The sequence below is a fragment of the Streptomyces echinatus genome (genome assembly GCF_014203595.1).
In the GTDB taxonomy this organism is placed as follows: Bacteria; Actinomycetota; Actinomycetes; order Streptomycetales; family Streptomycetaceae; genus Streptomyces; species Streptomyces echinatus.
The window spans coordinates 64,582-176,782 of record NZ_JACHJK010000001.1; the positions used below are offsets into that span (position 1 = coordinate 64,582).

General features: G+C 71.4%; 102 protein-coding genes, 3 tRNA genes, 1 other RNA gene, 3 pseudogenes and 1 riboswitch (1 of these 110 cut by a window edge). Of the genes and pseudogenes, 68 read left to right on the forward strand and 41 right to left on the reverse strand.

The window, feature by feature from the left end; translation table 11 throughout:
- Window positions 1–556, forward strand: a pseudogene (locus FHS34_RS43300) (hypothetical protein); the annotation flags it as partial.
- Between the two features lie 94 nt (window positions 557–650).
- Here FHS34_RS43300 and FHS34_RS00230 read toward each other — a convergent pair.
- Window positions 651–851 carry a hypothetical protein gene (locus tag FHS34_RS00230; RefSeq protein ID WP_030782860.1) on the reverse strand — a complete coding sequence of 67 codons (201 nt, stop codon included), beginning with the start codon at window positions 849–851 and terminating at the stop codon, window positions 651–653.
- A 245-nt stretch (window positions 852–1,096) separates the two neighbouring features.
- Between FHS34_RS00230 and ftsE the strand changes: the two genes are divergently transcribed.
- The 5 genes from ftsE to ssrA all read left to right on the forward strand — a co-directional run bounded on the left by ftsE (window position 1,097) and on the right by ssrA (window position 5,071).
- Complete coding sequence (gene ftsE / locus FHS34_RS00235) at window positions 1,097–1,786, forward strand: cell division ATP-binding protein FtsE (RefSeq protein ID WP_030348507.1); 690 nt, start codon at window positions 1,097–1,099, stop codon at window positions 1,784–1,786.
- 36 nt (window positions 1,787–1,822) lie between these two features.
- Window positions 1,823–2,740 carry a permease-like cell division protein FtsX gene (ftsX, locus tag FHS34_RS00240; RefSeq protein ID WP_184958200.1) on the forward strand — a complete coding sequence of 306 codons (918 nt, stop codon included), beginning with the start codon at window positions 1,823–1,825 and terminating at the stop codon, window positions 2,738–2,740.
- Between the two features lie 67 nt (window positions 2,741–2,807).
- Window positions 2,808–3,977, forward strand: a complete 1,170-nt coding sequence (locus FHS34_RS00245) for a S41 family peptidase (protein ID WP_184958202.1) — start codon at window positions 2,808–2,810, stop codon at window positions 3,975–3,977.
- 68 nt (window positions 3,978–4,045) lie between these two features.
- Entirely contained in the window at window positions 4,046–4,588 is a 543-nt protein-coding gene (gene smpB / locus FHS34_RS00250) for an SsrA-binding protein SmpB (protein WP_221508439.1), read from the forward strand.
- A 114-nt stretch (window positions 4,589–4,702) separates the two neighbouring features.
- Window positions 4,703–5,071, forward strand: a transfer-messenger RNA (tmRNA) gene (gene ssrA / locus FHS34_RS00255).
- Window positions 5,072–5,141: 70 nt separating this feature from the next.
- Here the strand turns inward: ssrA and FHS34_RS00260 are convergent.
- The 3 genes from FHS34_RS00260 to FHS34_RS00265 all read right to left on the reverse strand — a co-directional run bounded on the left by FHS34_RS00260 (window position 5,142) and on the right by FHS34_RS00265 (window position 8,646).
- Window positions 5,142–6,470 carry a helix-turn-helix domain-containing protein gene (locus tag FHS34_RS00260; protein WP_184958204.1) on the reverse strand — a complete coding sequence of 443 codons (1,329 nt, stop codon included), beginning with the start codon at window positions 6,468–6,470 and terminating at the stop codon, window positions 5,142–5,144.
- A 314-nt stretch (window positions 6,471–6,784) separates the two neighbouring features.
- Window positions 6,785–6,913: a hypothetical protein gene (locus FHS34_RS43305; protein WP_263978485.1), complete on the reverse strand. Its 129-nt coding sequence runs from the start codon at window positions 6,911–6,913 to the stop codon at window positions 6,785–6,787.
- Window positions 6,914–7,299: 386 nt separating this feature from the next.
- A complete protein-coding gene (locus tag FHS34_RS00265) occupies window positions 7,300–8,646 on the reverse strand; it encodes an MFS transporter (RefSeq protein WP_225817811.1) in 1,347 nt (448 codons plus the stop codon).
- An 83-nt stretch (window positions 8,647–8,729) separates the two neighbouring features.
- On the opposite strand from FHS34_RS00265, the gene FHS34_RS00270 reads away from it, so the two are divergent.
- The gene (locus FHS34_RS00270) at window positions 8,730–9,710 is read left to right on the forward strand and encodes a LysR family transcriptional regulator (RefSeq protein WP_184958206.1); all 981 of its coding nucleotides are present in this window, start codon (window positions 8,730–8,732) and stop codon (window positions 9,708–9,710) included.
- Between the two features lie 225 nt (window positions 9,711–9,935).
- Window positions 9,936–11,624: a hypothetical protein gene (locus FHS34_RS00275; protein WP_184958208.1), complete on the forward strand. Its 1,689-nt coding sequence runs from the start codon at window positions 9,936–9,938 to the stop codon at window positions 11,622–11,624.
- A 90-nt stretch (window positions 11,625–11,714) separates the two neighbouring features.
- Here the strand turns inward: FHS34_RS00275 and FHS34_RS00280 are convergent, their stop codons facing one another.
- The gene (locus tag FHS34_RS00280) at window positions 11,715–12,866 is read right to left on the reverse strand and encodes a uroporphyrinogen-III synthase (RefSeq protein ID WP_184958210.1); all 1,152 of its coding nucleotides are present in this window, start codon (window positions 12,864–12,866) and stop codon (window positions 11,715–11,717) included.
- Window positions 12,867–12,952: 86 nt separating this feature from the next.
- Window positions 12,953–14,326 carry a nitrate/nitrite transporter gene (locus FHS34_RS00285; protein WP_184958212.1) on the reverse strand — a complete coding sequence of 458 codons (1,374 nt, stop codon included), beginning with the start codon at window positions 14,324–14,326 and terminating at the stop codon, window positions 12,953–12,955.
- A gap of 267 nt (window positions 14,327–14,593) precedes the next feature.
- Here FHS34_RS00285 and FHS34_RS00290 point away from each other — a divergent pair, with 267 nt between their 5' ends.
- The 6 genes from FHS34_RS00290 (at window position 14,594) to FHS34_RS00315 (ending at window position 21,812) form a co-directional block, all read left to right on the forward strand.
- Window positions 14,594–15,187 (forward strand): CGNR zinc finger domain-containing protein, encoded by a 594-nt coding sequence (locus tag FHS34_RS00290; protein ID WP_184958214.1) that lies wholly within the window; start codon window positions 14,594–14,596, stop codon window positions 15,185–15,187.
- Between the two features lie 247 nt (window positions 15,188–15,434).
- Window positions 15,435–16,019, forward strand: coding sequence for a sigma-70 family RNA polymerase sigma factor (locus tag FHS34_RS00295; protein WP_184958216.1), 585 nt, complete (start codon window positions 15,435–15,437; stop codon window positions 16,017–16,019).
- Between the two features lie 62 nt (window positions 16,020–16,081).
- A complete protein-coding gene (locus FHS34_RS00300) occupies window positions 16,082–16,849 on the forward strand; it encodes an anti-sigma factor family protein (protein WP_184958218.1) in 768 nt (255 codons plus the stop codon).
- 220 nt (window positions 16,850–17,069) lie between these two features.
- Window positions 17,070–19,433 carry a HelD family protein gene (locus FHS34_RS00305; RefSeq protein WP_184958220.1) on the forward strand — a complete coding sequence of 788 codons (2,364 nt, stop codon included), beginning with the start codon at window positions 17,070–17,072 and terminating at the stop codon, window positions 19,431–19,433.
- Between the two features lie 390 nt (window positions 19,434–19,823).
- Window positions 19,824–21,239 (forward strand): NAD-dependent malic enzyme, encoded by a 1,416-nt coding sequence (locus tag FHS34_RS00310; RefSeq protein WP_184958222.1) that lies wholly within the window; start codon window positions 19,824–19,826, stop codon window positions 21,237–21,239.
- Between the two features lie 291 nt (window positions 21,240–21,530).
- Window positions 21,531–21,812 carry an HU family DNA-binding protein gene (locus FHS34_RS00315; protein ID WP_014673024.1) on the forward strand — a complete coding sequence of 94 codons (282 nt, stop codon included), beginning with the start codon at window positions 21,531–21,533 and terminating at the stop codon, window positions 21,810–21,812.
- A gap of 183 nt (window positions 21,813–21,995) precedes the next feature.
- On the opposite strand, the gene murA is transcribed toward FHS34_RS00315, so the two are convergent.
- Entirely contained in the window at window positions 21,996–23,336 is a 1,341-nt protein-coding gene (gene murA, locus FHS34_RS00320; protein WP_184958224.1) for a UDP-N-acetylglucosamine 1-carboxyvinyltransferase, read from the reverse strand.
- A 279-nt stretch (window positions 23,337–23,615) separates the two neighbouring features.
- Between murA and FHS34_RS00325 the strand changes: the two genes are divergently transcribed.
- From FHS34_RS00325 to FHS34_RS00355, 7 genes are all read left to right on the forward strand, one after another.
- On the forward strand, window positions 23,616–24,188 hold the full coding sequence (locus tag FHS34_RS00325; protein WP_184958226.1) for a YqgE/AlgH family protein: 573 nt from the start codon (window positions 23,616–23,618) through the stop codon (window positions 24,186–24,188).
- Window positions 24,189–24,217: 29 nt separating this feature from the next.
- Complete coding sequence (locus FHS34_RS00330; protein ID WP_030610517.1) at window positions 24,218–24,502, forward strand: DUF3039 domain-containing protein; 285 nt, start codon at window positions 24,218–24,220, stop codon at window positions 24,500–24,502.
- 210 nt (window positions 24,503–24,712) lie between these two features.
- Entirely contained in the window at window positions 24,713–26,350 is a 1,638-nt protein-coding gene (locus FHS34_RS00335; protein WP_184958228.1) for a beta-N-acetylhexosaminidase, read from the forward strand.
- Between the two features lie 254 nt (window positions 26,351–26,604).
- Window positions 26,605–27,498, forward strand: coding sequence for an FAD binding domain-containing protein (locus FHS34_RS00340; protein ID WP_184958230.1), 894 nt, complete (start codon window positions 26,605–26,607; stop codon window positions 27,496–27,498).
- On the forward strand, window positions 27,495–29,795 hold the full coding sequence (locus FHS34_RS00345; protein ID WP_184958232.1) for a 2Fe-2S iron-sulfur cluster-binding protein: 2,301 nt from the start codon (window positions 27,495–27,497) through the stop codon (window positions 29,793–29,795). Before FHS34_RS00340 ends, FHS34_RS00345 begins: the two co-directional genes overlap by 4 nt.
- The gene (locus FHS34_RS00350; RefSeq protein ID WP_184958234.1) at window positions 29,792–32,101 is read left to right on the forward strand and encodes a xanthine dehydrogenase family protein molybdopterin-binding subunit; all 2,310 of its coding nucleotides are present in this window, start codon (window positions 29,792–29,794) and stop codon (window positions 32,099–32,101) included. Before FHS34_RS00345 ends, FHS34_RS00350 begins: the two co-directional genes overlap by 4 nt.
- 246 nt (window positions 32,102–32,347) lie before the next feature.
- Window positions 32,348–33,505: an SUKH-4 family immunity protein gene (locus FHS34_RS00355; RefSeq protein ID WP_184958236.1), complete on the forward strand. Its 1,158-nt coding sequence runs from the start codon at window positions 32,348–32,350 to the stop codon at window positions 33,503–33,505.
- A gap of 63 nt (window positions 33,506–33,568) precedes the next feature.
- On the opposite strand, the gene FHS34_RS00360 is transcribed toward FHS34_RS00355, so the two are convergent.
- Window positions 33,569–34,390, reverse strand: coding sequence for a MerR family transcriptional regulator (locus FHS34_RS00360; RefSeq protein ID WP_184958238.1), 822 nt, complete (start codon window positions 34,388–34,390; stop codon window positions 33,569–33,571).
- Window positions 34,391–35,213: 823 nt separating this feature from the next.
- On the opposite strand from FHS34_RS00360, the gene FHS34_RS00365 reads away from it, so the two are divergent.
- From FHS34_RS00365 to FHS34_RS43310, 3 genes and pseudogenes are all read left to right on the forward strand, one after another.
- Window positions 35,214–36,218 (forward strand): trypsin-like serine peptidase, encoded by a 1,005-nt coding sequence (locus FHS34_RS00365; RefSeq protein ID WP_184958240.1) that lies wholly within the window; start codon window positions 35,214–35,216, stop codon window positions 36,216–36,218.
- A 263-nt stretch (window positions 36,219–36,481) separates the two neighbouring features.
- Window positions 36,482–36,835 carry a hypothetical protein gene (locus tag FHS34_RS00370; protein WP_184958242.1) on the forward strand — a complete coding sequence of 118 codons (354 nt, stop codon included), beginning with the start codon at window positions 36,482–36,484 and terminating at the stop codon, window positions 36,833–36,835.
- Window positions 36,836–36,853: 18 nt separating this feature from the next.
- Window positions 36,854–37,024, forward strand: a pseudogene (locus FHS34_RS43310) (transposase); the annotation flags it as partial.
- A 1,408-nt stretch (window positions 37,025–38,432) separates the two neighbouring features.
- Here the strand turns inward: FHS34_RS43310 and FHS34_RS00380 are convergent.
- Together FHS34_RS00380 and FHS34_RS00385 are read right to left on the reverse strand one after the other, a co-directional pair.
- Window positions 38,433–38,504, reverse strand: a tRNA-Cys gene (locus tag FHS34_RS00380).
- 18 nt (window positions 38,505–38,522) lie between these two features.
- A tRNA-OTHER gene (locus FHS34_RS00385) sits at window positions 38,523–38,618 on the reverse strand.
- 174 nt (window positions 38,619–38,792) lie between these two features.
- Between FHS34_RS00385 and FHS34_RS00390 the strand changes: the two genes are divergently transcribed.
- From FHS34_RS00390 to FHS34_RS00410, 5 genes are all read left to right on the forward strand, one after another.
- Window positions 38,793–40,232, forward strand: a complete 1,440-nt coding sequence (locus FHS34_RS00390) for an MFS transporter (protein WP_221508389.1) — start codon at window positions 38,793–38,795, stop codon at window positions 40,230–40,232.
- Window positions 40,233–40,274: 42 nt separating this feature from the next.
- On the forward strand, window positions 40,275–40,469 hold the full coding sequence (locus FHS34_RS00395) for a hypothetical protein (protein ID WP_184958246.1): 195 nt from the start codon (window positions 40,275–40,277) through the stop codon (window positions 40,467–40,469).
- Complete coding sequence (locus FHS34_RS00400) at window positions 40,466–40,840, forward strand: type II toxin-antitoxin system death-on-curing family toxin (protein ID WP_184958248.1); 375 nt, start codon at window positions 40,466–40,468, stop codon at window positions 40,838–40,840. Before FHS34_RS00395 ends, FHS34_RS00400 begins: the two co-directional genes overlap by 4 nt.
- A 113-nt stretch (window positions 40,841–40,953) precedes the next feature.
- Window positions 40,954–42,753, forward strand: a complete 1,800-nt coding sequence (locus FHS34_RS00405; protein WP_184958250.1) for a DEAD/DEAH box helicase — start codon at window positions 40,954–40,956, stop codon at window positions 42,751–42,753.
- Window positions 42,754–43,630: 877 nt separating this feature from the next.
- Entirely contained in the window at window positions 43,631–44,272 is a 642-nt protein-coding gene (locus FHS34_RS00410) for an IclR family transcriptional regulator (RefSeq protein WP_184958252.1), read from the forward strand.
- A gap of 1 nt (window position 44,273) precedes the next feature.
- Here the strand turns inward: FHS34_RS00410 and FHS34_RS00415 are convergent, their stop codons facing one another.
- A complete protein-coding gene (locus tag FHS34_RS00415) occupies window positions 44,274–45,833 on the reverse strand; it encodes a PucR family transcriptional regulator (protein WP_184958254.1) in 1,560 nt (519 codons plus the stop codon).
- 194 nt (window positions 45,834–46,027) lie between these two features.
- Here FHS34_RS00415 and FHS34_RS00420 point away from each other — a divergent pair, with 194 nt between their 5' ends.
- The 3 genes from FHS34_RS00420 to FHS34_RS00430 are packed head-to-tail and all read left to right on the forward strand — an operon-like array spanning window position 46,028 to window position 48,747.
- The gene (locus tag FHS34_RS00420) at window positions 46,028–46,807 is read left to right on the forward strand and encodes a chorismate synthase (RefSeq protein WP_225817812.1); all 780 of its coding nucleotides are present in this window, start codon (window positions 46,028–46,030) and stop codon (window positions 46,805–46,807) included.
- On the forward strand, window positions 46,804–47,913 hold the full coding sequence (gene menC, locus FHS34_RS00425) for an o-succinylbenzoate synthase (protein ID WP_184958258.1): 1,110 nt from the start codon (window positions 46,804–46,806) through the stop codon (window positions 47,911–47,913). The genes FHS34_RS00420 and menC overlap by 4 nt, the downstream gene beginning before the upstream one ends.
- Before the next feature lie 42 nt (window positions 47,914–47,955).
- On the forward strand, window positions 47,956–48,747 hold the full coding sequence (locus tag FHS34_RS00430) for a S16 family serine protease (protein WP_184958259.1): 792 nt from the start codon (window positions 47,956–47,958) through the stop codon (window positions 48,745–48,747).
- Between the two features lie 161 nt (window positions 48,748–48,908).
- Here FHS34_RS00430 and FHS34_RS00435 read toward each other — a convergent pair whose 3' ends face one another.
- The 6 genes from FHS34_RS00435 to FHS34_RS00460 all read right to left on the reverse strand — a co-directional run bounded on the left by FHS34_RS00435 (window position 48,909) and on the right by FHS34_RS00460 (window position 54,034).
- A complete protein-coding gene (locus FHS34_RS00435; RefSeq protein ID WP_184958261.1) occupies window positions 48,909–49,670 on the reverse strand; it encodes a calcium-binding protein in 762 nt (253 codons plus the stop codon).
- A 174-nt stretch (window positions 49,671–49,844) separates the two neighbouring features.
- Window positions 49,845–50,804 carry a glycine betaine ABC transporter substrate-binding protein gene (locus FHS34_RS00440; protein ID WP_184958263.1) on the reverse strand — a complete coding sequence of 320 codons (960 nt, stop codon included), beginning with the start codon at window positions 50,802–50,804 and terminating at the stop codon, window positions 49,845–49,847.
- On the reverse strand, window positions 50,801–51,649 hold the full coding sequence (locus FHS34_RS00445) for an ABC transporter permease (RefSeq protein WP_184958265.1): 849 nt from the start codon (window positions 51,647–51,649) through the stop codon (window positions 50,801–50,803). Before FHS34_RS00445 ends, FHS34_RS00440 begins: the two co-directional genes overlap by 4 nt.
- Entirely contained in the window at window positions 51,646–52,893 is a 1,248-nt protein-coding gene (locus tag FHS34_RS00450; protein WP_184958267.1) for a betaine/proline/choline family ABC transporter ATP-binding protein, read from the reverse strand. The genes FHS34_RS00445 and FHS34_RS00450 overlap by 4 nt, the downstream gene beginning before the upstream one ends.
- Window positions 52,886–53,533: an ABC transporter permease gene (locus FHS34_RS00455; protein ID WP_184958269.1), complete on the reverse strand. Its 648-nt coding sequence runs from the start codon at window positions 53,531–53,533 to the stop codon at window positions 52,886–52,888. Before FHS34_RS00455 ends, FHS34_RS00450 begins: the two co-directional genes overlap by 8 nt.
- Window positions 53,534–53,554: 21 nt before the next feature.
- Window positions 53,555–54,034, reverse strand: coding sequence for an Lrp/AsnC family transcriptional regulator (locus FHS34_RS00460; protein ID WP_184958271.1), 480 nt, complete (start codon window positions 54,032–54,034; stop codon window positions 53,555–53,557).
- Between the two features lie 122 nt (window positions 54,035–54,156).
- Here FHS34_RS00460 and hppD point away from each other — a divergent pair, with 122 nt between their 5' ends.
- Window positions 54,157–55,305, forward strand: coding sequence for a 4-hydroxyphenylpyruvate dioxygenase (gene hppD / locus FHS34_RS00465; RefSeq protein ID WP_184958273.1), 1,149 nt, complete (start codon window positions 54,157–54,159; stop codon window positions 55,303–55,305).
- A gap of 9 nt (window positions 55,306–55,314) precedes the next feature.
- Here hppD and FHS34_RS00470 read toward each other — a convergent pair whose 3' ends face one another.
- The gene (locus FHS34_RS00470; RefSeq protein ID WP_184958275.1) at window positions 55,315–56,778 is read right to left on the reverse strand and encodes a tetratricopeptide repeat protein; all 1,464 of its coding nucleotides are present in this window, start codon (window positions 56,776–56,778) and stop codon (window positions 55,315–55,317) included.
- A gap of 92 nt (window positions 56,779–56,870) precedes the next feature.
- Between FHS34_RS00470 and FHS34_RS00475 the strand changes: the two genes are divergently transcribed.
- Window positions 56,871–58,277 (forward strand): FAD-binding oxidoreductase, encoded by a 1,407-nt coding sequence (locus FHS34_RS00475; protein WP_184958277.1) that lies wholly within the window; start codon window positions 56,871–56,873, stop codon window positions 58,275–58,277.
- Between the two features lie 8 nt (window positions 58,278–58,285).
- Here the strand turns inward: FHS34_RS00475 and FHS34_RS00480 are convergent, their stop codons facing one another.
- Window positions 58,286–58,699, reverse strand: coding sequence for an SsgA family sporulation/cell division regulator (locus FHS34_RS00480; RefSeq protein WP_184958279.1), 414 nt, complete (start codon window positions 58,697–58,699; stop codon window positions 58,286–58,288).
- A 232-nt stretch (window positions 58,700–58,931) separates the two neighbouring features.
- Here FHS34_RS00480 and FHS34_RS00485 point away from each other — a divergent pair.
- Both FHS34_RS00485 and FHS34_RS00490 read left to right on the forward strand, forming a co-directional pair.
- Window positions 58,932–60,454 (forward strand): annotated as a pseudogene (locus FHS34_RS00485) (RDD family protein).
- 70 nt (window positions 60,455–60,524) lie between these two features.
- Window positions 60,525–61,184 carry an RDD family protein gene (locus tag FHS34_RS00490; protein ID WP_184958280.1) on the forward strand — a complete coding sequence of 220 codons (660 nt, stop codon included), beginning with the start codon at window positions 60,525–60,527 and terminating at the stop codon, window positions 61,182–61,184.
- A 100-nt stretch (window positions 61,185–61,284) separates the two neighbouring features.
- Here FHS34_RS00490 and FHS34_RS00495 read toward each other — a convergent pair whose 3' ends face one another.
- Window positions 61,285–61,521 carry a hypothetical protein gene (locus FHS34_RS00495; RefSeq protein ID WP_184958283.1) on the reverse strand — a complete coding sequence of 79 codons (237 nt, stop codon included), beginning with the start codon at window positions 61,519–61,521 and terminating at the stop codon, window positions 61,285–61,287.
- Window positions 61,522–61,888: 367 nt separating this feature from the next.
- On the opposite strand from FHS34_RS00495, the gene FHS34_RS00500 reads away from it, so the two are divergent.
- Both FHS34_RS00500 and FHS34_RS00505 read left to right on the forward strand, forming a co-directional pair.
- A complete protein-coding gene (locus FHS34_RS00500; RefSeq protein ID WP_184958285.1) occupies window positions 61,889–64,246 on the forward strand; it encodes an immune inhibitor A domain-containing protein in 2,358 nt (785 codons plus the stop codon).
- A gap of 121 nt (window positions 64,247–64,367) precedes the next feature.
- Window positions 64,368–64,694 carry a hypothetical protein gene (locus tag FHS34_RS00505; protein ID WP_184958287.1) on the forward strand — a complete coding sequence of 109 codons (327 nt, stop codon included), beginning with the start codon at window positions 64,368–64,370 and terminating at the stop codon, window positions 64,692–64,694.
- A 154-nt stretch (window positions 64,695–64,848) separates the two neighbouring features.
- Here FHS34_RS00505 and FHS34_RS00510 read toward each other — a convergent pair whose 3' ends face one another.
- A complete protein-coding gene (locus FHS34_RS00510) occupies window positions 64,849–65,442 on the reverse strand; it encodes an isochorismatase family protein (RefSeq protein WP_184958289.1) in 594 nt (197 codons plus the stop codon).
- A gap of 97 nt (window positions 65,443–65,539) precedes the next feature.
- The gene (locus FHS34_RS00515) at window positions 65,540–66,886 is read right to left on the reverse strand and encodes a nicotinate phosphoribosyltransferase (RefSeq protein WP_184958291.1); all 1,347 of its coding nucleotides are present in this window, start codon (window positions 66,884–66,886) and stop codon (window positions 65,540–65,542) included.
- An 81-nt stretch (window positions 66,887–66,967) separates the two neighbouring features.
- Between FHS34_RS00515 and clpS the strand changes: the two genes are divergently transcribed.
- The 8 genes from clpS (at window position 66,968) to FHS34_RS00550 (ending at window position 72,486) form a co-directional block, all read left to right on the forward strand.
- Window positions 66,968–67,342: an ATP-dependent Clp protease adapter ClpS gene (gene clpS, locus FHS34_RS00520; protein ID WP_245002065.1), complete on the forward strand. Its 375-nt coding sequence runs from the start codon at window positions 66,968–66,970 to the stop codon at window positions 67,340–67,342.
- Between the two features lie 12 nt (window positions 67,343–67,354).
- A complete protein-coding gene (locus FHS34_RS00525) occupies window positions 67,355–67,960 on the forward strand; it encodes a DUF2017 domain-containing protein (protein ID WP_184958293.1) in 606 nt (201 codons plus the stop codon).
- Between the two features lie 330 nt (window positions 67,961–68,290).
- Complete coding sequence (locus tag FHS34_RS00530; protein ID WP_184958295.1) at window positions 68,291–69,727, forward strand: amino acid permease; 1,437 nt, start codon at window positions 68,291–68,293, stop codon at window positions 69,725–69,727.
- A 178-nt stretch (window positions 69,728–69,905) separates the two neighbouring features.
- Window positions 69,906–70,328, forward strand: a complete 423-nt coding sequence (locus FHS34_RS00535) for a M67 family metallopeptidase (RefSeq protein WP_184958297.1) — start codon at window positions 69,906–69,908, stop codon at window positions 70,326–70,328.
- 130 nt (window positions 70,329–70,458) lie between these two features.
- Entirely contained in the window at window positions 70,459–70,554 is a 96-nt protein-coding gene (locus tag FHS34_RS43685; RefSeq protein WP_311318800.1) for a putative leader peptide, read from the forward strand.
- Between the two features lie 116 nt (window positions 70,555–70,670).
- Window positions 70,671–70,949: a MoaD/ThiS family protein gene (locus FHS34_RS00540; RefSeq protein WP_184958299.1), complete on the forward strand. Its 279-nt coding sequence runs from the start codon at window positions 70,671–70,673 to the stop codon at window positions 70,947–70,949.
- A 17-nt stretch (window positions 70,950–70,966) separates the two neighbouring features.
- On the forward strand, window positions 70,967–71,917 hold the full coding sequence (locus FHS34_RS00545; RefSeq protein ID WP_184958301.1) for a PLP-dependent cysteine synthase family protein: 951 nt from the start codon (window positions 70,967–70,969) through the stop codon (window positions 71,915–71,917).
- Window positions 71,918–72,039: 122 nt separating this feature from the next.
- Window positions 72,040–72,486 (forward strand): hypothetical protein, encoded by a 447-nt coding sequence (locus FHS34_RS00550; RefSeq protein ID WP_184958303.1) that lies wholly within the window; start codon window positions 72,040–72,042, stop codon window positions 72,484–72,486.
- A 7-nt stretch (window positions 72,487–72,493) separates the two neighbouring features.
- On the opposite strand, the gene FHS34_RS00555 is transcribed toward FHS34_RS00550, so the two are convergent.
- Entirely contained in the window at window positions 72,494–72,952 is a 459-nt protein-coding gene (locus tag FHS34_RS00555) for a type II toxin-antitoxin system PemK/MazF family toxin (protein WP_184958305.1), read from the reverse strand.
- Between the two features lie 238 nt (window positions 72,953–73,190).
- Between FHS34_RS00555 and FHS34_RS00560 the strand changes: the two genes are divergently transcribed.
- Window positions 73,191–73,943, forward strand: a complete 753-nt coding sequence (locus FHS34_RS00560; RefSeq protein WP_184958307.1) for an MBL fold metallo-hydrolase — start codon at window positions 73,191–73,193, stop codon at window positions 73,941–73,943.
- 77 nt (window positions 73,944–74,020) lie between these two features.
- On the opposite strand, the gene FHS34_RS00565 is transcribed toward FHS34_RS00560, so the two are convergent.
- Together FHS34_RS00565 and FHS34_RS00570 are read right to left on the reverse strand one after the other, a co-directional pair.
- Window positions 74,021–75,286 carry a PTS transporter subunit EIIC gene (locus tag FHS34_RS00565; RefSeq protein WP_184958309.1) on the reverse strand — a complete coding sequence of 422 codons (1,266 nt, stop codon included), beginning with the start codon at window positions 75,284–75,286 and terminating at the stop codon, window positions 74,021–74,023.
- Between the two features lie 169 nt (window positions 75,287–75,455).
- The gene (locus tag FHS34_RS00570; protein WP_184958311.1) at window positions 75,456–76,766 is read right to left on the reverse strand and encodes a PTS transporter subunit EIIC; all 1,311 of its coding nucleotides are present in this window, start codon (window positions 76,764–76,766) and stop codon (window positions 75,456–75,458) included.
- A gap of 187 nt (window positions 76,767–76,953) precedes the next feature.
- Between FHS34_RS00570 and FHS34_RS00575 the strand changes: the two genes are divergently transcribed.
- The 3 genes from FHS34_RS00575 to FHS34_RS00585 all read left to right on the forward strand — a co-directional run bounded on the left by FHS34_RS00575 (window position 76,954) and on the right by FHS34_RS00585 (window position 78,519).
- The gene (locus FHS34_RS00575) at window positions 76,954–77,187 is read left to right on the forward strand and encodes a PTS sugar transporter subunit IIB (RefSeq protein WP_184958313.1); all 234 of its coding nucleotides are present in this window, start codon (window positions 76,954–76,956) and stop codon (window positions 77,185–77,187) included.
- Between the two features lie 76 nt (window positions 77,188–77,263).
- Window positions 77,264–77,998, forward strand: a complete 735-nt coding sequence (rph, locus tag FHS34_RS00580; RefSeq protein ID WP_184958315.1) for a ribonuclease PH — start codon at window positions 77,264–77,266, stop codon at window positions 77,996–77,998.
- Between the two features lie 113 nt (window positions 77,999–78,111).
- The gene (locus FHS34_RS00585) at window positions 78,112–78,519 is read left to right on the forward strand and encodes a prefoldin domain-containing protein (RefSeq protein WP_184958317.1); all 408 of its coding nucleotides are present in this window, start codon (window positions 78,112–78,114) and stop codon (window positions 78,517–78,519) included.
- Window positions 78,520–78,618: 99 nt separating this feature from the next.
- Here the strand turns inward: FHS34_RS00585 and FHS34_RS00590 are convergent, their stop codons facing one another.
- From FHS34_RS00590 to FHS34_RS00605, 4 genes are read right to left on the reverse strand one after another with little or no spacing between them, the layout of a single operon-like run.
- The gene (locus tag FHS34_RS00590) at window positions 78,619–79,317 is read right to left on the reverse strand and encodes a DUF1707 SHOCT-like domain-containing protein (protein ID WP_184958319.1); all 699 of its coding nucleotides are present in this window, start codon (window positions 79,315–79,317) and stop codon (window positions 78,619–78,621) included.
- Between the two features lie 9 nt (window positions 79,318–79,326).
- Window positions 79,327–80,289, reverse strand: coding sequence for an ABC transporter ATP-binding protein (locus FHS34_RS00595; RefSeq protein ID WP_184958322.1), 963 nt, complete (start codon window positions 80,287–80,289; stop codon window positions 79,327–79,329).
- A 1-nt stretch (window position 80,290) separates the two neighbouring features.
- Window positions 80,291–81,139: an ABC transporter permease gene (locus tag FHS34_RS00600; RefSeq protein ID WP_225817814.1), complete on the reverse strand. Its 849-nt coding sequence runs from the start codon at window positions 81,137–81,139 to the stop codon at window positions 80,291–80,293.
- Window positions 81,132–81,932, reverse strand: coding sequence for an ABC transporter permease (locus tag FHS34_RS00605; RefSeq protein ID WP_184958324.1), 801 nt, complete (start codon window positions 81,930–81,932; stop codon window positions 81,132–81,134). Before FHS34_RS00605 ends, FHS34_RS00600 begins: the two co-directional genes overlap by 8 nt.
- A gap of 1,481 nt (window positions 81,933–83,413) precedes the next feature.
- On the opposite strand from FHS34_RS00605, the gene FHS34_RS00610 reads away from it, so the two are divergent.
- On the forward strand, window positions 83,414–86,191 hold the full coding sequence (locus tag FHS34_RS00610) for a transglycosylase domain-containing protein (RefSeq protein ID WP_225817815.1): 2,778 nt from the start codon (window positions 83,414–83,416) through the stop codon (window positions 86,189–86,191).
- A gap of 36 nt (window positions 86,192–86,227) precedes the next feature.
- Here FHS34_RS00610 and sugE read toward each other — a convergent pair whose 3' ends face one another.
- The 3 genes from sugE to FHS34_RS00625 form a co-directional block, all read right to left on the reverse strand.
- Entirely contained in the window at window positions 86,228–86,548 is a 321-nt protein-coding gene (gene sugE, locus FHS34_RS00615; protein WP_030753573.1) for a quaternary ammonium compound efflux SMR transporter SugE, read from the reverse strand.
- A 35-nt stretch (window positions 86,549–86,583) separates the two neighbouring features.
- Window positions 86,584–86,651: riboswitch (guanidine-III (ykkC-III) riboswitch) on the reverse strand.
- 98 nt (window positions 86,652–86,749) lie between these two features.
- Entirely contained in the window at window positions 86,750–87,109 is a 360-nt protein-coding gene (locus FHS34_RS00620; protein WP_184958326.1) for a GroES family chaperonin, read from the reverse strand.
- Between the two features lie 22 nt (window positions 87,110–87,131).
- Complete coding sequence (locus tag FHS34_RS00625; protein WP_184958328.1) at window positions 87,132–87,461, reverse strand: DUF3618 domain-containing protein; 330 nt, start codon at window positions 87,459–87,461, stop codon at window positions 87,132–87,134.
- A 103-nt stretch (window positions 87,462–87,564) separates the two neighbouring features.
- Here FHS34_RS00625 and bcp point away from each other — a divergent pair, with 103 nt between their 5' ends.
- The 4 genes from bcp to FHS34_RS00645 all read left to right on the forward strand — a co-directional run bounded on the left by bcp (window position 87,565) and on the right by FHS34_RS00645 (window position 89,571).
- Window positions 87,565–88,032 carry a thioredoxin-dependent thiol peroxidase gene (gene bcp / locus FHS34_RS00630; RefSeq protein ID WP_184958330.1) on the forward strand — a complete coding sequence of 156 codons (468 nt, stop codon included), beginning with the start codon at window positions 87,565–87,567 and terminating at the stop codon, window positions 88,030–88,032.
- Between the two features lie 136 nt (window positions 88,033–88,168).
- Window positions 88,169–88,822, forward strand: a complete 654-nt coding sequence (locus tag FHS34_RS00635; protein WP_184958332.1) for an HNH endonuclease signature motif containing protein — start codon at window positions 88,169–88,171, stop codon at window positions 88,820–88,822.
- Window positions 88,819–89,472 (forward strand): HNH endonuclease, encoded by a 654-nt coding sequence (locus tag FHS34_RS00640; RefSeq protein ID WP_184958335.1) that lies wholly within the window; start codon window positions 88,819–88,821, stop codon window positions 89,470–89,472. The genes FHS34_RS00635 and FHS34_RS00640 overlap by 4 nt, the downstream gene beginning before the upstream one ends.
- Window positions 89,473–89,497: 25 nt before the next feature.
- A tRNA-Leu gene (locus tag FHS34_RS00645) sits at window positions 89,498–89,571 on the forward strand.
- A 57-nt stretch (window positions 89,572–89,628) separates the two neighbouring features.
- Here FHS34_RS00645 and rdgB read toward each other — a convergent pair.
- Window positions 89,629–90,231, reverse strand: a complete 603-nt coding sequence (gene rdgB, locus FHS34_RS00650; RefSeq protein WP_184958337.1) for an RdgB/HAM1 family non-canonical purine NTP pyrophosphatase — start codon at window positions 90,229–90,231, stop codon at window positions 89,629–89,631.
- Between the two features lie 26 nt (window positions 90,232–90,257).
- Window positions 90,258–91,619: an SGNH/GDSL hydrolase family protein gene (locus FHS34_RS00655; protein ID WP_184958340.1), complete on the reverse strand. Its 1,362-nt coding sequence runs from the start codon at window positions 91,617–91,619 to the stop codon at window positions 90,258–90,260.
- A gap of 218 nt (window positions 91,620–91,837) precedes the next feature.
- Between FHS34_RS00655 and FHS34_RS00660 the strand changes: the two genes are divergently transcribed.
- Together FHS34_RS00660 and FHS34_RS00665 are read left to right on the forward strand one after the other, a co-directional pair.
- Window positions 91,838–93,151: a DUF445 domain-containing protein gene (locus FHS34_RS00660; protein WP_184958342.1), complete on the forward strand. Its 1,314-nt coding sequence runs from the start codon at window positions 91,838–91,840 to the stop codon at window positions 93,149–93,151.
- A 133-nt stretch (window positions 93,152–93,284) separates the two neighbouring features.
- Entirely contained in the window at window positions 93,285–94,820 is a 1,536-nt protein-coding gene (locus FHS34_RS00665; RefSeq protein WP_184958344.1) for an MFS transporter, read from the forward strand.
- Window positions 94,821–94,844: 24 nt separating this feature from the next.
- Here the strand turns inward: FHS34_RS00665 and FHS34_RS00670 are convergent, their stop codons facing one another.
- The gene (locus FHS34_RS00670; protein WP_184958346.1) at window positions 94,845–95,339 is read right to left on the reverse strand and encodes a hypothetical protein; all 495 of its coding nucleotides are present in this window, start codon (window positions 95,337–95,339) and stop codon (window positions 94,845–94,847) included.
- A 153-nt stretch (window positions 95,340–95,492) separates the two neighbouring features.
- Here FHS34_RS00670 and FHS34_RS00675 point away from each other — a divergent pair, with 153 nt between their 5' ends.
- Window positions 95,493–96,449, forward strand: a complete 957-nt coding sequence (locus tag FHS34_RS00675; protein WP_184958349.1) for a GlxA family transcriptional regulator — start codon at window positions 95,493–95,495, stop codon at window positions 96,447–96,449.
- A 113-nt stretch (window positions 96,450–96,562) separates the two neighbouring features.
- Window positions 96,563–97,363, forward strand: a complete 801-nt coding sequence (locus FHS34_RS00680; RefSeq protein WP_184958351.1) for a hypothetical protein — start codon at window positions 96,563–96,565, stop codon at window positions 97,361–97,363.
- Window positions 97,364–97,509: 146 nt separating this feature from the next.
- Here FHS34_RS00680 and FHS34_RS00685 read toward each other — a convergent pair whose 3' ends face one another.
- Complete coding sequence (locus FHS34_RS00685) at window positions 97,510–97,812, reverse strand: hypothetical protein (RefSeq protein WP_184958353.1); 303 nt, start codon at window positions 97,810–97,812, stop codon at window positions 97,510–97,512.
- 168 nt (window positions 97,813–97,980) lie between these two features.
- Here FHS34_RS00685 and FHS34_RS00690 point away from each other — a divergent pair, with 168 nt between their 5' ends.
- The 3 genes from FHS34_RS00690 (at window position 97,981) to FHS34_RS00700 (ending at window position 100,631) form a co-directional block, all read left to right on the forward strand.
- Window positions 97,981–98,403 (forward strand): Hsp20/alpha crystallin family protein, encoded by a 423-nt coding sequence (locus FHS34_RS00690; protein WP_184958355.1) that lies wholly within the window; start codon window positions 97,981–97,983, stop codon window positions 98,401–98,403.
- A 277-nt stretch (window positions 98,404–98,680) separates the two neighbouring features.
- Window positions 98,681–99,166 (forward strand): DUF2267 domain-containing protein, encoded by a 486-nt coding sequence (locus FHS34_RS00695; RefSeq protein WP_184958358.1) that lies wholly within the window; start codon window positions 98,681–98,683, stop codon window positions 99,164–99,166.
- Window positions 99,167–99,824: 658 nt separating this feature from the next.
- Window positions 99,825–100,631 (forward strand): DUF6551 family protein, encoded by an 807-nt coding sequence (locus FHS34_RS00700; RefSeq protein WP_184958360.1) that lies wholly within the window; start codon window positions 99,825–99,827, stop codon window positions 100,629–100,631.
- 86 nt (window positions 100,632–100,717) lie between these two features.
- Here FHS34_RS00700 and FHS34_RS00705 read toward each other — a convergent pair whose 3' ends face one another.
- Window positions 100,718–100,915 (reverse strand): DUF397 domain-containing protein, encoded by a 198-nt coding sequence (locus FHS34_RS00705; RefSeq protein ID WP_184958362.1) that lies wholly within the window; start codon window positions 100,913–100,915, stop codon window positions 100,718–100,720.
- Window positions 100,915–101,760, reverse strand: a complete 846-nt coding sequence (locus FHS34_RS00710) for a helix-turn-helix domain-containing protein (protein WP_184958364.1) — start codon at window positions 101,758–101,760, stop codon at window positions 100,915–100,917. The genes FHS34_RS00705 and FHS34_RS00710 overlap by 1 nt, the downstream gene beginning before the upstream one ends.
- Before the next feature lie 214 nt (window positions 101,761–101,974).
- Here FHS34_RS00710 and FHS34_RS00715 point away from each other — a divergent pair, with 214 nt between their 5' ends.
- Entirely contained in the window at window positions 101,975–102,625 is a 651-nt protein-coding gene (locus FHS34_RS00715) for an ATP-binding protein (RefSeq protein ID WP_184958366.1), read from the forward strand.
- Window positions 102,626–102,647: 22 nt separating this feature from the next.
- Here FHS34_RS00715 and FHS34_RS00720 read toward each other — a convergent pair whose 3' ends face one another.
- Window positions 102,648–105,794, reverse strand: a complete 3,147-nt coding sequence (locus FHS34_RS00720; RefSeq protein ID WP_184958368.1) for a DEAD/DEAH box helicase — start codon at window positions 105,792–105,794, stop codon at window positions 102,648–102,650.
- 427 nt (window positions 105,795–106,221) lie between these two features.
- The gene (locus tag FHS34_RS00725) at window positions 106,222–107,232 is read right to left on the reverse strand and encodes a tetratricopeptide repeat protein (RefSeq protein WP_184958370.1); all 1,011 of its coding nucleotides are present in this window, start codon (window positions 107,230–107,232) and stop codon (window positions 106,222–106,224) included.
- A 159-nt stretch (window positions 107,233–107,391) separates the two neighbouring features.
- Here FHS34_RS00725 and FHS34_RS00730 point away from each other — a divergent pair, with 159 nt between their 5' ends.
- On the forward strand, window positions 107,392–108,222 hold the full coding sequence (locus tag FHS34_RS00730; protein ID WP_184958373.1) for a class E sortase: 831 nt from the start codon (window positions 107,392–107,394) through the stop codon (window positions 108,220–108,222).
- Between the two features lie 154 nt (window positions 108,223–108,376).
- On the opposite strand, the gene FHS34_RS00735 is transcribed toward FHS34_RS00730, so the two are convergent.
- A complete protein-coding gene (locus FHS34_RS00735; protein WP_184958375.1) occupies window positions 108,377–109,768 on the reverse strand; it encodes an MFS transporter in 1,392 nt (463 codons plus the stop codon).
- A gap of 147 nt (window positions 109,769–109,915) precedes the next feature.
- Between FHS34_RS00735 and FHS34_RS00740 the strand changes: the two genes are divergently transcribed.
- From FHS34_RS00740 to FHS34_RS00755, 4 genes are all read left to right on the forward strand, one after another.
- The gene (locus FHS34_RS00740) at window positions 109,916–110,455 is read left to right on the forward strand and encodes a winged helix-turn-helix transcriptional regulator (protein ID WP_221508395.1); all 540 of its coding nucleotides are present in this window, start codon (window positions 109,916–109,918) and stop codon (window positions 110,453–110,455) included.
- Window positions 110,456–110,486: 31 nt separating this feature from the next.
- Window positions 110,487–110,807, forward strand: a complete 321-nt coding sequence (locus FHS34_RS00745) for a DUF6412 domain-containing protein (protein ID WP_184958377.1) — start codon at window positions 110,487–110,489, stop codon at window positions 110,805–110,807.
- A gap of 117 nt (window positions 110,808–110,924) precedes the next feature.
- Entirely contained in the window at window positions 110,925–111,635 is a 711-nt protein-coding gene (locus FHS34_RS00750; protein ID WP_184958379.1) for a YidC/Oxa1 family membrane protein insertase, read from the forward strand.
- A 172-nt stretch (window positions 111,636–111,807) separates the two neighbouring features.
- Window positions 111,808–112,201, forward strand: the 5' end (the start) of a protein-coding gene (locus FHS34_RS00755; RefSeq protein WP_184958381.1) for a fumarylacetoacetate hydrolase family protein. 464 nt of this gene lie beyond the right edge of the window; the window shows 394 of its 858 coding nt (coding positions 1–394); the start codon lies at window positions 111,808–111,810; the stop codon falls past the right edge of the window.

Sequence of the window (112,201 nt, forward strand, 5' to 3'; positions counted from 1 at the left end):
GACCGGTACCACGGGCACGACCGGTACCACGGGCACGACCGGTACCACGGGCACGACCGGTACCACGGGCACGACCGGTACCACGGGCACGACCGGTACCACGGGCACGACCGGTACCACGGGCACGACCGGTACCACGGGCACGACCGGCACGACCGGCACCACCGGCTCGACCGGTACCACTGGCACCACCGGCTCGACCGGTTCTACTGGAACCACTGGTGAGACCGGCACCACCGGCTCGACCGGTGCCACTGGCTCGACCGGCACCACTGGCACGACCGGTGAGACCGGCACCACCGGCTCCACCGGCACCACCGGCAACAACACCGTCCCCGACGGCGGCAACAACAACGTGCCGCAGGACGAGGGCTCCTCGGCGCTGACCGACACCGGCTCCGACACCACGGCCCAGGGCGGCGACAAGCAGCTCGCCGAGACCGGTGCCGGCCAGACCGCGTTCCTGCTCGTCGGCGCCGCGACGATGATCGCCGGCGGCATCGGCTTCCGCGTTCTGCCGCGTCTGGTGAGCGGCCGGGGCGGCGCCGCCGCCTGAGCGTAGCCCCACGCTCACGCACCGCACGCACAGCGCATACGTAAGGGCCCGGAGCTTGGCGCTCCGGGCCCTTACGGCGGCTTTCGCGGACTTGCTACGCGGTCTGGTGGGCCAGCAGCGCCACCGCGGCGATCAGCACCGCCAGCAGCGCGATCAGCGCCATCGGGTTCAGCCCGTTCAGGCCGCCGAAGAAGCCCTCCTGCTGCAGCCGCTCGCGGTTGGCACGGCACACCGGGCACCGGCCCTCACTCACGGGCGCCGCGCAGTTCGCGCACACCAACCGGTCGTACGTCATGCGCTCGCCCTCCTTGCACCGGCCATCACATGTACAACGTTCACGGGAACGAGAACGTTCCCCTCGTCCCCCCTCCACTGTGCCAGGTTCCCGGGGAGCATGCGCGGGGCCCGGGCGGAGGGGACACGGACAGGGGCCGGTACAAATACGCACAAGTCTTGCCCAACCTCAACCTGCGACTGCACTTGCACACCCGGTTCGCGTATGGTCACGCTCATCTACCCCCGGCGACCCGTGGTGCATCCGTGATCCGATTCGACAACGTCTCCAAGGTCTACCCCAAGCAGACCCGGCCCGCACTCAGGGATGTCTCCCTAGAGGTGGAGAAGGGCGAGTTCGTCTTCCTCGTGGGGTCCTCCGGCTCCGGAAAGTCCACCTTCCTGCGGCTTCTCCTCCGCGAGGAGCGGTGCAGCCACGGTCAGGTGCACGTGCTGGGCAAGGACCTCGCGCGCCTCTCCAACTGGAAGGTGCCGCAGATGCGCCGCCAGTTGGGGACCGTGTTCCAGGACTTCCGGCTGCTGCCGAACAAGACGGTCGCGGAGAACGTGGCCTTCGCCCAGGAGGTCATCGGCAAGTCCCGCGGCGAGATCCGCAAGTCCGTGCCGCAGGTGCTCGATCTCGTCGGGCTCGGCGGTAAGGAGGACCGGAGACCCGGCGAGCTGTCCGGTGGTGAGCAGCAGCGCGTCGCGATCGCGCGGGCCTTCGTCAACCGGCCCAAGCTGCTGATCGCCGACGAGCCCACCGGCAACCTCGACCCGCAGACCTCCGTCGGCATCATGAAGTTGCTCGACCGGATCAACCGGACGGGCACCACCGTCATCATGGCGACGCACGACCAGAACATCGTGGACCAGATGCGCAAGCGCGTCATCGAGCTGGAGAAGGGCCGCCTCGTCCGCGACCAGGCCCGCGGCGTCTACGGCTACCAGCACTGACCGCCCCCAGTTCCCGAAAGGCCTGAAGAACCCGCCATGCGCGCCCAGTTCGTCCTGTCGGAGATCGGTGTCGGTCTCCGCCGCAATCTGACGATGACCTTCGCCGTCATCGTCTCCGTCGCCCTGTCCCTGGCCCTGTTCGGCGGCTCGCTGCTGATGAGCGACCAGGTGAGCACCATGAAGGGCTACTGGTACGACAAGGTCAACGTCTCGATCTTCCTGTGCAACAAGCACGACGCGGAGAACGACGTCCACTGCGCCAAGGGCGCGGTCACCGAGGACCAGAAGAAGCAGATCCTCGCGGACCTGAAGAAGATGCCGGTCGTCGAGAACGTGACCTCCGAGTCGCAGGACGAGGCGTACAAGCACTACAAGGAGCAGTTCGGCAACTCGCCGCTGGCCGGCTCGCTGACGCCGGACCAGATGCAGGAGTCGTACCGGATCAAGCTCAAGGACCCGCAGAAGTACCAGGTGATCGCGACCGCGTTCAACGGCCGCGACGGCGTGCAGTCGGTGCAGGACCAGAAGGGCATCCTGGACAACCTCTTCCAGCTGCTCAACCTGATGAACCGGGGCGCGCTCGGCGTGATGGCGATGATGCTGATCGTCGCCCTCCTGCTGATCGTCAACACCGTGCGGGTCTCGGCGTTCAGCCGCCGGCGCGAGACCGGCATCATGCGCCTGGTCGGTGCCTCGGGCTTCTACATCCAGGCGCCGTTCATCGCCGAGGCCGCGGTCGCCGGACTGATCGGCGGCGGCCTCGCCTGTGTGGCCCTCGTCGTCGGCCGGTACTTCACCATCGACCACGGCATGGACCTCTCCCACAAGCTCACGCTGATCAACTTCGTCGGCTGGGACGCGGTGTTGACCAAGCTGCCGCTGATCCTCGCAACCAGCGTGCTGATGCCGTCCCTTGCGGCGTTCTTCGCGTTGCGCAAGTACCTGAAGGTGTGACGCATACCAAGAGGGCCGTACGGGCATCCGACCGTACGGCCCTTCGCGTTGTCCTAGACTCACCGCCATGTCAGGCCGTGACCCGTTCTGTCAGCCCCGCCGCATCCACCGCGGGGCCGCCCTGACATTGGTCTTCGCCGGCGTGCTGATCGCCGGCGCCGCCACCGGCTCCTTCCCGGAGCCCGACAGCCCCGCGCGCGGGGCCGTCGCCGGGCCGGTGGGCCCGGCGGGCCGGCACGAGGCCGTCGAGAGAGCCGCCGCCGAGGCGATGGCCGACGGCAAGTCCCCCATGGAGGCCGCCGAGCGGGCCGTCAGCCGCAGCGGGGACCGCTGGGGCGCGGTGTACTCCGAGGGCGAGTACGAGGAGTTCCAGGACGCGCTGGACGGCCGCTACACCGGCGTCGGTCTGTGGGCGCGGCAGGAGCCGGACGGCCGGGTCGAGATCACCAGGGTGCAGCCCGGGTCGCCCGCCGCCGACGCCGGGATCCGCACCGGCGACCGGCTGCGCAGCGTCGACGGCGGCGGGGTCGACGGCCGGCCGGTCACCGAGGTGATGGCCTTACTCCGCGGGGACGCCGAGGACGCCCCGGCCGGCACGACGGTCACCCTCGGCCTGCAGCGCGGCACGCGCGCGTGGAGCCGGACCCTGCACCGGGCCAGGCTGTCCACCGACTCCGTGACCGTGCGCCGGCTGTCCGACGGGATCACGGTCCTGAAGATCTCCGCCTTCACCAAGGGCTCCGCCGAGGCGGCCCGCGAGGCCCTGCGCGCGGCCCCGGCCGACGGCCGCACGGTCCTCGACCTTCGGGGCAACTCCGGCGGCCTGGTCACCGAGGCGGTGGGCACCGCCTCCGCGTTCCTGGACGGCGGCCTGGTCGCCACCTACGACGTCGACGGCGACCAGCGCGCCCTGCACGCCGCCCCCGGCGGCGACGCCACCCGGCCCCTGGTGGTGCTGGTCGACGGCGGCACCATGAGCGCGGCCGAGCTGCTCACCGGCGCTCTGCAGGACCGGGGCCGCGCGGTGGTGATCGGCTCCCGCACCTTCGGCAAGGGCTCCGTGCAGATGCCGACGAAGCTGCCCGACGGCTCGGTGGCCGAGCTGACCGTCGGCCACTACCGCACGCCTTCCGGGCACACGGTCGACGGCCGGGGCATCACGCCCGACCTGGAGGCGGGGTCCAGCCCCCTGCGGCGGGCCGGGACGGTCCTCGCGGGCCTGGGCGACCCGTCGTAGCCCCCGTTAATACGCTTCCCCCACACCCCCTGCGTGGTGCGAAAATGGTCGGCACTATGAGCAAGGGAATGTACGTACCGAAGGAGTCCCAGCCCAAGCAGGGCGGAGGGGCCGGCAAGGCCCGGGACGGCGAGAAGGGCGGCAAGCGCAAGATCGTCGCCCAGAACAAGAAGGCCCGGCACGACTACGCGATCATCGACACCTATGAGGCCGGGCTCGTGCTCATGGGCACCGAGGTCAAGTCGCTGCGCGAGGGGCGGACCTCGCTGACCGACGGCTTCGTCCAGATCGACCGGGGCGAGGCGTGGCTGCACAACGCCCACATCCCCGAGTACCACCAGGGCAGCTGGACCAACCACTCCGCGCGCCGCAAGCGCAAGCTGCTCATGCACCGCGAGGAGATCGACAAGCTGGAGTCGAAGTCCCAGGAGACGGGTCACACGATCGTGCCCCTCGCCATCTACTTCAAGGACGGCCGGGCGAAGGCCGAGATCGCGCTCGCCCGGGGCAAGAAGGAGTACGACAAGCGGCAGACGCTGCGGGAGAAGCAGGACCGGCGGGAGTCGGACCGGGCGATCGCGGCGGCGAAGCGCAGGCAGCGCGGCGTCTAGCGGGCCGGCTCCCGGGAATAGGCTGGCACCGTCGTGCGTTGGTCACGTACGATGGCACTGCACCCCACAGAGGGTGCGCGCCCCCTCCACGCGGAGGGATTGAAAAAACAACATGGGGATGATCGGTTTCGACAGCGGCTGTCGAAGCAGGGGAAGCGTGTCGAGGAAGCGGCAATGATCTCGTAAACCATATGTCGCAAAAAATAATCGCCAACACCAAGCGCGATTCCTTCGCCCTCGCTGCCTAAGTAGCGACTTGCGAAGTGTCAGCCCGGGGCTGTTCCCGACCCGGATCCTGGCATCAGCTAGGGAACTAAACCTTGATCCCGGTCACGGGGTGAAGAGGGAAATCTAACAGTGACTGAGCCCGTCGGCGACTTGTTCGCGTGATCGCCGGGGCTGAGAAAATCACAGCGAACTGCACACGGAGAAGCCCTGATTCCGCACCGTTGGACGCGGGTTCGATTCCCGCCATCTCCACGATCGGGAGGCTCCCGGGCCTCTCAAACCCATGTGGGCTAAGGCCCCGCCGCTTCGCGCGGCGGGGCCTTCGTCATGCCTGCGCCGGGTCCTTCCAGCCCTCGTCCAGCAGCCCCGGATCCTCGAGCTCGCCCTCGAAGGGGGCGGCGGTCACGAAGTTCGGCCCGACGGTGAGCCGCAGATGGGGGCTGAGCTCCACGGTCACGAACGACTTGGTGCCCGCCACCACGCCCCGGAACGTCTCCAGCGCCGGCTGGGGCACGACCAGCCGCTCGGCGTGATGGGGGACGGAGAAGGTCTCCGTCCCGGGCGACAGCCGGCCGCGCGACCCGGTGGAGCGGTGTGCGGAGCGCAGCGGGCGGCGGACGCCCGGGTACAGCGCCGCGTACAGCCCGGCGAAACCGTTGAGGTGCGCGAGCCCGGCCGCCGTCAGACGGCAGACGCGGACGTCCTCGATGTGCCGCCGCTCCACCAGGTGGGGCGGCAGCAGCTCGACGTCGGTGGAGAGCAGTTTCGCCACCGCCCACAGGCCGCCCTCGGCCCGGGAGGCGTGCGCCTCCACGTTGAACAGGTCCACGAGCAACTGCCAGAAGGTGGACGGCTGGGCGTTGCGGTGGAACTGTTCCATCCGCGGGACGACGCGGGCGAGCTCCCGGGCGTAGACCTGGTTCCAGCGCACCAGGGCCAGCTGGGCGTTGGCCTGCCGGTCCCGGTCGGTGTCGAAGTCGGCGATGACCCGCTCCCGCTCCGCCCGGACGTGTGTCTGGCGCAGCTCGCCCAGTTCGTAGGTGAGGACCCGGCGGGTGCGCTGCACGGGCCGGCCGTAGGCGGCGGCCAGCTCGGCGAGGTCCGGGTCGTCGGGCGCCGGCCCCTTCCACGGCCCCGGCGCGGGCACGTAGCGCTCGGCCAGGATGTCGATCAGCTCCGCGGCCCGCTCCTGGCGTCCGCGGACGGCGGGGGTGCGGTTGACCGCGCGTTCCAGGCTGGCGCGCTGTATGCCGAACAGTGCCGCCACCTCGTCGAGGAAGCACGGGCGCCGGCTGGGCACGATGCCCTCGTTCTCGAACCGCCGGTAGTTCTTGGGCGACACCCCGAGCGCGTCCACGACGTCCCGTGCCCGCAGACCGCAGGCCCGGCGCACGTCGGCGATGTCCCAGGAGGCGCGGCCCTGGGGGTTCATCAGGGCGGCGGGGTGGGTGCCGAGGGCCCGGGCGAGGGCACGGACCCGGGGCGGGTCTGGCACTCGGTGCCCGTTCTCGTAGGCCAGTATCTGGGCCTTGGTGGTCCCGACGGCCCGCGCGAGCTCCTCCGCCGTCATGGCCACCGCACCGGGACGCGCGTAGAGGTTCATGCGGAGCGCGCGCAGCTCCGACGGGCTGAAATCGGCCAGTCCCCGTGCCATGCGCGTGTTCTCCCTCCTCGGGAGGACCACTTTAGGGGTACCATTCCTGGGCCACGGCGTTGTCACATCGTCGGACGGCGGGAGCAACTGACCTGGTTCGCTTTGCTTTTAGGCGGCTGAACTGGTGGATGCGTCCGCTGAAATGCGCGAGGTTGGACGACGTCGGGCCCAGGTTGGTGACTGCGGTCCACGTAGATCGGTTGTGAAAGTGGCCCTGGCCCCCACGGTGTCGACGCCGTTGGCGGGGGCACAGGGCCGGCGTGTGGGAGCGAGACCCCCGAGGGCCCCCTGGTGCAACAGGGGGCCTTCCGCCGTCAGAAGAGGCTTTCCAGCTGGTGTCGCAGCCAGGCACCCAGTGCCTGGAGCGCCAGCCAACCGAAGATCTTCCTGCCGGTCTTCCGGTTGCCACGCCCGCCGCCGTCCGGCGGGTTCTCCACGCGCACACCTCCTCTCGGTCGCGGGGCGATCGGCCCCGATCGGGCGAACCGATCGCGATGTGCGCCGCGAGAGACGATGTTGGGATGAGCCTACCGGGTCACACGCGTCACGCTGCCCGGGTTCCGGGCGCGTCGAGCCCCAACTCCCTTGCCCATTGTCTATTTGACGACCAGTTGATTGCTGTACTTCTCGGTAGGGCGTCGGGGTGGCCTGCGAACTCGTGGGACGGTGAACGGGGTTGTTGACGGTTGTCGCAGTTCACGGCCGTTACGGGTGTGACCGGGCGGCTCGGTGCGTGGGGAGTGTGGCTACGTCGGCCGGGCGTGGTCACCGTTCCCGGTCGTAGACGAAATCCGATCGTGTGGGATCGGTCACGTTGATAACGATCCGCTTACTTCCGGTCGCCGTCCGTAAGGGGTCGAACGCTGATCGAGTCGCGTGCGCAGGTTGACCGGTGCCCTCCCGTGGCCTGCGGGAACCCGCGGACCGTCACGCGCCGCGCGGCCTCCGGCGCCAGGCTGACGAGCAGGGCGAGAGCGGCCGCCGTGGCCGGCACCCCGAAGGCGGCGACGGGGGAGAGGCGCTCCGTCGCCCAGCCGCCCGTCGCCGAGCCGCAGGCGATGCCGATGAGCAGCCCGGTCACCACCAGGCTCATGCCCTCGTTCAGCCGGTCGTCCGGGGTGCGCCGCTGCACCAGGGTCATCGCCGTGACCATGGTCGGCGCGGTCGCCATGCCGGCGACCAGCAGCGCCCCGGCGAGCACCCCGAGCGAGCCCGTGGAGGCCGCCGCCCAGGGCAGCGTCATGAGCGCGGCCATGGCGGCCAGACACCGGTGCAGCCGGGGCGCGGCCGGCTTCCGCGCCCCGTACACCAGCCCCGCCGCGCACGAGCCCGCCGCCTGGAGGGCGAGCACCGCACCCGCCGCCGCACGCCGTCCCCCCGCGTCCGCGTAGGCGATGGTGACGACCTCCATCGAACCGAACACCGCGCCGGTGGCCGTGAAGCAGACCAGCAGCGCCGGGACGCCGGGACTGCGCAGCGGCGACGGCGCCTTCGAACGGGCCCGCGGCGGCGGCTCGGTCGCCCGCTGGGCGGTGAACAGCGCCATCCCGGCGAGCAGCAGCACCGCGCCCACGAGCGTGCCCGCCTCCGGGAAGAACGTCCCGGTCAGGAAGGACGCGAGCACCGGCCCGAGCATGAAACACAGCTCGTCCGCGGCCTGCTCGAAGGCGTTCGCCGCGTGCAGCGTGCCGGGCTCGTCGCGCAGCAGATGGGCCCAGCGGGCCCGGGACAGACCGCCGATGTTGGGGGTGGCGGCGGTGCAGGCGTAGGCGGCGAACAGGGTCCAGTCGGGAGCGTCACGGCGCACGCACAGCAGGAGCGCGAGGCTGCCGAGCGCGGAGACGGCCGTGGCCGGCAGCGCGATGCGGGCCTGCCCGTGCCGGTCCACCAGCCGGGCGAGCCAGGGACCGGCCACCGCGGTCGCCGCGAGCCCGGTCGCGGTGACCGCACCGGCGAGGGCGTACGAGCCCCGGGCGCCGGCGATCATCACGACCGCGCTCACGCTGAACATCCCCATGGGGAGGCGGGCGAGGAGGTTGCCGGCCGTGAAGGCGCGGGCGCCGGGGAGGCCGAAGAGGCGCCGGTATCCCGCGAACCGGCGGCGGCCGGGCCGTGTCGGAGTGTCCTGGGCGGTCTGCTGCGGCACCGGAGTGTCCTGCGTGGTCTGCTGCGGCATACGGCTACGGTCACCCGCGGCGGATCACCGGGTCCAACACCTGGTGGATGCCGATTGACGCAGTCGCGTTGTAAGTTCGCCGCATGCCCGCCTCCGCCGCCCACCCGGACCCCCGCCTGCTGCGCGCCTTCGTCGCCGTCGCCGAGGAACTGCACTTCACCCGGGCCGCGGCCCGTCTGTACGTCGCCCAGCAGGCGCTCAGCCGGGACGTACGGCGGCTGGAGCGGGAGCTGGGCGCCGAGCTGTTCCTGCGGACCACCCGGCAGGTCGCGCTGACCCCGGACGGCGAACGCCTGCTGCCGCACGCGCGCCGGGTCCTCGCCGCCCAGGACGACCTGCTCGCCGCGTTCACCGCGGGGCAGGCCCGCCCCCTGCTGGTGGACCTCAACTTCCGGGGGCTGCTCACCGGACACCGGGTGCTGCACCGGGCGCGTGAACTCGCCCCGGACCGCGAGCTGATGGCCCGCTACGAGAGCGGTCTGACCCGAGCCGCCGGCGAGTTGCTCGCCGGCCGGCTGGACGTCTCCTTCGGCCGCTTCGCCGGCCTGGACCCGGCCCTGCGCGCCGGACTCGCGCATCAGCCCGTGCGGTACGAGCCGATGGCCGTCGTGCTGCCCGAGGACCACCCGCTGGCCGCGCTGCCCGAGGTCCCGCTGGCCGCGCTGGCCGGGGAGACGGTCTACGCCGGTGCCGGGAACCCGCGCACCCGGGAGTGGACCGATCTGGCGTGCGCGCTCTTCGAAGGGCGCGGCATCCGTCTGGCCGACCCCCTCCCGCTGGCCGTCGGGGACGAGGAGTTCGAACGGATCATGGCCAAGAACCGGAACCCGGTGCTGGCCGTGGTGGACTTCCCGGCCATGACCCGGCGGGTGTCCAGGCCCCTGGTCGCGCCCGTGCCGTTGTCACCCGTCTCGCTGGTGTGGCGCAGGGGCCTGGTCCATCCCGGCCTGGACGCGCTGCGCCGGGCTGCGCGGGAGCTCGCGGATGCGGAGGGATGGCTGCGGCGGCCGGACGACACGTGGATCCCGGCGAGCGACGAGGGCGCGATGGCCGCCGGTGGGTGACCAAGGGCGCCAGGGGCGCCGGCGAGCGACGCGGGCGCGATGGCCGCCGGTGGATGACGACGGACCGACCGCACGCCTCCGCCCCGGCGCGGGAGTCGCCGACGGCGTCCGTGATGGCTCTGTGATGTGCCCGGGGGCAACGAACAACACCCCCCGGCTGTCGGATGGTTGAGTGCTCGACAAGCGGCACTCCCTCGGGGTCCTACATGCGACAAGGAGGCGTTGATGAGACGTCCCGTCCGCAGATCCGTCTTTCGGGCCGTGCTCGGACCGGTGGCGGCCACCGTGCTGGCCGCCGGATCCGGTGCCGCCGTGCCCGCGCTGGCCGCCGACGGCGACCCGCTGCCGGTGCGGATCACCGGCGAGAACCACGTGGATCTGTCTCTCCAGGGCGACAACGGTGACCCGGCCGAACCGCAGGTCACCCTGCGCCTCGCGGCACCCGGCAGCGACGAGCCGGGCGACGACGGGGAGGTGCCCGTCGCCCACCAGGGCCATTACAAGATCACGATCGACGCCGGAGGCCTGGCGGGCGTCGCGACGGTGAAGCTCCCCTGCGCGGCGAACGGCTGGACCGCCACCTGCGAGGGCGACCGGATCCGCGCCGGGGAGAAGGCCAACGTGCTCGGCGGCATCCGGCTCGACGTCCCCGCCGGCGGTTCACCCAGACGGTTCGGTGAGATCACGGTCACCGGCGAGGGCGAGGGCGTCGCCTTCGCGCCGCTCCACATCCAGGTGGTGGTGAGCGACTCCAGGATCGTGAGCCACGAACTGCCCACCCCTGGTGTCGGCGTGGGGGACACCTGGGGAGCACCGCTCGGCCTGCGCAACGCCGGCGGCGCGTCCGCCGACGGTGTCGTGCTGCGCTTCCGTGGCACTCGCGGGCTGGGCTTCCCCGACAGCTACGGCAACTGCCTCTACCGGCACACCACCGACGGCCCCCTGCAGGACCAGGGCACCGACGCGATCTGCGCCTTCTCCGGCGTCTACGAGGCGGGCGCGGCCTACGAGGTGACCGAGCCGCTGAAGGTGAAGACCGCCGCGTTCGCGCTGAACGACCTCTTCACCTACAGCTTCGCCCCGGCGGACGCCCGGCGGCCGAAGACCCTGTCTGCGGCCGACGGCTACACCCCGGGCACCGGCGCGCCGATGACCCTGAGGAAGCTCCCGGGCGTTCCCTCGGGCCTCTACTCGAGCAAGGGCACGGCGTGGCTGCCCCAGAACAACTCCTACGACATCCAGATCACCGGTGACTCGGCGCGCGGCGCGGTGGGCGACAAGGTGACGGTGGACGTCGGCTTCCGCAACCTCGGCCCGGCCTGGGTCCGCGGGCTCGAACCGCCGGACGACGACCCGATGCTGGTCTACGTCGCGATCCCGCCGGGTGCGACGGTGACCAAGGTTCCCGAGGACTGCTGGGCCGGCCGTCTCGACGACGGGTCGGACGGCTACGGATGCTGGGCGCACACGCCGGTCCTGGAGGACGCCGACCTGACCTTCCCGTTCGAGCTGCGCATCGACAAGGTCGTGAAGAACGCCAAGGGCAAGATCCAGATGCAGCCCTTCGACTACCCGAGCGAGCCCAACCACGACAACAACTCGGCGTGGATCGTCCTGAACGCCACCGACGACGACGGAGGCACGCAGGGCACCTCCGGCGGCCCCTCGGCCGACCCGAGCCCCAGCGCCTCCGGCAGTCCCTCGGCCGAGCCGAGCCCCGGCACGTCCGGCGGCGACACCTCCGGCTCCGCCGGCACGACCGGCGGTGACGCGTCCACCTCCGGCGGTACCTCCGGCGGCGGGCTCGCGACGACCGGCGCCGGCGGCGCCGTGTTCCTCGGCGTCGGAGCGCTCCTCGCCCTCGGGCTGGGCACGGTGCTCGTCCTCGTCGTACGCCGCAGGTCGGCGGCCTGACACGGGGCCGGCCGTGATGGCGCCGGGCGCGGCCGCCGCGGCGGCCCGGGGCGGGCGGCACGGGAGCCGCCGCCCGCCCCGGTCCCTCGCCTACGCGTCGGCGTACTTCTCGTCCGCCGCCGGGTCCAGGGCCAGGCGGTACCCCCGTTTCACCACCGTCTGGATCAGCTTCGGGGCCCCGAGGGCCGTGCGCAGGCGGGCCATCGCCGTTTCCACGGCGTGTTCGTCACGGCCCGCGCCCGGGAGGGCCCGCAGCAGGTCGGCACGGGCCACCACCCAGCCGGGGCGGCGGGCCAGCGCGCGGAGGAGGGCCATGCCGGCCGGGGGGACCGGCCTGAGGTCGTCGTCGACCAGGACCGCGTGACCGCGGATCTCCATCCGGTGACCGGCGACCGGCAACGACCGGGCGCGCGCCGGGAGTTCCTGGCACAGGAGTTGGACCAGGGGGCCCAGCCGGAAGCGTTCCGGCTGGACCGTCTGCACGCCGTGGGCCTGGAGGGGCAGCGCGGTGACCGGGCCCACGCAGGCCGCAAGGACGTCATGGGCCAGGGCCGACAGCAGCTCGTCCAGCAGACCGCGGTCCTCCGCGCGGGACAGCAGGGAGGCCGCGGCGGGGGCGCTGGTGAAGGTGACGGCGTCCAGGCCGCGGGTGACGGCCGCGTCCAGCAGGCGGTCCAGGGGGCCGAGGTCCTCCGGGGGCATCCAGCGGTAGACCGGGACCGGAAGCACCTCCGCACCGGCGGCGCGCAGCGACTCGACGAAGCCGGGGAGGGGTTCGCCGTGGAGCTGGACGGCGATGCGGTGGCCGTCGACGCCCTCCTCCAGGAGGCGGTCGAGCACCTCGGCCAGGGACTCCGAGGAGGGCGACCACTCCTCCGTGAGGCCGGCCGCCCTGATGGCGCCCTTGACCTTGGGGCCGCGGGCCAGCAGCCGTGCCCCGCGCAGCCGGCCGAGCAGCTGCTCGCCGAGCCCCCAGCCGTCGGCGGCCTCGACCCAGCCCCGGAAGCCGATCGCGGTGGTGGCCACGACGACGTCCGGCACCTGGTCGATGATCTCCTTCGTGGCGGCGAGCAGTTCGCTGTCGTCGGCGAGCGGCACGATCCGCAGGGCGGGGGCGTGCAGCACGCCGGCGCCGCGCCGCTGGAGCAGGGCGCCGAGCTCGTCGGCCCGGCGCGCGGCGGTGACGCCCACGGTGAATCCGGCGAGGGGACCGTGCTCGGGTTGCTGCTCTTCGTCGTACATGGGCTCTCCTAGCTGACCGGCACGCCGACCGAGCCTGTCAACGGTCCGTGACAGGCTCGGTTCGGCTGGATGTCACCGGTGTTACGTCACACCTCGGCATAGCTGAGCTGGGCCTTAGACTCCGAAGCGGCCTCCGTGGCCGGCACCTGCCCGGTGGGGCGGCGAAGGTATACGGCCCAGGTGACCACGAAGCACACAGCGTAGAAGCCGAGGAAGGCGACGAACGCGCCGGTGCCGGAACCGTAGGCGAGGAAGGACTGGCGGAAGGCGAGGTTGATGCCGACGCCGCCGAGCGCGCCGACCGCTCCGATCAGGCCCATGGCGGCGCCGGACAGCCGTCGGCCGTGGGCGACGGCCGCCTCGCCCTCCAGCCCCTTGGCCAGGGCCTTGGCCTGGAAGATGCCGGGGATCATCTTGAACGTCGATCCGTTGCCCAGCCCGCTGAGCATGAACAGGACGACGAAGACGGACACGAACAGCGGCAGCGACTTCGCCATGCCGGCCGCGACGAGCACGGCGGTGGCGGCGGCCATGCCGACGTAGTTCCACAGGGTGATGCGGGCGCCGCCGTAGCGGTCGGCGAGGCGGCCGCCGACGGGGCGGACGAGGGAGCCGAGCAGCGGGCCGACGAAGGTGAGGTACGCCGCCTGCAGCGGGGTGCGGCCGAACTGGTTCGTCAGGACCTGGCCGAAGGCGAAGCTGTAGCCGATGAAGGAGCCGAAGGTGCCGGTGTAGAGGAAGGCCATGATCCAGGTGTGGGCGTCCTTCGCGGCGTCCTTGGCCGCGCCGGTGTCGTTCTTCACCGTGGCCAGGTTGTCCATGAACAGCGCGGCGAGCACGGCGGCCACGACGATCAGCGGGATGTAGATCCCGAGCAGCACGCGCGGGCCGCCGCTCGCGCCGATGACGCTGAGCGCGACGAGCTGGATGACCGGGACGCCGATGTTGCCGCCGCCGGCGTTGAGACCGAGCGCCCATCCTTTCTTCCGCAGGGGGAAGAAGGCGTTGATGTTGGTCATGGAGGAGGCGAAGTTGCCGCCGCCGATGCCGGTCAGCAGGCCCACCAGGAGGAAGGTGGAGAAGGACGTCCCCGGCTCCATCACCACGAACGCGGCGACGGCCGGGACGAGGAGCAGGCTCGCCGAGACGACCGTCCAGTTGCGGCCGCCGAAGACGGCCACGGCGAAGGTGTACGGCACCCGGACGACCGCGCCGACCAGCGTGACCAGCGAGGTCAGCAGGAACTTGTCGGCGGGGGTGAGGCCGTACTCCGGGCCCATGAACAGGACCAGCACGGACCACAGGGTCCAGACGGAGAACCCGATGTGCTCGGAGAGCACGGAGAACCAGAGGTTCCGGCGCGCGATCCGCTCGCCCGTCGTGTTCCAGAAACCCTCGTCCTCCGGATCCCAGCGCTCGATCCAGCGGCCACTGCGACGGTTCGGGACTGGGGCTGTCATGACGCCTCCACGGGGCTCCGGCTGCTCGGTCTGCCGACCACTGACCGACCCGAAGGTAGGAACGACGCGTTTCCGGCCCTGTGGCCGCGGGTGACCGGAAGAAGACGTTGCTCTCACTCACCCGGGGAGCGGCCGGTGAGGCGGCCCCGCACGCCCGTCGGGGGGACGGACACCGGTACGAGGGGTTCCGGCGCACCGTCCGGGCAGGCACTGTGAGAGGAGAAGGACGGCTCCCCGCACGCTTCCTGCCCAGGCGGTGACTCGCACATGGCATTCGGTAGCGCCACGCCCCCGTACGAGCTGCGGTTCGATGCCGGGCGGGTGTGCCTGGACCTGCTCGCCACCACGCATCCGGGCGAACGCCTGGACGGTGTCGAGGCGTTGTGCGCGTGGATCGGGGGCGCCGGCCTCGTGCCGGCCGGTACACCGCTGGAGCACGCCGACGGCTCCTGGCTGGCGGACTTCCGGGAACTGCGCGGGCACGTCGGGTCGTTGGTGCGGGACATGCGGGGCGCGCAGACACCGGCGTACGGGCGTGCCCTCGGACACGTCAACGAGACCGCCCGGACCGCCACCCCGGCCCCGCTCGCCGTCCGCGTGGCGGACGGCGGCCTCGTAAGGGAGTTGGCGGCGCCGCCCCGCTGTGCCGCGCTGCTCGCCGTCGTCGCCCGGGACGCGGTGGAGCTGCTCACCGATCCCGTCGCGCGGGCCGCGGTGCGGGAGTGCGAGGGGGACAACTGCCCCCTCGTGTACGTCGACACCTCCCGTGGGCGGCGCCGGCGCTGGTGTTCCAGCGAGGTGTGCGGGAACCGGGAGCGGGTCGCGCGGCACCGCCGGCGGGCCGCGCTCACGCGGGCCTGAGGGCGTCGGGACCCCCGAGTCCGGAGTGATTTCCGTTACACGGGCGTTTCGTTGGTGTCTACACGGGTAGCGCCCGGCGCTTCCGGTGTTGTGTCGGAAATGTAAAGATCGCTCGGTGGGAATGTGCACGCATGTCCCGCTCGTCACGTCACCCCGGAGAAATCTGTCACTCCGTTTTGAACATCGTGTGGTCTCGGTCCGTACGGGTGGGCGAGCGACCGACTGGGGGAACCCCCGGACACCGGAGGTGGGCGTGCGCAAGGATGCGGCCGTGGCCAATGAACGTGGAATGAGGGCCCGACATCGCATGTCCTCACAGCCCTCGGAGCCGGATGAGGAGCTGATGCGTGCGCTGTATCGAGAGCACGCCGGACCTCTGCTCGCGTATGTCCTGCGACTGGTCGCCGGTGATCGGCAGCGCGCCGAGGACGTCGTACAGGAAACACTCATCCGTGCCTGGAAGAACGCCGGTCAGCTCAATCGGGCGACCGGTTCGGTACGCCCCTGGCTGGTGACGGTCGCACGCCGCATCGTCATCGACGGCCACCGCAGCCGGCAGGCCCGGCCGCAGGAGGTCGATCCGTCGCCGCTGGAGGTCATCCCCGCGGAGGACGAGATCGACAAGGCGCTGTGGCTGATGACGCTGTCGGACGCGCTCGACGACCTGACCCCGGCCCACCGGGAGGTGCTCGTCGAGACGTACTTCAAAGGGCGTACCGTCAATGAGGCGGCCGAGACGCTGGGCATACCGAGCGGCACCGTCCGTTCCCGGGTGTTCTACGCCCTGCGGTCGATGAAGCTGGCACTGGAGGAGCGGGGGGTGACGGCGTGATGAGCAATGGGTACGGGGGAATGCAGGGATTCGGACCGGGTGGTCCGGGTATGTCTGGGCCCATGAGCCCCAGTCAGGGATCTTCGGTGCCGAGCGAGCACGAGACCGTCGGTGCCTATGCCCTCGGGATTCTCGACGACGCCGAGGCAACCGCTTTCGAGGCGCACCTCGCCGGCTGCGAATGGTGCGCCCAGCAACTCGACGAGCTGGCCGGGATGGAGCCGATGCTGGCCGCGCTCGCGGACCTGCCCGGCTCCGGCAGCACCCCCGCGATCGGGGACTCGCTGTCCGCCAGGCCCAGTCCGCGGCTGGTGGAGAAGCTGGTCGACGACGTCGCCGAGAAGCGCGCCCAGAAGCGACGGCGCAGCTTCTACATGATCGCCGCGGCGGCCGCGCTGATCATCGCCGGGCCGCTGGCCGCGGTGGCGATCGGCGGCGGATCCGACGACGGCGGCCAGGTCACGGCGACGCCGGCCCAGGCGACCTTCAGCACCATGTCCGACAAGAAGACCGCCACGGACGCGTCGACCCACGTCAGCGCGACCGTCGCCATGGCGCAGAAGGTCTGGGGTACCGAGGCGGTCCTGGAGCTGAAGAACGTCAAGGGCCCGCTGAAGTGCTCCCTGGTCCTCGTCGCCAAGAACGGGCAGCGCGTCACCATGTCGTCGTGGTCGGTGCCGAACTGGGGGTACGGCATCACGGACGCCAAGACCGAGGACGCGAAGAAACCGCTCTACATCGGCGGGGCGGCGGCCTTCCAGCCGAACGAGATCCACCACTTCGAGGTGGTGACGTTCGAGGGCAAGAAGCTGGTGCAGGTGAACGCGTAGCGGCACCGTTCTCCGGGGGCCGGGCCCCCGGGACCCCGCGGATTTCCGGGCGGGTGCCGTTTCGTCGTCGGGCGCGGGCCCGCAGAGGTCGCTCGGCCTGCACCCCGCGCCCCCTCGTCACGCACTCCCCGGCCGAGCGGCGCCGCGACCCCTTGCCGTAGCCTCCCGGGCCCCCTTCGCGTACGGTTGACGGCTGCCCAGCACGTCAGAAGGGGGCCCGGTGGCCGCTCAGGTTCAGCAGTCCGCGGTCGGCTCGGTACACGACGCACCCGACTCCGTCCGTGACCGAGAGATCAGCGTCGAACAGGAACACCTGGACCGGGTGTACCGGCGGCTGGAGGAGAAGATCCACGAGGCCGAGTTCCTGATGCACGACGCGGCCAAGCGCGGCCAGGTCGGCACCCCGGGCGCGCTGGCCGAGCGGGACGCGCAGGTCTTCCGGGCCGGCGTCCACCTGAACCGGCTGAACAACGAGTTCGAGGACTTCCTCTTCGGCCGCATCGACCTGCTGCCGGGCAAGGACGGCAGGAAGGGCCCCGACGGGGCGTACACGGCGGTGGAGCCCGCCGAGGGCGCCGTGCGGGACGACAACACCGCCGACATCGCCGAGACCCTGCACATCGGCCGCATCGGTGTCCTCGACGCGGACTACTCCCCGCTGGTCATCGACTGGCGCGCGCCGGCCGCCGCGCCCTTCTACCGGGCCACGCCCGTGGACCCGGGCCGGGTGGTGCGGCGCCGGGTCATCCGGTCCAAGGGGCGCCGGGTGCTCGGCGTCGAGGACGACCTGATGCGGCCCGAGCTGACGGCCTTCCGCGACGGCCGCGCACTGCCCGTCATCGGCGACGGCGCCCTGATGGCCGCCCTCGGCCAGGCCCGCAGCCACACCATGCGGGACATCGTCTCGTCCATCCAGGCCGAGCAGGACCTGGTCATCCGGGCCCCCGCCGCCTCCGTCACCTATGTGGAGGGCGGACCGGGCACCGGCAAGACCGCCGTCGCCCTGCACCGCGCCGCCTACCTGCTCTACCAGGACCGCAGACGCTACGCGGGCGGCATCCTGATCGTCTCGCCGACCCCGCTGCTGGTCGCCTACACCGAGGGCGTGCTGCCCTCGCTCGGCGAGGAGGGCCAGGTCGCGATCCGCGCCATCGGCTCGCTGGTCGACGGCGCGGAGGCCGGCCTGTACGACTCCCCGGCCGTGGCCCGCGCCAAGGGCTCGTACCGGATGCTGAAGGTGCTGCGCAAGGCAGCCCGGGGCGCCCTGGAGCTGGGCGCGGCCGCGCCGGCGGGGCAGCTCGCCCTGGGCGAGGACGGCGGGCAGCCGGTCCTCGGCGGCCCGCCCTCGCGGCTTCGGGTCGTCGCCTTCGGGCGCCGCCTCGAACTGGAGGCCAACGAGCTGGAACGTATCCGCCGTACCGCCCTCGGCGGCACCGCGCCCGTCAACCTGCTCCGCCCGCGCGCCCGAAGACTGCTGCTGGACGCCCTGTGGGCCAAGTCCGGCGGCGCCTCCCGGCACACCGACCCGGAGCTGGCCGCCGAGCTGCGCTCGTCCTTCGACGAGGACGTCATGAGTGAGGACGCCTTCATCGGCTTCCTCGACGCCTGGTGGCCCGAGCTGACCCCCAGGGGCGTGCTCGCGGCCATGTCCGACGAGAAGCGGCTGGGCCGCTGGGCCCGGCGGATCCTCAACCCCGGCGAGGTCCGCAAGGTCGCCCGCTCCCTGCGGCGGGACGGTCACTCGGTGCACGACATCGCCATGCTCGACGAACTCCAGGCCGTCCTCGGCGCCCCGGCCCGGCCGCGCAAGAAGCGCGAGCTGGACCCGCTGGACCAGCTCACCGGCCTGGAGGAGCTGATGCCGGTGCGCGAGGAGTCGCAGCGGGAGCGGGCCGAGCGGCTGGCGCAGGAGCGCACCGAGTACGCGCACGTCATCGTGGACGAGGCACAGGACCTCACGCCCATGCAGTGGCGGATGGTCGGCCGCCGCGGCCGGCACGCCACCTGGACGGTCGTCGGCGACCCGGCGCAGTCCTCCTGGTCCGACCCCGACGAGGCGGCCGAGGCCCGCGACGAGGCCCTCGGCACCCGGCCCCGGCGCCGCTTCCAGCTCACCGTGAACTACCGGAACCCGGCCGAGATCGCCGATTTGGCCGCGAAGGTGCTCGCGCTCGCCATGCCCGGCTCCGAGGCCCCGTCCGCCGTTCGGTCCACCGGGGTGCAGCCGCGTTTCGCGGTCGTCTCGGGCTCGCTGGAGGCGACCGCGCGGGCGGAGGCCGAGCGGCTGCTCGGACTCGTGGACGGCACGGTCGGCGTGGTGGTCGCGATGAACCGGCGCGAGGAGGCCCGGCGCTGGCTGGCCGGGCTCGGCGACCGGGTCGTCGCGCTGGGCAGCCTGGAGGCCAAGGGCCTGGAGTACGACGCCACGGTCGTCGTGTCGCCCGCCGAGATCGCCGACGAGTCCCCGGCCGGGCTGCGCGTGCTGTACGTGGCGCTGACCAGGGCGACCCAGCAGCTCACGGTGGTGTCGGGGGAGCGGGACGAGCCGGACGCGGCGGGGGTGCCGGACCTGCTGCGGGACTGAGGGCCCGGGTACTCCCCCGGGCGGGAATGGCCGTACGGGATCCGTTTGTTAGCCTTGACGTGGCACCGGCCCGATCCAAGCCCCCGGGCCCAACCTTCGTCCCTCAGAGGGACCACTTGCCGCGAGGCGAGCATGGCGGGTCGGTGTCATGAACGTGTGGGAGGCCCACGTCACGGATGTGACGTGGGCCTCTCTCTTTGCCCCGGCTCCCTCTTTCCTTGCCTGATCGTTTCTCGTATGGTGGAAGTGGTTTTCCGAAACCATCCATTCGGCAGAGAGCCTCGCGTGAACAAAACGTCCGTAACCCAGGGCGACTACCACGTACTCGGCGGTAGGTGCGACGATCGGACGGCACAACTCGCGACACGGTGAAAGCAGAGGAAGTCGGCCATGGCAACGGCGCCCAGCGTCTCCTACTCGATGACGATCCGGCTGGAGGTGCCCGCGAGCGGAACCGCCGTATCGCAGCTCACCACCGTCGTGGAGTCCTCCGGAGGCTCGGTCACCGGCCTCGACGTCACCGCGTCCGGCCACGAGAAGCTCCGCATCGACGTCACCATCGCGGCCTCCTCCACCGCGCACGCCGACGAGATCGTCGAGAAGCTGCGCGGCATCGAGGGCGTCACCCTGGGCAAGGTCTCCGACCGTACGTTCCTGATGCACCTCGGCGGCAAGATCGAGATGGCGTCGAAGCACCCCATCCGCAACCGTGACGACCTCTCCATGGTCTACACGCCCGGCGTGGCCCGTGTCTGCATGGCCATCGCCCAGAACCCCGAGGACGCCCGCCGCCTCACCATCAAGCGCAACTCCGTTGCGGTCGTGACGGACGGCTCCGCCGTGCTCGGCCTCGGCAACATCGGCCCCAAGGCCGCGCTGCCGGTCATGGAGGGCAAGGCGGCCCTCTTCAAGCGCTTCGCCGGCATCGACGCCTGGCCGCTCTGCCTGGACACCCAGGACACCGACGCGATCGTGGAGATCGTCAAGGCGATCGCCCCGGGCTTCGCCGGCATCAACCTGGAGGACATCTCCGCGCCGCGCTGCTTCGAGATCGAGGCCCGGCTGCGCGAGGCCCTCGACATCCCCGTCTTCCACGACGACCAGCACGGCACCGCCATCGTCGTGCTCGCCGCCCTGACCAACGCCCTGCGGGTCGCGGAGAAGGCGATCGAGAACATCCGGGTCGTCATGTCCGGCGCCGGCGCCGCCGGTACGGCCATCCTCAAGCTGCTGATCGCGGCCGGGGTGAAGAACGCCGTCGTCGCCGACATCCACGGTGTCGTCCACGCCGGCCGCGAGGACCTGGTGAACGCCCCGGCCGACTCGCCGCTGCGCTGGATCGCCGACAACACCAACCCCGAGGGCCTCACGGGCACCCTGAAGGAGGCCGTGCGCGGCGCCGACGTCTTCATCGGCGTCTCCGCCCCGAACGTCCTGGACGGCGACGACGTGGCCGCCATGGCCGACGGCGCCATCGTGTTCGCGCTCGCGAACCCGGACCCCGAGGTCGACCCGGCGGTCGCCCGGCAGACGGCGGCCGTCGTGGCCACCGGCCGCTCCGACTTCCCGAACCAGATCAACAACGTGCTGGTCTTCCCGGGTGTCTTCCGCGGACTGCTGGACGCCCAGTCCCGGACGGTGAACACCGAGATGATGCTCGCCGCCGCGAAGGCCCTCGCCGACGTGGTGAGCCAGGACGAGCTGAACCCGAACTACATCATCCCGAGCGTCTTCAACGACAAGGTCGCGGGCGCCGTGGCCGGGGCGGTCCGCGAGGCCGCCAAGGCGGCCGGCGCGACGGCCTGAGCACGGCGTGGCGTACGGTGCGAGGGGCTGTGAGCATCACCACTGCGGCCCCCGCACCGGCGCGTCGCGGAACCACCGGATGCCGGGCGCCCTCTAGGGTGACGGCCGAGCGGGCGCTTTTCGTGTGACTCCCCAGGGTGTTCTCACGACTCCTACGGGTGCCGGATTGGCTTTCCCGCCGCAGGTAGGGGCAGGATGCGTCCCTGGGCGCGAGCGCATCGGCATCGCAGTGCCTCGGGCGGCCTCGCCGCCTGGCACACCCCAACGGCAAGAAAACACGGGAGTAACAACATGAACCGCAGTGAGCTGGTGGCCGCGCTGGCCGACCGCGCCGAGGTGACCCGCAAGGACGCCGACGCCGTGCTGGCCGCGTTCGCCGAGACCGTCGGCGAGATCGTCGCCAAGGGCGACGAGAAGGTCACCATCCCCGGCTTCCTGACCTTCGAGCGCACCCACCGTGCCGCTCGCACCGCGCGCAACCCGCAGACCGGCGAGCCGATCAACATCCCGGCCGGCTTCAGCGTGAAGGTCACCGCGGGCAGCAAGCTCAAGGAAGCCGCCAAGGGCAAGTAAGCGCTCAGCTTCGAGCGCCGGCCCACTGAGGCGCCGTTCGACAGAGCGCGGTGGGTGACTGCGGGTCCGTTGCGGCTGATCGCGCAGTTCCCCGCGCCCCTTCGGGGCGCCTCAGCCGAGGACGCCGAAAAGGGCGGCCCCCCTTCCGCCGAAGGGGGGCCGCCCTTTGGTGTTCCCGGACCGCTAGCCGAGCGCCTTGCCCGGCAGCTCGACCTTGGCGCCGAGCTCCATCAGCTTCTCCATGAAGTTCTCGTAGCCGCGGTTGATCAGGTCGATGCCGTGGACCCGGGACGTGCCCTCGGCCGCCAGGGCCGCGATCAGGTACGAGAAACCGCCGCGCAGGTCGGGGATGACCAGGTCGGCCCCCTGCAGCCTGGTGGGCCCGGAGACGACGGCGGAGTGCAGGAAGTTGCGCTGGCCGAAGCGGCAGTCGGAGCCGCCCAGGCACTCGCGGTAGAGCTGGATGTGGGCGCCCATCTGGTTCAGCGCCGAGGTGAAGCCGAGCCGGGACTCGTACACCGTCTCGTGGATGATGGACAGGCCCGTGGCCTGCGTCAGGGCCACCACCAGCGGCTGCTGCCAGTCGGTCTGGAAGCCGGGGTGCACGTCCGTCTCCAGCGCGATGGACTTCAGCTGGCCGCCCGGGTGCCAGAAGCGGATGCCCTCGTCGTCGATCTCGAAGGCACCGCCCACCTTCCGGTAGGTGTTCAGGAACGTCATCATCGAGCGCTGCTGGGCGCCGCGGACGTAGATGTTGCCGTTGGTCGCCAGCGCCGCCGACGCCCAGGAGGCGGCCTCCAGGCGGTCCGAGAGGGCGCGGTGGGTGTAGCCGCCGAGCTTGTCCACACCGGTGATGCGGATCGTGCGGTCGGTGTCCATCGCGATGATCGCGCCCATCTTCTGCAGTACGCAGATGAGGTCCTCGATCTCCGGCTCGACGGCCGCGTTGGACAGCTCGGTCACGCCCTCGGCCAGGACGGCCGTCAGCAGCACCTGCTCGGTCGCGCCGACGGACGGGTACGGCAGCCGGATCTTCGTGCCGCGCAGCCGCTGCGGGGCCTCCAGGTACTGGCCGTCCGCGCGCTTCTCGATGGTCGCGCCGAACTGCCGCAGCACGTCGAAGTGGAAGTCGATGGGCCGGCCGCCGATGTCACAGCCGCCGAGGCCCGGGATGAACGCGTGACCGAGACGGTGCAGGAGGGGGCCGCAGAAGAGGATCGGGATACGGCTGGAACCCGCGTGGGCATCGATGTCGGCCACGTTGGCGCTCTCGACGCGCGTCGGGTCCATCACCAGCTCGCCGGGCTCGTCGCCCGGACGGACCGTCACCCCGTGCAGCTGGAGCAGGCCGCGGACGACCCGCACGTCACGGATGTCCGGAACGTTGCGCAGTCGGCTCGGCTCGCTGCCCAGCAGGGCGGCGACCATGGCCTTCGGCACGAGGTTCTTCGCACCGCGGACACGGATCTCGCCCTCCAGCGGGGTTCCGCCGTGGACAAGCAGGACATCGTCGTTGACGGTCATGAATCTCGCGTTCCGATGAGTTGGTCAGGGGCCGGCCGATCACTGTGCGCAGGGGCCGGGAAGACAGGGTAATCGTCTATTACCCCCCTCCCGTAAGCCCAAGGGCCGCCAAGCCACGTCATAGCTGTGTCACAACACGAACCGTTCACCGTCGGGCACATGGGGTCACCGGGCGGGAGGGCGCCCGCCCGCCCCGCTCCGATGCGCTCTGAGCTGCGTTCACTCCGGCGCCCCCGATTGGGTCCCCACACCGGGGGAAGATGCGGGATCATGTCTGGCATGACCGAGGTGTCCTCGCTCACAGGGCGGCTGCTCGTGGCCACGCCCGCCCTGGCGGACCCGAACTTCGACCGTGCGGTCGTGCTCCTCCTCGACCACGACGAGGAGGGCTCCCTCGGTGTCGTCCTCAACCGTCCCACCCCGGTGGTCGTCGGCGACATCCTGGAGGACTGGGCCGATCTCGCCGGCGAGCCCGGTGTGGTCTTCCAGGGAGGCCCGGTGTCGCTGGACTCGGCGCTGGGCGTGGCGGTCATCCCGGGCGGCGCGAACGGCGACCACGCCCCCCTCGGCTGGCGGCGGGTGTACGGCGCGATCGGCCTGGTCGACCTGGAGGCACCGCCGGAACTGCTGGCCGCGGCCGTGGGCAGCCTGCGGATCTTCGCCGGTTACGCCGGCTGGGGTCCGGGCCAGCTGGAGGACGAGCTGGTGGAAGGAGCCTGGTACGTCGTCGAGTCCGAGCCGGGTGACGTCTCCTCGCCGGCCCCGGAGAGACTCTGGCGCGAGGTGCTGCGCCGTCAGCGCGGTGAGCTGGCGATGGTCGCCACGTACCCGGACGACCCTTCGCTCAACTGATGCCTGTGAGCTTCAGTACCCTGGCTGTTATGAGCACTCTTGAGCCCGAGCGCGGGACTGGTACGGGGACCCTCGTAGAGCCGACGCCACAGGTGTCCCACGGCGACGGTGACCACGAGCGCTTCGCCCACTACGTCCAGAAGGACAAGATCATGGCGAGCGCCCTCGACGGCACCCCCGTCGTGGCGCTGTGCGGCAAGGTCTGGGTGCCGGGCCGCGACCCGAAGAAGTACCCCGTGTGCCCGATGTGCAAGGAGATCTACGAGTCCATGGGCAGCGGCGGGGACGACAAGGGCAAGGGCGGCGACAAGTAGGTCCCGGCCCGCCCGGTGGTGGTGAGGTCCCCGGGGCGCGCGGCAGGCGCGTGCCGGGGACCTTCGTGTTCCCGGACCTTCAACTGGTCCAGACCTCTTGTGGGGGTCCGGCGCAGTCCCTAGCCTTCGAGACGTCGTGCATCCGTTGTGCATGAGGCAAAGGTCGTTGCACGACGCGCAACGCGTCGTGCGGGGTGAAGGGCTGATGTCGTGGAACTGATTCCGGCGCCGCGCGCCATCGAGGGGCCGGCGCGGACCACCGTGCCGCTCGACCGTGACACCACGCTGTGGGCCGGCCCGGGGACGGAGCGCACCGAGCGCTGGCTGCGCGCCACGCTCGGCGCCGCCCTGGCCCTGCCGCTGCGTCCGGGACCGCCCGAGGCCCGCAATGCCGTGCGGCTGCTCCTGGACGACACCCTGGAGCCGGAGGCGTACCGGCTCGACGCCGTCGACGGCCGGGGCGTGGAGATCCGCGGCGGCGGGCCCGCGGGTGTGTTCTGGGGCGCCCAGACCCTGCGTCAGCTGCTGGGCCCCGACGCCTTCCGGCGCGCCCCCGTACGGCCGGACACCGGCCTCGGCGTCCCGGACCTGGTCATCGCGGACGCCCCGCGGTTCCGCTGGCGCGGCCTCCTCCTCGACGTCGCCCGGCACTTCATGCCCAAGGAGGGCGTGCTGCGCTATCTGGACCTGATGGCCGCGCACAAACTCAACGTCCTGCACCTGCACCTGACGGACGACCAGGGCTGGCGGATCGAGATCAAGCGGTACCCGAGGCTGACCGAGACCGCCTCCTGGCGCGCGCGGACCAAGATCGGCCACCGGGCCTCACCGCTGTGGGACGAGAAACCCCACGGTGGTCACTACACCCAGGACGACCTCCGGGAGATCGTCGCCTACGCCGCCGAGCGGCACATCAGCGTCGTCCCCGAGATCGACGTACCGGGCCACTCGCAGGCCGCCATCGCCGCGTACCCGGAACTCGGCAACGCCGACGTCGTCGACACCGCCGCCCTCTCCGTCTGGGACACCTGGGGCATCTCCGCCAACGTGCTGGCTCCCACCGACACCACCCTGCGGTTCTACGAGGGGGTGTTCGAGGAGGTCCTGGAGCTGTTCCCCGCCGACGCCGCCGAGTTCTCGCCGTTCGTCCACGTCGGCGGCGACGAGTGCCGCAAGGAGCAGTGGACCGAATCCGTGACCGCCAAGACCCGGATCGCGGACCTCGGCCTCACCGACGAGGACGGGCTGCAGTCCTGGTTCATCGGGCACTTCGACACCTGGCTCGCCGCGCGCGGGCGCCGCCTGATCGGCTGGGACGAGATCCTGGAGGGCGGGCTCGCCCCGGGCGCGGCCGTCTCCTCCTGGCGCGGCTACGGAGGCGGTGCCGCCGCCGCCCGGGCCGGCCACGACGTGGTCATGTGCCCCGAGCAGTACGTGTACCTGGACCACCGTCAGGCCCCGGGCGAGGACGAGCCCGTACCGATCGGCTTCGTCCGCACCCTGGAGGACGTCTACCGGTTCGAGCCGGTGCCGGCCGGGCTCACCGCGGAGGAGGCCCGACGGGTGCTGGGCACCCAGGCCAACGTGTGGACCGAGGTGATGGAGGACTCCGCGCGCGTGGACTACCAGACCTTCCCCCGCCTCGCGGCCTTCGCCGAGGTCGCCTGGAGCCCGCTGCCCGGCCCGGCGGACCGGGACTTCGCCGGCTTCGAACGCCGGATGACCGCCCACTACCGGCGACTTGACGCCCTCGGCGTCGCCTACCGGCCGCCCACCGGGCCCCGCCCGTGGCAGAAGCGCCCCGGCGTGCTCGGCCGCCCGATCGAGGGGCCGCCCCCGAACCGGTAGCGGCACCGGGCCGCCGTCCCGAACAGGTAACGGAAAAATCCCGGCAGGATCACCGAAGAGTGGCAATCCGCGTGTACCGGTGATGCCGTGCGAAAACGGACCATCTCCCTGGTGAGGTGGGCGAATGCCTCCTAGCGGACCCCCGCGTTCGGGCCTTGCGAAGATGTGCCAGAGTTGCGTCGTCCGCCCTGTCAGCACGTACCGTACGGCAACACAGGCGGGACCAGGTGGGGCAGCGGGAAGGGGCAGCCGGTTTGACCACGCACGCACCGCAGGCGGCGCAGGCCGTCACGCTGCCCACGACGCTGGACGAGGCCGTGGCGGCCCTAGCGGCCATGCCCACCGCCGTCCCCGTCGCGGGCGGCACCGACCTGATGGCCGCCGTCAACTCCGGTCAGCTCAGGCCCGCCGCGCTGGTGGGACTCGGCCGGATCAGCGAGATCCGCGGCTGGCAGTACCAGGACGGCCACGCGCTGCTCGGCGCGGGCCTCACGCACGCGCGCATGGGCCGCCCCGACTTCGCGGCCCTGATCCCGGCGCTCGCCGCCGCCGCGCGCGCCGCGGGCCCGCCGCACATCCGCAACGCGGGCACCCTCGGCGGCAACATCGCCACGGCCGCCCCCACCGGGGACGCGCTGCCGGTGCTCGCCGCCCTGGAGGCGACACTGATCATCGCGGGCCCGGGCGGAGCCCGCCGGGAGATCCCGGTGTCGCACCTGCTAGCCGGCGTGGAGATGCTGCGCGGCGGCGAACTCATCGGCTACGTGCGCGTACCGCTGCTGCACGCCCCGCAGGTCTTCCTGAAGGCGACCGGCCGCACCGGACCGGGCCGCGCGCTGGCCTCCGTGGCCCTCGTCCTCGACCCCGCCCGGCGCGGCGTGCGCTGTGCCGTCGGGGCCATAGCGCCGATGCCGCTCAGGCCCCTGGAGGCCGAGCAGTGGGTCGCGGGGCTGATCGACTGGGACAACGACCGCGCCCTCGTCCCGGAGGCCCTGCACGCCTTCGGCGAGTACGTCGCCGCGGCCTGCATCCCCGACCCGGCCCCCGAGCCCGACGGCTCGGTGAGCCCGCTTCCGCCCGCCGTACTGCACCTGCGGCGCACTGTCGCCGCGCTGGCCCGACGAGCACTGGGGAGGGCGCTGTCGTGACCGACGACCAGCACGGAGAGGGCACGCCCCAGGGCGGCGGACGCTGGAACCCGCTGCCCCAGGGCGACTACGACGACGGCGCCACCGCCTTCGTCAAACTCCCCGAGGGCGGGATCGACGCCCTGTTGGCCGGCGACAGCCCGCTGGCCGCGCCCGGACACGGCTACGTGCCGCCGCGGATAGCGGCCGCGCACGCCGCCCCCGACGACTGGCCCGTGCCCGACGGCGGCGGCCGGTGGCCCGACGCGAACGCCGCGCCCGCCCAGCCGCAGGGCACGGACGACCGGTTCACGTACCAGCCGGGCGCCACCCAGCACTGGACCTTCGAGGAGCCCGCGGCACCGGCCGCGCCGGGACACGACGTCACCGGCCAGTGGTCCATCCCCGTCGCCGGGGGCGATCTCCCGGACGAGTCGGGCGAGTACACCACCTCCTCGCTGGTCGAGCAGTGGGGCGGCACCCCGCCGGCCACGCTGCCCGGCGGCGCGCCGGCACCCTGGGCGACGGACGGCGCGGGCCGCGCGTGGGGCCGCACTCCGGCCCAGCCGGCCGCCCCCGACCACACCGACCTGCCCGACCACACCGGCGCCCACCCGGCGGGCGGCGCCCCCGCCCCGGAGGCGTACGCCCCGGAGGCCGGCTACGGCCACGGCACCGGGTACGCGGACCCCGGCCACACGGAGAGCGGCCGCACCGACGCGGGCCGCACCGACGCGGGCCACACCGGGAACGGGCACGCCGACGCGGGGCACGCCGGTAGCGGCCACGTGGACGCGGGTCGTGCCGGCCGTGGTTTCCCGGACGCGGGTCACGCCGAGGGCGGTTTTCCGGACGGCCATGTGGACGCGGGTCACGCCGAGGGCGGCTTCCCGGGTGCCGGGCACGGCGAGGGCGGTCACCCGGATGCGGGTCACGGCGAGGGCGAGCACCCGGACGACGCTCACCCCCGGGCGGCCCACGCCGACGCCGGCCACGCGGACGCGGGTCACGGCGAGGGCGAGGGTGGTCACCCGGACGCCGGTGACGGCCTGGTCGGCTATCCGGACGTCCGTGACGGCCGGGCCGGGCACGCCGACGCCGGTCGCGCCCCGGCGGGCCACGCCGACGCCGGTGACGGTGACACGCACGGCGGTACGGACCTGTCCGCCGTGCCCGGGGAGCCCGTTCCGGCGGCGCGGCCGCAGGCCGGGCCGGGCGCGGCGGCGGGAGCGGATGCCCACGGCCTCGCCGAGACCCCTGAGCGCCCCGCTGACGCCTCCGCGGGCCACGAGCGGTCCGCCGACCCGGCAGCCGCGCCCCGGCCCGCCACAGCGGCCGCCACGGCCGGCCCGGCGGCGCCCGAGGGCCCGGTGACGGCGGGTCACCCGGCGCCCCAGGACGACCCGGCGGCCACGGCCGGCACACCTGACCCCGAGTCGGCCGGCGCCTCGTCGGCAGCCCCGCCCCGCGACGGAACCGCCGTACCCGGGACCGCCGTACCCGGGACCGCCGAGGCGCCCCTCTCCGAGGACGAGGCCGCCCAGGAGACCGACCCCGAAGGCGCCGGGGAACCGGACGCCGTGCCGCTGCCGTCGCACGACGACCACCCCCTCGCCTCCTACGTGCTGCGCGTCAACGGCGCCGACCGGCCGGTCACCGACGCCTGGATCGGCGAGTCCCTGCTGTACGTGCTGCGCGAACGGCTCGGCCTCGCGGGCGCCAAGGACGGCTGCTCACAGGGCGAGTGCGGAGCCTGCAACGTGCAGGTCGACGGCCGCCTGGTCGCCTCCTGCCTGGTCCCGGCGGTCACCGCGGCCGGCAGCGAGGTGCGCACGGTCGAGGGTCTGGCCGCGGACGGCCGGCCCTCCGACGTACAGCGCGCGCTCGCCCGGTGCGGTGCCGTGCAGTGCGGTTTCTGCGTGCCCGGCATGGCGATGACCGTGCACGACCTGCTGGAGGGCAACCCGGCGCCGACGGAACTGGAGACCCGCCAGGCCCTGTGCGGCAACCTGTGCCGGTGCTCGGGCTACCGGGGCGTCCTGGAGGCCGTCAAGGAGGTCGTCGCCGAACGCGAGGCGTCCCACGCCGGCCCCGGCACGGACGCGGACGAGGCACGGATCCCGCACCAGGCGGGACCCGGCTCCGGCGGCGTCCACCCGTCGGCGTTCGACACGCCGGGCGTGTTCGACACCCCGAAGACCGCCCCCGACGGCTACGGCGACACCCAGGGCGGCGCGTACGGCGACCCGCCGGACCCGTACGGCACGCCGCCGGGACCGCAGGACCAGCACTACGGCCAGGACGGAGGCCAGGCGTGAGCAACGAAGCCGGCATCGCGACCACCGCCGCGGAACCCGCCCCCGCGGCCGACCCGTTGCCGCACGGCATCGGCGCCTCCCTGCCGCACGCCGACGCCCGCGCCAAGACCGAGGGCACCTTCCCGTACGCGGCCGACCTGTGGGCCGAGGGCCTGCTGTGGGCGGCCGTGCTGCGCTCCCCGCACGCGCACGCGCGCATCGTGTCCATCGACACCACCCACGCGCGCGAGATGCCCGGAGTCCGTGCCGTCGTCACCCACGAGGACGTGCCCGGCACGCCCCGCCACGGCCGGGGCACGCCCGACCGGCCGGTGTTCGCCTCCGAGGTCGTACGGCACCACGGCGAGCCCATCGCCGCCGTCGCCGCCGACCACCCGGACACGGCACGGATGGCCGCCGCCGCCGTCATCGTCGAGTACGAGGTGCTCGACCCCGTCACCGACCCGGAGCAGGCCTTCGAGGCCGAGCCGCTGCACCCCGACGGCAACCTGATCCGGCACATCCCGCTGCACCACGGCGACCCGGAGGCGGTCGGCGAGATCGTCGTCGAGGGCCTGTACCGCATCGGCCGCCAGGACCCCGCCCCGATCGGCGCCGAGGCCGGCCTCGCCGTGCCGCGCCCCGACGGCGGGGTGGAGCTGTACCTGGCCTCCACCGACCCGCACGCCGACCGCAACACGGCCGCCGCCTGCTACGGCTTGTCCCCCGATCGGGTGAAGATCGTCGTCACCGGGGTGCCCGGCGCCACGGCGGACCGCGAGGACCAGGGATTCCAGCTCCCGCTCGGCCTGCTCGCGCTCAGGACCGGCTGCCCGGTGAAACTCACCGCCACGCGCGAGGAGTCCTTCCTCGGCCACGCCCACCGGCATCCGACGCTGCTGCGGTACCGCCACCACGCCGACGCCGAGGGCCGGCTGGTGAAGGTGGAGGCGCAGATCCTGCTGGACGCGGGCGCGTACGCCGACACCTCCTCCGACGCGCTGGCCGCCGCCGTCTCCTTCGCGTGTGGCCCGTACGTCGTCCCGAACGCGTTCATCGAGGGCTGGGCCGTCCGCACCAACAACCCGCCGTCCGGCCATGTGCGCGGCGAGGGCGCGATGCAGGTGTGCGCCGCCTACGAGGCGCAGATGGACAAGCTGGCGAAGAAGCTGGGCCTGGACCCGGCGGAGGTGCGGCTGCGCAACGTCCTGGCGACGGGCGACGTCCTGCCGATCGGCCAGACCGTGACCTGCCCGGCGCCGGTCGCCGAACTCGTGCAGGCGGTACGCGACTTCCCGCTGCCCGCCCTCCCGAAGGACACGCCCGAGGAGGACTGGCTGCTGCCCGGCGGCCCGGAGGGAGCGGGCGAACCGGGCGCGGTGCGCCGGGGCGTCGGCTACGGCCTGGGCATGGTGCACATGCTCGGCGCGGAGGGCGCCGACGAGGTGTCGACGGCGACGGTCAAGGTCCAGGACGGCGTCGCGACCGTGCTGTGCGCGGCCGTGGAGACCGGCCAGGGCTTCACCACGCTGGCCCGGCAGATCGTCCAGGAGACGCTCGGCGTCGAGGAGGTCCACGTCGCGCCGGTCGACACCGACCAGCCGTCGGCCGGCGCGGGCTGCCGGGGCCGGCACACCTGGGTGTCGGGCGGCGCGGTGGAGCGGGCGGCGAAGATGGTCCGCACCCAGCTCCTGCAGCCGCTCGCCCACAAGTTCGGCATGTCGACGGAGCTGCTCCAGATCACGGACGGCAAGATCACCTCGTACGACGGCGTGCTGTCGACCACCGTCACGGAGGCGCTGGAGGGCAAGGAGCTGTGGGCCACGGCCCAGTGCCGGCCGCACCCCACCGAGCCGCTGAACGCGGCGGGGCAGGGCGACGCCTTCGTGGGCCTGGCGTTCTGCGCGATCCGCGCGGTGGTGGACGTCGACGTCGAGCTGGGCTCGGTCCGCGTGGTGGAGCTGGCGGTCGCCCAGGACGTCGGCCGGATCCTCAACCCGTCCCAGCTGGCCGCCCGGATCGAGGCGGGCGTCACCCAGGGGGTGGGCATCGCGCTCACCGAGAACCTCCGTACGCCCCGCGGTCTGATCCGCCACCCCGACCTGACCGGTTACGCTCTGCCGACCGCCCTGGACGCCCCCGACATCCGGATCGTGAAACTGGTCGAGGAACGGGACGTGGTGGCGCCCTTCGGCGCCAAGTCGGTCAGCGCGGTCCCGGTGGTGACGGCTCCGGCGGCGATCGCCTCCGCCGTCCGCGCGGCCACGGGCCGCCCGGTCAACCGTCTCCCGATCCGCCCGCAGGCGGCGGTGGTCACGGACCGCTGAGCCCGCCGCCCGGCGAGCCGCCCCCGGCGGTCGCGTCCGGCGGGCTCCACCTCCCGTGGGCGGTCGGACGCGCAATGGGCGCGCGCCGCGCGCGCAACGGGCGCGTGCCGCCCGGCGTCTTCTCCCGTGCGGGCCGTTGTCAGTGGGGCGGCGTAGTGTGCCGAGCAGTTGAGGGCACCTGCCCGGGAGGCGCCGTACGACGGTGTACGCACGCCTGTCACGCACGGGGAAGAGCGCGGGGGAGCGATGGGCACGACCGACGCCGAGTTTCCGGCGATCACGCTGACCGAGGCGGAGCTCGGCCGCCACATCACGCACGCGCCGACACGGGGTCTGCTCACGGGCGCCGGCCTGCCCGCGGAGACCGACCTGCTGACCTTCTCCCCGCTGCGCACCTACGGCCTGCGCACGCTCGCCGACGCCGCCGACGGCCCGTTCCGTGTGGCGGAGGAACTGCGCGGCCGTCTGGTGATAGGCGAACTCCTCACCCCGGCCGGCAGGGAGCGCGAGTCGATCCTGCTCGACGGCACCACGGGCGAGCTGACGACGGCCTACCTCTTCGACCCGTCCGACCCGCGCCCCTTCGCGCCCTCCCTGCACACGCTGCTGCGCTTCGCCGCGGTCACCGAGGAACTGGCGGGCCTGCGCGGCCGATTCGCCTCGCTGGCGGGCCGGTACGGCCCCGAGACGGTGACCGAGGCCTCCCGCCGCCTCCTCACCCTCTTCGAGGAGGGCACGGACGGCGCGGTCCCGCCGTACTGGAAGGCGGCGGCCCTGATCCGCCCGCTCTCCCTCATCGCCGGGCCCGGCACGGTCTCGGGCCTCACCCTGGACGTGCCCGCGCGCGTTCTGGAGCAGGAGTTCGGGCACGGCAGGGTGGCCCGCTTCGAGGAGGTCGACTTCCCGGCGACGCTCACCCACGAACCGACCCGCCGCTTCCTGCGCGGGACGGGGCTGCCGGAGGAGGCGGTCTTCTTCCGCGCCGACACGGACGTGCCCCTGCCGACGCTGCGGGAGTACTTCGCACAGGAGCACCCCGACCGACCCGCCCCGGACCTCCCGGCCCACTGCGACCACCTGATCCGCCTCGGCTATCTGCTGGAGGAGAACAGCCTGGTGGTCGACGGCAGAACGGGCAGGGTGCTCACGTACAGCGAGCCGGACGCGACGCTCCACTCCCTCAACACCGACGTGTCCACCCTGGCCTTCACCCTCTGGCTCATCCACCACGAGCGCACGATCGACGCCCACCTCGGCCACGAGCTGGCGACACACGCCTACGACCACCTGGTGGCCGCGATGATCCACACCCTGAACGCCCTGGACCCCACCGGCACACTGCCGGCCACGTCCTGGCACTACTGGACGGAGCTCTTCCAGGACGAGGCGGGCGGGGTGTTCTGAGCCACCCCGCCGGTCCTGGGCCGGCGGACGCCGTCCCCCGGCCCAGGACCGCCGGGACCGGGATCAGGCCCGGATCACCGGTGCCTGCAGTTCCGTCACCCAGTCGTCGCGGTTCTCCGGGCACTCCAGGTTGATCTCCCGGGGGTAACCGGTGGACCGGTAGCCGCCCGCGTCGGTCCAGCGGGCCAGGGTCTGGGCGGTGGGCAGCACGGTGTCCATCGAGCCGCGGTGCACGATGGTCGCCGCCTCGTCGATGGCGGGCAGGTCGCGGACGCGGAAGGCGCCGTCCCGGAGCGGGGCGGAGACCTGGACGGCGGCGTGGACGGTGATCCGGCCGCCGCCCTCCGGGGCGTCCTCGTAGAAGGCGATGCCGGGACCCGTGGGGCTGATCCCCGCGGTCTCCAGGCGCCGGAACAGCTCGTCGTAGAGCGGTCCGATGACCGGTCCGATGTCCTCGGGGGCGAAGCTCGCGGCGGTCGCGGTCAGCTCCGCGACCCGGACGGCGGGGACGTGTTTGATGACGACGTCGTCGGTGGGCATGTGCCCCTCACTCTCGATCGCTCGGAGCCTCGCCTCGACCTGGACCAGCCGCGCTTCCGCGGTGGCCACGGCGGTTTCCAGTTCGGCCCGCCGCAGCCGCAGCATGGCCCGCAGCTCCTCGGTGCCGGCCTTCTCGTCCACGATGTCCCGGACCTGCTGAAGGGTGAAGCCGAGGTCCTTCAGCGCGATGATCCGGTTGAGGCGGGCGAGCTGGGCGGCGGTGTAGTGGCGGTAGCCGCTCGAGGGGTCGACATGGGCCGGGCGCAGCAGTCCGGTGGCGTCGTAGTGACGCAGCATCCGCACCGAGACGCGGCCGTGCCGGGCGAAGTCTCCGATGGTGAACATGACGCCTCCGAGTCGACCGCCTGACACGGTGTGAGGGTCAAGAAACTACTCGCCCGCGGCCGCGCCGAGACCACCCGAGCCACAGAGAGGGCGGCACCCCCGCGGGGTGCCGCCCTTTCGTTCTGCATGGTCAGGCAGGCAGAGGCCGTGGCGGGATTCGAACCCACGTAACTCGCTTTGCAGGTTTGTCCGCGCTGAGAAGAGCGTGATTCGGGCTCGTTCATGGCCATTCAATCTCGTGCAGCCTTGTTGGCCCCGGTGCCGACTGAACCGCTCCGGACGTCCACGCACGACGACGAATGAGACGGAAACTGAGACGGGTCGTGGCTGAACCAGCCAGCAAGGCACGGTAGTTGCCGGAGGTGTCGATCTGTATCGGCTGCGCGCCAGGATGCCTCCGGGGTGTGTCGATCCGAGCTCTGCAGCGACCGGTTCGCTGCGATGTGCAGAGCCCTTCATGACGTCTTGGCCACCTAGGGACAGTGGAAGCGACCCGCAGCGGATGCGACTCCACCTGATTGGTGGTCTTCTGGAAGAAGGATTTGGCACGCCGTGATCACTAGGGCTCTGCTAAGGCGGGCATACGGCACACGATCGGTATGGCCCGTGCAGACTCCCGGGCAGCGTCTGCCAGTCGCTTCGTGGACACAACAAGCAGTCAAGCCTGATCGCCTTCCAGTCGCCCCGGAGGCACTCGATGACGACCCAGAAGCAGACAGTGGCTCCCCCCCTGCGCTACGCCAGTAACGGCGCGCGGCCCCTGACGCCACGTGAACTCACACAGCTGCCACCCAGCCTTGGAACCGGGGAGCGGCCTGCCGAGTTGGTTGAGCTGGCCGGCCGCCAGAGCATCCATGTCTTCGCCGATGGTGATGGCCCCCCAGAGCCGGAGATCTGCCGCGTGGATGGAGCCGAGGGTAATTTGTGGCGTGTCGATGTGCCGGTCGGGACCGCAGGCGACGTTGCCTTGCCTGGCAGGACGGCGATCCGCGGCCGCCCACGAGAGCCGGTGTCCGACGCTGATTTGGCACCCTATCGTCCGGAGTGGCTCGACCTCTTCTATGTGCCACGCGTTCTTCCCAGCCGTAGGAAAAAGCCGATCAAACCACTGGATGGGGATACGCTGCAGCCGAGATGGGTCATCGGTCCCGACAACCGGCAGGAACTGAACGAAACAAGCTGGCCCTGGGGCTGCGTGGGTAAAATCTTTACCAGCGCGGGATGGGAAGGCTCAGGGGCACTCGTTGGCCGCCGCGTTCTCCTCACGGCCGGCCATGTGGTGCCATGGGCTGACGTCGCAGCAGGCAATTGGTGGATGCGTTTCGTGCCTGCGTGCTACAACGGCAAGTCGCTCCATGGCGCTGGCGTTCAATCCTACGTCTCGGATGTATCCGGCTTCAACCCAGACTTGGAAGGTGGCGCGTCAGCGGGCTGGGACCGGGCTGTTTGCCGACTGTATGAGCCGCTCGGGAATCCACTCGGTCACTTCGGAACGCTGCCCTACGACCCTGCTTGGAACGGCCAGCGGTGGTGGATCAATATGGGTTACCCCGGCCACATGTGGTTCCTGGGGGCGAGCTACGAGAGTGGCATCAGTATCAACGGCGCCAATAGTGACCTCCACAGAGGCCTAGAATGCCGCCATTTCGGCGACATCACTCCTGGCAATTCCGGTGGCCCGATGTTCACCTTCTTCGGTGCGGGCAATCCCCGCATCGTTGCCGTTCAGTCCTCGGACAGTGCGGATGGAGACATGGTCAACTTTGCGGCCGGCGGCCCAGGACTGGACGACGACGTGGCTTGGGCACGCGCCAACTGGCCCGCCTGACCACGACTCTGCGTGAGGGGCCGACAGCTTGCTGACGGCCCCTTTCTGCTCGTTCACACCGGAGGTGTCTGCTTGAGGGCAGGTTGATGGCGCCGCTTGCCGCGCCGGGTTCCATGACTCGGGGGGCTGCCCGTAGGAGCAGGACGCCGGTGGTCGGCTCGGGCCAGGAAGGCATCGAGCCGGGTAAGGGCGTGATCACCAGGCGGGTCTCGGCTCCCTTTCTAACCTCGGAGCCTCTCGTCCATCACTTGCGAGGTGTTTCGATGAACAGGACATTCGACGAGGTTGCGGATCGAGCGATGTACGCGCCGTGCGAACCCGTACATGACGAAGAGCCGGCGGCACCGGAGGAAGGCCTAGAGCGCCTCACAGGGGTGACTCGGGTGGCGAGCGGCCAGGGACATGGTCAGTTCTGGTTTCCGGTTGCCAGCTCAGTGGTGAACCGCAACAGCGTCGTTCTCGCCTCGATCAGCCAACTCGTAGCAGGGGTCCCGGAGACCGGACCCGCTCGGATGCAGATCAGTAGCGTCGTACCCCGGGACGGCGGGGTCGTCTTCTGGCTGAACATCGACTGGCCTATCGATGTGGCATTTCGCATCGGCTTCCGGGTCGAATGACGGGAAATGCGGGCGGGGTCGCCAACGTCCAGGCAAGGCGGGGACCGGCGGAGAGCTGACGACCGGGCAGTGCTCCCGGCGATCATTTACGTTGCCAGGACAGGCTGCACCTGGCGGCAGCTCCCACCGGACGACGGCCACACCCGCCGGGTAGCGCGAGCTTCGCCGTACGGCTGTGTACGGCGATGAACGAGACGAAAACTGAGACGGACGCCAGCGTCTTGTATCTCGTGAGCGATCGCTCAGCGCTGCCGGCAGAGGGTCGGCCCACGGCGCCGGGCGCTAGGCGCTCCTTGGCCTGCACCTGGAGCACGGGATCAGCCCCGTCTGCAGGGCCTCGTACAGGGTGATCTCTTCCGGTGCCCGTTTGTCAGGCGGCAACTCCGGTTCGCCGTCGCGTGGTAGACGGTGCCGCGTCCCTTTGGGCCACTGGGGGCATGCCGCCACTGCGAGGCCACCACCATCGTCTCCAGTTGCTTCAGTAGCCGCTGGACCTGCGCCAGTTCGTCCTGCAGTTCCTGCCGGCGTGCGCGCAGCCGTTCCTGGGCGGCGGGGGCGGATTCCCTCTGGCTTTCGGGTCCTCTCACGTGTGCTGTGCGCTCTCGGCGCGCCCTGCCTGAACGTACACCGTGGAGCCGGCGCCAACGGCCCTTTTGCGGCTGCTGAGAGAGCATCACCGCCCGCGGCATGCGGGACCACTTGAAGCTTCGCCGCCGCCTCGCCGCTGTGAGGGCTCGGCGCCTGCACGCGGAGGCGCTTCGCTAGCACCGACGCGCCTCCGCGTGCCACGGGGACGAGCGCGAGGCTGGCGTGATCTGAGGCTTGGCCGAGCTCCGGCCGGGGGAGGCAGCCAAAGATCCCAGGAGGAGCCGGGGAAAGGGAGGACACTGATGCCAAATCAAAGCGTGTACGGGAGTTGTTAGATTCTGCTTCAAGGTGACTCATCCGTTCACTGTTGAACATGTTAATGCCCTCCCTCACGTGGGAGAATCTCAGGCTGAGCGACGGCAGCGTCATGAAGAATTTTACGAGCAGACTGCGCAGCAGTTCAACACGCTAGTTCTTGTCGGGTCAATTGCGCTTGCATCGTGGTCTCAGCTCTTTGCGGGCTCCAGCGGTGGCCTCACTTCCCTTACGAAGAACCTGCTTCTATTCTCCTCTGCGGTTCTTTTGGTGGCGCCGTTGCTCTTTAGGAGGCCTTCAAGGGAATTCTCCTTTCTGTGCAGGGAGGGTCTTACTGCCGTCGGCTACACTGCGCTAGTCATTTCCTTGGCGTCTGTCTTTTTCGACCTTTTCGGGACCGCTGGGGCGGTGCTTGCCTCGCTTGCTGCTGTTGCCATCGCGGTGAGGGACCTGATGCAAGGATGGCGGCTACTTGAGATGTGGCGATAGGCGCGTGTTGCACTGTCGCAGTTGGGGGTACGACGGCCACCAATGAGCTGGGCTGTCGGCATGGGTGAGCCAGTCGGGACTGTCATCGCCTGGCCAAGCGATGGGATCCCTCAACGCTCGACCGAGACGGAAACTGAGACGGGCGTACGGGCGGGCAGCACCCCGGCGGGGTGCTGCCCATCTGTTTTGCCCGGTGGGACGCCAGAGGCCGTGGCGGGATTCGAACCCACGTAACTCGCTTTGCAGGCGAGCCCCTGAACCACTCGGGCACACGGCCGTGTTGAGTTGTCGTTCTCGGCCGTGGCGGGAATCGGACCCACGTGACTCCCCGCGGGCGGAGCCCGCTGATGGATGCAGCGCAGGCGAGCCCCTGAACCACTCGGGCACGGCCGTGTTCGTGCAATGAACGTACGGGGGTGGGGGGAAGGGGATCAAGGGGATCGGTGGGGGTGCAACGGGACTGCCATGCGGCGTTCACAAACGGGCGGGGCGTAGGACCAAGGGCCGAGTCGAGGTCGGACTCCTGACAGGAGTCAATGTCGGTTGTGGGCCTTACTCTGACCGCATGAGTGCCCTGGAGTCCCACGACCCCGCCGTCCTGCGTCCGCCGGCCGAACAGGAAGACGGCGTGCTGAGCCGTGCGTACCGGGCGCTCAGCGTCGGGATCGTGTCCGTCGTGGTGCTGATCGCCTTCGAGGCGACCGCCGTCGGCACCGCCATGCCCGTCGCGGCCCGCGAACTCGACGGGGTGGCGCTGTACGCGTTCGCCTTCTCCGGGTACTTCACGACCAGCCTGTTCGGCATGGTGCTCTCCGGCCAGTGGTCCGACCGGCGCGGCCCGCTCGGCGCCCTGACCACGGGGATCGGCGCCTTCGCTGCGGGACTGGCCGTCGCCGGCACCGCGCGGGTCATGTGGGTGTTCATCCTCGGGCGGGCCGTGCAGGGGCTGGGCGGCGGGCTGGTCATCGTGGCCCTGTACGTCGTCGTCGGCCGGGCCTACCCCGAGCGGCTGCGGCCCGCGATCATGGCCTCCTTCGCGGCCGGCTGGGTCGTACCGTCCATCGTCGGCCCCCTCGCCGCCGGCGCCGTCACCGAGCACCTCGGCTGGCGCTGGGTGTTCCTCGGCATCCCGGCCCTCGTCGTGTTCCCGCTCGTCCTGGCCCTGCCGCAGATACGGCGCAGGGCGTCGGGCCCGGTGGGCGGGAAGGCCGGCGCCGGTTCCTTCGACCGGCGACGGATCCGGCTCGCGCTCGGGATCTCCCTCGGCGCCGGGCTCCTCCAGTACGCCGCCCAGGACCTGCGCCCCCTCTCCCTGCTCCCGGGGCTGGCCGGTGCCGCGCTGCTCGTGCCCGCCGTCCTCGGGCTGCTGCCGCGCGGCACCTACCGGGCCGCCCGCGGCCTGCCCTCCGTCGTGCTGCTGCGCGGGCTGGCCGCGGGGTCCTTCATCGCCGCCGAGTCCTTCGTGCCCCTGATGCTGGTCACCCAGCGGGGGCTGTCGCCGACGCTCGCCGGGTTCTCGCTGGCGGCCGGCGGCGGGACATGGGCGCTGGGCTCGTTCGTACAGTCCCGGCCGCGCATGATGCCGTACCGGGAGCGGCTGATGACCGTGGGCATGGTGCTCGTCGCCGCGGCGATCGTGACCGCGCCGAGCGTGCTCGTGCACTCCGTGCCCGTGTGGACCGTCGCCGTCGCCTGGGGGGTCGGCTGCTTCGGCATGGGACTGGTGATCGCCTCCACCAGCGTGCTGCTGCTCCAGCTCTCCGCCCCGGAGGAGGCCGGCAGCAACTCCGCCGCCCTCCAGATCTCCGACGCCCTCTCCAATGTCGTCCTCCTGGCGGCCACCGGCGCGGCCTTCGCGGCCCTCGGTGGCGGCACGGCGGCCACCACCGCCGCGACCACGGAGGCCGGCCGTCCCGCCGCCTTCGCCGCCGTCTTCCTGCCGATGGCGGCCGTGGCCCTGACGGGCGCCTGGGTGACCCGCCGACTGCGCCGACAGGAAGCGTAAAGACCTGGTGGCGGATGGTCACGGCGCTCTACCGTGGCCCGCGTGAACGATCTTCCGCTCGACTCCGCGACCCGCCACGCGCTGTCCGACCTCGCCGACGCCCAGGGGCGGACGGTGGACGACGTGGTGGCCGACGCCGTACGCCGGTATCTCCGGGAGGAGCAGCGCAGTGTGCGCGAGGCCGCCGAGCGGCTCGCCGACGCCCACGCCGACCTGCTGCGGAGGCTGGGCGAATGAGCCGCCATCTCACGGTCGCCGAGGTCACCGCGCTGGCCGGGATCGCGTTCGGTGGGCGGGAGCCCGAGGCGCGGGAACCCGGGCTGCTCGCCTCCGCCGTGCTCCGGCCCCGCGCCCGCATGTTCGGTACGGCCGCGTACGACGACCTGTACGAGCAGGCGGCGGCGCTGCTGCACGGCCTGGCCTCGAACCATCCCCTCGTGGACGGCAACAAGCGCACCGCGTGGCTGGCCGCGGCCACCTTCCTCGCCCTCAACGGGGTCGACCTCGTCGGTGTCGATCAGGATGTGGCGTACGCCCTGGTCATCGATGTGGCGGCCGGGGCCGAGAGTGAGGTGGCGGTGATCGCGGAACGGCTGCGGCGGTTGTGACGTGGCTCCCACCCACGGGCGACCCGGGCTTGTTCGCGCGTTGACGGCGGTACGGCGCCGGTAGGGTGGCCCGGTTGTCATACGTAGCCGCCCGACCTTGATGCACGGAGACCGTGACTACTACCGCCGCCTCCTCCGCTCACTCCCACCACCTCTCGCCCGCCTTCCCGGGCCGGGCCCCCTGGGGTACCGCCAGCAAGCTGCGCGCCTGGCAGCAGGGGGCGATGGAGAAGTACATCCAGGAGCAGCCGCGCGACTTCCTCGCCGTCGCCACGCCCGGCGCCGGCAAGACGACCTTCGCGCTGACCCTGGCCTCCTGGCTGCTGCACCACCACGTCGTGCAGCAGGTGACCGTGGTCGCGCCCACCGAGCACCTGAAGAAGCAGTGGGCCGAGGCCGCGGCCCGGATAGGGATCAAGCTCGACCCCGAGTACAGCGCCGGCCCGCTCGGCCGCGAGTACGACGGGGTCGCCGTGACGTACGCCGGTGTCGGCGTGCGGCCCATGCTGCACCGCAACCGCGTGGAGCAGCGCAAGACCCTCGTGATCCTGGACGAGATCCACCACGCCGGTGACTCCAAGTCCTGGGGCGAGGCGTGCCTTGAGGCCTTCGAACCGGCCACCCGGCGACTGGCGCTGACCGGTACGCCCTTCCGGTCCGACACCAACCCCATCCCCTTCGTGACGTACGAGGAGGGGACGGACGGCATCCGCCGGTCCGCCGCCGACTACACCTACGGCTACGGCAACGCCCTCGCCGACCATGTCGTCCGGCCGGTCATCTTCCTCTCCTACAGCGGCAACATGCGCTGGCGTACGAAGGCCGGTGACGAGATCGCCGCCCGGCTCGGCGAGCCGATGACCAAGGACGCGGTCAGCCAGGCCTGGCGTACGGCTCTCGACGCGCGCGGCGAGTGGATGCCGAGCGTGCTGCGCGCCGCCGACCAGCGGCTGACCGAGGTCCGCAAGGCCATCCCGGACGCGGGCGCGCTCGTCATCGCCTCCGACCAGGACTCCGCGCGCGCGTACGCCAAGCTGATCCGGGAGATCACCGGCACGAAGGCGACCCTCGTGCTCTCCGACGACACCGGCGCCTCGCAGCGGATCGACGACTTCAGCGGCAGCAACGACCGGTGGATGGTCGCGGTCCGGATGGTGTCCGAGGGCGTCGACGTCCCCCGGCTCGCGGTGGGCGTGTACGCCACGACCATCTCCACCCCTCTCTTCTTCGCGCAGGCCGTCGGGCGTTTCGTGCGGTCCCGGCGGCGCGGCGAGACCGCGTCGGTGTTCCTGCCGACCGTGCCCGACCTGCTGACCTTCGCCAACGAGATGGAGAAGGAACGGGACCACGCCCTCGACAAGCCGAAGAAGGAGGGCGAGGAGGACCCGTACGCCGAATCCGAGAAGGAGATGGAGGAGGCGAACAAGCAGCAGGACGAGGACACCGGCGAGCAGGAGCAGTTCTCCTTCGAGGCGCTGGAGTCCGAGGCCGTCTTCGACCGGGTGCTCTACGACGGCGCCGAGTTCGGCATGCAGGCCCACCCCGGGAGCGAGGAGGAGCAGGACTACCTGGGGATTCCGGGGCTGCTGGAGCCCGAGCAGGTGCAGATGCTGCTGCAGAAGCGGCAGGCCCGGCAGATCGCGCACAGCCGGAAGAAGCCGGACACCGAGGCGGACCTGCTGGAGCTGCCGGCCGAGCGGCGGCCGGTGGTCACGCACAAGGAGATGATGGAGCTGCGGAAGCAGCTGAACACGATGGTCGGCGCGTATGTGCACCAGAGTGGGAAGCCGCACGGGGTCATCCACACCGAGCTGCGGCGGGTGTGCGGGGGGCCGCCGAGTGCGGAGGCCACGGCGGGGCAGTTGCGGCAGCGGATCGCGAAGGTGCAGGAGTGGGCGACGCGCATGCGGTGACGCTGCGCTGCTCTCGCCGGGTCCTCGCCCACCCGCCCACCCGACTCGGCAGACCGAGAAGGCCCCGCCACGGGGCTCCGCCCCGGACCCCGAGAGATCTCGGCCCCGCCCGGTGAGATCTGGGCCCCCGGTGAGCTCTCGGCCCCGCCCGGTGAGATCTCGGCCTCCCGGTGAGATCTCGGCTCCGCCCCGGACCCTGAGAGATCTCGGCCCCGCTCCGGTGAGATCTCGGCCGTGGCCCGGTGGGATCCCGCCCCGCCCCGGTGGGCTCTCGGTCCCGGCCCGTCGGCTCTCGGCCCCGGCCCGGTGGGCTCTCGGTCCTGGCCTGTCGGCTCTCGGTCCCGGCCCGGTGGGGTCTCGGTCCTGGCCTGTCGGCTCTCGGTCCCGGCCCGGTGGGCTGTCGGCCTCGGCCCCGTGGGGTCTCGGTCCCGGCCCGGTGGGCTGTCGGCCTCGGCCCCGTGGGGTCTCGGTCCCAGCCCGGTGGGCTCGCGGCCCCGGCCCCGCGAGGGGCTCAGCCCTGCGGCCCGTGGGGCTTCGGGCCGGGGACCGTGCGGCTTTGCCCCGGGGGCAGGGGGTTTCGGGTCGGGATTCCGAGGGTCGGACTGTGTGCGTATCCGGACGAATGGCGGCAGGCCGGATCTGGTCTTGCCCGGATTCTGGACGAAGGCTTCCGCTCAGCGAACCGGCTTCGCTACTGTCCCGCTACGCATACGCCCCGTGGCAGCGCCGCCGCGGAGCGCAGCCGTGAAGCGACAAGGTCCGGGAGCCGCCCGGCCGTCCTGCCGATCGGCGGCCTCTGTAGCGCGTCGCCGACGGGACTCGGTGACGCATACGCCGCTCAGGGGTCGCCGACCTCACCGCCGAAGGAGTGGGCGTCGTGACCGCGGAGACCTCTCAGACGCTCGACCGGGGACTGCGCGTCCTCAAGCTGCTGGCCGACACGGACCACGGGCTGACCGTCACCGAGTTGTCCACCAAACTGGGCGTGAACCGGACCGTGGTGTACCGGTTGCTCGCCACGCTGGAACAACACGCCCTCGTGCGACGTGACTTGGGCGGCCGGGCCCGGGTCGGGCTCGGCGTGCTGAGGCTCGGCCGGCAGGTGCATCCGCTGGTACGGGAGGCCGCGTTGCCCGCGCTGCGGTCGCTGGCCGAGGACATAGGGGCGACCGCGCACCTGACGCTGGTGGACGGGACGGAGGCACTGGCCGTCGCCGTGGTCGAGCCGACGTGGACCGACTATCACGTGGCCTACCGGGCCGGTTTCCGGCATCCCCTGGACCGGGGGGCAGCGGGCAGGGCGATCCTGTCCGCGCGGCAGTCGCCGTCCGCCGACCCCGGGTACACCCTCACGCACGGCGAGCTGGAGGCCGGGGCGAGCGGGGCCGCGGCACCGCTGGTCGGGGTGACCGGCGTCGAGGGCAGCGTGGGCGTGGTGATGCTGGCGGAGTCCGTGCCGGAGCGGGTGGGGCCGAGGGTGGTGGAGGCGGCCCGCGAGGTCGCCGAGGCCCTCCGCTGAATCAGCCGCCCCGCGACTCCGGGCTCAGGTCCGCCAGGGTGCGCAGGTGCAGCCACAGGATCAGGCGTTCGTCGGGGTCGGTCAGGTCGATGCCGGTGTGCTGCTGGAGCTGACGGAGGCGGTAGCGGCAGGTGTTGGGATGCACGGCCAGCGCACTCGCCGCGCCCGCCATGTCGCAGCCCGCCTCGAACCAGCAGATCAGCGTGCGCGCGTACGCCGTGCCGTGCCCGGCGTCGTACGCCAGCACCCGCCGCCACCCGCCCGCGCTCAACTCCCGCCGCTCGGCCATCACCTCGGTCAGCCGCAGCAGCGTCACCCGGGCCCGCACCTCGTCCACCACGGCCACCGGCAGATCCGCGTCCAGCACCCGCAGCACCAGGTCCGCGTCCGCCCGCGAGTCCGCGAGCCCCTCCCCGCCCGGCACCACCTCGCCCAGCCCGGCCCGTACCGGCACCCGCAGCGCCTGCCCGGCCCGCGCCACGATGTCCTCGGCGAGCCGTCGGTGCCGCTCGCCCGGCCCGGGCAGCACCGCGTACACCACGCCGTCCACCAGCACGCACGCGTGCCGGCCGTAGCGGGCCTCGCACTGCAGGCGTACGACGTCCAGCAGACGCAGCGCCGTGCGCTCGGCGTCCGGGACGCTCGCCGCGGAGTCCAGGACGAAGGCCGCGACCCGGGCCGGGCCGTCGACTCCCAGCCGGGCGGCGGCGGTCGCCGACTCGGCCGCCGTGCCGTCCAGCAGCCGGCGCAACAGGTCGCCGCCCCGGTGCCGGGCCAGTTCCCGGGCCGCCCGCGCGCGCAGCAGGAGCAGGGCCGCGGTGGAGGCGCCCTGGACGAGGGTGTCCTCGGCGTCCGGGGCGAGCGAGCCGCCGTCCACCACCCACACCGAGCCGAGCGTCTCCCCGCCGGCCCGTACCGGCATCGCCAGCCGGGGCAGGTCCGCCTCGGACAGCGCGGGCAGCCGCAGCGGCCGGCCGGCGGCGAACAGCCGCCGGTACTGCTCGGTGTTCTGCGGGCCGGCCGGCACCTGCCGGCCGAGGATGCCCTGCCGGCGGTCCTCGTCCACGGGCTGGCCGGCGACGGTGGAGTAGGCGAGGACCCGTTGCCGCGGGTCCTCGATGGCGGTGGCCCCGCCGGTCGCCGTCGCGATCGCGTCGGCCAGCGCGAACAGGTCGCCGAGGCCGGTGTCGGCCGGGACGGCGGCGGACCGGGCCGAGATCGCCGAGGCCAGCAGGAGATGGACGTGGTGCCAGGCCGCGTCCGCCGGCACCGAGAGCAGGGCCACGCCGTGCGCCTCCGCGGCCGCGGCCGGCCCGTCCGCGCCGCGCACCACCACGCCGGTCAGCCCGGCCTCGCCGGCCGCCGCAAGCAGCGGCCCCGCGTCCGCCGCCGGTACCCCGACCGCCAGCAGCAGCGCGCCGGGCAGCCGGGGGAGCGGGACGCCGCCGTCGTGCAGCACCGCCTCGGTGACCGGGACGCCGAGGCCTGCGGGAGCGGTGTGCAGGAACAGCGCCGGACCGCCGACGACGTCCAGCAGGTCACCGAGGGTGCAGGGGTCCATGAGGGTCCTCATCAGGTGGTCGGCGGGCGGTGGAGACGGGACCTGTGCGGTCTCGGGCGGGGGAGCGGGACCCGTGCGGCCGGCGGGCGGTGGTACGTACCCACGTGGTGGTTGGCGGATCGTGAAACGAACCTACGCATCCATTGGCCGGGCGCACAACACACGCCCCCTCCCTTCCGCCGAGACTCGTGGCCATGACCGCAGGAATGACGACCACCGGGGTCACCGTCCGTACCGTCCACGACGTCGCCGGGCTTGCGGCCGTCGCCGACCACTTCAGCGACGTGTGGCAGACGCCCCGCACCGCCCCGCCCTACCCGGCCGAGGTGCTGCGCAGCCTGGCGCACGCCGGCGGCGCGGTGCACGCGGTGTACGCCGGGCAGCGGCTCGCGGGCGCGTCCGTCGCCGTGCTCGGCCCGGAGCGCGGCACGTATTCGCTGGTGGCCGCCGCCGAACGGGGTCTCGGACCCACCCTGAAGCTGGCCCAGCGGGACTGGGCCGTCGCCCTCGGCGCCCGCACCATGCGCTGGACCTTCGACCCGCTGGCCGGCCGCAACGCCCGCTTCAACCTGGCCAAACTGGGCGCCGTCGGCACCGAGTACCTGGCCGACTTCTACGGCCCCATGGCCGACGGAGTGAACGACGGCGACGAGAGCGACCGGCTGACGGTGACCTGGGACCTGACGGCGCCGCCCGGCCCGTACGACGGCGGGGGCGAGGGCGACGGCGGGGGCGGCGCCGTGTTCCGGACGGCCCCCGACGGCGGCCCGCTCGCCCGCCGCGACGACCGGTACGTCCGGTGCCGGGTGCCCGAGGACGTCGTGGCCCTGCGCGCCGCCGACCCCGCGCTCGCCCTGCGCTGGCGGCACGCCGTGCGCGAGGTGTTCCTGGAGGCCTTCGTGGAGGGCTTCCGGGCCACGGGGATGTCCCGCGACGGCTGGTACACCCTGACCCGGACGGAGGGGGCCGCGTGAGGCTCGAACGCGTCGAGATCGTGCACGTGGCGATCCCGCTGGTCACCCCGTTCCGTACCTCCTTCGGGACGATGACGTCGAAGGACACCTTCCTGCTGCGCGTGGTCACCGACTGCGCCGAGGGCTGGTCGGAGTTCGCCGCCGACCCCGAGCCGCTGTACTGCCCGGAGTTCGTCGCCGGAGCCGAGATCGTGCTGCGCGACTTCCTGCTGCCCCGCGTGGCCGCGCTCCCGCACCTCACCACGGCCGCGCTGGCCCCGGCCATGGCGAAGGTGAAGGGCCACGAGCTGGCGAAGGCGGCCCTGGAGACCGCCGTGCTGGACGCCGAGCTGCGCGCCCACGGCATGCCGCTCGCGACCTACCTCGGCGCGGTACGGGACCGGGTGCCCGCCGGCGTCTCCGTCGGCATCCGCGACTCGCTCCCCGAGCTGCTGGAGGAGGTCGAGCGCTACCTGGCCGAGGGGTACGTGCGCATCAAGCTGAAGATCGAGCCCGGCTGGGACGTCGAGCCGGTCCGGGCGGTCCGTGAGCGCTTCGGCGACGGCCTGCCCCTCCAGGTCGACGCCAACACCGCCTACACCCTCGCCGACGCCGAGCACCTGCGCCGGCTGGACGCGTTCGGGCTGCTGCTGATCGAGGAACCGCTGGAGGAGAACAACCTGCACGCCCACGCCCTGCTCCAGCGGCGCCTCGGCACGCCCGTCTGCCTGGACGAGTCCCTGCACCACGCCCGCGACACCGCGTCCGCGATCGCCATGGACGCCTGCCGGGTGGTGAACGTCAAGCCCGCGCGGGTCGGCGGCTACCTGGAGGCCCGCCGGGTGCACGACGTGGCCCACGCGCACGGGGTGCCGGTGTGGTGCGGCGGCATGCTGGAGACCGGCATCGGCCGCGCCCCGAACCTCGCCCTGGCCGCGCTGCCCGGCTTCACCCTGCCCGGGGACACCTCGGCGTCCGGCCGCTACTTCGCGGAGGACATCACCGAGCCGTTCGTCCTGGAGGACGGGCACCTGCCGGTGCCGGCCGGCCCCGGCATCGGCGTCGAGCCCCTCCCGGACGCCCTGCGCCGGTTCACCCGGGGGCGCCGGGACCTGTACCCGGGGTGAGGGGCCGGTGGCCGGACGGGGGCGCCGGGTTAGATTGACTCCGTGCTCTCACGTCTCACGCGCCCCCAGGCCCTCGCCGTCTGCGCGCTGCCCGTCGTGGCCCTGCTCGCCACTGCGGTGTTCGCGCCGCTGCCGTTCTCGCTGGCGCAGCCCGGCTCGACGGCGAACGTGCTCGGCGAGAACCAGGGCGACCCGGTGATCAGCGTCTCCGGCGCGGCGACCCGGAAGACCAGCGGGCAGCTGCGGATGACCACGATCGTGGTGACCGGTCCGGACACCCGGGTCTCCCTCGGTGACGTGGTCGACAACTGGTTCCGCACCGACCGGGCCGTCATGCCGCACGACGCGGTCTACCCGAGCGGGGACACCGTCAAGGAGATCGAGAAGCACAACCTGGCGCAGATGCGGGAGTCCCAGGACGCGGCGACCCGGGCGGCGCTGAAGTACCTCGGGCTGAGCGCCGGCAAGGTCAAGGTCACGCTGAAGCTCGCCGACGTGGGCGGCCCCAGCGCGGGCCTGCTGTTCAGCCTGGGCATCATCGACAAGCTGGACGGCGACGGCAGCGGCGGCGACCTCACCGGGGGCCGCACCATCGCCGGCACGGGCACGATCGACGACGCCGGCAAGGTCGGCGCGGTCGGCGGGGTGGCCCTGAAGACGCAGGCCGCGCGCCGGGACGGGGCCACGGTCTTCCTGGTCCCGAAGGCGGAGTGCGCCGACGCCGAGGCGGAGCTGCCAAGAGGCCTGCGGCTCGTTCCGGTGACCACGCTGAAGAGCGCGGTCGACTCCCTGGTGGCCCTGGAGAAGGGCAAGGGCTCGGTCCCGAGCTGCTAGGGGCCTGTCGTCCGGAACGTGCCGGGCTCCCGGACCCCGGCGGCACGCCTGGCGACAGCGCCGGGAGCGGTGCCCGCATCGGACCGGCACCTCGCCCAACGCGCCACGAGGCGCCGGGCCCCCGTGGTGGGGTCCCGGCGCCCGAAGGGCGGGCCGGCCCGCTACTTGACGAGGACGGTGTCGCCCACGGCCGTGGCTCCGGCGGTGGTGGAGTCGCCCGCGTAGTACCAGCGCCAGGCGCCGCTGGTGTTCGCGGTCACCGTGGTCCTCAGCGCGCCGCCGCTGCCGGTCCTGACGGTCTTGACGGTCTTGTAGGAGCCGCCGTCGGGGCGGAACTGCAGCACCGCAGACTTGCCGGCCTGCCCGCGGTAGGTGTGAGTGTTCCAGTCGGCGTGGGCCAGCTTGCCGGTGACGGTGAGGGTCTTGCCCTTGGCGACCGGCTCGGGGTCGGCGTCGGTGGTGGTCATGGTGGAGGCGCGCAGCACCTTGGTCGGGTACAGGCCGCCCTTGCCGATCACGTTGTCGTCGGCGTCGCTCGCCTCCAGGAGGACGTGCCAGGTGCCGGCGACGCCGCTGCCTACGAGCGTCTCCGGGTCGATGGCCAGCGTCTGCACGCAGCGCGTGACGGTGGCACTCAGGTCCCGGCACGACGGCTCGCTCACCGCCTGGCTCTGGCCGCTCCACGTGTCCAGGCCGCCCGCGTACAGGTACGCCTGGGAGAAGTAGAGCCGGTGGGCGTGGTTCACGGTGTAGTGCACGGAGAACTGCTTCGGCGTGCCGGCGCCGACGACCAGGGGGTTGCCGCTGTTGATCGCGATGTTCGAGAACGTGATGGGGTTCTCCTCCGCCTGGGCCGCCGGGAGGGCGAGCGCGGACAGAGCCAGGGCGCCGCAGAGGGCGCCCACGAAGGAGCGAATGCGCATGATGGTGTCCCCACACTGAAAGCCCGCCGGATTCCCCCCGGGACGGGACCTTGTTGATGTGAAGATCGTATGGCTGATCGATGTCCCTCTGAACAGGGAAAACGCTGCTGTTACACAGTCAGCACATCGGTTGGACACTGCACGGACACAGCGCGAAACGGTCACGGTGAGGGGCTACTTCACGAAGCCCTCCTGCTTCATCCAGTCCAGCGCCACCTGGTGCGGGTCCTCGCCGTCGACGTCCACCTTGGCGTTCAGGGTCCGGGCCACCGTGTTGTCCAGCTTCCGGGTGACGGGTTCGATGACGTCCGCGATGGCCGGCCACTTCCTCAGGACCTTCGTGTTGACCACGGGGGTGGCGTTGTAGTTGGGGAAGAAGTTCTTGTCGTCGGCCATCACCACCAGGTTCATCGACTTGATCCGGCCGTCGGTGGTGAACACCTCGCCGTAGGTGCAACTGCCCTTGGCGACCTGGGTGTAGATGATCCCGGTGTCCATCTGGGTGACGTTCCGGGCCGGCACGCTCATGCCGTACGCCTTCTCCATGCCGGGCAGCCCGTCGGCCCGGTTGGCGAACTCGCCCTCCACGCACAGGGTGACCGCGCCCGGGTCCCTCTTCGACAGCGCGGCCACCTCGGACAGCGTCTTCGTGCGGTACTTCCCGAAGTCGGCCTGGTTCATGGCGAGCGCGTAGGTGTTGTCCAGCCGTGAGGGCGCCAGCCAGGTCAGCCCGTTCCTCAGGTCGGCGTCCCGCACGGCCTCCCACTGCTTCCGCGGGTCGGGGATCGGCCCGCTGTTGCCCAGATAGGTGATCCAGCCCGTGCCCGTGTACTCGAACTGGGCGTCCGCGTCCCCCTTCCTGACCGCCTCCCGGGATCCGATGGACCCCTGGATGCCGGTCCGGTCGAGGACGTCCGCGCCGGCCGCCTGGAAGGCGATCCCCATGATCGCCCCGAGGATCAGCTGCTCGGTGAACTCCTTGGAGGTGACGGTCAGATGGGCGCCCGCCAGCGGCCTGCCCCGCCCGATCGTGCCCGGTTCGACGTCGTCGGTCATGGGGGAGCCGCTGGTCAGCCCGCAGCCGGACGGCACGACGAGCAGCGCGGCCAGCGCCAGCCGGGTACGGCGTCTCATGCGCCCGCCTCCAGTCCGCGCGGCCGCAGCAGCACTTCCGCGAGCGAGGCCAGCCAGTCCACCAGCAGGGCCAGTGCCACGGTCAGCACCGAGCCCAGCACCAGGACGGGCATGCGCTGGGTGGTGATGCCGGTGGTGATCAGCGTGCCGAGGCCGCCGCCCCCGCCGAAGGTCGCCAGGGTGGCCGTACCGACGTTGAGGACCAGCGCGGTGCGGACGCCCGCCAGGATCAGCGGGACGGCGAGGGGGAGTTCGACCCGGGTGAGCACGCCGAGCGGGGACATGCCGATGCCGCGGGCGGCCTCCAGCAGGGCCGGGTCGTTGGCCTTGAGGCCAGCGATCGTGTTGGAGAGCACGGGCAGGACGGCGTAGACGACGATGCCGATCAGGGCCGCCCTGGTGCCGGTGCCCAGCCAGATGACGAGGAGCGCCAGCAGGCCGATCGCCGGGGTCGCCTGTCCCATGTTGGCGATGGTCATGGCCAGCGGGGTGGCCTTGCGGAACGCGCGGCGGGTCAGCAGGATGCCCAGCGGGATGGCGATGATCAGCACGAAGAACGTGGAGACCGCCGTCAGCCGCACGTGCTGCCACAGCGCCTTGGAGACCTGGCCGCCCGACAGCGCGTTCCGGGAGATCGTGTCCAGGTCGGCCTGCCGGAACCACAGCCAGGTCGCGAGGAGCAGGGCGACCAGGAACGCGGGCAGCACGGTCAGCCGCGGCCAGGACAGCCGGCGCCCGGACGGGCGCGCAGGCGGGGGCGGGGCCTCCTGCTCGGCCTCGCCCTCGTCGCGGAAGGCGAGGCCCCGCACGTCGTGCTCGCCCTCGGGGCGCCGGGCGGTGCTCATGCCTTCCTCTCCGTCGCTTCGCCCTCCTGCTCGAAATGGGTCTGCTGGGCCCTCGCCTCCTCCAGATCGTGCTGGTGCTCCAGGGCGTCGAGCCGGTCGGCCTCCAGCAGTTCGTGCACGGAGTTCATCAGCGTCTCCATGTCGACGACGCCGATGTACTCGCCGCGCCGCCCGGTCACCGCGACCCGGCCCGCGTTGTCGGTCAGCACGGCCTCCAGCGCGTCCCGCAGGGTGGCGTCCCGGGTCACCGTGTCGTGCACCAGGGTGCCCGCGCGGGCGAGCGAACCGCGGGCCCGCATCAGGTCGCCGCGCCGGAGCCACTTGTAGGGGCGGCGCCGCCTGTCCAGGAGCAGGATCTCGTTGGTGCCGCCGGCGCGCAGGAGGCCGAAGATCTGCTGGAGCGGGGTGTCCACGGTCACCGTCGGGTACTCCCGCATCTCCACGTCCCGCACCCGGCTCAGGTTGAGCCGCTTCAGGGCCGCCCCGGCACCGACGAAGCCGGAGACGAAGTCGTCGGCGGGGTTGGTGAGGATCGCCTCCGGGGTGTCGAACTGGGCGATGTGCGAGCGTTCGCGCAGCACCGCGATCCGGTCGCCCAGCTTGATCGCCTCGTCGAAGTCGTGGGTGACGAACACGATCGTCTTGTGCAGCTCGAACTGGAGCCGGATCAGCTCGTCCTGGAGGTGGTCGCGGGTGATCGGGTCGACCGCGCCGAACGGCTCGTCCATCAGCAGCACCGGCGGGTCGGCGGCGAGCGCCCGGGCCACGCCGACGCGCTGCTGCTGGCCGCCGGAGAGCTGACGCGGGTAGCGGCCGTGGAACTCGCCCGGGTCGAGCCCGACGAGGTCCAGCATCTCCTCGACCCGCTCCGCGACCCGCTTCTTCGGCCAGCCGGTCATCCTCGGTACGAGCGCGATGTTCTGGGCGACGGTCATGTGCGGGAACAGCCCCGAGGACTGGATGGCGTAGCCGACCTTGCGGCGCAGCCGCACCGGGTCGATGTCGGTGACGTCCTCGCCGCCGATCCGGATGCGCCCGCCGGTCGGCTCGATCAGCCGGTTGATCATCTTCAGGGTCGTGGACTTCCCGCAGCCGGACGGGCCGACGAAGACGACCGTCTCGCCCGCCTTGATCTCCATGTTCACGTTGTCCACGGCCGGCTGCGGACTGCCCGGGTACCGCTTGGTCAGGTTCTCCAGTTCGATGGGGGCGCCGTGCGCGGTGGCGGGGGCCGGCTCAGACACGGATCCCCCTGGGAATGGTCAGCCGCCCGATCAGGACGTACGCGGCGTCGAACAGCAGGGCGAGGATGATGATCCCGAGCGTGCCCGCCAGCACCTGGTTCAGGGCGTTCTTGCTGCCCAGGGAGGCGAGTCCGCGGAAGATCTCGTTGCCGAGGCCGGGTCCGGAGGCGTAGGCGGCGATCGCGGCGATGCCCATCAGCATCTGGGTGGAGACCCGGATGCCGGTGAGGATCGGCGGCCAGGCCAGCGGCAGCTCCACCCGCGCCAGCCGCGCCGGCCCGGACATGCCGATGCCGCGGGCCGCGTCCACCAGCGCCGGGTCCACCCCGCGCAGGCCCACGATCGCGTTGCGCACGACGGGCAGCAGCCCGTACAGCGTCAGCGCGATCACCGTGGGCGGCACGCCCAGGCCGACGACCGGGATCAGCAGGCCGATCATGGCGAGCGAGGGGACGGTGAGGATGGTGGAGCCGGCGGTGGTGGCGAGGTTGCCGGCCCACTCCGTGCGGTAGGTGGCGACGCCGACGAGGACCCCGAGGAGGGTCGCCAGCACCATGCACTGGAAGACCACGCTGGCGTGCTGGTAGGCGTCCGTGAGCAGCTGCTGGTGGCGGCTGCCCAGGTACTCCCAGAAGTTCACCCGCGCTCACCCCCGGGTCGGTCAGGTCTCTTCCCTGTCCCGGGCCGCCTGCTCCACCAGCGGGATGACCCGCAGCGGAACGGGGTTCTCCATGACGATCGCCGTGGAGGCCCGGACGATCCCATCAAAACCGACGACCCGGTCGATCACCCGTTGAAGATCGGCGTTCGAGCGGGCCACCAGCCGGCACAGCATGTCTCCGCTGCCGGTGGTGGTCAGCAGCTCCAGCACCTCCGGCACGGTCGTCAAGTACGCCCGCACGTCCGCGCCTTGGCCCTGCCGGATCTGCAGTGTGGCGAACGCGGTGACCGGGTAGCCGAGGGCCGCCGGATCCACCTGGGGACCGAATCCGCGGATGACTCCGTTCGACTGAAGCCGGTCGAGCCGTGCCTGCACGGTCCCCCGCGCCACGCCCAGCCGCCGGGACATCTCCAGCACCCCGATGCGCGGCTCCTCGGCGAGCAGCACGATGATCCGTCCGTCCAGATGATCGATCGCCACGGAAGCTCCTCTGATGGTCATCCTGTACAGAAAGACCGCCGACACGGGCGTACCACCAAACAGATTGCCCAGTGGATCGGCGAACTATTGCGCACCTTGCAGAGCGGGTCCACCCTTCCGCTATGACGCAGACCACACAGCACACTCCCGACACGACCGCCCGGCAGGCCGACCCCTTCCCGGTCAAGGGAATGGACGCGGTCGTCTTCGCCGTGGGCAACGCCAAGCAGGCGGCGCACTACTACTCCACCGCCTTCGGCATGCGGCTGGTCGCCTACTCCGGACCGGAGAACGGCAGCCGCGAAACCGCCGCATACGTACTGGAGAACGGCTCCGCCCGCTTCGTCTTCACCTCGGTGATCAAGCCGAGCAGCACCTGGGGCCACTTCCTCGCCCAGCACGTGGCCGAGCACGGCGACGGCGTCGTCGACCTGGCCATCGAGGTCCCGGACGCCCGCCGCGCGTTCGCCTACGCCGTCGAGCACGGCGCCCGCCCGGTCACCGAGCCGTACGAGATGAAGGACGAGCACGGCACCGTCGTCCTCGCCGCCATCGCCACCTACGGCGAGACCCGCCACACCCTGGTCGACCGCTCCGGCTACGACGGCCCCTACCTGCCCGGCTACACGGCCGCCGAGCCGCTCGTCGAGCCGCCCGCCCAGCGCACCTTCCAGGCCGTCGACCACTGCGTCGGCAACGTGGAACTCGGCCGGATGAACGAGTGGGTCGAGTTCTACAACAAGGTCATGGGCTTCACGAACATGAAGGAGTTCGTGGGCGACGACATCGCCACCGAGTACAGCGCGCTGATGTCGAAGGTGGTCGCGGACGGCACCCTCAAGGTCAAGTTCCCGATCAACGAGCCCGCCATCGCCAAGAAGAAGTCCCAGATCGACGAGTACCTGGAGTTCTACGGCGGCGCCGGCGTCCAGCACATCGCGCTCAACACCAACGACATCGTGCAGACGGTCCGCACCATGCGCGCGGCCGGCGTCGCGTTCCTCGACACCCCCGACTCCTACTACGACACCCTCGGCGAGTGGGTCGGCGACACCCGCGTGCCGGTCGAGACCCTGCGCGAGCTGAAGATCCTGGCCGACCGCGACGAGGACGGCTACCTGCTGCAGATCTTCACCAAGCCGGTCCAGGACCGGCCGACCGTGTTCTTCGAACTCATCGAGCGGCACGGTTCGATGGGCTTCGGCAAGGGCAACTTCAAGGCCCTGTTCGAAGCGATCGAACGCGAGCAGGAGAAGCGGGGCAACCTGTAACGGCAGGCCCTACTCGCTGGGCGGCGGCTCGTCGGGGACGTCGCCCAGCTCCCGCAGCGCCTCCCGAGCCACCGGCACCCGCAGCGGGGAGAAACGGGGGTTGATCCGCAGCGCCTCCTCGAGATGCCGCTGCGCCGGGCCGTACCGGTCCAGCTCCCCCTCGATCACCCCCAGGTGGAACACGTACAGCGCGCTGCGCACCCCGCCGCCCTTCGCCTTGTCCGTCGCGACCGTCGCGTAGGTGAGCGCCTCCTCGTCCTCGCCGGCCCGGTGCAGCGCCCAGCCCAGGGCATCGGCCACCTCGATCCCCGGCTGCCGCCGCCACTCCTCCCGCAACCGGTCCACGGCCTCCCACGGGTCCCCGTGGTCCGCCTCGAACTGCCCGATGAGCAGCTCCTCGTCGACCCCGCCGTCCACCGACCGCCGCACCGCGGTCCGCAGCCGCGCGTACTCCTCCTCGGCCGGCCCGGTCTGCCCCAGCGACTCGTACAGCTCACCCAGCTCCAGCAAATCCTCGGGCCTCGGCCGCTCCTTGACGGCGGCCCGGTACCCGGCCAGCGCCTCGGAGGTGCGCCCCAGCGCGGCCAGCGTCCGCGCCCGCCCGGCCGGTGCCGCCCGCTGGTCGGGATCGAGCCGCAGCGCGGCCTCGAAGTGCCGCAGCGCGTCCGGCAGGTCCCCGCGTTCCCAGGCCAGCTGCCCGACCCCGGCCAGCCAGGCGGCCTGCTCGGCCGGCGTGCGGGCGGCGGCCGCCGCGTCGGTCAGCTGGGCCACCGCGTCCTCGCGCCAGCCCCGGTCCCGGTACACCGCCGCCGCCCGCGCCATCACGGCCGGCCGCACCGCAGCGCCGGTGCGCAGCCCCATCAGCTTGTCCAGGGTGGCGCGGGCGTTCTTGTAGTCACCGAGCCCGGTGTACGCGTCGATCAGCGGCGGATACGCCGACCACTGCTTCGGCGCCGCCTTCAGCGCCTGCTCGCCGTACTGTTTCGCCGCCGGGAAGTCCCGGCGCGCGAGCGCCAGCGCGGCCAGCCCGTCCAGCGCCTCGGCATTGCGCGTGCCGCGCACCTCCAGCGAGGTCCGCAGCGCCCGCTCGGCCCGCGGATAGTCGGCGGCGTCGGCCGCCCGGCGCCCCCGCTCCACATACGCCGACCCCAGCACCGCCCAGGCCCGCGCGTCCCGCGGCTGCGCCCGCACCCGCGCCTCCTGCCGCCCGATGAGCCCGGTCAGACCCGGCAGCGCGGCCGGCACCCCGTAGGTCACCGTCGTCAGCGCCTGCGTCCGCACCTGGGCCCGCGGACCCGGGGCGGGCGGCCCGGCCACCGGGTGCCGACGTTCCCCCGGCAGCAGCGTCAGCGCCGCGCCCGCGAGGACCCCGCCCGCCAGCGAGGCGACCAGCACCCGCCGCAGCACCCGCCGGGAACGGCGCGGCGGCTCGGGGACCGGGGACGTGCCCGGCTCGCTCAGTCGGTTGTCCATGGCGCTCACTGTGCGCCAGTACGACGAGCACATCCGGGTGGCCCAAGGGCGGCACGGGCGGGGTTCACACCGATGGCCGCGAGTGTCACGCTGTGATCATGAGCCGTATCGAAGCACCGCGCGACGAGCACACGGGTAACCTCACCGACCGGCTCCTGGCCGGCCTGCCGCCCGAGGCCGTCCTCACCGATCCCGACGTCACGACCTCCTACGGGCACGACATGGCGAGCTTCTGCCCGGCGGGCAGCCCCGCCGTCGTCGTCCTGCCGCGCACCGTGGAGCAGGTCCAGCACGTCATGCGCATCGCCACCGAGCTGCGCGTCCCCGTCGTCCCGCAGGGCGCCCGCACCGGCCTGTCCGGCGGCGCCAACGCCGTCGACGGCTGCATCGTGCTGTCCCTCACCAAGATGGACCGCATCCTGGAGATCAGCCCCGTCGACCGGGTCGCCGTGGTCGAACCCGGCGTCGTCAACGCGGCCCTGTCCCGCGCGGTCGACGCCCACGGCCTGTACTACCCGCCGGACCCCTCCAGCTGGGAGATGTGCACCATCGGCGGCAACATCGGCACCGCCTCCGGCGGCCTGTGCTGCGTCAAGTACGGCGTCACCGCCGAGTACGTCCTCGGCCTGGACGTCGTGCTCGCCGACGGCCGTCTGATGTCCACCGGCCGCCGCACCGCGAAGGGTGTCGCGGGCTACGACCTCACCCGCCTCTTCGTCGGCTCCGAGGGCTCCCTCGGCATCGTCGTCCGGGCGGTGCTGGCGCTGCGCCCCAAGCCGCCCCAGCAGCTCGTCCTGGCCGCCGAGTTCGCCTCCGCGGCCGCCGCCTGCGACGCCGTCTGCCGCATCATGGCGGGCGGCCACGTCCCGTCCCTCCTCGAACTGATGGACCGTACGACCGTCAAGGCGGTCAACGACCTCGCTCACATGGGGCTGCCCGAGACCACCGAGGCGCTGCTGCTGGCCGCGTTCGACACCCCGGATCCCACCGCCGACCTGGCCGCCCTCGGCGCCCTGTGCGAGGCCGCGGGCGCCACACAGGTCGTCCCGGCGGAGGACGCCGCCGAGTCCGAGCTGCTGCTGCAGGCCCGGCGGCTCTCGCTGACCGCGCTGGAGGCGGTCAAGGGCACGACGATGATCGACGACGTGTGCGTGCCCCGCTCCCGGCTCGGCGCCATGCTGGACGGGATCGAACGGATCGCCGCCAAGTACGACCTGACGATCGGCGTCTGCGCGCACGCCGGCGACGGCAACACCCACCCCACCGTCTGCTTCGACGCCCAGGACCCCGAGGAGTCCCGCCGGGCCCGCGAGTCCTTCGACGAGATCATGGCCCTGGGCCTGGAACTGGGCGGCACCATCACCGGCGAACACGGGGTCGGCGTGCTGAAGAAGGAGTGGCTGGCCCGGGAGATCGGCCCGGTCGGGGTGGAGATGCAGCGGGCCGTGAAGCAGGTCTTCGACCCGCTGGGCATCCTCAATCCGGGCAAGCTCCTCTGACCTCGGGGTCACCGGGCGAGCAGCTGGTCGAGCGCGTCGTCGAGGCCCAGCCGCCCGCCCTCCGTCCCCGGCGGCACCGCCCTGAGCGTCCGCTCCAGCCAGGCCGACACCTGCGAGGCCGGCGCCTCCAGCAGCGCCTCGCCGTCCGGCGAACTCAGCGCCATCAGCACGACACCGCGGCCGCCCACCTTCGTCGGCCACACCCGCACGTCCCCGTGCCCGCACGGCCGGAACACCCCTTCCACCAGCAGCTCGCGGGCGAACGTCCAGTTGACGGGGTGCTCGGAGGTGATGTGGAAGGCGATGTGGACGGCGAAGGGATCGTCGGAGCGGTAGCCGAGCCGGGCCGGGACCGGCACGCTCCGCTCCGGCGACAGGACGAGCTTCAGCTCCAGTTCCCGCTCCACCACGATGGGTTCCATGATCTGCGTTCCCTTCCGCTCGGGGCCGCTCGAACCGGGCCCGCACCGAGTCAGAGGGGACAGGGGCCGGGCCATTACGCGGGTTCGGGAGATTTTCTTCGCGCGGGCGGTAAGTCCGGTTCGGCGTTGCCCGGAAAGGGGTCGGTCCGGCGGGACTGGCGGTGGGGGATGCCCGGGTCTGATAGATGTGGAGGCCCCCATACCACCCCCGAGCAGATACGGGACGACGGACATGAGCGCCCCAACCCCGGCACCCGGCGACGACAGGCCCCGCGAGGGCTACTACCCGGACCCGTCCATCCCCGGCTACGTCCGGTACTGGAACGGCGCCTCCTGGGTGCCCGGCACCAGCCGACCGGCGCCGAAGGACGGTGAGCCGCTCGTCCCGCCCGCCGGCGTCCAGCCGGCCGCCCCGTCCGTCGAGGAGACGGGCCCCCACTTCTTCGACGAGGACCCGGCGGCCCCGGCGGACACCGGCCCGCGGGACGGCGCCGACCAGCAGGGCCAGGCGGGTCCGGGCGGCCGGTGGGCCCGGGCGGGCGGGCCGGGGCCGGCCGCGCAGGGCGCGCAGTGGGGCCGGCCCGGGCAGCAGGACCGGCCGGCCGGGTCCGGCGGGGACGCCGGCCACCGCGACGCCCCGGGCGTCGACCCGCGGGTGCCGGCGGACCTGCCGGGCTCCGCCGACGGCCGGGGCACCGACCGCACCGACGGCACCGGCACGATCCCTCCGGCGGAGCACGACGAGGCCCCGGACCCCGGCACGTTCATCTTCCGCCGCCCGATCCCCGGTCCGGCGGCGGCCCGCACCGACGACGGCACGATGACGTTCCGCCCGGTGCTTCCGGCCCGGCCGGCTTCGGCACACAGGGCCCGGCCGGCGCACCCGCGAACTCGGGCTTCGCCGCCGGGAAGGCCGCCGCGGCCCGCGCCGGAGCCGCACAGCCGCCGCACACGCCGCACCCGCCGGCCACGCCCCAGACCCCCGGCGCCCCGCAGACCCCGCAGACCCCTCAGACGCCCGTCGCCGCGGCCCCGTCGGTCCCGCATCAGGCGGGCCCCGCGCAGGCGGGAGCCCCGCAGCCCGGGGTGCCGCAGGCCGCGCCTTCGCGCTCCGGTGCCTCCGGCGCCCCGCTGACCAGCGGTCCCGGTGGCGGGCAGGCCTCCTGGGCGCAGCAGGTGCACCAGCTGGCCGGGGGCGGGGACGAGCAGCCGGTGGCGCCGTGGAAGCCGCCGGTGGAGGACCTCTTCCAGGCCGCCGCGCGCCGGCAGGCCGCCGCCCGCCCCGCGGGACTCGGCAAGCGGCTCGCCGCCCGGCTGATCGACCTGCTGGCGGTGGGTGCCGTGACGGCCGCCGCGGCGGTCCCGCTCGGCACGCGGGCCGTTGACCACGTCCAGGAGAAGATCGACGCGGCCAGACTGTCCGGCCACGAGGTCACCGTCTGGCTGCTCGACGGCACCACCGGCACCAGCCTCGGCATCATCCTCGCCGTCCTTCTCCTGGCCGGCGTCCTGTACGAGGTGCTGCCCACGGTCAAGTGGGGCCGCACCCTCGGCAAGAAGCTGTGCGGTCTGGAGGTGCGGGACATCGAGGCGCACGAGCCCCCGACGTTCGGCCCGGCGCTGCGCCGCTGGCTGGTCCTGAGCGTGCCGGGACTGCTGGCCGTCGGGATCCTGGGCGTGCTGTGGTGCCTGTTCGACCGGCCCTGGCGCCAGTGCTGGCACGACAAGGCGGCCCGCACGTTCGTCGCGGGCTGACCGCGGCGCGCCTACTCCGTACGGCCGTCCGCCGGGTGCGGAGCCGGGGTGTTCGGGTTCCACTCGGGCCATGAGCAGTGAACCGCCCCCCGGCTCCGGAGAGCAGCCCCCGGAGGACGACCCCCTCAGGAAGCAGCCCCCGCCGGACCAGGGCGGCTCGCCCTACGACACCCCGTACGGCGGCGGTCCCTATGGGGGAGGTCCCTACGGTGGCGGCGGCCCGTACGACGCCGGCCCCTACGGATCCGGTGCCGGCGGATATCCCGCCGACCCCCTGTCCGGCATGCCCCCGCTCGCCGACAGCGGCAGACGGACCCTCGCGCGGATCCTCGACATGATCCTGGTCGGCATCGTCGTCTGGCTGCTCACCTGGGCGTTCGGGGTGCGTGAGTACACCGTGGACGGCGACCGCATCGAGGCCGGCAAATCCTTCGCCCAGTCCCTCACCGCGGCCGTGCTCTACGTCGCCTACGACACCGTCCTGATCAGCAGAACGGGGCAGACCCTCGGCAAGAGGTGGCTCGGCCTGCGGGTGGCCGACCTGGAGAACGGCGCCACTCCCTCCGCGCAGACCTCGCTGATCCGCGCCCTGGTGCTGTGGGTGCCGTTCGCCTTCTGCTGCGCCTGCATCTGGACGGCGATCTGCGGCGGCTGGAGCTTCTTCGACAAGCCGTACAAGCAGGGCCTGCACGACAAGGCGGCCAAGACGGTGGTGGTCAGCACGCGTTGAGCGCGGGGGCGGCGATGCCCAGGGGACGGCGGTGAACCCGGGACGTGCCCGGACCCGCCGCCGGCCTGTCTCGCGCGCCGGCCTGTCTTGCGCCGGCCGGTCACAGGGAGGTGGGCACGCGCTCCTCGTCCGTCACGGGCTCGGCGGGCGCCTGCGCCGTGCGCGCCACGGGGACGGGAACCGTCCAGGCGACGAGCAGGCCCAGCGCCAGGGCCGAGAGGGCGATGACGACGATCCCGACGCCCGAACTCGTCTCGGACAGCAGCAGCATGGCGAGCGTCGAGAAGATCACGGTGCAGGAACCGTAGGCGAGCTGTGCGGCGGTCGGACGAGGCATGGCAATCGTGTCCTCGGCAGTCTTCGGAAGCGGGCGTGGTGCCGTTCGGCTCTCTTGGCCTGCATGCCCGAGCGGGACGCCCGGTAAGCGTGACCTAACCCACGGTACCGGTGCACGGGGGGCGCACGGAGTCACCCCGCCCCTCGGACGGACGGATCCCTGCGCCTGTCGGCAAGTCGACACGTGTCCGTAAAGCGAACGCCGACTCCGCATAGTGCACTTGTCTTGCTCAAGTCAAGGTCTGGTTTTTCGGCTTAACCTCTAGTCAAATGTCGTCACTTGATTACACGCGTTGATCGTGCGCGCACGGATTCCTCCATGACCCGGAACCCCCTGTCCGTGTGCGCGGCGCGGGGGAGGAACTCAAGTGACCAGCAGATCCTGGACGTTCAGAGCGGCCGCCATAGGCGTGACGCTTGCTGCGGCCTCGGCCACGTTCGCGACCTTCGCCGTCGCGGAGGCCGGCACCCAGGCCCCGTCGGCCGCCGCGAACCGGCACGACCCGGCTCCGGTGAAGCAGCAGAAGCACGACCTCGACGGCCCTCTGAGCAAGACTCAGGACGCCCAGCGCGAGGAGGCCCTGAACCAGCTCATATCGGGCAAGGCGAAGGCGGAGGAGCGCAACGGCTCCAAGGTCGTCAAGCTCAAGAGCCGCAAGGGCCAGAGCAAGTACGTCGAGCTGAGCCGCGAGAAGACCGACAAGATCTTCACGATCCTGGTGGAGTTCGGGAACCAGACGGATCCCAAGTACGGCGGCACCGCGGGCCCGCTGCACAACAAGATCGCCGCGCCGGACCGTAAGAAGGACAACTCCACGGCCTGGCAGAAGGACTACAACAAGAAGCACTACCAGGACCTCTACTTCGGCACCGGCAAGAAGACCGAGTCGCTGAAGAAGTACTACGAGAAGCAGTCCTCGGGCCGCTACTCGGTCACCGGTGAGGTCACGGACTGGGTCAAGGTCCCGTACAACGAGGCGCGTTACGGCAACAACGCCTGCGGCCAGACCAACTGCCCGAGCGTGTGGAACGTCGTCAGCGACGGCCTGAGCGCCTGGGTCGCCCAGCAGAAGAAGGCCGGCCGCACGGACGCCGACATCAAGGCGGACCTGGCCAAGTACGACCAGTGGGACCGCTACGACTTCGACGGCGACGGCAACTTCAACGAGCCGGACGGCTACGTCGACCACTTCCAGATCGTGCACGCCGGTGAGGACGAGTCCGCCGGCGGCGGCGTCCAGGGCAAGGACGCGATCTGGGCCCACCGCTGGTACGCCTTCGGCACCGACGCCGGCGCCACCGGCCCCGCGGACAACAAGCTCGGCGGCACCCAGGTCGGCAGCACCGGCATCTGGGTCGGCGACTACACCATCCAGCCGGAGAACGGCGGACTCGGTGTCTACGCCCACGAGTACGGTCACGACCTCGGTCTGCCGGACGAGTACGACACCGCCGGCGGCGACAACTCCACCGGCTTCTGGACGCTGATGTCGTCCGGCTCCTGGCTCGGCACGGGCAAGGAGTCCATCGGTGACCTGCCCGGCGACATGAACGCCTGGGACAAGCTGCAGCTGGGCTGGCTGAACTACGACACCGCCAAGGCCGGCAAGCAGTCCACCCACAAGCTGGGCCTCGCCGAGTACAACACCTGGGACAAGCAGGCCCTCGTGGTCAACCTGCCCGACAAGGCGGTCACCACCACGATCACCCAGCCCGCCGAGGGTTCGACCCAGTGGTGGAGCGGCAGCGGCAACGACCTGAAGAACACGCTGACCCGTTCGGTGGACCTCACCGGCAAGTCCGCGGCGAGCCTGAGCCTGGACGGCTGGTGGGCCACCGAGGACGGCTACGACTACGTCTACACCGAGGTGTCGACCGACGGCGGCGCCAACTGGACCGCCCTGGACGGCACGGCGGACGGCCAGGCCCTCCCGCGTGACGCCAGCGGCAAGCCGGCGCTGAGCGGCTTCTCGCAGACGCACAAGAAGCTGTCGTTCCCGCTCGACGCCTACGCGGGCAAGAAGATCGACCTGCGCTTCCGCTACGCCACCGACGGCGGTGTCGCGGAGAACGGCTTCACGGCCGACCAGATCACCGTGACCGCCGACGGCGCGCCGGTGTTCTCGGACAACGCCGAGACCGCCGACGCCGGTTGGACCGCGGCCGGCTTCTCCCGCATCGGCGCGTCCTTCACCAAGGACTACAAGCAGTACTACATCGCCGAGAACCGGCAGTACGTGTCGTACGACAAGACGCTGAAGACCGGCCCGTACAACTTCGGTTCGGCCAAGCGTCCCGACTGGGTCGAGCACTACCCGTACCAGAACGGCCTGCTGATCTGGAAGTGGGACACCTCCCAGGCGGACAACAACACCAACGACACCAACGGCCACCCGGGCACCGGTCTGATCCTGCCGGTCGACTCGCACTCGAAGGCGCTGCGGTGGTCGGACGGCACGCTGCTGCGCAACCGCATCCAGGCCTACGACTCCCCGTTCAGCCTCTACGGCACGGACGGCATCACCCTGCACAGGGCCGACGTCGCGCTGAAGATCAAGGCGTCCAAGGGTGTCTCGGTCTTCAACGACCACGCCCACACCTACTACGACGCCTCGAACCCGACGGGCGGCGTGAAGGTCACTGACACCAACACCAAGATCACGATCGTCAAGGAGGCCAAGGACGGCTCCACGATCCAGCTCAAGGTTGGTCCCGCGGTCAAGTAATTCTTAAAACCGCAGGTCAGAAGCGTATCGGCGGCAACCCCTTGGCGGGTTGCCGCCGATCGTGTTTAGGTGCGTCCTGTGGACCGCTTATTGACACCGACCGGAACGGGGATGTGACCACATGGCCGCTGGAGGCTTCTGCAAGCTGCCGAACGGCTCGGTGGTGGTGGCGCTGAACCTGCCCTACGACTCCGCCGCGGTGCGGGTGCTCGTGCACGCCCAGAACCGGGCCCGGGCCCTGACCAGGCTCCGCAACCTGGGCCTGCGGGCGATCTACCTCCGGGGGAACGCGGCGCCTCCGACACCGGACGAGATCACGGCGGTGCTGCACCATCCGGACGGCCTGATATGGCGCACGGCCCCGGCCGACAACGGTGTCATGGTGAACGAACTGTGGCACCCGATCCGCACCCTCCTCCGTAGACCCCCGGCGATCCCCCAGCCCTGACATCCCTCGCGGAACACCACCGACGGTTCCCGCCGAGGGGCGCGACGGCGCGTGGGCGGCCGCGGGTGCGTCGCGGCCGGTCGCGCCGGTTCGCCCCTGAGGCGGGCCGCCCCGCTCGGGACCGTCCGAATGCTGTCGACCGGTCTCCGCCGCCCTAGGCGCCGACCACCGGCTTGCCGGTCAGTTCCACGCCCGCTTCTCTCAGCTCCTCCAGGGCGCGCTCCGTGGTCTCCGGGGCGACGCCGGCCGTCAGGTCGAGCAGTATCTGTGTGCGGAAGCCCTCCCGGGCGGCGTCCAGGGCGGTGGCCCGCACGCAGTGGTCCGTGGCGATGCCCACCACGTCCACCTCGGTGATCTCCCGCGCCCGCAGCCAGTCGGCGAGGGGGACACCGTTCTCGTCGGTGCCCTCGAAGCCGCTGTAGGCCGCCGAGTACGCCCCCTTGTCGAACACGGCGTCGACCGCGCCGGAGGCGACCGCGGGAGCGAAGTTCGGATGGAAGCCCACGCCCTCCGTGCCCGCGACACAGTGCGCGGGCCAGGAGCGGACGTAGTCGGGGTTGTCCGCGAAGTGGCCGCCGGGCGCGATGTGGTGGTCACGGGTGGCCACCACGTGCCGGTATCCGGCGCCCCCCGCCTGGCCGATCAGCTCGGTGATGGCGGCGGCCACGTCCGCCCCGCCGGCCACCGCGAGGCTGCCCCCCTCGCAGAAGTCGTTCTGCACGTCTACGACGATCAAGGCGCGGCGCATGCTGGTTGTCCTTCGACTAAGAGTTAAGTAACTGAGCCTAGAGACTTCCGGTCCCTTGCGGGAGGGGGCGTTCGAGGGGGCGGACGGCGGTCCCGCTCTAGCTACCCGAGCGCCCGTGGACGTACTCCGTCGGAATGACGGGTTCCCCCCTGGAGAGCTGCGTGGCGGACAGAGGCAGATTCGCGCGGGCCGCGATGTGGCGGTCCCGGGGCACGTCCAGCGGCTCGCGGGCGACCACCTCGCCGTCCCTGACGAGCCGCACCAGCAGCTGCCGGTCGGCCAGCTCGGCCGGTACCGGCCCGGTGCCGACGACCTCGGCCTCCGCGATCCCCTCCGCGTCCGGCCGGCGCGCGGCCCACTTGCGCCCCCCGATGGAGGTCTTGCCCCCGCTGGACTTCTTCGCGACCGGGACCAGCGGCGCTCCCGGGTCGGTGGTCTCGGCGCGGGCGACCAGCTTGTAGACCATGGAGGCCGTCGGGTGCCCGGAGCCGGTCACCAGCTGGGTGCCGACGCCGTACGCGTCCACCGGGGCCGCGGCCAGGGAGGCGATGGCGTACTCGTCCAGGTCCGAGGTCACGACGATCCTGGTCTTGGTGGCGCCCAGCTCGTCCAGCTGCTGGCGCACCCGGTGGGCCACCAGCAGCAGGTCGCCGGAGTCGATGCGGACCGCGCCCAGCTCGGGGCCGGCCACCTCCACCGCGGTTCGGACGGCCTCGGCGACGTCGTAGGTGTCCACCAGCAGCGTGGTGCCCCGGCCGAGGGTGTCGACCTGGGCCTGGAAGGCGTCCCGCTCGCGGTCGTGGAGCAGGGTGAAGGCGTGGGCCGAGGTGCCGACGGTGGGGATGCCGTAGCGGAAGCCCGCCGCGAGATCGGAGGTGGTCGCGAAGCCGCCGACGTAGGCGGCCCGGGCGGCGGCCACGGCGGCCAGCTCGTGGGTGCGCCGGGCGCCCATCTCGATCAGCGGGCGCTCCCCGGCCGCGGACGCCATCCGGGAGGCGGCGGCGGCGATCGCGGAGTCGTGGTTGAGGATGGAGAGGATCACCGTCTCCAGCAGCACGCACTCGGCGAAGGTGCCCTCGACCCGCATGATCGGCGAGCCGGGGAAGTACACCTCGCCCTCGGGGTAGCCCCAGACGTCCCCGGTGAAGCGGTAGTCGGCGAGCCACTTCAGCGTCCGCTCGTCGACGATCTTCCGGTCGTCCAGGAAGCCGAGGACGCCCGGGTCGAAGCGGAAGTTCTCCACCGCGTCCAGGACGCGCCCGGTGCCGGCCACCACGCCGTAGCGGCGCCCGTTCGGCAGCCGCCGGGTGAAGACCTCGAACACGCTGCGCCGCTCGGCGGTACCGGCCCTCAGCGCGGCCTGCAGCATCGTCAGCTCGTACTGGTCCGTGAAGAGCGCCGTCGAGGGAACATCCACCGGCAGTCCAAGGTCCGCCATGTCCACCGAAACCTCCCCTAGCTCGTGACTGCCCGGGTACCCCGGGACCGGCCGGGGGTCCGGGGACCGACCCCCGGTCTGTGCAGCATGGCGATAAGCGTACCCCCTTTTCGTCGGTGTGACGATTTGTCGGGGCCGTGGCAGCATGGCTGTGTGACGTCACCCGCGCCCGTAGAGATCGAACGCACCGAGTCGGCGGAGGAGGTCTTCGCCGTACCCGAGCCCGACGTCCCCTGGGTCACGATCGTCCACAACGACCCGGTCAACCTCATGAGCTATGTGACGTACGTCTTCCAGTCGTACTTCGGCTACACCAAGGACAAGGCCACCAAGCTCATGCTCGACGTCCACCACAAGGGCCGGGCGGTCGTCTCCAGCGGCAGCCGCGAGGAGATGGAACGCGACGTGCAGGCGATGCACGGTTACGGTCTGTGGGCCACCCTCCAGCAGGACCGGAAGTAGCGACCGACTCACATGCCCGGACACTTCGAACCGCTCCCCGGCGGCGGCGCGGCCGTCGCGCTCGACGACGTCGAGATCTCCATCATCCGGTCGCTGGCCGTCCAGCTCCTGGAGCTGATCGGACCCGGCCCCGGCGCGGACACCCCGGACGACCCGCTCGCCGAGCTGTTCGCCGAGGGCCCGAGCGAACCGCCGGCCGACCCGGTCCTGCGCAGGCTCTTCCCGGACGCCTACAGCGACCCGGAGCAGGACCCCGGCTCGTCGGCCGAGGCCGAGGAGCGGCGGGCGCACTCCGCCGAGTTCCGCCGCTACACCGAGAACGACCTGCGCGCCGGCAAGCGGGACAACGCACTCGGGGTGATCCGCACCCTGGACGCGCTCGCCCCGGTCGACGAGGGCGGGGCGGTGCTGAAGCTGTCCCCGCAGGAGTCCCGGCAGTGGCTCGGCGCCCTCAATGACCTCCGGCTGGCCATCGGCGCCCGGCTGGAGATCACCGACGAGGACGACACCGATCTGCTCTACCGGCTCCCGGAGGACGACCCGCGCAAGCCGATGGTGCTGGCCTATCTCTGGCTGGGCGGTCTCCAGGAGACCTTGGTGACGACCCTTATGTCGTAACCCGTACGGATTCGTCCACTGGCTGGTGTTCGCTCAGAGGACGCTCAAATCCGGATAACGATCCCATCACCTTCATGGCCTGCTTTGACACGTTCGGGCGCTCTTTGTCCGCTTTTCCCTGTGCGGTGCATCACATCGTGCCAGTGTGATCAGTATTGCGGCCGTGATAAATCTTCACGACCGCCCGGCCAACACCACCCATGTTCGGCCGGGTGCGCCACCGAGCCGACGACCGTCGGCCAGGCAACAGCTCCAGCAATCCGGGGGGATCGAGACCCGATCCGAGGCCGACGAAAGGCCCGGGTCGGCATGGAGAAAGGCGCACCACACATGACCTCAGCGCAGGTCGACCAGCATCGCGACGGCAATGAGGCCGTGCGGGCCGAGGACAGCGAGGGCGGCGAGGGGTATCAGCGCGGGCTCGGCGCCCGGCAGATCCAGATGATCGCCATCGGCGGTGCCATCGGCACCGGCCTCTTCCTCGGCGCGGGCAAGGGTATTTCCAAGGCCGGTCCGAGCCTCATCCTGGCGTACGCCGTCGCGGGCCTCGTCATCTTCTTCATCATGCGCGCGCTCGGCGAGCTGCTGATGTACCGCCCGGTGTCGGGCTCCTTCTCGGAGTACGCGCGCGAGTTCATCGGCCCCTTCGCGGGCTTCGTGACCGGATGGACGTACTGGCTGTTCTGGGTGGTCACGGGCATCACCGAGGTCACCGCGGCAGCCGCCTACATGACGTACTGGTTCGACATCCCGCAATGGGTGTCGGCCCTGATCTTCACGTTCGTCCTCTACGGTGCCAACCTGATCTCCGTGAAGCTCTTCGGTGAGCTGGAGTTCTGGTTCTCCATGGTCAAGGTCACCGCCATCATCGGCATGATCCTGATCTGCGCCGGCATCCTGACGGTCGGCTTCTCCGACGCCGGCGACACCGCCTCCGTGAGCCACCTGTGGAACGACGGCGGCTTCTTCCCGCACGGTGTCGGCAACACGCTGATGACCCTGCAGATGGTGATGTTCGCCTTCCTCGCCGTCGAGCTGGTCGGTGTGACCGCGGGCGAGTCCAAGGACCCCAAGACCGTGCTGCCCAAGGCGATCAACACCGTGCCGTGGCGCATCGCCGTCTTCTACGTCGGCGCGCTGATCATGATCCTGTCGGTCGTGCCGTGGACGAGCTTCCAGCCGGGCGTGAGCCCCTTCGTGGCCGCCTTCGAGAAGATGGGCCTGGCCGCGGGCGCGGGCATCGTGAACTTCGTGGTGCTCACCGCGGCGCTGTCCTCCTGCAACTCCGGCATGTACTCCACCGGCCGCATGCTGCGTGACCTGGCGCTCAACAACCAGGGCCCGCAGTTCTTCACCAAGCTGACCCGCAGCGGTACCCCGCTGGTCGGCACGACGGTCTCCGCCGCGCTGATGCTGGTCGGTGTCTGGATCAACTACCAGTGGCCGGGCAAGGCGTTCGACTACGTGGTGTCCTTCGCGACCATCTCCGGCATGTGGGCGTGGATCGTCATCCTGCTCTGCCAGATCCGCTACCGCGCCAAGGCCGACCGCGGCGAGCTCCCCCGCTCGGAGTTCCGCTCGCCGGGCGCTCCGCTCACCAGCTGGCTCGCCCTCGCCTTCATCGGCATGGTGATCGTGCTGATGGGCATCGACAAGGACGCCCGGGTCTCGCTGTACTGCGCGCCGCTGTGGGGCCTGATCCTCGCCGTCGCCTATCTGGTGCTCAAGCGCCGCAACCCGGAGGCCGCCGCCTTCCGCAAGCGCTGACACCACGGCCGTGCGGGCGTGACAGCCCTACGGCCTCACCGGGACACCCTCCCCAGGACGTCCGGCCGCCGGGAGCACTCGTGGCGCCCCCGGAGGCCGCCGCTCAGGACGTCCACCATGCGGGCCGTCCCGTACCGACCTTCGGTACGGGACGGCCCGTCTGCTTATCCTGACCCGCATGCTGACCATCACCCAGGCCCTCGTCGACCAGATCGTCGCCCACGCGCGCAAGGACCACCCCGACGAGGCGTGCGGCGTCGTCGCCGGCCCGGCCGGCTCGGACCGCCCCGAGCGCTTCATCCCGATGCTGAACGCGGCCATGTCGCCCACGTTCTACGAGTTCGACTCGGGTGACCTGCTCCGGCTCTACCGCGAGATGGACGACCGCGACGAGGAGCCGGTGGTCGTCTACCACTCCCACACGGCGACCGAGGCCTACCCCTCCCGCACGGACATCTCCTACGCGAACGAGCCCGCCGCCCACTACGTCCTGGTCTCCACCGCGGACACCGACGGACTGGGCGACTTCCAGTTCCGTTCCTTCCGGATCGTGGACGGCGAGGTCACCGAGGAGGAAGTGAGGGTCGTGGAGGCCTACTGACGTGGAGGGCCGGCGCGCGGACGGAACCCGCGCCGCACCCAAGGGCAGGCGTCTCATTCACCGGACAGTTTCCGTCCGTCATGCGGAATCACACTCCGGGAGCCGGACCGGGAATCGATACGATGAGCCCATGGTTCTGAACGACGTGAGCGACAAGACGCCGGGCATGCTGCTCGTGGCGCGGCTGCACGTCGACCTGTGCAGGCTGAACAGCGCCATCTGTTGACGTTCCCCTCGCCGCACGGCCGTGAGCCGCGGCGCTCCCCCCAGTGCCGAACGCCTGGGGGAACCCCCAGGCACGCACACCGAATCGACGAACCCTTCCGACAGGAGCCCGCAACCATGGCCATCGAGGTCCGTATCCCGACCATCCTCCGCACGTACACCGACGGTCAGAAGGCGGTGGAGGGCAGCGGGAACACCCTCGCCGAGCTGTTCACCGACCTGGAGACCCGGCACGCGGGCATCCAGGCCCGCATCGTGGACGGCGACCAGCTGCGCCGCTTCGTCAACGTCTACCTCAACGACGAGGACGTCCGCTTCCTGGACGGCATCAACACCAAGCTGTCCGACGGCGACAGCGTGACGATCCTGCCGGCCGTGGCCGGCGGCATGCGCTGATCGGCCGCTGAGCAGCGATGCGCTACGACTCCCCGCTGGCCGCGGTGGGCAACACCCCCTTGGTGCGCCTGCCGCGGCTGTCGCCGTCCCCCGACGTCCGCATCTGGGCCAAGCTGGAGGACCGCAACCCCACCGGCTCGGTCAAGGACCGTCCCGCCCTGCACATGATCGAGCAGGCGGAGAGGGACGGCCGGCTCACCCCGGGCTGCACGATCCTCGAACCCACCTCCGGCAACACCGGCATCTCCCTCGCCATGGCGGCCAAGCTCAAGGGCTACCGGATGGTGTGCGTGATGCCGGAGAACACCTCCCAGGAGCGCCGGGACCTGCTCGGCATGTGGGGCGCCGAGATCATCTCCTCCCCGGCCGCCGGCGGCTCCAACACCGCCGTGCGCGTGGCCAAGGAGCTGGCCGCCGAGCACCCCGACTGGGTGATGCTGTACCAGTACGGCAACCCCGACAACGCGGGCGCCCACTACGCGACCACGGGCCCGGAGATCCTCGCCGACCTGCCCTCGATCACCCACTTCGTGGCGGGCCTCGGCACCACCGGCACCCTCATGGGCGTCGGCCGCTTTCTGCGCGAGCACAAGCCGGACGTGAAGATCGTCGCCGCCGAGCCGCGCTACGACGACCTGGTCTACGGCCTGCGCAACCTCGACGAGGGCTTCGTCCCGGAGCTGTACGACGCCTCCGTGCTGACCACCCGCTTCTCGGTCGGCTCGGCCGACGCGGTCACCCGCACCCGCGAACTCCTCCAGCAGGAGGGGATCTTCGCGGGCGTCTCCACCGGCGCCGCCCTGCACGCGGCGATCGGCGTGGGCAGGAAGGCCGTCGCGGCGGGCGAGAACGCCGACATCGTCTTCATCGTGGCCGACGGCGGCTGGAAGTACCTCTCCACCGGTGTCTACACGGCGGCCACGACGGAGGAGGCCATCGAGACCCTCCAGGGCCAGCTCTGGGCCTGAGGGCTCTCGTTCGGATCATGCCGGGCTCGTGGGCGGGGGATCCGATCGCGGCGGTGGTACGTCACATCTGCACCAGGCCGCCGGGCCGACCCGGCGGCAGACGGCAGAAAGGCGGACCCCCCATGCGCCGTACGACGCCCCTCGCCCTCACGGCGGCAGCGCTGCTCCTCGCGGGCTGCGGCTCCCAGGAGGACACCGGGAGCAGCGGCAAGGCGTCGGAGCCGCCGTCCCCCACCCGGTCCTCCGCCGGCTGCGCCGCCCAGGCGGAGCTGAAGGCCGCCGACCACGGCCGTACCGTCTGCGTGACCAAGGGCGGCGAGATCCGGCTCACCCTGGACGGCACCAAGGCCCGCCCCTGGAAGCCGGTCACCGCGAGCGGCACGGCACTGAAGGCCATCAACACGGGCTTCGTGCTCCAGCCGGGTGACGCCACGGCCGCCTACCAGGCGGTGGCCGCCGGCACCGTGAAGCTCGCGTCGTCCCGCCCGATGTGCGCCCAGCCCACCGCCCCGGGCCAGGTGTCCTGCGAGGGCATCGAGGAGTGGACGGTCACCGTCCGCGTGAGCTGACCCGCTTCTAGCCGGCCAGGTGGCGCACCTGGTCCCACAGGACCGGGTCGACCACGCCCACCCGGCGCCGGAAGCCGTCCACCGGCACCTCGCGCAGCTCGTCGGTCTCCAGGAAGCTGGGCCGTCCCTGGGCGTCGCCGACCGCGCCGGGCGGCAGCGGGATCACCCCGCTGCGTTCGTCGTGGTACTTGCTGGTGATCTTCGCGACCGTCGCCCGGTCACCCCGCACGGCCAGCACCAGACAGGGCCGGTCCTTCACCCCGGTCCGGTCCTCGTACGGGACGTTCGCCCACCAGATGTCCCCGGGGGACGGCCGCTGCCCGTGCGCCCCGCGGGTGCCCGCCCGGCCCGGCGGCCTCAGACGCCGTCCGGCGGGCCGGCGGCCGCGGCCCCAGCCGTCGACGAGCGTGGCGACCAGCGCGAGCAGCACCACCGCGGCGAGCGCCAGCCACCATGACGTGTCCATACGACGACGTTACCGGCGCGCACCGAACATCGCGCGCGCTCTTCCGATGCTTGTGCGCCCCTGGTCCAGCCGAACCGGTGACAGCACAGGTGAGTTCGCCCACAACGGCCCCTGGCGGAGGAGCGACCCGCCCTTTTGCGCCTTACGCTCGACGAACCGCACGACCCCCGACAGCCCCCACCCCCGAGTGGTCCCCTGTCCCGCCCACCGATGTCCCGCCAACGGAGGTTTCTGCTTCATGAAGCTCACCGTCGTCGGCTGCTCGGGGTCGTTCCCGTCCGCGGAATCGGCCTGTTCGAGCTACCTCGTCGAGGCCGACGGCTTCCGGCTGCTCCTCGACATGGGCAACGGCGCCCTTGGCGAGCTGCAGCGCCACTGCGGTCTCTACGACCTCGACGCGATCTTCCTCAGCCATCTGCACGCCGATCACTGCATCGACATGTGCGCGTACTTCGTGGCGCGCTACTACCGCCATGACGGCGGCCGGTGCGCCCCCCTCCCGGTCTACGGCCCCGAAGGCACCGAACACCGCCTGACCACGGCCTACGCGGACACCCCCTCAGCCTCCTCCATGAGCGAGGTCTTCGACTTCCACACGGTCAAGCCGTCCACGTTCGAGATCGGCCCGTTCACCGTGCACACCGAGCGGGTCCGTCATCCGGTGGAGGCCTACGGCATCCGTATCGAGCACGGCGGGAAGTCCCTGACGTACTCCGGGGACACGGGCGTCACCGAGGCGCTGGACGAGCTGGCCCGGGACACCGACCTCTTCCTGTGCGAGGCCGCGTTCACGCACGGCAAGGAGAGCATTCCCGACCTGCACCTCAACGGTCGCGAGGCGGGCGAGACGGCGGCCCGCGCGGGCGCCCGCCGGCTCCTCCTCACCCACATCCCGCCGTGGACGGACCCCCAGACCAACCTGCGGGACGCCCGCGAGGTGTTCGCCGGGCCGGCGGAGCTGGCCGTGCCGCGGGCCGCGTACGAGATCTGAGCCCGCGCCCCCTCCGGACGCCGAAGGCCCCCGCAACCTTCCTGGTTCCGGGGGCCTTCGTCCGTTGCCGGGCCGGGCTACTTGGCCTCGGCCTTCTGCAGTTCCGCGAGCTCCTCGTCGGACTCACGGCCCGGGGTGGGCAGGTTGAACCTGACGATCGCGAAGCGGAAGATCGCGTAGTAGGCCACCGCGAAGCACAGGCCGACCAGGACCAGGCCCCACGGGTTGCTGGCGATGCCCAGGTTCAGACCGAAGTCGACCGCGCCCGCCGAGAAGCCGAAACCGTCCTTCATGCCCAGCGCCCAGGTCAGCGCCATGGAGACACCGGTGAGGACCGCGTGGATGGCGTAGAGCACCGGCGCGATGAACATGAAGGTGAACTCGATGGGCTCGGTGACACCGGTGACGAAGGACGTCAGCGCCAGCGAGAACATCATGCCGCCGACGACCTTGCGGCGCTCGGGCCGGGCGCAGTGGACGATGGCGAGGCACGCGGCCGGCAGCGCGAACATCATGATCGGGAAGAAGCCGGTCATGAACTGGCCCGCGTGCGGGTCGCCGGCCAGGAAGCGCGCGATGTCACCGCTCTTGCCGTGGTACTCGCCCGCCTGGAACCACGGGAACGAGTTGAGCAGGTGGTGCATACCGATCGGGATCAGCGCACGGTTGGCGACACCGAAGATGCCCGCGCCGACCGCGCCCGACCCGACCAGCCACTCACCGAAGTTGTGCAGGCCCGTGCCGAGGACCGGCCAGATGTAGCCGAAGACGACGCCGAGGACCAGGCCGGCGAAGGCCGACAGGATCGGGACGAGCCGGCGGCCGCCGAAGAAGCCCGCCCAGTCGGGCAGCTTGGTGCGGTAGAAGCGCTGGTACAGCAGGGCCACGACTATGCCCATCACCACGCCGCCGAGGACCTTAGCGTCCACCGGGGCGTTCTGCATGACGATCTTGCCGTCGACGACGGACGCCACCTTCGGCAGGTTCTTGTCGGTGAACGTGGCGAGCACGTTCTTGAAGACCAGGTAGCCGACGACCGCGGCGAGGGCGGTGGAGCCGTCCGACTTCTTCGCGAAGCCGATCGCGATGCCCACGGCGAACAGCAGCGCCATGTTGTCGAGGATCGCGTTGCCGCCCGCCGCCATGAAGGACGCGATCTTCGTCAGGAACGTCGGGAAGGAGGGGCGCCCCAGCATGTCGGTGTTGCCGAGGCGCACCAGGAGGGCTGCGGCCGGGAGTACGGCCACCGGGAGCATCAGGCTGCGGCCGATACGCTGCAGTACAGCCATCGCGCCCGCGCCCTTCTTCTTCTGGGCCGCGGGAGCGGCGCTGGCCGTGGTCACAACTTCCTCCATCGGGCAGGGCGCCGCCCGGGAAGCAAGGAAGGGGACGGCAGCGTCTCTGGTCTACACCACCAGTGGTGTAGACCTGTTGTAGCACGATGAACGCGGGATAAGGAACCCACGAATCCGCTACCGCGGCGCTACGCCTCGTACACATGCGCGCGGTGCCTCACCTCACGTTGTCCCGCTCCATCTCCTCCGCCAGCTCCCGCGGCTCCCGCCCCGGCGTCTTCAGGTCGAACCGGGTGATCGCGACGCGGAACACGACGTAGTACACGGCCGCGAAGCACAGACCGATCGGGATGATCGCCCACGGTTTCGTCGCCAGGTTCCAGTTGATGACGTAGTCGATCAGGCCCGCGGAGAAGCTGAAGCCGTCGTGCACCCCGAGCGCCCAGGTCACCGCCATCGAGACACCGGTCAGTACGGCGTGGACGGCGTACAGGGCGGGCGCGATGAACAGGAACGAGTACTCCAGCGGCTCGGTGATGCCCGTGACGAACGACGTCAGCGCGACCGACAGCATCAGCCCGCCGACCTCCTTGCGGCGCTCCGGCCGGGCGCAGTGCGTGATGGCCAGCGCGGCGGCCGGCAGCGCGAACATCATGATCGGGAAGAAGCCCGAGGTGAACTGGCCGGCGTCCGGGTCGCCCTGCAGGAACATGTTGATGTCGCCGTGCACCACCGTGCCGTCGGGCTTGACGTAGGTGCCGAACTGGAACCAGATGGGCACGTTCAGGAACTGGTGCAGGCCCACCACCAGCAGCGCGCGGTTCGCGACCCCGAAGACGCCCGCGCCCCAGGAGCCCGCGTCCCGCAGCCACTGGCTGAAACTCTCCAGGGCGTCGCCGATCGGCGGCCAGACCCACAGGCACAGCACCGCGAACACGATGGCGACGAAGGACATGATGATCGGCACCAGCCGTCGGCCGTTGAAGAAGCCCAGCCAGTCCACCAGCCTGGTGCGGTGGTAGCGGGCCCAGAAGAAGGCCGTCAGCAGGCCCATGACGATGCCGCCGAACACGCCCGGGTTCTGGAACGCGAACGGTGTCACGGTGTCGGCGCCCGTCTCGACGACGACCTGGCAGCCGACGTCCCGCACGGACGTGGAGCCGCCCGGGCACCGCTCGGGGAACTGGTGCAGGACGGTGTAGTAGACGAGGAAGCCGGCCACCGCCGCGAGCGCGGTCGAGCCGTCCGACTTGCGGGCCATGCCGATCGCGACGCCCACGCAGAACAGCAGGGGCAGCCCGAGGGAGCCGTCGAGCAGCGCGCCGCCCGCGCCCTTCATCACCTTCGAGACATCGGTCCAGCCCAGGCCGTCGTCCCCGAAGACGTCGGGCTGGCCGAGCCGGTTGAGGATGCCCGCCGCCGGCAGCACCGCGATGGGGAGCTGAAGGCTCCGCCCCATCTTCTGCAGGCCCTGGAACAGCTGGTTCCAGCGGGCCCGGGCGGGGCTCGCCGCGCTCTCGGCGCTCATGGGCGTCCTTTCCGGGCCGCCCGACCGGGACGCGGTTTGGCGACCTTCCCCACGGTGGTGTAGACCAGTTGGCGGACGGTTCCGCTGTCGTGATCGCCATCATTCGGCACGGACGGCATGACCGCTCGCGAAGATGGGCCAACTGTGGGTTACTGCGACTAAGCGGTTCGGAGCAGGGAGAAGGAACATGGCCAGCAAGGCTGAGAAGATCGTGGCCGGTCTCGGCGGCATCGACAACATCGAGGAGATCGAGGGCTGCATCACGCGGCTGCGCACCGAGGTGTCCGACCCCGAGCTGGTCGACGAGACCGCGCTGAAGGCCGCCGGCGCCCACGGCGTCGTCAAGATGGGCACCGCCATCCAGGTCGTCATCGGCACCGACGCCGACCCGATCGCCGCGGAGATCGAAGACATGATGTGAGCCCCCGCGCTCACGGCAAGGGGCTCCTCCCGACACGGGAGGAGCCCCTTCCGCATGTACGGCTAGGCTCCATGCCATGTCTCGCATCGACGGCCGTACCCCCGAACAGCTCCGCCCGGTCACCATCGAACGCGGTTGGAGCAAGCACGCCGAGGGCTCCGTCCTCGTCTCCTTCGGCGACACCAAGGTGTTCTGCACCGCCTCCGTCACCGAGGGCGTCCCGCGCTGGCGCAAGGGCAGCGGCGAGGGCTGGGTCACCGCCGAGTACGCCATGCTGCCCCGCTCCACCAACACCCGCGGCGACCGCGAGTCCGTCAAGGGCAGGATCGGCGGCCGTACGCACGAGATCTCCCGGCTCATCGGCCGCTCCCTGCGCGCCGTCATCGACTACAAGGCGCTCGGCGAGAACACCATCGTCCTCGACTGCGACGTCCTCCAGGCCGACGGCGGCACCCGCACCGCAGCGATCACCGGCGCCTACGTGGCGCTGGCCGACGCCATCGCCTGGGCCCAGGGCAGGAAGCTCGTCAAGGCCGGCCGGCAGCCGCTCACCGGTACCGTGAGCGCCGTCTCCGTCGGCATCGTCGGCGGCGTCCCGCTCCTCGACCTCTGCTACGAGGAGGACGTGCGCGCCGACACCGACATGAACGTCGTCTGCACCGGCGACGGCCGCTTCGTCGAGGTCCAGGGCACCGCCGAGGCCGAGCCGTTCGCCCGCGACGAGCTCAACTCCCTGCTCGACCTCGCCGTCGGCGGCTGCACCGAGCTGGCCACGATCCAGCAGGCGGCACTCGCCGCCACGACCGCGTAAAGAATTCCTCAAGGCGGGGGCAACCCACCGGGCCCCGCCGACGTCCCTCTGGGTACGGGCGCACGGCCCATCCGCGTGCGCCCGGTCAGTCGTCCCAGGGGAGGGAATCCACGATGTCCGCCAGCCGCCGCGCACGCCGGGGCCGGGCCACCGCCATCGCCGCCGCCGTGGCCGTCGCCGTACTCACCACCGGCCTGACCACCGGCTGCGACGCCGTGAACAAGGCGCTGGACTGCGTACAGACCGCCGACACCATCGCCGACAGCGTCACCGACCTCCAGCAGGCCGTGGAGAACGCCGCGAACGACCCCGCCCAGGCCGACGCCTCCCTCGACTCCATCGAGAAGAACCTGCGCACGATCGGCGACAAGACGGACGACACCGACGTCAACAAGGCCGTGGACGAACTGAACCAGGCCGTGGACAACGTCCGCACGGCGATCAAGAACGGCGACAGCACCCCCGACGTCGGGCCGGTCACCTCCGCGGCGGGCGAACTGACCAAGGTGTGCACGTCGTAGCGGACCCCGCCCCTGGCGGGGGAGCGGGCAACCGCCCGACCGGCCGCGGCCGCCCACGGCGCCGTCAGGAGCCCTGTCCCGCTCCTCCGGGCGCGCCCGTCACGACTCGTCCCGCCACCGCTCCCCGCGCTCCAGCTTCTCCAGCCGGCGCTGCTCCCGCAGCCGCCGGCGTTCGGCGCGAGGGAGCTTACGGGCCACGCCCACGCCGCCCCAGAAGGCGAAGCCGCTGATGACCACCCGCGGGGCACCCGGGTCGACGGGGCCGTCGTCCCTCGGATGCTCGAAGCCGCCCATGACCCCGACCCCGCGGACGACCACCTCCACCCCCGGCTCCACGATCACCTGCACCCCGCCCATGACCGCCACGCAGTGGATCTCGACCTCCCGGTCCGCGAAGTCCGCCTCCCGCAGGTCGATCTCACCGCCGCCCATGAACGTGAAGCAGGAGAACCGCTTGGGCACCGTCCAGCGGCCCTTGCGCTCGAACCCCGACAGCACCGCGACCCCACTTGTCGAGGAACCCCCGCCCCCGACGATCCGCGAGGCCCAGCCCCCGCTCTCCACCGGCACCTTGGTGAAGGAGACCGGCACCGGCGGCGCCACCGCCCCGGCCGCCGGCAGATCACGGGTCAGCGGCGCCAACTCGCCGTACGTCCGCGCCCGGTAGGCCGACTCCAGCCGCTCCTCGAACTCCTCCATGTCCAGCCGGCCCTCGGCCAGGGCGTCCCGCAGAATCTCGGCGACCCGATCCCGGTCGGCGTCGGACGCCCGGAGGTCCAAGGCTGCGTCGTCGCTCATGACAGCAGCCTACGAGACCGCCTTCTCCGCGTACATCCTGGCGATGACGGCCTCGATGTCCGGCTCCCGCACCGACAGATCCACCAGCGGATACCGCTCCGCCAGATACGCCACCACCGGCGCCGCCGACTGCCCCGCCGGGAACGCCAGCCACTGCCGCGGCCCCTCCACCCGCACCACCCGCGCCGCCGGCACCTCCACCGGCGGCAACTCCCGCTCCAGGTCCACCACCAGCGTCCGCTCGCTCTCCCCGGCCTCGTGCAGCCCCGCCAGCCGGCCGTCGTACACCAGCCGCCCGTGGTCGATCACCATCACCCGCGAGCACAACTGCTCGATGTCCTGCAGGTCGTGCGTGGTCAGCAGCACCGTCGTACCCCGCTCGGCGTTCACCTCCCGCAGGAACCCCCGCACCTTGGCCTTCGACACGACATCCAGGCCGATCGTCGGCTCGTCCAGGTACAGCACGTCCGGATCGTGCAGCAGCGCCGCCGCGATGTCCCCCCGCATCCGCTGCCCCAGCGACAGCTGCCGCACCGGCACGTCCAACAGGTCGCCCAGCTCCAGCAGTTCCACCATGCGGTCCAGGTTCTCCCGGTAACGGGCGTCCGGAATCCGGTACATGCGGTGCGCCAGCCGGTACGAGTCGATCAGCGGCAGATCCCACCACAGCGTGGTCCGCTGACCGAACACCACCCCGATCCGGTGTGCCAGCCGCGCCCGCTCCCGCGCCGGATCGATACCCGCCACCCGCAGCCGCCCGCCGCTCGGCGTCAGGATCCCGGTCAGCATCTTGATCGTGGTCGACTTCCCGGCACCGTTCGGCCCGATGTACCCGACCATCTCCCCACGCGCCACGGTGAACGAGAGCGAGTCCACCGCCCGCACCTCGCGCCGCTCCCGCCTGAGGAACCCGGTCCTCCTGCGCACCTCGAAGACCTTCTCGACCCTCTCCAGTGCGATGAACTCATCCACGCTAACTCCCTGTGCTGCGGTACGAACGAAGTCCCGCCCGCCAGGCCAGCCCCGCCAGCGCACCACACCCCACCGCCACCAGCGGCGGAGCCCACGCCAGCCACAACGGCAGCCCCAGCGGGTACGGCCGCCCCAGCACATACGTGGCGGGCAGCCAGTTCACGAAGGCCAGCGGCAGCACGAAGGTCACCCCGCGCACCAGCTCCTTCGCGAACACCGTCGGCGGATACTGCAACAGCGTCGTACCGCCGTAGGTGAAGGCGTTCTGCACCTCCGAGGCGTCCTGCGCCACGAACTGGAACGCCGCCCCGGCCACGAACACCGCGCAGAAGATCCCGCAGCCGCTCACCACCATCACCGGCATCAGCAGCAGCCGGTCCGCCGTCCAGTCGATGTCCACCCGGGTCAGCGACCAGCCCAGCACCAGCGCCCCCTGCGTCACCCGGCCCAGCCGCCGCAGGGCGAACCGGTCGGCCGCCACCTGCGCCAGCACCGGCGCCGGCCGCACCAGCAGCGTGTCCAGCGTGCCGTCGCGCACCCGCCGCCCCAGCCGGTCCATCGACCCGATCAGCAGATCCGCCGCCCCGAAGGAGACCGCGGACAGCCCGTACAGGAAGGCCACTTCGGGCAGCGGATAACCGCCCAGCGCGTCCACCCGGGAGAACATCAGCATGATCGCCACGAAGTCGAGGAACGTCGCCGCGAAGTTCCCGAACGTGGTCATCGCGAAGGACGCGCGATAGGCCATCGTGGACCGCACCCACATCGCCGCGACCAGCCGGTACGCCCGCACCCCCTCGGCCAGCCGGCCCCTCCGCGTCCACGGCGCCACCGGGCTCCCCTCAGCCACCCTGCACCACCACCCGGCGCGTCGCCGCCGACTGCAGCAGCCGGCCGGCACCCAGCAGCGCAGCCGCCCAGGCCGCCTGGAACAGATAGGTGGGCAGCGGATCCCCGTGCCCGAGCAGGATGTCCGCCGGCGCCTGCAGCAGCGAGGACCACGGCAGGGCCCGGACCACCTCGCCGAGTGTGCCCGGGAACACGTTCAGCGGCAGCAGCATCCCCGAGCAGAAGAACCCCGCCAGCCACGCCATCTGCGCCACACCGGTGCCGTCCAGCAGCCAGAACGCGCTCAGCGCCACCAGGTAGCGGATGCCGAAACCCACCAGCATCGCGAGGGCCACGGCGACCAGGAACGCCGCCCACGTGCCCACGTCGGCCGGCAGATACAGCGGGAAGCACAGCGCCCCGAACAGGAACGGAATCAGCCCGCGGCCCAGCAACTGGAAGAACGCCCGGCCGAGGTCCGCCGCCAGCCACCACAGCTGAAGGTCGGCCGGCCGGTACAGATCGATGGCCACGTCCCCCGTACGGATACGCTCCATCAACTCGTCCTCGACCCCGCCGCCCCCGAGGGCCAGCGTCGACAAGAAGGCCTGACCGAGCCAGACATAGGTCATGGCCTGTGCCTGGTCGTATCCCCCGAGATGCGGCTTCTCGTCCCACAGGGCGCGGTACGTGTACACGAGGATCAGCCCGAAGACCGTGTTCGTGAAGACCCCTGCCGCAGTGGCGGCCCGATAGGTCGCGTACCGTCTGAATCCCCCTGCCGCGACGGCCGCGTACAACCGTCCAGCGCCCACGCCAGTCGACCTCCTCGGACCGCTCGACACCGAAGCGCAGGAGCCTAGTCCGGAGGCCCGAGGGCCGGCCACGCGTTTTCGGCCGGAAGGGTGCCGGAATCCGGGAACGGAACGCCGGGTGCGAGAGTCTTCAAACAGGGGGAGCGCAGAAGCGTACGAGGCGTACGGGAACGTACGACGCGAAACAGGAGTCCGTGCACGACATGAGCGACGAGCCGCAGCCGCAGCAGCCGAACGAAGGCGTGGCGCCGGAAAAGCCGCTGCCGGCTGAAGGGCCCGGGCACCCGGGGGGCCACGAGGAGCCGGCGCCGGCCACCGGTCAGCCCGGAAGCCGCCCCGGGCGACCCCGCCGGGAGCCGGGGTCCGAACGGGAGGGGAACGCCCGGCGTGACGACGGGGACGGAGCCGCCCGGCCCGCCCCCGCCCACACGGGCTCGCCGTCCACCGCCACCCCCCGCCCGGGTTCACCGTCCGCGGGTACGGGTTCACCGTCCGCCGGTACGGGTTCGCCGGCCGCGGACGGCTCCGGCCGGGCGAGCACGGCGTCCCGGGACGGCTCCGGCCGCCCGGGGCCGACGCCCGGGAACGACACGCCCCGGGCCGACGCGCCCCGGAACGACACGCCCCGGGCCGACGCACGGTCCGCGGAGGGTTCGGGCCGCGCGGGCTCCGCGGCGCAGGACCGGACGGCTTCCATGGCCCGCGCCCGCCAGGCGGCCCGCGGCGCCCGCACGGACCAGAAGGGACCGGGGGACACCGTGGGAACCAACGGAGGCACCCCGCCCAACGACCCCACGAAGCCCGGCCACCGCCCGGCGTCCGGCGACGGCCCGGCGTCCGGCCGCGCTTCGGGCTCCGGCGAGGCCTCGGCCTCCCGTGGCGCCTCGGGTCCGGGTGGTGGCCCGGTCCCGGGGCGTCCGTCGGGCTCGGGTGGCGCTCCGGTGTCCGGCGGGGCCTCGGGCTCCGGCGGGGCCTCGGGGTCCGGCGGTGGTTCCGGTTCCGACAGGGCTCCCGGCCCGAGGAAGCCGTCCGCCCCCCAGGGTCCGGCCGGCTCCGGTGAGGCTTCGCCGGCCGAGAGCACTCAGGTGCTCCGGCGGATCACCCCGCCCAGGGGTCCCCAGACGTCCCCGGACGGATCCGCGTCCTCGGCCGGTAGCGGCAAGGCGGGCCGGGGGGCCCAGCCCGGCAAGGCGGCCGGTGCCGCACCGGGTACCGGCAAGGCGGCCGGTGCGGGCAGCGCTGCCGGTGCCGGTTCGGCTGCCGGTGCTGTCGGGCAGGGTGCCGCGGCCGGCGCTTCCCGCGGCCCCGGCAAGTCCACCGGCGCCTCTCTCGCGTCCGGGCCCGAGCAGGCGCCCGAGACCACCCAGGTGCTCCGGCGGATCGGCCCGCCTCGCGCGGGTGAGCCGGGCGGGACCGGGACCAAGCCCGAGACGGCCTCCCCGGCGGAGCCGAACCCCACCGGCCGTACGCCGCGCACCGGCATGCCCCGCCCCGGCGGCCAGAACCGTGCCGCCCAGGCCACCGGCGCCAACGCGGCCGGCACCACCAGCGCCAACGCGGCCAACGCGGCCGGTACCCCCGGCTCCGGTGCCCCGACCTCTCCGGCCGCCGCGCGCGCCGCCCGAGCCGCCCGCGCGGCGGGCAACGCCGCTGCCGCCGCCGGTGCCGGCGCCCAGGCGGCCAAGGCCGGTGCCGCCGTGGGTGCCGCCGCCCAGGCGGGCAAGGCCGGCGCCGCAGCCTCCCTCGCGGGAGCCGGAGCCGGAGCCGCCGGCTCCCGTGCCGGTGGCGGAGCCTCCCGTGCCGGTGGCGGCGCCCCCGCGCAGCCGGGCGGCGCGGAGGACAAGACCACCGTCAACGCCGCCGCCGACGGCACGACCGCCGGAGGCAAGGGCAAGAAGGCGAAGAAGGGCAAGCGGCCCAAGCACACCGGCTGGCGACGGATCTTCCCGACCTGGCGCATGGTGCTCGGCACCTTCTTCGTCGGCATACTCCTGCTCATCGGCCTCTTCTTCCTCGGCTACTCCATGGTCAAGATCCCGCCCGCCAACGCGTTCGCGACCATGCAGAGCAACGTCTACCTCTACGCCGACGGCTCCCAGCTCGCCCGCGACGGCGACGTCAACCGCGAGAACGTCACCCTCGCCCAGGTCTCCAAGGCCGCCCAGCACGCCGTACTGGCCGCCGAGGACCGCGACTTCTACACCGAGTCCGCCGTCGACCCCAAGGCCATGCTCCGCGCCGGCTGGAACACCGCGACCGGCAAGGGCAAGCAGTCCGGCTCGACGATCACCCAGCAGTACGTGAAGAACTACTACCTGGCCCAGGAACAGACGGTCACCCGCAAGGCCAAGGAATTCTTCATCGCGATCAAGCTCGACCAGAACAAGTCCAAGGACGAGATCTTCGAGGGCTACCTCAACACCAGCTACTTCGGCCGCAACGCCTACGGCATCCAGGCCGCCGCCCAGGCCTACTACGGCATGGACGCCGAGGACCTCGACCCGGCCCGCGCCGCCTACCTCGCCGCGCTCGTCAACGCACCCAGCGAGTACGACGTCGTGGCCCACCCCGAGAACAAGAGGTCGGCCCTCGCCCGCTGGAACTACGTCCTGGACGGCATGGTCAAGAAGGGCTGGCTCGACGAGTCCGAGCGCACCGGCATGAAGTTCCCCATGCCGAAGGAGCAGACGGTCTCCACCGGCATGTCCGGCCAGCGCGGCTACCTCGTGGAAGCGGTCAAGCAGTACCTGACCAGCAACAACATCATCGACGCCGACCACCTCAAGCTCGGCGGCTACCGCATCACCACGACCATCCAGAAGAACAGGCAGGACGCCTTCGTCAAGGCGGTCGACGACCAGCTGATCTCCAAGCTGGACAAGAAGAACCGCAAGGCCGACACCTACGTCCGGGCCGGCGGCGCCTCCGTCGACCCCAAGACCGGCAAGGTCGTCGCGATGTACGGCGGCATCGACTACGTGAAGCAGTACACCAACGGCGCGACCCGCGGTGACTTCCAGGTCGGCTCCACGTTCAAGCCGCTCGTGTTCACCTCCGCCGTGGAGAACGGCTCGACCACCCAGGACGGCCGCACGATCACCCCGAACACCATCTACGACGGCACCAACAAGCGGCTCGTCCAGGGCTGGAGCGGCACGCCGTACAACCCGGAGAACGAGGACCAGCGCTCGTACGGCCCCATCACCGTCCGCAAGGCCACCGACCTGTCGGTGAACTCGGTGTACGCGCAGATGGCCGCCGACGTCGGCCCCGAGAAGGTCAAGAAGACCGCGGTCGCCCTCGGCATCCCCGAGGACACCCCCGACCTCTACCCGTCCCCGTCCATGGCCCTCGGCACCGCCAACGCCAGCGTCCTGGAGATGGCGGAGGCCTACGCCACGCTCGCCAACCACGGCAAGCACGGCGCGTACACGCTGGTCGAGAAGATCACCAAGGACGGCACGAACGAGATCCGGCTGCCCGAGCAGCCGGTCAAGCAGGCCGTCAGCCGCGAGGCCGCCGACACCACCACCTCCGTCCTGCAGAGCGTGGTCCAGAGCGGCACCGCCACCGCCGCGCAGGCCGCAGGCCGCCCGGCCGCCGGCAAGACCGGCACCGCCGAGAGCGACACCGCCGCCTGGTTCGCCGGCTACACCCCCGACCTGGCCACGGTGGTCTCCGTCATGGGCCAGGACCCGGTGACGGCCAAGCACATGCCGCTGTACAACGCCCTCGGCCAGGCCCGCATGAACGGCGGCGGCCCGCCCACCGAGATCTGGGCCCAGTACACGCGTGACGCGCTCAAGGGCAAGTCGCCCGCCGAGTTCGACCTCCAGCTCGAGGAGGGCGCCGACCAGATCCAGGAGCCCCCGGCCACCGGTACGCCCGAGCCCGGCACCGACGCCGGCCAGGACACCGGCGGCACCACCACCGACGGCGGCCAGGACACCGGCGGCGCGACCGCCACCCCCAGCACCGACGGCGGTGCGACCACCACCGGCGGCGGCGCGACCACCGGCGGCGGCCCCACCACGGGCGGCGGCGCGACGACGGGTGGCGGCGCGACGACGGGCGGCGGCCCGACCACGGACGGCGGCGCGACCACCGGCGGCGGCCCCACCACGGACGGGGGCGCCACCACCGGCGGGGACGCGACCGGCGGCGGCCCGACGACCGGCGGCGGCACCCCCGGCGGGGGCACCGACGCCGGCGGCACCACGGGCACGGTCGAGGGCACCGGAGGCGGCCCCGGCACCTGACGTCCCGGTGCCGCGACGCCTCGGCGACGTGACGACTCAGTGACCGCTGGTCGCCTTCAGCCCCACCACGGCGACCAGCAGCAGACACACGAAGAAGATCCGGGCGGCGGTGACCGGCTCACCCAGCACCACCATGCCGAGCACCGCCGCACCGGCCGCGCCGATCCCCACCCACACGCCGTAGGCCGTACCGATGGGCAGGGACTTCGCGGCGTACGACAGCAGAACCATGCTGGCGACGATGCCGACGCCGGTGAACAGACTCGGGACCAGCCGGGTGAAACCCTCGCTGTACTTCATCCCGATCGACCAGCCGACCTCCAGCAGACCGGCGACGACAAGCAGAACCCAGGCCATGACAGGCACCTCCGAGACGTGACGACTCTCCACGGGGTGCGTCGTCTTTGCCTTCGACCCGGTACGGCGCGTCTCGTCGGGTTCCTTTCGAACATAGCAAAGCCACGACGAAGAGGGCCGGTGACCACCGTCACCGGCCCTCTTCGTCGTCGTCACCTCACCGCTCGGGGCGGACAGCCCCCGCGCCGGGGGCACCCCGTGTCAGAGATACAGCCCCGTGGAGTCCTCCGACCCCTCAAACCGGTCGGCGGCGACGGCGTGCAGGTCACGCTCGCGCATGAGCACGTACGCCACGCCCCGCACCTCGACCTCCGCCCGGTCCTCCGGGTCGAACAGAACACGGTCGCCCGGCTCCACCGTCCGTACGTTCTGGCCGACCGCGACGACCGCGGCCCAGGCCAGCCGCCGCCCGACCGCCGCGGTGGCGGGAATCAGGATGCCGCCCCCCGACCGCCGCTCGCCCTCACCGGTCTCCTGCCGCACGAGAACCCGGTCGTGCAGCATCCGGATGGGCAGCTTGTCGTGATGGGGAGTGCTGTGCTGGTTTCTGTTGGCGCTCACGCCTTGAACCTACCTGTCCCGCTCAGTCGCGGCGCCGCCGGGCCCCGAGGGCGAGCAGCCCCACGACCCCCACGACGGCGATCGCGACGGGTACGACCCGCTCCAGCCGAGGCGCCCCCTCGTCGTCCACGAACCGCGCCCGGACATCGCTCACCATCCGGTTGACCTGCACATACGCCCGCCCGACCGTGTGATCGATGTTGGCGACGACCTTGGCCTTCGCATCCCCGACGATGGTCTTCGGATGCACCCGCACCCCGATCTCGTCGAGCGTCTCGGCCAGCACTTCACGGCGGCGCTTGATGTCCGCCTCGATCTGCGCCGGGGTTCTGGTGTCCGACGTGTCCGCCACCGTACGGCCTCCGAAGTCTGCCGAAGTCTGTTGATACTGTTCCGAACAGTCTGTCAGCTCATGGCCGCGCCGCACCGCAAGGCCCCCCGGTTACGCTAGTCCGATGAGCGAGCGACTCCAGCCCGGGGACGTTGCCCCCGCCTTCACCCTCCCCGACGCCGACGGCAACGACGTGTCCCTGTCGGACCACAAGGGCCGCAAGGTCATCGTCTACTTCTACCCGGCCGCCCTGACTCCAGGCTGCACCAAGCAGGCCTGCGACTTCACCGACAACCTCGAGGTCCTGGCCTCCGCCGGCTACGACGTCATCGGCATCTCGCCGGACGCACCCGAGAAGCTCGCGAAGTTCCGCGAGAAGGAGTCCCTGCGGGTCACGCTCCTCGCCGACCCCGACAAGAAGGTCACCGAGGCCTTCGGCGCGTACGGCGAGAAGAAGAACTACGGCAAGACCTACATGGGCGTCATCCGCTCCACGGTCGTCGTGGACGAGGAGGGCAAGGTCGAACGCGCCCTGTACAACGTCCGCGCCACCGGCCACGTAGCCAAGATCATCAAGGACCTGGACATCTGAGCCCGCACACCGCCGACGGCCCGCACCCGGACGACCCGGGGCGGGCCGTTTCCGTTCTCCGGCCGTGACTGTCCGATAAACGGTTCGTTACTCCGTACGGGCCGCGAACGCACGCCCGGAACCGGGAGGGGGCTCGATGGGGGCCAGCGCGTACACGAAGGAACGGCTGCAGACAGCGGCCCACGGAGCGCGAACGCTGTCGCAGGCGCTGGAGAGGCTCGGCGTCGACCCGAGAAGCCCGACGCGGCGCTATGTCCTCGACCGCATGAAGAAACTCGGCGTGGACGTGTCCCACTTCGAACGGGAGGGGGTGAAGTGGACGCGGGAGGTGCTCCAGCGGGCCGTGACGGCCTCCACGAACATGTGCGAGGTTCTGCGCCATCTCGGCCTGGAGGTCGTGGGGGGTCATCACACCTACATCAGCCGCCGGATCAGGGCGTTCGGAATCGACACCTCGCACTTCCGAGTGCCGACGCGGCGGGGGAAGCCCTGGCGTCCCCGGACACCGGAGGCACTGCTCGTCGAGCAGCCGGCCGGCCACGCCCGGCGTATCCAGAGCGACCGGCTCAGGTGGGCGATGACGGCGATGGGCACGCCGGAACGCTGCGCCCGCTGCGGCACGGAGCCGGTGTGGCGGGGGCGTCCGCTGCCGCTGGAGGTCGATCACATCGACGGAAACTGGCGCGACAACCGCATCGACAACCTTCGGCTGCTCTGCCCCAACTGCCACGCGACCACGGACAACTACCGGGGGCGCGGAAAGGGCCGCGCGCGGCGTGGTGCCGTATGAGCAACGGCGCGCGGTACACGCGTGAGCGGCTGGCGGAGGCGGCCGAGCGGTGTTCCAGCATCGATGAGGTCATCGCCTACTTGGGCACCGAGCCGTACGCCAAGCTCGATCGCCACCTCCTCGGGCGCTTCGCCCATTTCGGGATAGACGTGTCGCACTTCGCTGTTCACCGCGGGATTCCGCGCCCCGGCCCGGAAGAGTTGCGGGCCGCGGTTGCCGAGGCGATCTCCATCGCAGGGGTGCTCCGCCGCCTCGGGCGCCCGGACAGCGGCGCCCAACGCGCGGCACTACGTCGCTGGATCGCCGAAGAAGGCCTCGCGACCACTCACCTTCTCGGGCAGGGGCACCAGCGCGGCAAGCCCGGTGTAGTCGCGGCCAAGAGGCATGACGAGATCCTGGTCCTGCACGACGGCAAGCGCCGGACAAAGACCGCGCTGCTGCGCCGCGCACTCCGTGAAGTCGGTGTTCCTGAGGTGTGCGCGGAGTGCGGTACGGGTCCGGAGTGGCTGGGGGATCCGATGACGTTGGAGGTTGACCACATCAACGGCGACTGGGGCGACGACCGGCCCGGAAATCTCCGGCTGCTGTGCCCCAACTGCCACGCGACCACCAGCACCTGGTGCAGAGGGGGCGGACGGCGAGAGGCGTAGCACAGTACAGTAGGGCGCGGTTTATGCGTCCGTACGCCAACTGGCCGAGCGGCGATCTTTAGGTGGTCGTGTTTGTCGGTTCGAATCCGACCGGGCGCACAGGTGAGAAAGGCCCCGTACCTTGGAAACAAAGGTATGGGGCCTTTTGCGTGAGGCTCAGCCCAGGAGTTCTCGTACCACCGGTACCAGCGCCCGGAACGCCTTCCCCCGGTGGCTGATCGCGTTCTTCTCGTCCGGGCTCAGCTCCGCGCACGTCCGGCTCTGGCCCTCCGGCTGCAGGATCGGGTCGTAGCCGAAACCGTTCGTACCGGCCGGCGCGTGCCGCAGGCTGCCGCGCAGCCGGCCCTCCACCACCCGCTCCGTGCCGTCCGGCAGGGCGAGCGCCGCCGCGCAGGCGAAGTGGGCGGCGCGGTGCTCGTCGGCGATGTCGGAGAGCTGGGCGAGCAGCAGGTCGAGGTTGGCCTTGTCGTCGCCGTGGCGTCCGGCCCAGCGGGCGGAGAAGATGCCGGGGGCGCCGCCCAGGACGTCGACGCAGAGGCCGGAGTCGTCGGCGACGGCGGGCAGGCCGGTCGCCCGGGCGAGGGCGTGGGCCTTCAGCAGCGCGTTCTCGGCGAAGGTGACGCCGGTTTCCTTGACGTCGGGGACCTCGGGGAAGGCGTCGGCGCCGATGAGTTCGTGCGGCAGTCCGGCCTCGGCGAGGATCGCCCTCAGCTCGGTGATCTTTCCGGCGTTGCGGGTGGCGAGGATCAAGCGGGTCATGCCCGCCAGTATTCCCCGCCCCCGGCCTACAGCTCCGCCTGCCCCGTGTTGTTCAGGGTGGTGAGGTCGAAGGTCTTGGCCATGGTGCGGTAGCCGAGGTCGCTGGGGTGCAGGTGGTCGCCGCAGTCGTATTCGGGGCGCAGTCGGCGGGGGTCGTAGGGGTCCTTGAGGGCCTTGTCGAAGTCGACGACGGCGTCGTACACGCCGCCGTCGCGGATCTCCTCGTTGATTCGCTGCCGTACGGCTTCCCGCTCGGGGGTGTAGCGGGGGTGGCCCTTGAAGGGCATCAGGGTGGCGCCGATGACCTTCAGGCCGCGGCCGTGTGCCTGGCGGACGAGGGTGCGCAGGCCGGTGACGACGCGGTCGGGGTCGGCGAGCCCGGGGTTGCGGAGGATGTCGTTGATGCCGAGGGCGATGACGACGGCTTTGGCGTTGGGGCGGGAGAGGACGTCGCGGTCGAAGCGGTCGAGGCCGCTCTGGTTCTCGGCGGGCCGGCCGGGGCCGCCGACGAGGACCTGGTTGCCGCTGATGCCCTCGTTGACGACGCTGTAGCGGGGGAGTCGCTCGCCGTTCTCCAGGGCGCCGCGCAGTCGGCCGGAGAGGACGTCGGGCCAGCGGCGGTTGGTGCCGGTGGTGGAGGTGACGCCGTCGGTTATGGAGTCGCCGAAGGCGACGACGGTGCCGACGGCTTCGTTGCCGAGGACGTCGAGGGCCGTCAGGTAGCGCCAGTAGGGGGTCTGTTGGGTGTAGGGGGTGCCGGTCGCGTCCTCGGTGCGGTCGCCGGTCGCGACGTACGACGTCTGCTGGGCGTGGGGGTGATAGGTGACGGGGCCGGACGCGGTGGGGGAGTAGGTGGTGACGAGGACGTCGGCGCCGCGGGGGATGGTCACGGGTGCGGCGTCGCTGACGGCTTGTCCGCCGGCGGGTATGACGACGCCGGTGCTGCCGTCGAAGGTGAGGCGCCGCATCGTTTCGGCGTCGGCGGTCGCGCTGCCGTCGCCCGTGGACAGGGCGAGGGTGGCGTGGGTGAGGGTGAGGGGGGTGCGGCCGTAGAGGTTGGAGAGGGTGACGCGGGCGCTCGTGCCTCCGGTGCTCGCGTGGACCACGTTGCGCACCGATCGGCCCGCCAGGCCGGCCGCCTCGGTGCCGGGTTCGCCGCCGACGGGTGCGGTGGCCCAGGCGCCGACCCAGGTGCCGGTGGAGGCGGGGGCGGCGGAGCCGTGGTGGGGGCGGCCGTCGGCGAGGGTGTGGCGGGGGGTGCCGTCGTCGGCCGCGGCGGCGACGTATATGGCGGCCGACAGGGCCACGACGAGGGCGACGAGTGCGCTCAGGACCGTACGGTGCCTCGCGGGGGACACCCTCGCGTCCCCGTCATGACGCTCGGTCATGCTTCTGTTGTTCTCCTCGGTGATGGGAGCCCGGGGCTCCGATCAGGCCGGCCCCATGATCCGTCATGGGCCGGGGAGTTCTGACAGGACCCTGCCACTTCTGCTGACAGGACCCTGCCACTTCACCCGTGGAGTCTGACGCTGGGAACTCGTGTTCTGTTCCGGGAGTCGGTCAGGAAGGGACAATTGTGGGCGGGATCACCGAACGGGTGGAGCTGATGGAACCTACCGATACGGGAACACCGGCGCGGGCCATGTCGTACCGGACCATGACGGCGTTCACCCCGGCCGACGAGGAGCGCCGGCGCGGGGTGCGGCGGATGAAGCTCACGGCGACGGGCCTGCTGCTGTTCGTGGCGGTGGTCTACGTCCTGGCCAAGCTCGCCGGGCACGAGGGCGCCGGGGCGTGGGCGGACTATGTGGCGGCGGCGGCCGAGGCGGGCATGGTGGGCGCGCTCGCCGACTGGTTCGCCGTCACCGCGCTCTTCCGGCATCCGCTGGGGCTGCCCATTCCGCACACCGCGATCATCCCCACCAAGAAGGATCAGCTGGGTATCTCGCTGGGTGAGTTCGTCGGGGAGAACTTCCTCTCCGAGGACGTCGTACGGCAGCGGCTGCGATCGGTCGGCATCGGCAGCCGGCTCGGCGCCTGGCTGGCGGAGCCGGAGCACGCGGACCGGGTGACGGCGGAGCTGGCCACGGCGCTGCGCGGTGCGCTGACGGTGCTGCGCGACTCGGATGTGCAGGCGGTCGTCGGCGAGGCGATCACCCGGCGGGCGAACGCGCAGGAGATCGCTCCGGGCATCGGCAAGATGCTGGAGAAGATCGTCGCCGACGGCGGGCACCGGCGGGCGGTGGACCTGGTGGTGGCCCGCGCGCACGACTGGCTGGTGCTGCACCGGGACGACGTGATGGTGGCCGTGGAGGGTGGCGCGCCGGGGTGGACCCCGCGGTTCGTGGACCGGAAGGTGGGTGAGCGGGTCTACAAGGAGCTGCTGCGGTTCGTCACGGAGATGCGGGACATGCCCTCGCATCCGGCGCGGGGCGCGTTGGACCGTTTCCTCACCGACTTCGCGTCCGACCTGCAGTCCGACACGGACACGCGGGCGCGGGTGGAGCGGCTCAAGGGAGAGGTGCTGGGCCGGGGCGAGGTGCAGGATCTGATCGCGTCGGCGTGGACGGCCGTACGGTCGATGATCGTGGCGGCCGCGGAGGACGAGCGCAGCCAGCTGCGGCAGCGGGTGCGGGCCGCGTTGCTGTCGCTGGGTTCGCGGATGGCGACCGAGCCGAAGGTGCAGGGGAAGGTCGACAGCTGGGTGGAGGGTGCGGCGGTGCATGTCGTGACGACGTACCGCAAGGAGATCACCTTGCTGATCACGGACACGGTGGCGGGCTGGGACGCCGAGCACACGACCCGGAAGATCGAGGCGCACATCGGCCGCGACCTGCAGTTCATCCGGATCAACGGCACGGTGGTGGGATCCCTGGCGGGGTTGCTGATCTACGCGGTGTCGCGGGGGATGGGGGTCTGATCGGCGAGCCGGGGCGGGGCGGGCCGGGCGGCGGGCGGCCCGAGCCGCTGCCCGGGGTGGGCCGGGGGCCGGTGCGGCCTATTTCGACCGGGCCGGGGCACCCGATATCCGTCCTTCAGCGAGGAGGGTGCCCATGAGCACAGCCGAGGCCGAGACCGGCCGGACCATCACCACCGACATTCCCGCCCGGCTGGACCGGCTGCCCTGGTCACGCTGGCACTGGACGATCGTCATCGGCCTGGGCACCGTGTGGATCCTGGACGGCCTGGAGGTCACGGTCGTCGGCAACATCGCCAGCCGGCTGTCGGAGCCCGGCAGCGGCCTGTCGATCTCCTCGGGGCAGGTGACCGGCGTCGCCGCGGCCCTGTATGTGGCGGGCGCCTGTTCGGGTGCCCTGTTCTGGGGCCGTCTGACGGACCGCTGGGGCCGCAAGAGGCTCTTCATGATCACGCTGGCGGTGTATCTGGCCGCGACGGCCCTGACGGCCGTCTCCTGGGAAGCCTGGTGGTTCTTCCTGTTCCGGTTCCTGACCGGCTTCGGCATCGGCGGTGAGTACGCGGCGATCAACTCCGCGATCGACGAGCTGATCCCGGCCGACTACCGCGGCCGGGTCGATCTGATGATCAACGGCAGCTTCTGGCTGGGTGCCGTCGGCGGCTCACTGCTGTCGATCGTCGCGCTGAACACCGACCTGCTGGCGGCGAACGTGGGCTGGCGGCTGACGTTCGCCCTCGGTGCCGTCCTCGCGCTCGTCATCCTCCTCGTACGGCGGCACGTGCCGGAGAGTCCGCGCTGGCTGCTGATCCACGGCCGGGACCGGGAGGCGGAGGAGATCGTCACCGGCATCGAACGCCAGGTGGAGGCGGAGAAGGGCGAGCGGCTGTCCGAACCCCGGGGCGTGCTGGAGATCCACCAGCGCAAGAGCGTGACGTTCATGGAGATCGCCCGGACGGTCTTCGGCGAGTACCGCAAGCGGGCCGTCCTCGGTTTCTCCCTCTTCATCGGCCAGGCGTTCCTGTACAACGCGATCACCTTCGGTTTCGGTGCGATCCTGACCAAGTTCTACGACGTGCCCGCCGATCACACCGGCTACTACTTCGCGGTGATCGCGGTCGGCAACTTCTGCGGTCCGCTGCTGCTCGGCAAGCTGTTCGACACGGTCGGCCGCCGGGTGATGATCTCCTCGACGTATCTGCTCTCGGGCCTGCTCCTGTTCGGTACGGCGTGGCTGTTCGACCGGGGTTCGCTGAGCGCGAGCACGTTGACGGCGTGCTGGTGCGCGGTGCTGTTCTTCGCCTCGGCGGGTGCCTCCAGTGCCTACCTCACGGTCTCGGAGATCTTCCCGATGGAGACGAGGGCGATGTCCATCGCCTTCTTCTACGCCCTCGGTACCGCGGCCGGCGGCATCAGCGGTCCGCTGCTGTTCGCCGACCTCACGAGCACCGGCAGGGTCGGCGACACGGTCCTCGCCTTCTGTGTGGGCGCTGCGCTGATGTGCGCGGCCGGTCTGGTGGCGGCGTTCCTGGCGGTACGGGCCGAACGGCGCTCCCTGGAGGACATCGCCCGTCCGCTGACGGCGGTGGCGAGCCGGGCCAGGGCGGCGACGCGGGGCGCGTCCCAGGGTTCGGGGAACGGTCCGAAGGCCCCGCCGGCGGCGAGCGCGCCGTGACCGTGCCGGTGGCCGGGCCGTCCGTCAGGCACCGGTCGTGGAGCCGGGCCGGACGATCATCAGGACCGTCACGGCGGCCCACAGCAGGTTGAACAGCCCGGTGGCCATCGCGAGCCGGGCGGTCACCGCGGCCGTACCGTCGCCCTGGACGAGCGCGCTCTGGGCCGGCAGGACCAGAGCGCCGAGCACCAGGGCGGCGAGCGCGGTCAGCGCGATGGAGACGATCAGCCAGGCGCTGCCGAGCACGCCCATCTCGCTCGCGGTGGCGAACCCGAAGACCGGGACGACGACGCCGACGACGGCGTACACGCGGCAGATCCGGTGCAGCAGCCGCAGCGTCCCCGTGGCGCCGGAACCACCGGTGTGAGTGGCATCTCCGGGGCCGGTGGCGTCGGCGTCGCCGGGCCCGGCGGCCAGGGCCCGGCGGGCGGCGGGCGGGAACATGCTGGCGGCGACGGCGACGGGACCGATGGCGAGGATCGCGGCGATGACATGGACGGCGAGCAGGAACTTGGTCACGGCAGGACGCTAGGGCCGGCGCCGGCCCCCCGACAGTGGCGGGACTGCCACTGATCAACGGATTCCCGCCACCCGATGTCACACAGCCGCGACACCTTTCCACGCTGCTCGCGCCCGGTTGGCGAGAGCCCGTCGTACCACTACATTCCCGCCATGCACTCTGTGGCCGTACTGGCACTGGACGGCGTCATCCCGTTCGACCTCTCCGCCCCGGTCGACACCTTCGGCCGGGCGCGGCTGCCCGACGGCCGGGCGCCGTACCGGGTGCGGGTGTGCGCGGTGGAGCAGGAGGTGAGCGCCGGCGCCTTCACGGTGCGGGCGCCGTACGGCCTGGAGGCGCTGGCGGAGGCCGACACGATCATCCTGCCCGGGGTGGCGGAGCCGCCGGACACGCTGCCGCCGGAGGTCGCCGAAGCGCTCCGCTCGGCGGCGGCGAACGGCACCCGCATCGCGTCGATCTGCGTGGGCGCGTTCCTCTTCGCGGCGACGGGCCTGCTGGACGGCCTGCGGGCGACGACCCACTGGCTCGCCGCCGACCGGCTGGCGGCGCTGTACCCGGGGGTGAGCGTCGACCCGAACGTCCTGTACGTCGACAACGGCCAGTTCCTGACGTCGGCGGGCGCGGCGGCGGCCCTGGACATGTGCCTGCACATGATCCGCGGGGACTTCGGCTCGGCGGTCGCCGCGCACACGGCACGGCTGTCCGTGATGCCGCTGGAACGGGAGGGCGGACAGGCCCAGTTCATCGTCCACGACCTCCCGCCGGCCCCGGCCGGCGCGACCCTGGAGCCGCTGCTGCGCTGGCTGGAGGACCACTGCGACCGTGACCTGACGCTGGACGAGATCGCGGGGAAGGCCGGCATGAGCACCCGCACCCTCAATCGGCGCTTCCGCGAGCAGACCGGTACGACCCCGCTCCAGTGGCTGCACCGGGCGCGGGTGCGGCGGGCCCAGTACCTGCTGGAGACGACGGACCATCCGGTGGAACGGATCGCCGTCCAGACGGGGTTCGGGTCGCCGACGGCCTTCCGGGAACGGTTCCGCAGGGTGGCGGGGACGAGCCCGCAGGGGTACCGGAAGGCGTTCCGCCAGGGTGACGGGAACAGGTGAGGACCGCTCCTCGGCCGCTCCTCCAAGATCGGTTAGGGTGACGGGCCGTGGCACGTGCGAACGGGTGAACACCCCCGGCGCGTGCTGTTCGGTACGTCTTCGGGGGAGTCTCAGTGAGCAGCAGCCGAGGGGCCGCGTCCGCGCGCCTGCGATCGATACCCAGTCCCTTCGCGGTCGCCACGACGATGACCGCGCCGTCCCGTCCCGACCGGATCGAGGACCCGTTCGTCGCCGGACTCCAGCGGGCCCGTACGGCGGTGGGGATCGTCGCCACGGTGTGGCTGCTGATGGCGTACCCGCTGGCGGAGGGGCGGGAGCAGTTCGTCATGGGCAAGGTGGAGGACCTGCTCATCGGCAGTGGTCTCACCCTCGCCGTCGGCCTCGTCGCCGTGACCGCCTTCATCGCCACGGCCCGCTCACCGCTGGGCCGCCGTTACGCCGCCCGGCTGACCGGCCCGCTGAGCTCGCTGGGCGCGATCGCGCTGGGCGCCGGGGCGGCATGGCTGATGGTGATGATGCTGAAGGGCGACATCATCTCGACGGCCGACGTCGGCTACCACGGCATCCTGATCGGCCTGCTGGTCGGGGCGTTGTTCATCATCGGCGGGCTGGTCTGCGCGCTGCTCCTGCTCTTCGCGCTCCTCTTCACACTGGTCGCGCTGGTCCAGGGGCTCAACTCCTGCTTCCGCCTGGGGGACGTGCACGAGCTGCTGCCGGCCCTGATCTCCCCGCTCCTCGTCTGGTCCCTGTTCGTCCTCGGCCTCTTCGACGGCCCCGACGTCGCGGCCCCGCCCGTGGTCCTCTACACCTTCCTCCTCGGCGGCCCCGTCTCGGTGACGGCCCTGTCGGCCTGGGAGGTACGGAGACTGCGGACGCACCACGGGGTGACGCTGCGGGGGGCGTTGGGGAGGTAGCCGCCGGATTGGGGTGCCGGGTGCCGGGTGCCGGATGCCGGGTGCCGGGGCGCCGGGGTGCCGCCGGCACGGGGGCGCCAGGGTGCCGGGCGGCCGGGCCGCCCCCTGGGCGACCGGGCCGGGCCGGGCCGGGGCGACGGGATCGCTCAGGCCTTGCGGTCGGCGACGGCCCAGGAGGCGAGGGCGACGGCGCCGGCGACGCCGAGGACGGACGGCCAGGCGCCGACCTTCTTGGCGAGCGGGTGGGACCCGGCGAAGGCTGCCACGTACGCCACGGTCAACGCACCCGCCGCCTTCCCGCCGGCCCGGGAGCGCCACTGCTGCGCGGCCGCGGCACCGGCGACGGTCAGGACCGCCCCGCCCAGCTGCCGCTTCTTCGTCCAGCGGGCGACGCCGTAGCCGCCGACGAGCCCGGTAGCGGCGACGACCGCGCTGGGAACCCTGGCCATGAGTGCCTCCTCGTGTCCGTATGTCATCCCTTATGTCTGCCCTGAGGCTAACGCGCCGGCCGTGACGCGGAACCAACCTGAGTCGATGCTTGTCAACTTTCCGGCGGTGGTCTATATAAAGAGCTGTAGGGCATCGCATCCAATAGCTGAAGAGAGGAGTGACCCGTGATGCTCATGCGTACCGACCCGTTCCGCGACTTCGACCGACTCGCGCAGCAGGTCTTCGGCTCCGACGCCCGACCGTCGGCGATGCCGATGGACGCCTACCGCTCCGGGGACGATTTTCTGGTCCACTTCGACCTCCCCGGTATCGACCCCGAGACGATCGAGCTCGACGTCGAGCGCAACGTCCTCAACGTCCGTGCGGAGCGACGCAGCCCGGCCCCCGAGGGCGCGGAGATGCTGCTCGCCGAACGCCCCGAGGGCACGTTCACCCGCCAGCTGTTCCTCGGCGAGACCCTCGACGCCGACCGTATCGACGCCTCTTACGAGGCGGGTGTCCTCACCCTGACCATCCCGGTGGCCGAGCGAGCCAAGCCGCGCCGGATCCAGATCAGCGGCGGCGGCGACCGCAGGCAGCTCAGCGGCTGACGCCGGGGCGGCACCGATCCGGCCGCTGTCCACCGAAGCGACGGACGCGTCCCGAGACCGAGTGGGACCGGGACGCGTCCGCACGCCACGCGCCCCTGGCCCGGCGGACACCCCGCTCCACCACACCACACCCCACGCCGCCACGCCTCGCCGATGGCCCCACACGTCGCATGACACCACATGCCGCACATTGGCCGAACTCCTGCCCATACCCGCCGCGTTACGGGGTACCGGGCCTTCCGGTGCCCCGCAGCGTCCCGGAGGAGGAACCACCACGATGACCGTGACGACCCCGAAGCCGAGATCCACCGTCCCCGCCCTGACCCCGTCGCCGCGCCCCCGCGCCCGGGACGCGGCCGAGGACGCCGGCTGGCCGCAGCTGACCGAGGCGGTGCGCGAGGCGGGCCGGTACCCGACGAGGGCGGAGGCGGAAGCCGTCACCCGCATCGTGCTCACGGCCTTGGGCAGCCACGTCACCGGCGACGAACGGGTGGCCCTGGCACAGGCACTGCCGCGCGAGGCGGGCCGACTGATCGCGTCCCAGATCCCCGCGCCCCACCCCCTGTCGGCCCGCGAGTTCGTCGACACGGTGGCGACCCACATCGACGGCTCCACGCCGGCCACGGCCCGCTGGGACGTCAGCTCGGTCCTCAACGTCCTGGCGAACAGGATCGGCCAGTCCCTGACCACCCGCCTCCTGGCCCAACTCCCCCCGGGCTACGCCCTCCTCTTCGGCCGCGCGGACCTCGCCCCGACGGCATAGCCCCAGCACCAGGGCGCCGCTGACACCGCGCGCGGCGCCCTACGGTCGGTGGTAGGTGCCCCGGATTGGCAGATTCGTTCCGCGAAGCCAGCCAGTGGCGGAAACGGCGGATGGAACGGATCAGCCGATCAGCGCCAGAGCCGGAGAGGGACCTCCACCCACCGCCCCCGCGCCGCCGAACTCACCCGGCGTCCATGCGAGACGCGACCGCGCCCCCTCGCCCACGACGCGAACGCAGCCGACCCCAGGGCCCAACACGCCTCAGCCGGCCACTTTCCCCGGGCTGCCCGCTCGCTTCTCACCCGTGCTGGAGCGAGCCGAGTCAAGGGTGGCCCGAAGGGCCATCGGCGCAGCCGACGCGAAGCGCCCTTTACTCGGCTCGCGGAAGCACGACACTCACCAAAGAAGCGGGCGGCCCCACAGCAACTCACTAACCCTGAGCGGATGAACCGTTCAGGCACCGGTCATGTCGTGCAAGTAGCGCTCAGACTGCTTGTGCCCACACGGCGCTCGAACGCACGCCGGTGGACGATTTTCCTCGGCAAGCAAGGAAATCCAACCGTGACGCATGTGATCAGATGATTTACTTGTCCACTGACGCCCATCCCCCAACCCGGCTTCAGCCTAACTCCCTTGACGTGGCGTCAGGAGGCTTTCTATGCCCAAGTACAGCTATGACCTGCCCAAGCATGCCGTTGATCACGGCGTAGAGGTCAAGATCACTGAGCTCCTCATCGATCCTCAGGCGCAGCGAACGCTGAACGAGCGTCGTGCCCAGTCGATCGCCAACAACCTGGTCCGCGAGGCGATCGGAACCATCATCGTCTCGGAGCGTGAGGACGGTTCCCGGTACATCGTTGATGGTCAGCATCGAAAGCGTGCCTCTGAGCTGGCGGGACTGGAGACCATCAGAGCTGACATTCACTATGGACTCACCCAGGAGCAGGAGGCCATCCTGTTCCTGATCAAAAACCGCGAGTCGCACAAGCCCCGCCCGATCGACGAGTACCACGTGGGCCTAACTGGAGGCGTGCCGCTGTTCGTCGACACAGACCGCGTTCTGAGGGCTCACAGGCTCAGCCTCGGTTCCTCGTCGACCAATAGCGTCGGGGCCGTGTCTGGTGTGCTGCAGATTACGGACCGTTACGGAGCGGATGTCCTCGACCGCACCCTTACGATCGCGGAAGAAGCGTGGGGGCGTAGTGCGGAGTCCTGGGACGGCATGCTCCTCGGGGGGATAGGGATGTTCCTTGGTCGCCACGGTGACCTCGTCAACGACCCGGAGCTCGCGAAGAGGCTTGAGCGCACGGCCACGGCCGCGAAGTGGCGCTCGCAGGTTCTGAGCGCCTCGTCTAACGGGGGTTTCAACAACAGCGGAACCGGTTCTCGGATCAGCGTCAGCTACCGCCTTGTCTTGGACGCGTGGAACAAGGGGCGGCGACCGGCCAACCGCATCGAGGGGTGAGGTTAGCCGCATTCAAGAAGACCTGATGCGGCTTCTCCAGAGGGGCCTGAGTGATGGTTCAGGCCCCTCTTCCGTTGGGATCGCGGCTATCTGAGCGCATCCTGCGTCAGGGCACGTATGAAGGCTCGCCATGTATCAGAGTGGACCTGGACCACCGAGGCTTCTGTCTGCTTTGAATCACGTATGAGCGCGTCTGCGCCGGTGTACGCGCACTCCACGCACTCGGTTCCGCTGCCGCCGCTGTGAGACGACTTGAACCACTGCAGTTCTGGTGTCGTTGCCATCAAGGCTCCTTGCTGATCCGTTCGATGAGTTCGGCTGAAGACTCGAAGTCGAGTGCCTGAGCACTGAGGTACTCGAATGCCAGCTTGTAACGTTCTAGTTCCGCCGGTTTCTCCATGAAGAGGCCGCCACCGATCAGATCTACGTACACCACGTCGAGCTCGCGAGTCTGTCCGCGTAGGACGGCGAAGCTACCCACGGCTGCTGCATGCGCGCCCCGTGCGAACGGGAGCACCTGGATAGTGACGTGTGGCCGTTCGGATTGAGCGAGTAGGTGTGCCAACTGCTGCTGCATGACCTCGCGACCGCCGACGAATCGACGGATGGCCGCCTCGTCGATCACACACCAGATGTGGGGTGGGTCCTCGCGGTCCAGCAGCTCCTGGCGCTTCATGCGGATGTCGACCATGTGTTGGACCTCGCGATCCGGACACTGCACCTCAGAGGCCCGGTGCACGGCTTCGGCATAGGACCGGGTCTGTAGGAGGCCCGGCACGTACATACAGGCGTAGTGGTCCTCGCGTACGACCTCGTCTTCGAGGGTCAGCATGAGGTTCATGGACTCCGGGATGGAATCGGCCAGAGAACGCCACCAGCCCTGGATCTTGGCGCCCTTGGCCAGCTCGACCAGGGCGACGCGTTCCTCGTCCGTGGCGTCATACTCGCGGCACAACGCGTCGACGGCCGGCCACTTCACGGTGCCTTCCTTCGTCTCGTACCGGCTGAGTGTTGCCTTCGAGATGCCGACGCGAGCTCCCGCCTCCTCCAAGGTCAGCCCCTTCAGCTCGCGGAGTCGACGGAGGTCAGCTCCCAGCTGGCGCCTACGGGTGGTGGGTCCAACTGCCATGGCTGCGGCCCTTCCTGTCCGTGCGGTAGATCGTCCTCGCCCTCTTGGGCGCGCTGCAAGGTGGTGTGCGCGGGGGGCGCGTTGCGTTGGGTCCCACTCCTCCTCGCTCACTATGAGAGTTCCATTTTGGAACTCCAGCTGCAACTCTTAGTCGTGAAGCCATCACTGTAAGTGTGGAGTGTTGGGCTCAGTCGAGTAAGGGAGTTGAGGACCGATGGACTGCATCGGTTGCATGCCACGAACGGCATGGAAGCGACCGTTTCTAGCTGAGGCGCAGGAAGTTGCCCAGCTGCGACGATCCCTGCGGCACCACCTTGACCGCTGGGGGCTGCACGAACTCAGTGAAGCCGCACAACTGTGCGTCAGCGAGCTCGTGACCAACGTCATCAAGCATGTAGGCCCAGGCACCCCGACCACGCTGACGGTGTGTATGAGTGGCACCCGTCTACGTATCGAGGTCCATGACCCCGACCCCCGCGCCCTTCCCACACTGACTGACGCGACATCGGACGCTGAGGCGGGGCGCGGGCTGGCCCTCATCGACGCTGTCGCCGATCGTTGGGGTGTCGACCTCGCTCCTGGCCGTAAGGCGACCTGGTGCGAACTTCGCACGAGCCTCACGAAGGCGGATGGGCACACTCCCGGTCCTCGCGTGGCCCGGGCGGCCAACGTGCTCGGGCTCTACGCCCGTGGCATGCAGCTGCCGACGGGGTCCCAAGGCCGGCTTTGGACGACAGCGGTGGCAGAGGCGGCCATCCATGTGATCGCCGATCTCCTGCACTGGCTTGGCGCGCATGGCCTGGACCCGGACGAGGTGCTGGAGCGTGCCCAGACTCACTTCCAGGTCGACGCAGAACGTCCCTGACCCTCAGCGCGGCATGCCATGGTCAGCTTGCCGTGATGGCCGAGTAGGTCCACACGTCGGCCGGAAGCTCGTGCTTCAGGCGCCAGGTGATCGCCATTGGCTTGCTGCCGGTGTGTCGATCGTAGGTGGCAGGTCCGAGCAGCATCCACGGCTGGGACTTGCCTATGTCGGTGTTCTTGTAGCGCCGCATGAAGAGAAGGACATGGCTCCCGCGATCCTTGTGTTGCCGGTAGCGCAGGCCGGTACGGGAGTCAGCGGCCGTGGAGTTTTGGGACTCCCAGTGGAAGAGCGTTGGGCTCAGCGCGTAGTCCTTGTACCGGACCGTGGGCGAGAAGTCCTTCTCGTTCTTCTCCAAGGTGATGAGCAAGGCGTCCGTCTGAAGCTCCTCCACCCACTGCACACCTTGCGCGAAGGATCGAGGCATCTGCCCACCGAAGCGCGCCACGCCGAGGGCAGCCAGGATCTCGGAGCGGTTGTAGGCACTGTGAACCTTCAGCGGGACCTCGCCGAGGCGGCCGGACAGAGCGATGGGGAAATGGTCAGCCTGCTCGAAGACGTGCGCTATCACCTGCTGCAACTCGTCGCGGACCGCCTTCTGGGAACGCAGAGAGTCCAGCCCCTCCTGGAAGCTGGTGAAGCCACCTGCGTTGTCCCAGAGGTTGAAGAACAGCATGCGGGCGTACGTCTGATCGGTGGGGCTCAGGTCCTCGTACGGTGGAGCGTCGTCCTGGAGGAGGCGAAGGTAGGCCTCCGCCCGCTCCGGGTCGTCTACGTGGAGGAAGGCGTGGACCCGCTTGAGAAGGGCGGCTTCTCCCGCGGGTGCAGAGTCGTCTATCAGGTTGGCTCGGCGTAGGACTGCCGTCCAGGAGTTGTCGCTCTTGTACAGCTCCTTGATCTCTCGACGGCTCTCCCGAAGGTAGTCGGCGAGGCGGGGCGTGCCGTAGGCCCTGACCTCCTTGACCAGCGTCTTCACCGTGGCACCCAGCTGAGCCCGGATGTTGTCGATGACGAGGTGTTTCGACTTGCCTTCCAGGATGATCTGGCAGCCGGACGGTAGCTGCGGGAAGTCGTGCTCAATGTGATCGAGGAGTCGGTTCCGCGACAAATTCGTCATGGCCCGGAACTGTTCCTCGAAGCGGAACTCAGCCCGGTGCTGCCCGATGAAGTCGAGAACGGTAAGAACGGGCTTCGTTTCGGTTCGCCGCAGGCCTCGTCCCAGCTGCTGCAGGAAGACAGTGGCACTGTTGGTGGGACGGAGGAGGAGTAGCGTGTCGACATCAGGGATGTCGAGTCCCTCATTGAACAGGTCGACGGAGAAGATCACTTGGAGTTTTCCGTCGCGAAGGTCAGACAGTGCCTGGGAGCGCACGTCGGGGGGAGAGTCACTGTCGAGCGCGACCGCCTGGAAGCCGGCACTTCGGAAGAAGTCCGCCATGAAATGAGCGTGCGCCTTGGTTACGCAGAAGCCCAGCGCCCGCATCGCGGCTGGGTTGGACACCTTGTCCCGGATCTGCTTGACCACAATCCGTGCACGGGCGTGGTTGCCCGTGTACAGGTTGTCGAGGTCCTGATCGGCGTACGAGCCCTTTTGCCAGCCAAGGTCCGTCAGATCCGTGCCGTCTGGAATCCCGAAATAGTGGAAGGGGCAGAGCAGATCGTTTTCCAGGGCTTCCCAGAGCCGCATCTCGGCAGCGATCCGGCCGTCGAAGAACTCGTCCTGAACGTTGAGCCCGTCCATCCGCTCTGGTGTGGCTGTCAGACCCAGCAGTTCCTTCGGCGTGAAGTGGGTGATGACCCGCCGATAGGTGGTGGCGGTGGCATGGTGGAACTCGTCGATGACGATGATGTCGAAATGGTCGGGTGCCAGTTGCTCAAGGCGCTGGACATTGAGCGATTGGACGCTGGCGAAGACATGGTTCCACTCGCGTGGATCCTGCCCTGCGTGCAGCAGCTCTCCGAACGACGCATCGTCCAGCACCTCCCGGTAGGTGCGGAGGGACTGCTTGAGGATCTCCTTGCGGTGGGCCACGAACAGCAGTCTCGGTCGGCCCCCTCCCGACGTACGGCATAGGTTGCGGTAGTCCAGGGCAGCCATCACCGTCTTGCCGGTTCCAGTTGCTGCGACCAGAAGGTTGCGATGACGCCCGCGGAGCTCCCGCTCGACGGTAAGCCGCTCCAGCATGTCCCGCTGGTGGGGGAAGGGGCGTACCTCCAGGCCGGAGAGGCTGATCTTCAGGTCCGCGCTGGCGGGGGAGCCACTGGCTTGGGCCAGCGCTTCATCGAGGCGTTCGCCGTGCAGGTCGGGGTCGTACGTCTCGAATGCGATGTCGTTCCAGTACGCGTCGAAGGTCGCCTCGAACTTGTTCAGCACCGCAGGTGTCGCGACCGACGACAGACGTACGTTCCACTCCAGACCGTCGACAAGCGCCGCCTTCGAAAGGTTGGAACTGCCCACGTATGCGGTGTCAAAGCCTGTCTGACGTCTGAAGAGCCAGGCCTTGGCGTGCAATCGGGTGGAACGGGTCTCGTAGTTGATCTTTACAGTGGCGCCGAAGTCCCGGACTAGACGGTCAAGGGCATGACGGTCGGTGGCGCCGATGTAGGTGGTTGTGATGACGCGAATCGGTACGCCTCGTTCCCTGGCGGCGCGCAGTGACTCTTCCAGGACACGGATGCCGTACCACTTCACGAAGGCACAGAGCAGATCAATACGGTCTGCCGTGGCCAGCTCCGCCCTGAGCTCGGCACCAAGGCTGAGGTCCTCCGGGGAGTTGGTGATCAGCGACGTCTCAGATAGAGGTGTCAAGGGGCGCAAGGCGTATACCCCCGCTGCCTCCTGCCGGGCGAGCGTCAAGAGCTGCCGCGGGCCCTCCACGATGGCGCTGACGGCGTCCGCATCGCTCGGTTCGGGATCACTCGTAGCGAGAGCCTCGAGGATGCGGTTCGCTGCCTTAACGCGCTCCGCTGGCGGAAGTTGGGCCAACCGTTGGCCGACAGCGTCACCTATGTGGCGAGCCAGGACATGGGGAGCCGACTCCGAGCTGACCTCTGCGTCGATGACCTTCCAGCCCGCCGCTTCGAATCGCTCCAACTCACTGCGTACGTCCTGCGTGATCAGCTTCTCGTACACGCCCGCGATCGGCTTCGACTCGCCCGTCGGTTCCGCCACGCTTGCCCCCTGATCCCTCGCGGTGCCCCTGCCCGACCTCACGCACCGATATGGATCAGTTCTAACAGCCCCCACTGACAAGTGGGGGCCGGGTGTTGAAACGCAGCCGAGGCGCTGGCACACCCCAGCAGGGGCCGTAGGGTCGCCCGCTTCTCGGCATTGTCGTGCTTCCGCGGCCCGCCTCAAGGGCGCGTCCGCTTCGCTCCCGCGTCGGCTGGCGCCGATGGCCCTTCGGGCCACCCTTGACCCGGGCCGCTCCAGCACGGGGAAGAAGCGAGCGGGCGGCCCGGGGAAGGCGGGGCCTCAGGGGAGTGGTCGCCTGGGTGGGCTGGAGGGTCGGCCGGAGCAAGGGGCGCACCAGCCGTGTGGCGGCACGCCGGGTCGGCTAAGCGGCTATCCCAGGGGCGGGGTCGTAGCGTTCCTGCCTCTATGCGCCGTGGCAGCTCGCGTAGACCTCTTCCGCCCCACACCAACACCCCGCTCCAGCCTGCGGCGGCCAGGCCACCGCCCGCCCGCGGGCCGCCAGTGTCGTCGCGTACTGCGGGAGCAGCGTGGCGTCGTCCGGGGACGTGCCCTCCGACGCCGCGAAGGCCTCGTAGGAGGGGACCGTGCCCGTGACGATGCCCAGGTTTCCCGTGCCCGACGAGGACAGCTCGCGCAGGGAGGACTCTATGGTCGACAGGTGGGCCTCGTGGGACGGGTACTCCGAGGTCAGCGTCGGGTACGCCGACAGCAGTTCCGTCAGTTCCGGGGCCGGCCAGTGGAGGATCGCGACCGGGAACGGGCGGGACAGCGCCTCTCGGTAGGCGCCCAGTTCCGCGCGGAGGCGGGAGATCTCCGCTTCCAGTTCCGCCGGGTTGTCCGAGCCCAGGGACCACACGCGTTTGGGGTCGTGGAGTTCGTCCAGGGTGACGGAGGCCGTGTGGAGGTTGTCGGCCAGGGTGTCCCAGTCATCGTGGGGCAGGCCCAGCATGCGGCGGACGCGGTGGCGGCCGTAGAGGACGGGGTGGGTGGCGGGGGGCGGCTCCGTCGCGTCCGGCACGAAGAGGCTCGCGGCCTCCGTGAAGGTGTCCGCCGCCGCCTGGAGCTCGTCGTGGGCTTCCAGGGCCTCGGCCACGATCACCCAGGGGCCCGGGTCCCGGGGAGCCGTGGTGCGGATGCCGTCGATGATCGCCCTGGCCTCCGCCTCGTGGCCGTACTCCCAGAGGTTGGACGCCTTCAGGGCCCGCACCAGGTGGGGGTTGTCCAGGCCGTCGGCGGAGCTCAGCAGGCGGTCGTAGAGCGTGCTCGCCGCGGGGCGGTCGCCGGACAGTTCCAGGTGGGCAGCCGCCCGGAGGAGGAGGGTCTCGGCGTCCTCGGGGTACAGGCCGGCGGTCCGCTCCAGGCGTGCCGCTTCTGCGGTGTGGTCGACGTTCTCGGCAGGCGTGTCGGGGCGCATGGGGGACACCGTACTGCCGGGCGGTGACAAAAGTGAGGCGTGGAGGGGTGAGGGGGAGGTGCGGGGGAGGGCGGCCGGGGATCTCCCCCGCTCCGTCTCTGGTCAGTTGAGGGCGCCGGGCCTATCGTGCGGGCGGCTTCGGCTGGAGGTGGGGTGCGGATGCGGGCTGCGGCGGGCGTGCGGGTCGTGCGGCACGGGGACCGGCGGCGGCGTGCCCGGTACGGGCGGGTGCTGTGGGGCGGCGGCGAGGTGCTCGTGACGGCCGGGCTGGTGCTCCTGTTGCTGGTCGTGCACCAGTTGTGGTGGACCAACCGGGAGGCCCGGCGGGGAGCCGAGCGGAAGGTGGCGGCGCTGGAGCGGGAGTGGGGGAGCGGTGCGGCGGCCGCCGACGGCGGGACCTCCGGGGGCGTCGGCGGTTCCGGTGGCTCGGGTGGGCACGTGGGCGGTGATTCCGGTGCGGTTTCCGGTGCGGAGCCGGATGGGTCCGGGGCGTCCCGTGCGGCACGGGGCTCGTACGCCCCCGCGTCCCCGCCCCGGCGGTCCCAGGCGTACGCCGTGCTCACCATCCCCCGGCTGGATATGCGCGTGCCCGTCGCCGAGGGGGTGAGCAAGGCGGACGTGCTGAACAAGGGGTACGTCGGTCACTACCGCGGCACCCAGCAGCCGGGGCAGGCGGGGAACTTCGCGCTCGCCGGGCACCGGAACACGCACGGCGAGCCGTTCCGGTACCTGCCCCGGCTGCGGCGGGGGGACAGCATCGAGGTGGAGACGCGGTCGGCGACGTACACGTACGGCGTCGACCAGGTGCTGCCGCGGACGTCGGCGAGGGATTACGGGGTCGTCCGGCCGGTCCCGCGCTCGCGCGTGCGGCCCGGGTACGGGTACGACGCGCCGGGCTACTACCTCACCCTCACCACCTGTACGCCCGAGTTCACCTCCCGGTACCGAATGGTGGTGTGGGCCAAGCTGGTGTCCATGCGGCCGAGGTGAGCCGGGGGCCGGCCGGTCGTGCCCAGTTCCGTGGGGCCGGTGCCGCTGCTGTCTCGCCGGCCGCTCGGGCCTGCTCCCGTGATGCCGGTGCCGTCGCCGTGGGGCCGGCGGCCCGGGCCCGCTCCCATGGTGCCGCCGTCGTGGGGCCGGCCGCTCATGCCCGGTCCCGTGGGGCCAGGACCGCCACCGCGCCCGCCGCCGCCAGTCCCGCCGACACCAGCAGGGCGATGTTCGCGCCCCGGGCCAGGTCGCCGGCCGATGTGGCGAGGGCGATGGTCAGGGCCACGCCGGCGCAGGAGCCGATGTAGCGGAAGGTCTGCTGCGCGCCGGAGCCCATCGCGGCCCGCCCGGCCGGTACCGACTCGACGGCGAGCAGCGGCAGCGCGCCGTTCAGCAGGCCGCTGCCGAGGCCGCCGATGATCAGGCCGGGCAGCAGCCGGGGCCACGTGCCGGAGCCGATGGCGCCGAGCATCGTCACCGTGGCCACCGCGTGCAGGGCGAAGCCGAGGGCGAGCTGGGTGCGCGGGGCGACCCGGCCGGCCAGGTGCTTGACCTGGAGGGCCACGGCGAAGCTCAGCCCCGACCACAGCAGGAACAGCCAGGCCGTGGCCAGCGGCGAGAGCCGGAGCGCCTGCTGGAGCAGCGCCGGCAGGAAGCTGAACATGCCGATCACGGCCAGGCCGGTGAACAGGCCGCCCGCGGAGGAGGCCAGGAAGCGGGGGCGGCGCAGCAGCCCGAGGTCGATCATCGGGGTGCCGGTCCGGTGTTCCACCGCGACGAACACGGCGACCAGGGCGACGGCCGCCCCGAGCAGCAGGCCGACCGGGGCGCGCAGCCAGCCGTCCCGGCCCAGGGTCAGGGCCGCGACCAGCGCCACCAGGGCCAGGCCGAAGGTGAGCGCGCCGAGCACGTCCGGCCGGCCGCCGCGCGGGGCGCGTGACTCGGTCAGGGCCCGGGTGCCGAGCGCGGCCACGCCGAGGGCGGCGGCGCCCAGGACGCCGTAGCCGATCCGCCAGTTCGGCAGCGCGCCCGCGAGCAGCGGGCCCACGGCGATGCCGCCGCTGACGAAGGCGCCCCACACGCCGGTGGCGTGCAGCCGGCCGCGCGGGCTGGGGAAGGCGTGCACGATCAGGCCGAGGGCGCTGGCCAGCAGGGCCGCGCTGGCCGCGCCCTGGGCGATGCGGGCCAGGGTGAACTGCCAGGTCGACGTGGTGAACGCGCCGAGGGCGGTGGTGAGGCCGAGGGCCAGGGTGCCGGCGAGGAAGACCCGGCGGCGGCCGTAGTCGTCGGCGAGGCTGCCGGCCACGAGCAGGAGGGCGGCGAGGCCGAGGGGGGTGCCGTTGAGCAGCCAGGCCTGGGCGGAGAGCGGGGTGTGCAGGGCGCTCGCGGTGTCCGGCAGCGTGACCATCGGGGCCGTGTACGTCATCAGGGCCACGGCGGTGGCCGCGCTGGTCAGGGCGAGCGTGGCGCGGGGGCGTGCGGGGGTGTCCCGGGGGGAGCGGGCGTGTACGGCCGTGGGGGGCGTGGCGGAGTCGAGCCGGGTCATGGCCTGTCCTGTTCCTTCCGTGGCCCCGGTCTGTCCGGCGGAGCCTGCGGCAGTCGGTTCAATCATTGAATCGACCTGTCCCCGCCACCGTAGCACCATCGGTTCGTTCACTGAACCTACCGGCTGCCAGTGGTTACAGTGGAGGGCATGGCACTGGGCAAGGACTATGTGACGCAGGAGTGCTCGATCGCCCGCGCGCTGGAGGTCGTCGGCGAGCGGTGGACGCTGCTCGTCGTCCGCGACGCGATCTACGGCGTCCGGCGCTACAACGACTTCCTCGTCCACCTCGGCATCCCGCGGGCCGTCCTGTCGGCCCGGCTCCGGACCCTCACCGAGGAGGGGGTCCTCGAGAAGCGCCGGTACCAGGAGACACCGCCCCGGGACGAGTACGTCGTCACCGAGCGCGGCGCCGCGCTGTGGCCCGCGCTGCGCGCCCTCGGACAGTGGGGGCGCGAGTACGTCGACGGCAACCGGCTGCGGTCCTTCCGGCACGCGGACTGCGGCGGGGACGTCGAGCCGTACGGAACGTGCGCCGCCTGCGGAACTCTCGTGCCGGTCGCGGACGTTGTCATGGTGCCGGGCCCGGGACTGGACTCCGCGCCCGCGGATCCGGTCAGCAGGGCGCTGCTGCGGCCGAAGCGGCTGCTGGAGCCCCTGGAGACCGATCCGGTGCACCTGGCACACTGAGAACCAGACGAAGGGGAAGGGGGGAGTGCCGATGCGCAGCAATGCCGTCACGCGTCCCCTCGTCCCGCTGATGCTGCTGGCGCAGTTGCTGCTGCTCCAGGCGGCCCTCCTCGGCGCCGGCGGCCTCACCACCGCCGTCGCCCTCGCCGCGACCGCCACCACCGCCGCCGCGCTCGCCGCCTGCGCCCTGCTGGCCGCGCGCAGCGTGCCCGCCGTACCCCCGACCCGCGTGCGCACCGCGATACGCGACCGGGCCCGCCGTACGGCGTTCCTGCCCCAGCGCGACCCCGACGCGCCCGGCCGGCGGCGGCCCAGAGCACCCGGACACATGGGTCCGGCGACCGCCGCGTAGGGCACGTCCTCGCACATCTCAGCGCGTGACCCCGCGCGGGTCGTCATGCCGATTTCCGTCCGTCACCGGCCGATTCCGGTGACTTCCGGCACGACGAGACCCCCGGAGGGCTCACCCATGTCCGTTTTCGCCCGTCTGGTCGAGCACCTCGCCGACCTGCTGACCCCGCTTTTCCACGCCTCCGCGGCGGCCGCCGCGATCGTCCTGTTCACCGCGCTCGTACGGCTCCTCGTCCACCCGCTGTCCCGGGCCGCCGCCCGCGGCCGGCGCGCCCAGGCCGCGCTGCAGCCGAGAATCGCCGACCTGCGCAAGAAGCACGCCAAGGACCCCCGGCGGCTCCAGCAGGCGGTGCTCGAACTGCACGCCGAGGAAAAGGTGTCACCGCTCGCCGGCATTTGGCCCAGCCTGCTCCAGCTGCCCGCCTTCTTCCTCCTCTACCACCTCTTCTCCAGCGGCACGATCGGCGGCGAGGGCAACGGCCTGCTCGGCCACCGGCTGTTCGCGGCACCGCTCGGCGGTCGCTGGGCCGACGCGCTCGCCGACGGCGGCCCGGCCGGCCCGGCCGGTCTGGTCTACCTCGGCCTGTTCGCCGTCGTCGCGGCCGTCGCCACCGTCAACTACCGGCGGGCACGGCGGACGACGGCCCTGCAGCCCGCCCCGCTCGCCGGCGGCGACCAGGTGCCCGGCCTCGCCGCGGTCACCCGGGTCGCGCCGCTGCTGTCCTTCCTCACCCTCGTCACGGTGGCGGTCGTCCCGCTGGCCGCCGCGCTCTACGTCGTCACCAGTACGGCCTGGAGCGCGGCGGAACAGGCCCTGCTGTACCGCTGAGCAGGGCGTGCCGTACCGCTGAGCAGGGCGTGCCGTACCGCTGAGCGGTCGGGGTTACGGTCCAGTACGTGAACAGGGTCTTGCGGACTGGACCTGGCGATTGGAGGATCAGCCAGTCCTCCGATGGCTGCACCCATCGGTCGGGCGCCCGCGATCGAGGGAGATTGTGACCATGAAGCTGCTGCGAGTCGGTACGGCCGGGGCCGAGCGCCCCGCGCTGCTCGACGCCGACGGGACCCTGCGGGACCTGTCGGGCCTCGTGGACGACATCGACGGCGCGCTCCTCGCCGACGCCGCCGCGCTCGGCCGGGTGCGGGCGGCGGCCGAGTCCGGTGAGCTGCCCGTGCTGGACGCGGCCGGGCTGCGCGTCGGACCCCCGCTCGGCCGGATCGGGAAGGTCGTCTGCATCGGCCTCAACTACCACGACCACGCCCGCGAGACGGGGGTGGAGCCGCCCCTCGAGCCGGTCGTCTTCCTCAAGGCGCCGGACACGGTCGTCGGGCCGCACGACACCGTGCTGGTGCCGCGCGGCTCGGTGAAGACCGACTGGGAGGTCGAACTCGCGG

Bases quoted from the DNA above. Each gene is read 5' to 3' on its own strand.
- sugE (WP_030753573.1), bottom strand. From the start codon at position 86,548: ATGGCCTGGGTTCTGCTTGTCGTCGCCGGTCTGCTGGAGGTCGGCTGG.
- FHS34_RS00725 (WP_184958370.1), bottom strand. From the start codon at position 107,232: ATGCGCCCCGACACGCCTGCCGAGAACGTCGACCACACCGCAGAAGCG.
- FHS34_RS00750 (WP_184958379.1), top strand. From the start codon at position 110,925: ATGTCCGTTTTCGCCCGTCTGGTCGAGCACCTCGCCGACCTGCTGACC.
- FHS34_RS00695 (WP_184958358.1), top strand. From the start codon at position 98,681: ATGACCGTGACGACCCCGAAGCCGAGATCCACCGTCCCCGCCCTGACC.
- FHS34_RS00635 (WP_184958332.1), top strand. From the start codon at position 88,169: ATGGGGGCCAGCGCGTACACGAAGGAACGGCTGCAGACAGCGGCCCAC.
- FHS34_RS00290 (WP_184958214.1), top strand. From the start codon at position 14,594: ATGGCATTCGGTAGCGCCACGCCCCCGTACGAGCTGCGGTTCGATGCC.
- FHS34_RS00400 (WP_184958248.1), top strand. From the start codon at position 40,466: ATGAGCCGCCATCTCACGGTCGCCGAGGTCACCGCGCTGGCCGGGATC.
- FHS34_RS00390 (WP_221508389.1), top strand. From the start codon at position 38,793: ATGAGTGCCCTGGAGTCCCACGACCCCGCCGTCCTGCGTCCGCCGGCC.
- FHS34_RS00370 (WP_184958242.1), top strand. From the start codon at position 36,482: ATGAACAGGACATTCGACGAGGTTGCGGATCGAGCGATGTACGCGCCG.
- FHS34_RS00280 (WP_184958210.1), bottom strand. From the start codon at position 12,866: ATGTACGACGAAGAGCAGCAACCCGAGCACGGTCCCCTCGCCGGATTC.
- FHS34_RS00275 (WP_184958208.1), top strand. From the start codon at position 9,936: ATGAGACGTCCCGTCCGCAGATCCGTCTTTCGGGCCGTGCTCGGACCG.
- FHS34_RS00470 (WP_184958275.1), bottom strand. From the start codon at position 56,778: ATGGACAACCGACTGAGCGAGCCGGGCACGTCCCCGGTCCCCGAGCCG.
- FHS34_RS00440 (WP_184958263.1), bottom strand. From the start codon at position 50,804: ATGAGACGCCGTACCCGGCTGGCGCTGGCCGCGCTGCTCGTCGTGCCG.
- FHS34_RS00310 (WP_184958222.1), top strand. From the start codon at position 19,824: ATGGCAACGGCGCCCAGCGTCTCCTACTCGATGACGATCCGGCTGGAG.
- FHS34_RS00560 (WP_184958307.1), top strand. From the start codon at position 73,191: ATGAAGCTCACCGTCGTCGGCTGCTCGGGGTCGTTCCCGTCCGCGGAA.
- FHS34_RS00510 (WP_184958289.1), bottom strand. From the start codon at position 65,442: ATGCGCCGCGCCTTGATCGTCGTAGACGTGCAGAACGACTTCTGCGAG.
- FHS34_RS00705 (WP_184958362.1), bottom strand. From the start codon at position 100,915: ATGGCAACGACACCAGAACTGCAGTGGTTCAAGTCGTCTCACAGCGGC.
- FHS34_RS00435 (WP_184958261.1), bottom strand. From the start codon at position 49,670: ATGCGCATTCGCTCCTTCGTGGGCGCCCTCTGCGGCGCCCTGGCTCTG.
- FHS34_RS00740 (WP_221508395.1), top strand. From the start codon at position 109,916: ATGGCACTGGGCAAGGACTATGTGACGCAGGAGTGCTCGATCGCCCGC.
- FHS34_RS00675 (WP_184958349.1), top strand. From the start codon at position 95,493: ATGCACTCTGTGGCCGTACTGGCACTGGACGGCGTCATCCCGTTCGAC.
- FHS34_RS00535 (WP_184958297.1), top strand. From the start codon at position 69,906: ATGCTGACCATCACCCAGGCCCTCGTCGACCAGATCGTCGCCCACGCG.
- FHS34_RS00735 (WP_184958375.1), bottom strand. From the start codon at position 109,768: ATGACCCGGCTCGACTCCGCCACGCCCCCCACGGCCGTACACGCCCGC.
- FHS34_RS00700 (WP_184958360.1), top strand. From the start codon at position 99,825: ATGCCCAAGTACAGCTATGACCTGCCCAAGCATGCCGTTGATCACGGC.
- FHS34_RS00640 (WP_184958335.1), top strand. From the start codon at position 88,819: ATGAGCAACGGCGCGCGGTACACGCGTGAGCGGCTGGCGGAGGCGGCC.
- FHS34_RS00710 (WP_184958364.1), bottom strand. From the start codon at position 101,760: ATGGCAGTTGGACCCACCACCCGTAGGCGCCAGCTGGGAGCTGACCTC.
- FHS34_RS00530 (WP_184958295.1), top strand. From the start codon at position 68,291: ATGACCTCAGCGCAGGTCGACCAGCATCGCGACGGCAATGAGGCCGTG.
- FHS34_RS00260 (WP_184958204.1), bottom strand. From the start codon at position 6,470: ATGGCACGGGGACTGGCCGATTTCAGCCCGTCGGAGCTGCGCGCGCTC.
- FHS34_RS00540 (WP_184958299.1), top strand. From the start codon at position 70,671: ATGGCCATCGAGGTCCGTATCCCGACCATCCTCCGCACGTACACCGAC.
- FHS34_RS00315 (WP_014673024.1), top strand. From the start codon at position 21,531: ATGAACCGCAGTGAGCTGGTGGCCGCGCTGGCCGACCGCGCCGAGGTG.
- clpS (WP_245002065.1), top strand. From the start codon at position 66,968: ATGGCGATAAGCGTACCCCCTTTTCGTCGGTGTGACGATTTGTCGGGG.
- FHS34_RS00525 (WP_184958293.1), top strand. From the start codon at position 67,355: ATGCCCGGACACTTCGAACCGCTCCCCGGCGGCGGCGCGGCCGTCGCG.
- hppD (WP_184958273.1), top strand. From the start codon at position 54,157: ATGACGCAGACCACACAGCACACTCCCGACACGACCGCCCGGCAGGCC.
- FHS34_RS00230 (WP_030782860.1), bottom strand. From the start codon at position 851: ATGACGTACGACCGGTTGGTGTGCGCGAACTGCGCGGCGCCCGTGAGT.
- FHS34_RS00575 (WP_184958313.1), top strand. From the start codon at position 76,954: ATGGCCAGCAAGGCTGAGAAGATCGTGGCCGGTCTCGGCGGCATCGAC.
- FHS34_RS00445 (WP_184958265.1), bottom strand. From the start codon at position 51,649: ATGAGCACCGCCCGGCGCCCCGAGGGCGAGCACGACGTGCGGGGCCTC.
- smpB (WP_221508439.1), top strand. From the start codon at position 4,046: ATGTACGTACCGAAGGAGTCCCAGCCCAAGCAGGGCGGAGGGGCCGGC.
- FHS34_RS00270 (WP_184958206.1), top strand. From the start codon at position 8,730: ATGCCCGCCTCCGCCGCCCACCCGGACCCCCGCCTGCTGCGCGCCTTC.
- FHS34_RS00265 (WP_225817811.1), bottom strand. From the start codon at position 8,646: ATGCCGCAGCAGACCACGCAGGACACTCCGGTGCCGCAGCAGACCGCC.
- FHS34_RS43685 (WP_311318800.1), top strand. From the start codon at position 70,459: ATGGTTCTGAACGACGTGAGCGACAAGACGCCGGGCATGCTGCTCGTG.
- rph (WP_184958315.1), top strand. From the start codon at position 77,264: ATGTCTCGCATCGACGGCCGTACCCCCGAACAGCTCCGCCCGGTCACC.
- FHS34_RS00355 (WP_184958236.1), top strand. From the start codon at position 32,348: ATGGGCACGACCGACGCCGAGTTTCCGGCGATCACGCTGACCGAGGCG.
- FHS34_RS00545 (WP_184958301.1), top strand. From the start codon at position 70,967: ATGCGCTACGACTCCCCGCTGGCCGCGGTGGGCAACACCCCCTTGGTG.
- FHS34_RS00590 (WP_184958319.1), bottom strand. From the start codon at position 79,317: ATGAGCGACGACGCAGCCTTGGACCTCCGGGCGTCCGACGCCGACCGG.
- ftsX (WP_184958200.1), top strand. From the start codon at position 1,823: ATGCGCGCCCAGTTCGTCCTGTCGGAGATCGGTGTCGGTCTCCGCCGC.
- FHS34_RS00660 (WP_184958342.1), top strand. From the start codon at position 91,838: ATGGAACCTACCGATACGGGAACACCGGCGCGGGCCATGTCGTACCGG.
- FHS34_RS00585 (WP_184958317.1), top strand. From the start codon at position 78,112: ATGTCCGCCAGCCGCCGCGCACGCCGGGGCCGGGCCACCGCCATCGCC.
- FHS34_RS00415 (WP_184958254.1), bottom strand. From the start codon at position 45,833: ATGGACCCCTGCACCCTCGGTGACCTGCTGGACGTCGTCGGCGGTCCG.
- FHS34_RS00360 (WP_184958238.1), bottom strand. From the start codon at position 34,390: ATGTTCACCATCGGAGACTTCGCCCGGCACGGCCGCGTCTCGGTGCGG.
- FHS34_RS00555 (WP_184958305.1), bottom strand. From the start codon at position 72,952: ATGGACACGTCATGGTGGCTGGCGCTCGCCGCGGTGGTGCTGCTCGCG.
- FHS34_RS00490 (WP_184958280.1), top strand. From the start codon at position 60,525: ATGAGCAGTGAACCGCCCCCCGGCTCCGGAGAGCAGCCCCCGGAGGAC.
- FHS34_RS00420 (WP_225817812.1), top strand. From the start codon at position 46,028: ATGACCGCAGGAATGACGACCACCGGGGTCACCGTCCGTACCGTCCAC.
- FHS34_RS00745 (WP_184958377.1), top strand. From the start codon at position 110,487: ATGCGCAGCAATGCCGTCACGCGTCCCCTCGTCCCGCTGATGCTGCTG.
- FHS34_RS00300 (WP_184958218.1), top strand. From the start codon at position 16,082: ATGAGCCCCAGTCAGGGATCTTCGGTGCCGAGCGAGCACGAGACCGTC.
- FHS34_RS00715 (WP_184958366.1), top strand. From the start codon at position 101,975: ATGGACTGCATCGGTTGCATGCCACGAACGGCATGGAAGCGACCGTTT.
- FHS34_RS00245 (WP_184958202.1), top strand. From the start codon at position 2,808: ATGTCAGGCCGTGACCCGTTCTGTCAGCCCCGCCGCATCCACCGCGGG.
- FHS34_RS00325 (WP_184958226.1), top strand. From the start codon at position 23,616: ATGACCGAGGTGTCCTCGCTCACAGGGCGGCTGCTCGTGGCCACGCCC.
- murA (WP_184958224.1), bottom strand. From the start codon at position 23,336: ATGACCGTCAACGACGATGTCCTGCTTGTCCACGGCGGAACCCCGCTG.
- FHS34_RS00570 (WP_184958311.1), bottom strand. From the start codon at position 76,766: ATGAGCGCCGAGAGCGCGGCGAGCCCCGCCCGGGCCCGCTGGAACCAG.
- bcp (WP_184958330.1), top strand. From the start codon at position 87,565: ATGAGCGAGCGACTCCAGCCCGGGGACGTTGCCCCCGCCTTCACCCTC.
- FHS34_RS00655 (WP_184958340.1), bottom strand. From the start codon at position 91,619: ATGACCGAGCGTCATGACGGGGACGCGAGGGTGTCCCCCGCGAGGCAC.
- FHS34_RS00685 (WP_184958353.1), bottom strand. From the start codon at position 97,812: ATGGCCAGGGTTCCCAGCGCGGTCGTCGCCGCTACCGGGCTCGTCGGC.
- FHS34_RS00330 (WP_030610517.1), top strand. From the start codon at position 24,218: ATGAGCACTCTTGAGCCCGAGCGCGGGACTGGTACGGGGACCCTCGTA.
- FHS34_RS00285 (WP_184958212.1), bottom strand. From the start codon at position 14,326: ATGACAGCCCCAGTCCCGAACCGTCGCAGTGGCCGCTGGATCGAGCGC.
- FHS34_RS00730 (WP_184958373.1), top strand. From the start codon at position 107,392: ATGCGGGCTGCGGCGGGCGTGCGGGTCGTGCGGCACGGGGACCGGCGG.
- FHS34_RS00550 (WP_184958303.1), top strand. From the start codon at position 72,040: ATGCGCCGTACGACGCCCCTCGCCCTCACGGCGGCAGCGCTGCTCCTC.
- FHS34_RS00665 (WP_184958344.1), top strand. From the start codon at position 93,285: ATGAGCACAGCCGAGGCCGAGACCGGCCGGACCATCACCACCGACATT.
- FHS34_RS00495 (WP_184958283.1), bottom strand. From the start codon at position 61,521: ATGCCTCGTCCGACCGCCGCACAGCTCGCCTACGGTTCCTGCACCGTG.
- FHS34_RS00480 (WP_184958279.1), bottom strand. From the start codon at position 58,699: ATGGAACCCATCGTGGTGGAGCGGGAACTGGAGCTGAAGCTCGTCCTG.
- FHS34_RS00610 (WP_225817815.1), top strand. From the start codon at position 83,414: ATGCCCCGCCCCGGCGGCCAGAACCGTGCCGCCCAGGCCACCGGCGCC.
- FHS34_RS00690 (WP_184958355.1), top strand. From the start codon at position 97,981: ATGCTCATGCGTACCGACCCGTTCCGCGACTTCGACCGACTCGCGCAG.
- FHS34_RS00505 (WP_184958287.1), top strand. From the start codon at position 64,368: ATGGCCGCTGGAGGCTTCTGCAAGCTGCCGAACGGCTCGGTGGTGGTG.
- rdgB (WP_184958337.1), bottom strand. From the start codon at position 90,231: ATGACCCGCTTGATCCTCGCCACCCGCAACGCCGGAAAGATCACCGAG.